Raw genomic sequence first — 115,343 nt, 5'->3', positions numbered from 1 at the left:
TGATCATGGCGCCCGCCGACCCGCCGCGCAGGGCCACCAGGCCCATGTCGAGCCGCGACGCGGACGCGGACCCGGTGAGCGCGAACGCGATGTCGCGCACCGCACCCGGTTCGTCACCGCCCAGGTCGAGCCCGCGCCGCAGCTCGGCGGCGGCCGACCCGAACTGCTCGGCGACGGCGTCGGCGACCTGGTCGGCGTGCGAGCGCACGACGCTCTGGTGGTCGAGCAGGAGCTCCGTGGTGCGCTGCTGCAGCCAGGGACCGAGGTCGGCGGCGAGCCGCGCGGGCGGCATCTGCGCGATGCGGTCGGACGCCTCCCGGCGCAGGGCCCGGATGCGCACCGTGAGGTCCAGCTCGACCTCCGCGCCGAGGTCGGCCATCCGGTCGAACAGCACCTGCTGCCAGCGCGACCCGGCGGTGCGCAGGTCGGCCGCCTGCTCGCGCGCCCGCGCCCAGGCCTGGCGCTGCTCCTGGGCCGCCGGGTCCGCGTCGAGGCCGCGACGCTGCGCCGTGAGCTCGGCGACGAGCTGGCCGACGACGCTGGCGCCCACGGCGGCGGCCGACGCTCCCCCGGACCCGGCGACACCGGCGTGCTCCGCGGCGAGCCGCGCCGTCAGCTGCGGGTAGCCCGACTCGAGCAGCAGGTCGCGGTCGCCCTCGCGCAGGCCGTGGTGGCGCAGGGGCGCGGACAACGGGAACAGGTCGATGCTCAGGCCGGCCGCCCGCAGGTGGTCCGCGTCGGCGGCGACGATCCGGCGCCACTGCGGGTACAGGTCGACGCGGGTGACCGCACCGAGGACCACCGGGCACAGCGCGGCGGCCTGCGTGAGGAACTCGATCTCCGCGGCCCCCAGCTCGGCCCCCGCGTCGGTCACGAAGACGAGGACGTCCGCCACGGCGAGGGCGCGCAGGGCGATGCCCGCGTGCGTCGAGGCCAGCCCGCCGCTGATGCCGGGGGTGTCCACCAGCACCAGACCGCCCGCGAGCAGCTCGCGCGGGAGACGGATCTCGAGGGCGCGTGCCGACGGACCGGCGTGCCCGGTGGCGACCGTGTCGAGCTCGGCCCCGGCAACCGCGGCGCCCCGGGACGAGCCCGGGCTCTCCTCGTCGAGCACGTGCGCCTCGAGCCGCTCGCCGTACCGCACGTAGGTCGGGATCGCGGTGGCGACGTCCGCGTCGGTCGCGCACACGCGCGCGCCGAGCAACGCGTTGACCAGCGAGCTCTTGCCCTTCTTGAACTCCCCGCACACGACGACGCGGCACGCGGGGTCGGCGAGCCGTGCCTGTGCCACCTCCACCCGTGCCCGCAGGTCGGCGCGGTCGTGCCGCTCGGCAGCCCGGGCGATCGCCGCAAGCACGTGCTCCACGTCGCCCCCCATGTCCGCATTGTCCCTGCTCAGCCACCCGCCGGGAAGCCGACGCGACGCGTTGAGTTCTTGTGGAGCGGTTGTTGAGCCCGGCTCGGCACGCTGTCCGGGTGACGACGACGACGATGCGGCGGCCGACGACGACGACGGCGACCGAGCTCTCCACGTTCACCGAGCCCACCCCGCGCGTGCGGCTCAGGATCGGCGTGCAGGGCGGCGACTCCCTGACCCGGGCGGGCCTGCGGTCCATGCTGGGCGAGCTGCAGGACCTGGAAGCCGCCCCGTCCGACGGACACGTCGACATCGGGCTCGTGGTCCTCGACGCGGTGACCCCCCAGGGCATCGCCGCCCTGCACCAGCTGAGCGCGGTCCCTGGGGTCCGGGTGGTCGTCCTGCTGGGCGAGGTGAGCACGGAGGCGGTCGCGCTGGCCGTCCAGGCGGGGGCGGTCGGGCTGCTGCGACGGCGCGAGGTCACCGCCGACAGCCTCGGCCACCTGCTGCGGTCGGTCGCGGCCGGCGAGGCGGTCATCCCGCCCGACCTCCTGGCGGCGCTGATGCCGCGGCAGGGCGCGGCAGGCCCGACGTCGACCGCTCCCCGGCTGCTGGCCATGGCCACGCTCACCGACCGGGAGCGGGACGTCCTGCGGATGCTCGGGGACGGCTCCGACACCCGGGAGATCGCCCGCGCCATGAGCTACTCCGAGCGCACCGTCAAGACGGTCATCCAGGACATCACGCGCCGGTTCGGGCTGCGCAACCGGTCGCACGCCGTCGCGTACGCCGTGCGGCACGGGCTGATCTGACTAGGTGCCGACGATGTCCTCGGCCGACGGCACGAGCGGGTTGCTCAGCGGGTCCGCGAGGTCGTAGCCGGTCCCGTACTCCGCCGTGTCGGTGAACCCGTCGGCGTCGGAGTCGGTGCCGAACGGGTCGGAGTGCAGCACCTGCTCCAGACCGTCCTCGAGGGTGTCCCCGTCGCTGTCGAGCCCGCCGGGCAGGGCTCCGTCGAGGGTCCCGTCGGCGTCCGAGTCCGCCGCGAGCGGGTTGGTGCCCAGGCCGAGCTCGGCCGAGTCGCCGATGAGGTCGCCGTCCGAGTCGCTCGTCGCCGCGCCGGTCCCCGTCACGAGCAGCTCGTAGCCGTCGGAGATCCCGTCACCGTCGCTGTCGACGAGGAACAGGTCGAGGCCGAGCTTGGCCTCCAGGACGTCGGTGATGCCGTCACCGTCGGAGTCGAGCCCGGGGTCGACGGGTGCCGCGACGTCCGCCCCGGCCGTGCCGTCCGAGATCCCGGGGATGACGGCCGCGAACTGGAACCGCCGCTCGCTGGCCTCGCCGAACAGCACGCCCTTGGTCGGGTTCATCGCCTCGATGGTGCGGCCGTCGCCCATGCTGATCGCGACGTGCGCGTTCCCGGGCCGGCTGCTCTCGCCGGGCTGCGGCTCCCACGGGAAGTTGAACAGCAGGGCGCCGGGGGTGTCGATCGCCTCCTCGACGGGGACGACGAGGCCGAGCTCCTTGAGCTCGAGGTACTGCCGCCAGGACGCGTGCGGCAGGTCGACGCCGACCCGCCCCGCGGCCCAGCTGACCAGGCCCGAGCAGTCGAACGTGTCAGGGTCGGCGTCGTCGATGTCGACGCCCGCCCCGAACACGTAGGTGTCGCCCGCCTGGGCGGTCGCGGCGTCGAGGAACTGCTGCAGCGCGCCGCTCTGCTGCCACTCACCGGCGTCCGCACCGCCCGCGTCCCCACCCGCAGGCGTGACGTCGCCGTACCCGTCCGTGCCGGCCCACGACCCACCCACGGGGTCGCCGTTCAGCTGCGCCGCGACCTCGGCCTCCGTGCGGTAGCTCAGGTAGCGCGCACCGGCGCCGCCGTGCGTGACCGTCCACGGCGAGATGTCCGCGCCCCCGCCTGACACGTCGAACGCGGCCCTCGCGTTGGCCAGCGGGTCCGACAGGTCGACGCCCTGCAGGCTCGGGTGCGCCGCGACGTTGATCTGCCACAGCCCCTGCGAGTCCTCCCCGACCGCGTTGTGGGCGCCGGTCTCCCCGCCGGACTCCGCGAGGGCGATCGCGGTCATGGTCGCGGCCTCGTCCGGCTCGAACCCCGCGAGGCGGGCGAACCTGTAGATCTCCCGCGCCTCCAGAACGCTCACCCGTCCAGGCTAGGCCGGTCCCCCGGAGGAGTGAACGGCCGTCGCGGGTGGTCTTGCCTGCCCCTTCGGGCACGTCCGCCTCCGGGGCGTGTCGGTCGCCCGGCGCCCGGCGGACGATGGAGCGGTGATCTCCGATGTCGACGCGGCCCTCAGCGCGCTGCTGCGCGAGGAGGTCCTGCGCGGGCAGAGCGCCGACATCGTGTTCGACGCCCCCACCACCGAGTGGGCCGCCCGCCGCAACGGTCCCGTCGTCGACGTGTTCATGTACGACATCCGCGAGGACGTCGAGCGACGCGACGCCGCAGCGCAGCCCGTGCGCGACCAGCGCGGCCGGATCACCGGCCACCGGCCCGGTCCGCGCTACTTCCGGCTCTCCTACCTGCTCACCGCCTGGACCAGCCGCCCCGAGGACGAGCACCACCTGCTCGGGCAGATGCTGGAGAACCTCGTGCGGTTCGACCGCATCCCCGCGGCGCACCTGTCCGGGCGGCTGGCCGACGAGCAGGTCGTCCTCCAGGTGGCGCTGCCGCCCGGCGAGGACAGGTCGCTGACCGACCTGTGGAGCGCGCTCGGCGGAGAGATGAAGCCGTCCCTGGACGTCGTGCTCATCGCGCCCCTGCAGCCGGCGAAGGAGTTCGTCGCCGGACCGCCCGTGCGCGAGCGCGACCTGCGGGTCGTCGAGCGCTGAGCGGCGGGCGCTCGTCCGGTCAGACGTCGAACGAGGCCTGCAGCGCGTTGAGCACCATCTCCTTGACGGCGTTCTTCTGCTGCTGCGCCGCGTCGGCCACGGCGGCGTCCCCAGGCACTGCGGCGCTCTCGCCGCGTCGTGCACCCCAGGTGGCCCCATGCCCGCGGACCGGGTCGGGGTCGGGCTGTCCCCAGTCCGCGTCGACCGCGGCGACGGTCCGGCCGACCGCTGCGCCGACGTCCCCGTCGAGGCGCGCGAACATGGCGTCGACGACGCCTTCGAGCAGACCCGGCCGGATGAGCCGCGGGCCATACAGCTCGTCCTCCTCGACCGGTCCGCTCGGCGTCGAACGTCGCATGTCGCGGGCGATCACCAGGGCGTCCACCAGCTCCCTGGAGGCACGCGTGGCCGACGCTCGGGCAGCTGCGATGAGCGCGACGTCGCCCGGAGTCTTGAGGCGGGCCGCGTTGTAGTAGATGACGATCGTCGGCTGCTGACGGTCCTCGATCTCGCCGCGGATCGTGGGGAGCAACCGCAGCTGGCGCCACATCTCCCGGCCGATCGAGAACGGCAGGATGTGCTCGGCCTCGCCCTGCCACACGGGGTCGTCGTTCGTGAGGGACGCATGCGTGGGCCGGATCCGCGGCGGCTGGTCACCGTAGGGCGCGATCTCGCCGATGCCGGGGGCGCTCGCCCCAGGATTGCCGCCGCTGAGCGTCCTCGCGAAGTCCATGAGTGCCTGGACCGCCGCCACGAGGTCGCGACGGGTCGAGCTCAGGTTCCGTGCCGGTTGCGGCTGCGTGCGATCAGCCCGCCACGCCGACCACGCCTGCCGAGCGGCCACGAACGCCGCCTTCTTCGTGTCGTAGTCCGCGATCAGCGCCGTCAGGGCGGCCGACGTCGGCGCCATCGCCTGCAACGGTGTGGGCGCGCTGTGCATCACGAGGGCGTGGTCGGCCCCGTCGTCCTTGATCGTGTGGTCGGTGCCGTCCACGGTGACGTGCTCGTCGACGACGACGTCGGCGAAGTCGGCCTCGGCCGGCGGCTCCACCGGCTCCTCGGCTGCACCGCCGGCACCGGTCAGGGCGTCCAGTGCGGCGCGCCCCAGGGCCATCGCCTGGTCGAACAGCCAGTCGAGCGCCTGGTCCACGAGCTCGCGCAGGCCGACGATGATCTCCTGCACCTTCTCGGGCACGTTGCCCAGGCCCACCTGGTTGGCCAGGAACCCGATCGCGACGGGCACGGCGCTGGCGAGTCCGCGTTCGAGCATCGCGGCGCCGGGGGCGACGTCCCCACGGGCGACGGACGCGATCGTGGACACGTACTGGTCGACGATCTCGAGCAGCTCGCGCAGGTAGTCGATGGCGGACTGGACGGCGTTGAAGAACGCGATCGTCCCGTTGATGACGGCCATGATCCCGGTGGGGTCGAGCATCGAGAGCAGCCGGGTGACGACGCGGTCGACGATCTCCCGCATGATCCAGTCCTTGGCGGTGGTCAGGATCGTGTCCCACAGGTTGCTGAGCTGGCCCTGGATGAACTCCCACACGGCCGTGATGCCGCGTTCCTGCACGTCCTTGATGAACGTCCACGCCCCGCTGAGCTGGTCGAGGGCGCCGCGGATCTGCGTGACGCGCTCGGGGCCGATGCGCTCCCCCAGCTTGGTCCAGAGGGTCTCGGTGGTGACACCCAGCACCTGGATGACGAGCGTGATGATGTTCTCCACGGACAGCGAGGTGGGCGGCTCGATGCCGAGCCCGCGCAGGCCCCGGAAGAGCCAGCCGCTCAGGCCTTCGAGCAGGTAGTTCGCGATGTTGCCGAAGAAGCCCTCGAACCCGGCCTTCATGGCCGCGACGACGTTCTTCAGGAAGCCGACGGGGTCGTTCTTGATGTCCTCGATGGCGGCGGTGGCGTTGGCGATGATGTTCCCGAGCAGCTCGGACGGGAAGTTCATCAGCTCGAGGATCAGCCGGACGACCACCTGGATGACGACGCTGACGAACTCCGCGATCCGGTTCAGGGGGTCGCCGAACGCCGCGACGATGCGGTCGAACGTCTCGATCGGTGCCAGCAGGCTCTCCAGCGACACCGTGTTCCAGATGGCCAGGAACGTCCCGGTGATGAGGTCCCAGGAGATGTTCAGCCGCGTCATCGCCGACTCGATGGTCGCCGCCGCGTCGCCGATGACGCCCGACTCGGCCAGCTCGTCGTACATCGCCTCGCCGCCGGGCAGCAGCGTGATGAACCCCTTGATCAGGTTCTCGGCGGTGCGCGGGACCGCTTCGTCGGTGAACGGGTTGCGTTCGAGGATGACGGTGAGCAGGTGGAAGCCGGGGACGCGGTGCGCGTGCTCGCTGGCCCACCCCAGGAGCGACTTCTTCACCAGCTCCAGGACCTTGAGCAGGATCGTGGACGCGAACGCGCCGACGTCCTGCAGGAGGGTGAAGGCGCGGTCGGCCAGCGACGTGATGTTCTCGATGAGGTTCGGCAGGTTCTCCGGGCTGATGGCGGCCCACGCGTCGGCGAACAGCGCACCGGTGCGGCTGAGCAGGTCGGTGAACACGGCCCACTGCTGGTCGAGCCAGTCGGCGGTCTCCTGCAACGTGCCGCGCTCGGTCATCTGCGCGAGCACCTCGTCGCGGCCGGCCAGCCTGAGGAAGTCCCCGAGGATCTCGACGGTCGGTGCGCTGACGTCCTCGTCGCGCAGCGGGTCGTGGTGGAACACCTTCTTGGCGAGGTTCCAGTACGGCGCGATCTCGGGGCGCTGCAGGAGCGGCTCGGCGACGTCCGCGACGACCTCGCGGACCTTCTCGATGACGGCGTCGATCACGTCGGAGACAAACGCCCGGATGTCCGCGACGATCGCGTCGACGTAGCGCTCGACGATGGCGACGTTCCCGTCGATCCCCTCGGTGACCCCCATCTCGTCCCACGCGGCGGAGATGTCGTGGCCGATCCGGGACAGCGTGAGGTTGTGGGCCGCGAGCGCGTCCATGAGCAGGGTGACGATGTCGCCGAGGACGTCGATGGTCTGCAGGAGCGGCCCGACCGCGGCGCCGAACGGCCCGAAGGTGAGGAGCTTCTCGACGAACTCGGTGCGGCTGACCGTGGCGGGCTCGTCGGTGAGCGGGTCCTTGCCGGTGATGACGGTCAGGAGCGTGTACCCGGGGATCTCGCGGGCGGCGGACGTGACGCCGTCGATGATGAAGTCGGGCAGGAGGTCGGTGACCTCGAGGTCCCGGTAGACGGCGACGGCCTGCTGCTGGACGACGTGGGTGGCCTCGTGCGCCATGAGCTCGAGGTCGGCGGACGACTCTCCCTCGCCCAGGAAGATGTCGGCGCCGACGGTGAAGGCGCGGGCGTGCAGCTCGGCGGCGGCGGCTGCGACCTCGGGGCCCTGGTGCACGCGGACGGCGCCGAGGTCGGCGCCGAGGTGTGGTTCGACCTTCGCCTGGACCGCGGGGTCCATGGGCGCTCCGGCGCCGGGGCTCGCGATGAGTGAGGAGACGGCGGTGGAGACCTCGACGTCTCCGCCCGCGGCGACGTCGGCGGCGGGCGCCGGGGCGTCGTCCCGGGAGACGAGGGTCCGGGCGACGGCGGGCTCCAGGGTCCGGGCGAGCGCCACCGGCGGCGACGCACCGTGCGCGACCCGGGAGGCGAGCGCCTCGGCCTCGCGCTCGGCGGGGTCGTGGGGGTGCGAGACGGCGAGGGTGGAGCGCGCGACACGGTTGCCGCCGGTGCCGACGAGGTTCGCTCGCGCGGCCCCTCCGTCGCGGGCCAGCCGGGCCATCCCCGCGTTCGACGTCGGCACGCCACCGCGGGCGGCCGCCGCCGGCCGGCCGCGGCCGCGCTCCGCCGCCGCCGGCTCCTTGACCAGCGCGTCTCGTGTCAGGGTTGCCGTCATCAGCGTCCCGAGCGCACGACGTCGAAGTACCGTGCGAACTCGCTCTCGGTGGACAGGTGGCCGAGCTTGACGAACTCGCGCTGCATCGCGAGCACGAGCCGTTCCATCGTGATGGGTCCGCCCTCGTCCGCGGCGGAGAAGGCGGCGCCGAGCGCGGCGTTGCGGATCACGCCGCCGGTCACCTTGAACTGCCGGGCGAGGAAGTCGAGGTCGAGGTCCTCGACGGGTGCCCCGGCGGGGAACACGAGCTGCCAGATGCGGCGGCGCTGCTCCTCGTCGGGTGCGAGGACGTTGACCGCGACGCCGATCCGGCGCAGGAACGCGTCGTCGATGTTGCGCTGCAGGTTGGTGGCCAGGACCACGAGGCCGTCGAAGGTCTCCAGCCGTTGCAGGAGGTAGGCGACCTCGATGTTGGCGTACCGGTCGTGGGCCGACGACACCTCGGACCGCTTGCCGAACAGCGCGTCGGCCTCGTCGAAGAACAGCACCACGTCGCCTGCGCCGGCGGCGGCGAAGATGCGTTCGAGGTTCTTCTCGGTCTCCCCGATGTACTTGCTGACCACGGACGACAGGTCGACCTTGTACAGGTCGAGCCCGAGCTCGCGCGCGACGACCTCCGCCGCCAGCGTCTTTCCGGTGCCGGACGGGCCGGCGAACAGCGCGACGACGCCGCTGGACGGGATCGCGGGGAACCCCCACTCGCCGAACACCGTCCGCCGCCGCCGGTACCGCGCGACGAGCTCGCGCAGCTGGGACTTCTGTGCGTCGGGCAGCACGAGGTCGTCCCACCCGCGCTGCGCGCGCACGCGCACGGCGAGCCCGTCGAGGTGTCCCCCGGCGAGCCTCCTCAGGTTCGCCTGCACCGCGGCCGGGTTCCCGCCGTCTCCCCCGGCGACGAGGCGGAGCTGCTCGCGGGTCAGGCGGGCGCCGCCCGAGTCGGTCGAACCGGTCCGGGCGAGCCAGTCCTCGGGCCCGGCCTCGCCGTCGAGGACGTGGACCTCCCGCCAGCGCCGGTCGGGCAGCGCCTCGAGCGGAAGCTCGCGGGGCGAGGAGAGCACGAACGTGAGGTGCGGCGCGGCCTCGATGCGTGCGGCTGCGAGGGGCTCGGGCGGGCCGGCCACCTCCAGCAGCACCGCGCACCCTGCGACCGTCGCCTCGCGCACGACCGCCGCCCACTCCGTCGGCGACTGCGGGACGGTCGTCGCGAGCACCGGTCGGCCCGCGAGCTCGGCACCCGCTGCACGGCGCCGGCTCTCGGCATCGGCGCCGTGCACCAGCAGCAGGTCCGGTGGATCGGGCCGGTGCCCACGACCGCGGCTCTGCGCCGCGACGCGCCGGGTGCGGGCCGGCAGGTCCGCGTCGGGGGCGTCGACGCCGAGGACCGCCCACACGAGCCGGGGCACCACCCCGCACATCCGGACCGCCCACGGCCCGGAGTCCTCCACCGTGACCAGCTCGGCGACACGCATCGGCGCCCCGGGTGCCACGGTCGGAGGTCCGTCGGGACCCAGCACGCGCGCGAGGAGCGCCAGGGTGGGCCGAGGGAGCTGGACCGAGTCCTGCACGTAGGCGACCACGCGCTGACGCTGCGGGTTCAGCTCCACCGCCGTGAGCAGCGCGAGCGACTCCACGTCGGGCGACGTCAGGGCGGCGTTCCGGCACGTCCGTGCCAGGGCGTCGTCGCTCTGCGCGCACCACAGCGTGAGCGCCGCACGCGCCTCGACGACGAGGGGCGCGAACAGGTCGCGCACCGGAGCGACCGCCTCGGGGCGGGGGCCGTCGAGACCGGGCAGCGACCGCAGGATCGTGTCGAGGTCGTCGTCGTCCACGTACATGCCCGCGAAGTCCCGTGGGGGCACGCCGGACACGACACGGCACAGCGCTGCCTCCCGCTGCAGCACCAGGTCCGCGAAGCGCTCCCAGGGCGTCACCTCACTGTCGTAGCGCAGCGGGGCGGCCAGCGGTGCGGACGTCCCGCACGTGTGCGCGATCGGGCAGGCAGCCCGGCGCGATGGCGCGGCCCCCGGGCCCTGTCCGCGGCGACCGCGCAGGCAGAGGCTGGACCCCACACGTCGACGGAGGGAACGCCATGGCCACGCTGAGCAGCATCCGGTCGCCCGGTGTCTACATCCAGGAGCTGCCGGCCGGCTCGCGCCCCATCGAGGGGGTCGGGACGGCCATCGCGGCATTCGTCGGCATCACCGCCGACGGGCCGTACGACCAGGCGATCAAGGTCGCCAACTGGGGCCAGTACACCGCCACGTTCGGCATGTGGGTCGAGGGGGCCTATCTGCCGAACGCCGTCTACCAGTACTTCAACAACGGTGGTGGCTCGGCGTACATCACACGCATCGGGTCGCTCAGCTCCGACGAGGGTGCCCGCGCGAGCGCCGAGCTGACCAGCGCCCTGAAGGCAGGTCAGGGCGTCTACCGCGTCGAGGCGAAGGAGCCGGGCGGGGCCGGTGACACGATCACGGTGACCGTCGAGCCGAAGCACGAGCAGGAGCCGCCGCCGGAGGGCGAGCAGGCACCGCCGGCCGAGGAGGTCTTCACGCTCGTCGTGCAGCGCGGCGACGTCGTCGAACGGTACGAGGGGGTGACCCCGCGCAAGGGCAGCAACAACGTGGTGACCGCGCTGGCCGAGTCGGCTCTCGTGCAGATCAGCGAGCTCGGTGGCTCCTCGATCGTCGAGCGCGTCCCCACCTCGGGAGCCCTCGTGCTCTCGGGCGGCGCGTCGCTGCCGGCCCGGCTGACCCCGGACGACTACCTCGGGGACGTCACCGCCCGATCCGGGATCGCCGGGCTCGAGGCCCTCGACGACGTGACGATCGTCGCCGTCCCGGACCTCGTGGCCGCGTACGAGGCCGGCCAGATCGACGCCGACGGCTTCAAGGCCGTCCAGAGCGCGCTCATCACGCACTGCGAGACGCAGAAGGACCGGGTCGCCATCCTGGACACGCCGCGCGGCCTGAACGCCCAGCAGGTGCTGGAGTGGGTCAAGGAGAAGACGCGGTTCTCGTCGGCCTACGCGACGACGTACTGGCCGTGGCTCTCCTTCTGGGACCCGCTGGCCGGCCGCGCCCGGCTGTTCCCGCCGAGCGGCGCCCTCGCGGGCATCTGGGGCCGCAACGACGACACCCGGGGCGTCCACAAGGCTCCCGCCAACGAGGTCGTCGCGGGTGCGCTGGACGTCGAGCTCAACATCACGCGCGTCGAGCACGACGACCTCAACCCCGCGGGCATCAACGTGATCCGGGCGTTCCCGGGGCGCGGCATCACGGTGTGGGGGGCGCGGACGCTGTCCGACGACACGACCTGGCGCTACATCAACGTCCGGCGGCTCTTCAACTACATCGAGTCGTCGGTGCTCCGCGGGACCCAGTGGGCCGTGTTCGAGCCGAACGACCTGGACCTGTGGCAGCGGATCAAGCGCACGGTCAACGGGTTCCTGCTCGGGCTGTGGCGTGACGGTGCCCTGTTCGGCGCGACCCCCGACCAGGCGTTCTACGTGAAGTGCGACGAGGAGACGAACCCGCCGGACGTCGTGGACGCCGGGTACGTCGTCATCGAGATCGGCATCGCACCTGTGAAGCCGGCCGAGTTCGTCGTGTTCCGGGTGAGCCAGCTGCCGACCGGCGGCGCGGTCCAAGAGTAGCCAGGTAGGGAGGGACAACATCATGCCCATCGGTGAGGACGCACTCGCGAACTACGCCTGGCAGATCGAGGTCGACGGCATCACGCTCGCGCAGTTCAAGGAGGTCTCGGGCCTGAGCATCGAGGTCTCCGTGATCGAGCACCAGGAGAACAAGCCCAAGGGCATCCCGGTGATGAAGAAGCTGCCTGCCGCCCAGAAGTTCAGCGACATCACGCTCAAGCGCGGCATGACCACCGACAAGGGGTGGTGGGCCTGGGTCAAGGAGGTCCAGGAGGGCAAGATCGACAAGGCCCGCCGAGGCGCCGCGATCGTGCTCTACGACTACGAGCGCGGCGAGAAGATGCGCTTCAACATCACCAACGCCTGGCCGTCGAAGATCAGCATCGGCTCGCTGCAGGCGGGTGGCTCCGAGGTCACCGTGGAAGAGGTCACGCTCGTCCACGAAGGCCTCGCGGTGGCGTGAGGCTCGCGTGAGCACGACGACCCCAGCAGCTCCCGCGGCCCTCCAGACCGAGTTCAGCTTCGAGCTGCCCATCGGGTACGAGGACGACGAGGGCCGGGTGCACCGGTCGGGCGCGATGCGCCTGGCCCGGGCGCGCGACGAGATCGTCCCGCTGCGCGACCCCCGCGTGCGCGACAACGAGGCGTACCTGACCGTGCTGCTCCTGGCCCGGACGATCACGCACCTCGGCGACATCACGTCGATCACGCCCGCGGTCGTGGAGAACCTCTTCACACCGGACCTCGCGTTCCTGCAGGACCTCTACCGCCGGATCAACTCCGAGGGCCACACCACGGCGTCCGTGACGTGCCCCTCCTGCCACGAGGAGTTCGCCGTCGACCTGGCGGGTGGTCCGCCGGGGGAATCCTGACGTACGCGACCGCTGACCTGCTGGACGAGGTCGCGTACCTGGCAGCCGTCCTGCACTGGCCCCTCGACACGCTCCTCGACCTGGAGCACCCCGACCGGGCCCACTTCCTGGCGTACGCGCACCGGATCGTCGACGAGGCCGAGGCTGAGGAGGAGGAGCCGTGAGGCGATGGCCGTTCGCCGCGCGGGCCACCGCAGCCCCACCTGCTGCGCCGCCCCCCACCGCCCCGCGTCGTCACTCGTGGGACGCGGTGCCGGCGCTCGTCCCGCGCGCTCTCGCGTTGCAGCCGGTCGCGCGCAGCGCGGACTTCAGCCGTGGGCTGGGCACCCGGCAGGACTCCCCCGTGGTCCTGCGGGCACCCGAGCACGCCCTGGCCCGACACCCCGGGGGGCACGTCGACGGGCTCGTCTCGCACGCCGCCGTCCCGGCCGTGGCCGCCCCGCAACCCACCGCGGTCCCTCGCCGCGGGCTCGTCGGCCGGCGGCGTCGGTCGGCCGCTCCTGAGGAGCCGGTGGTCGGGCGGGCGACGACGGTGGTCGACGGCGGGCCGTCCTCCTTCGACGCCGTCGCGTCGCCGCCGGTCCTGCCGGTGGTGGCGCGCTCGGCGTCGGCAGGGAGCACGCACCTCGCCACCCCGTCCAGCTCACCGTCGGGCGGGACGCGTGCCGCACGGTCGTCCACGGCACCGTCGTCGGTGCCCCGACCGTCCGCCGCGCCGTCACCAGCAGCGCGGTCGGTCTCGACGACGTCGTCGGCGAAGCGGTCGTCGGCCGCGCCGCCATCGGCACCGCAGGCATCCGCACCGCGGTCGGCGGCACCCTCCTCGTCCGCACCGTCGTCGTCCGTCGCGTCGTCGTCCGTCGCGTCGTCGTCCGCACGGCCGTCGTCCGCACCGCCGTCGTCCGTCGCGCGCGCGGCGGCCCCGCCGTCGTCGGTGCCGGTCCGCCGCGCGCCGTCCTCGTCCACGGGTTCCGCCCGGTCCCTGGCCGGCCCACCCGCTGCGCACCCGGACCCGGTCGCCGCGCGCACCGTGGCCCCGGCCGAACCCTCGAAGGCGGCCGCGCCGGCCCCCACGGGGATCCACCGCTCCACCACGGGCGGTCCCGCGTCGACGGTCTCCTCGTCCGACCCGGTCGTCGCCCGTGCGCCGGAGCCCTCCTCGCGCGCGCCGGGACCTGCGCACCCCGACGCGGTCCTGCGGGCGCCCGTCGCACCCTCGACCCCCGGCCGACCGGTCCGCGCCGGCCTGCAGCCTCCGGTCCACCGCGTCACGGAGTCCCCGTCCGCGACGGCCGGTACCACGCCGCCGGCCGTCGCTGCCTCCCCCGGCCCAGGCACCTCGTCGGTGGCGCGGGCCGTGAGCGGCACGCCCTCACCCGGATCGCGCGCAGAGCGACCGGCGTCTTCGTCCCCCGGCGGACACGGCGCGACGGGCGTGTCGTCCACCCCGGTCACGGGTTTCCCGGGACCGTCGCAGACCCCGGTCGCCCGAGCGACGGCGCCGCACCCGCCGACGACCGCCCGCGCCGCCGCCCGGTCCACGCCGACGTCGTCGAGCCCGGTCCCCGGGGTGGCGTCGCCGGGCGCCGCCGACCGGACGAGCTCGCGGCCGGTCACGCCCGTGCGGCGCCTCGTCACGGAGCGGGCAAGCACCCCGCCGTCGGTCCGGGTCCCGCGCTCCGTCGACGCGCCCTCTGCACAGCCCGCGTCACCGGCAGGACTGTCGTCGACCCCGGTCGCCCGGGCGAGCGCACCCGTCCGGCGGTCTCCCGGACCGGCGCCCGGCGTCGACCGCTCGGTCGCGCCGGGTGCGGCAACGACCACGCACGTCGCCCGGTCTGCCGCACCGCCGCTCCCCACGACGCGCGCCGAACGATCAGCCGCACCGACCACCGGCTCCGCCACGCCCGTGCCGCGTGCCGCCGCTCCCGCCACCGGCTCCCCTGCACGGGTCTCGCGCGCCGTCGCGGCGCCCACCGCCGAGGCACCCACGCCGTCCGTCGCCGTCGCCCGCGCGCCGAGTGCCCGGACCCTCTCCGTCGCCCCGACACGTGCGGCAACCCCAGATCCGTCGACGCCGGCCACCCGCTCGGTCGACGCGGGCGTCGCTCGATCCGCAGAGGCGCCCCCCGCCCGCCCCGCGCAGGACCCTTCCGCGCGCCCTGGGCCGGCCACCTACCGGTCGCCCACGTCCGACGGGCGGGTCCTGTCCGTGGCGCCGCTCGCCGACCGGCCGGCGGGCGTGCGTCGCGCCCCCCTCGGGCTCGGCTGGCCCCCGGCCGCACCGGACGGCAGCGCGCCCGCGGCCTCGGCCGAGCCCGCCGTGACCAGGCTGATCGCCCCGGCCGTTCCCGCGGACGCCATCGCCCGCACGCAGGTGTCCGAGCCGACCGAGGCCGCCGCGCCCGACCCGTTCGACGCCGGCGCGGTCGCCGTCGCCGCGGGGATCGCCCGCCGGGTCGACCCCACCGAGGTCCGGTTCGCGGCGCCGGGGCAGGCGCCGGCCGCCCCGGTCGCCCGGGCCGCGACGGCCGTGGCCGAGCGGGCGCCGGAGACCACGGAGCAGCAGCCGGCCGAGGTGGTCGCCGCAGGGCCGGCCGCCCCGCCGGCGCAGGACCTCGGTGCCCTGGCGGACGAGCTCTGGGAACGCCTCGAGCTGCGTCTGCGGACCGACCTGATGCTCGAGCGCGAGCGTCGCGGCACGTGGCCGGACGCGTGAGGAGGCGACCGCGATGACCAACGACATCAACCCCGTCAACACCATGCGGTTCGACGTGACCATCGACGGCCACGACATCGGCTCGTTCACGGCGATCGACGGGCTCAGTGCGCAGTACGAGGTCAAGACGTACGCCGAGGGTGGCGAGAACGGGTTCGTGCACCGCCTGCCCGGACGCCTGTCCTACGGGACGATCAAGCTGACCCGCCCGGTGGAGATGCGGACGCGCGCGCTGGGTGAGTGGTTCCGGGAGGTCGCCAAGGGACAGGCGACCAAGGCGCACACGGCCGCGATCATGGCGATGAACGACAACCGCGTCACCGTCATCACGTGGGAGTTCGACGGTGTCTGGCCCGTCAGCTACAAGGGTCCGAGCTTCGCGGCCGAGGGCGGCAAGGTGGCCACCGAGGTGTTCGAGTTCGCCCACGACGGATGGAAGGAGTCGTGACCGGGGCCGAGCGGGCGCTGGCCGTCCTGGCCGAGAAGGACGACACCAGCAAGAAGCTCGTCTTCCACTTCAACCCGACGACGATCAGCTTCACGCGCGCCGTCCAGTACAACCGCAGCCCCAACCAGGCGAACGACCCCCCGGTGCAGTTCACGGGTGCGGGTCCGACGTCGATGACGCTGCAGGTGTTCCTCGACAAGGTGGGCAAGGGCGGGTCGACCGGGATCCAGCCGGAGATCGACCAGCTGGTGTCGTGGACGACCGTCGCCGACGTGTCGCAGCCGGGCAGCGGCCCGCCCAAGCTGATCTTCACGTGGGGCGTCCTGTCGATCAACAAGGAGACGACCCTCGTCGGCTACCTGGAGAACCTCAAGGTCACCTGCGAGATGTTCGACCGCAACGGGCTCCCGCTGCGCGCCACGATCGACCTGACGCTCAAGTCGGCCGCCGTCGAGCCCAAGGGCACCAACCCGACCTCGGGCTCGGAGTCGTCGCGCCGTCGGCACGTGCTGCGCCGCGAGGAGAGCCTGCACTCGGTCGCCCACTCCACGTTCGGCGACGCGGGTGCGTGGCGGGCGATCGCGGAGCTCAACGGCATCGACGACCCGACCCGGCTGCGGCCCGGCCGCGAGCTGCTCCTGCCGGACGTGTCCGAGCTCGCGGCGGGTGTGCGATGAGCCCGGTCGCGACGAGCGTCGGCGCGCGGCCCGTGGTCAAGGTCGGTTCCGCCGAGCTGCCCGAGCGGATCGCGGCGGCGCTGCGCACGACCATCGTCGACACGGACGCCGACGGCCCGGACTCGTGCCGGCTGGTGATCGACGACCCGACGCGCGAGCTGCTGGCGGACAGCGACCTCGACCTCGCCGCGGAGCTGACGATCACGGCGGGCCGCGTCGGGGAGAACTCGGGCGACACGCTGTTCGACGGCGTCGTCTACGCGATCGGCTTCGACTACGACGACCGCGGCGGGTACACGACGGTCACGGCCTACGACCGCTCCTACGGCCTGTACAACGGGTTGCACACCACGAGCTTCCAGAACATGACTGACGGCGACATCGCCAAGCAGATCGCCCGGGACGTCGGCCTGACGGCGGGCGACGTCGCGACGACGTCGGTGCTGCACGAGCACGTCTCGCAGGTCAACGAGACCCACATCGAGTTCCTCGAGCGGCGCGGCCGGGAGGTCGGTTGCGTCGTCGTCGTGTCCGGCTCGACGCTGCACTTCCGGGCACCCACCCCGGCGTCGGAGGCCCCCGCGCCCGGCGCGTACGACTCGGCGGACCGGCTGCAGCTGGTGCCCGGCAAGAACCTGCAGCGCCTGACGGTCCGCGTGACGGCCGCCCAGCAGGTGTCCCAGGTGGAGGTCCGCGGCTGGGACACGTCCACGAAGCAGGCGCTCGTCGCCACCACGGACGCCACGACCGGGACGGCGAGCCTGCGGGACACGCCCGCGTCGGTCGCGCAGCTGTTCGGCAGCCCGCGCGGGGTCACGGTCGACCTGCCGCTCGGGCAGCAGGCGGAGTGCGACGCCGTGGCCGCAGCGCGCGCGGAGCACCTGGGCAGCACGAACGTCTTCGCCGAGGGGGTCGCGGACGGCGACCCGCACCTGGTCGCCGGCGCGGCGGTGAGCCTGGGTCAGACGGGCGGCCGGTTCGACGGCAAGGTGACGCTCACGCGCGCGAAGCACGTGTGGGACGACCGCAGCTATCGCACGTACTTCACCGCCAGCGGCTCGCACGACCGCTCCGTGCTGGGCCTCGTGCGCGGCGCCGCAGAGCACCGCCCCGGACCGGGCGGACTGGTGGTCGCGCTGGTCACCAACGCGACCGACCCGGAGAAGCGCTGCCGGGTCAAGGTGAAGTTCCCGTGGCTCGACGAGGACTACGAGACCGACTGGGTCCGGGTCCTTCAGCTCGGCGCAGGCGCCGACCGCGGCCTGCAGCTGCTGCCCGAGGTGGACGACGAGGTGCTCGTCGGCTTCGAGCACGGCGACAGCCGACGGCCGTACGTGCTGGGCGGTCTGTACAACGGGGTCGACGCCCCACCGAAGGACGACGCGGTCGGCTCGGACGGTGCCGTCGCGACGCGGGTGTGGCGCAGCCGCAGCGGGCACGAGCTGCTCATGTCCGACAAGGCCGGTGAGGAGACCCTGGAGCTGCGCACGGGCGACGACAAGGCGAGCGTCGTCCTGGCCACGTCGGACGGTTCGATCACCATCACCACCGAGGGCGACGTGAAGGTGGACGCGAAGGGCAACGCCGAGGTGACCACGCAGGGAGACCTGAAGGTCGAGGCGCAGGGCTCCGCGACGATCAAGGGTTCCTCCGGGCTGACGCTCGAGAGCAGCAGCACGGTGACCATCAAGGGCTCGACGATCAAGCTGAACTAGTCCGAGGAGGGGCAGCGTGGGTGCACCAGCAGTCGTCATGGGCGACAAGGTGATGGGGATGTGCGTCGGGCACCTCGTCCCGTCCCCGGTCGGCGCCCCCATGCCCGCGCCCGCGCCGCTGCCGATCTCCGCACCGCTGACCCTGGGCCTGTCGACGACGGTGCTGATCGGCGGCAAGCCAGCCGCGGTCAAGGGCAGCAGCGGGTACAACGTGCCGCCGCACGTCGGCCTGCACCCGAGCGACCCGAAGCTGGTCCCGACCACGCAGGAGGCCAAGGTCGTGGTCGGCAGCAGCACGGTGCAGTTCGACGGGAAGGACGCGGCGTACACGGGGTGCACGGTGACGGCGTGCATCGCCCCGACGGCTGCGGTCGTCGGCACGGGCGCGACGGTCCTGATCGGCTCATGAGGCGTACGGGAGGAGGACCGATGAGCGACGCCAACAGCTTCGTCGGTGCCGGCTGGCACTGGCCCCTGACCACCGACCAGACCGGCGCGGTCGCCCTGGTGCGCGGTACCACCGAGCTCGAGCAGGCCATGTACCTGGTGCTGGCGACGAACCCGGGCGAACGCCCGATGCGGCCGGAGTTCGGTGCGCGGCTGCGCCAGTTCGTGTTCGCGTCGGGCGACGCCACGACCGCGGGCCTCATCGCCGCCGAGGTGCAGACCGCGCTCGCCCGGTGGGAGCCGCGCGTGACGGTCGAGCAGGTCGACATCACGACCGACGCCGAGGACCCGTCGACGCTCTGGATCGACATCGGCTACACCGTGCGGTCCACCAACGACCGCCGCAACCTCGTCTTCCCGTTCTACGTGATCCCCGCCGACCGGTCCGAGGTGCGCGCATGACGCTGCCCACGCCCCGCCTGGACGACCGCACGTTCCAGGAGCTCGTCGACGAGGCGAAGCGGAACCTGCAGCTGCGGTGCCCGGAGTGGACCAACCACAACGTCTCCGACCCGGGCATCACGCTCATCGAGACGTTCGCCTGGATGACGGACATCCTGCTGTACCGCGTGAACCGGGTCCCGGACCGGCTGTACGTGAAGTTCCTCGAGCTGGTCGGCGTGAAGCTGTTCCCGCCGCACGCGGCCCGGACGGAGATCTCGTTCCGGCTGTCGTCGCACCACGACGACGTCGTCCACATCCCCGCCGGCACCGCGGTCTCCACCCGGCGCTCCATCTCCCAGGAGTCCCTCGGCTTCACCACGCTGCACGGGCTCGACATCCCGCCGTCGGCGTCGCGCACCGTGCTCACCGTCTCCGCCGACGGGGACACCGCGGACCGCACGGGCGTGCTCGGGCTCGGCGACGGTTTCCCGGCGTTCAGCTCGACCCCGGTCGTGGACGACGCGCTGTACCTGGGCCTGGACCAGCCGGCGCGGTCGTCGCTGCTGCTGGTCCAGGCGGTCTGCTCGCTCGGCGGGTACGGGATCGACCCCCGGCGGCCGCCGCTGGTCTGGGAGGCGTGGACGCCGTCCGGGTGGGAGCCGTGCGAGGTCGAGCGCGACGACACGCTGGGCCTGAACGTCTCCGGGGCCATCGAGCTGCACGTGCCCGACGGTCACGACGAGTCGGTGGTCAACGGCGTCGAGGCGGCCTGGATCCGCTGCCGGGTGGTCAGGGCCGCCCGGCAGTACCGCTCGTCCCCGCTGCTGGTGTCCGTGACTGCCGCCACGATCGGTGGCGACGTCGAGGCGACGAACGCCGAGCAGGTCCGCGAGGAGGCGCTCGGCACGTCCGACGGCACCGCGGGCCAGGTCCTGCACCTGGCCTACCCGCCGGTCGTCCTGGACCGCGAGGACCCCCTGGTGCTCGAGGTCGGCATCCCGCCGGAGGACGGCATCGGGCCGGCGACCTGGGAGGAGTGGACGGCGGTCGAGGACTTCGGGGCGAGCGGGCCGACGGACCGGCACGTGACGGTGGACCCGACCACCGGAGAGATCCGGTTCGGACCCTCGGTGCGACTGGAGGACGGCTCCGAGCGGCGGTTCGGTGCGATCCCCGCGCGCGGGGCCGCGCTGCGGGTGCGCGGCTACCGGACGGGCGGAGGTGCACGCGGGAACGTCGCCGCCCGGTCGGTCTCGGTGCTGCGCTCCTCGATCCCCTACGTCGCCGCGGTCTACAACCGGCGCGCCGCCGCCGGTGGGGTGGACGGCGAGGACGTCGACAACGCCCGGACCCGCGGGCCGCTGGAGCTGCGCGGCCGGGGGCGGGCGGTGACCGTCGAGGACTACGTCGCGGTCGTGCACGAGGCCGCACCCGAGCTGGCGCGCGTGCACTGCGTGCCGGTGACGGACGGCCCGGACGCCGGGTCGGTGCGCATCCTCGCGATCCCGGGCGCCCCCGGGCAGGACGGCCGCATCTCGCTGCGTGACCTCCAGCTCCCGGACGGTGCCCGCGAGCGCGTCCTGGCCGCGCTGGACGCGACGCGCGTGGTCGGGGTGCGCCTGAGCGTCGAGCCCCCCAGCTACGTGGGGATCCGGGTCGACGCGCGGGTGCGGGCCCGTCCCGAGGCCGACCCGGCGCAGGTGGAGCGGGACGCCCTCGCAGCGCTGTACCGCTACTTCCACCCGTTGGCCGGGGGTCCCGACGGGACGGGGTGGCCCCTTGGCCGGCCGGTGCAGCCGGGCGAGGTGCACGGGGTCCTCGGCCGGGTGCCCGGTCTCGACTACGTCGAGGACGTCGTCCTCTTCCGGGCGAACCCGCTGGACCGGTCGATCTCCGCACCGCAGGACCGGGTCGACCTCGGGGACACGCACGTGGTGCTCAGCGTGGAGCACAGCATCGTGGTGCAGGGCGGTGCGGGGTGAGGGGCGCGACGGGGGGTCTGGCGCCACCGTCGACCTCGCTGGTCGAGGGTCTGCCGGAGGCCTTCCTGGGCAGCGACTTCACCACGGGCCTGATCGCCGCGTTCGACGACGTCATCGGGTCCGTGGGCGCCACCCTGGACGACCTCGACGCCTACCTCGACCCGCGGTACGCGCCCGACGACTTCGTCCGGTGGGTGGCATCGTGGCTCTCCCCCGCGATCGCTGCGCGCCGGGACGCCGACCACCTGCGCCGGCACCTCGGCGACCTGCGCCGCGCCCTGGTCGGTCGGGGGACGCTCGACGGGGTGACCGCGGCCGTGCGGGCGTGCACGGGTCTGGATCCGGACGTGCGGGACTCGGGCGGAGTGTCGTGGAGCAAGCGGCCGCAGGGGGCGTTCCCGGGCCGGTCGGCGCCGCTGCTGGAGGTCGACGTGCGGATCTCGGCGGACGAGCCCGACCCGGACGCCGTGCTGGACCTCGTGCGGTTCGTGGTGGACGACGTCAGGCCCGCACACGTGCCGGCAGCGGTCCGGCGAGCACCCGGGTGACAGGCAGCGGGACCGGCACGCCGAGCTCGGCGAGCACCTGCGCGTACTCCCGGCGGGCGGCGGCCGCGGCGGCGGGCTGACCGTCGGACGTGAGCGCGTCGATCAGGCGGCGCCACAGGCCGTCCTGGTAGCGGTCGAGCGCGAGCGCGTGGCGGGTGACGTGGATGGCGGCCGGTCCGTCGCCTGCCGCCGTGCACAGGTCGGCGAGCGTCTGGCACGCCCGCACGACCGAGCCGCGCACCTCGTCCCGCTCACCGGTGACCCACTCGGCCGGTCCGTCGTCGGGCAGGACGTCGGCCGTGAGCTCCCCGACCCCCGCCGCCAGGCTGCGCCGGCCGCCCTCGACGTCCCCGCGCTCGAGCGCCGACCGTCCCGCGGCCAGGTGCCGCTCGACGCGGCGCACGTCATGGCGGTCCGCGGCCCCGAGGTGCAGCGCGTACCCGCCGCCGGTCCGGCGCACGACCGACGTGGCCGGGGTCGCGGTCGGCCGGTCGAGCAGCCCGCGCAGCGCGCTGATCGCGACCTGGAGGCTGTGCTGCGCGCGCTCGGGGTCCCGACCCTCCCAGAACCACTCCAGGAGCCGTTCGCGGTGCACGGGCAGCGGTGCGTGCAGGGCGAGCGCCCGCAGGAGCGACTGGTGCTGCGGGCGCAGCGCGTCGAGCGCGACGGGTGCGCCGTCGCGCAGCACCGTGAAGCCGCCGATGCAGCGCACGTCGAGCGCGGGTGGTGCCTCGGTCGCGACGCTCACGGGTGTCTGGCGCAGACCTCGCAGCACGAGGCTCGTCCACGTCGTCGCGCCGCTGGTGCGGGCCAGCCGTGCCGCGCGGACCCGTCCCTGCCCGGTGCCTGCAGCCAGGAGGGCGAGGGTGTGCGGGAGGGGCCCGACGCCGGCGGCGACGCGCTCGACGTCGGCCGTCGCGGCCGGACCTGCCGAGTTCCAGCGCCCCGCACGCGCGTCCTCGACCGCAGCCATGGTCGTGCACCACGTGGCGAGCGCGGGCGCGCCGAGCCCGGTCAGCTCCGCCGCGAGGTCCCGGTGCTCGTCGGCGGTGAGCATCCCGGCGGGGAGTCCCGCCACGGCCCCGAACAGCCCGAGGAGCGCCGCACCCCACCGGTCGCCGATGGCGGCGCACCGGTCCCGCAGGTGGCGCAGGGCCTCGCGCGCAGTCTCGGGCCGGCACGCGAGGTCGAGCCCGTCGGCGATCCGTTCCAGGGCAGGCGCGCCGAGCATCTTCGCGGCGACGGCGGCTCGCTCGCGGCTCTCGGCAGCCTCCGGACGGAAGGACAGGGACAGGCTGGCGGCCTCGCCGAGCAGGGCGACCGCCTCCAGGGCCGTCGGCAGCGTCGGCAGCTCGGAGACGGCGGAGAACTCCCGCGCCGCTGCCGCGAGGTCACCCGAGGTCAGCTGGGCGACGGCGTGCGCGAGCCGACGCGGTGCGTCCGCCGGACGCGCCTCCGCGAGCTGACGCCGAGGGGAGACGAACGCGTCACGGGTCAGCGCCACCCAGTCGGAGACGGCGCCGAGCGGCGGGTTCAGCCAGCTCTGCACCATCCGCAGCTCGTGGGCGGCGAGCGTCCTCCCGGTCAGGGTCTCCACCCGGGTGCCGGCCAGCCGGTACGCCTCGAGCGCCTGGTCGAGCGCACCGTCCACCACGAGCCGGCGCGCGAGCGCGAGCGCCACCCACGGGTCGGTGTCCCTGATCGACGGCGGTAGCTCGTCGATCCACGAGCCGGGCCGCTCGGCCAGCTCACCCCCGCCGATGGCGAGGACCCGTTGCGCCGCGTCCCAGTCGTGCGCGCGGCACGACGAGCGCAGCGCCGCGTCGAAGTCCCCCTCGCGCAGCGCCAGCTGGGCGCCCCGCTGGTGCAGCTCCCGGGCGCGGGCACCTCCGTCCCGACCCACGAGCACGTCGAGCAGGTGCGCGCGCATCACCTCGTGGCAGCCGTAGACGGTGGTCTCCGCATCGGCCACGGCGCTCAGCAGCCCGAGCCGGTGGGCCTGCTCGAGCAGCGCGGCGGCGTCGGAGCTGCCCAGCAGCTCGTCGCACCGTGCCGCGGTCAGGGTGGACAGCACGGCGGTCCGCACGAGGAAGTCCCGCAGCGGCGCCGGCACCTGGTCGAGCACGTGCCGGGCGAGGTAGTCGCTCGACAGCTGCCCGCCTCCGACGCCGAGAAGTCGTGCCCGGCTCGACGGCGGGCGCCCGTGCGTGGCCAGGTGGAAGAGCTCCAGCCCGGCAGCCCAGCCACCGGTCCGGTGCGCGAGGTCAGCGACCTCGTCGGCCCGGAGCCGGGTGCCGTGGCACGTCCGGAACAGCTCCTCGACCTCCCAGGTCCGGAACCGCAGGTCCTCGGCGCCCAGCACGGTCGCCGTCCCGGCGAGGTGCCGCGTGAGCGCGGTCGACGTCGCCGTCCGTGATCCCAGGGCGACGCGCAGGTGCACGGGCTGGTGGAGCAGCAGGCCTTCGACGACGTCGGCGGCAGCACTGCCGTCGATCGACTGCAGCTCGTCGAGGACGAGCAGCGCCGGCGCCGCGAGCACGGTCTCGAGCGCTGCCAGGGCGTCCTCGGTGGTCGCCCACGGGTCGAGATCCGCCACCGCCGGTGCCAGGTCCGCGCAGGCGACCTGGAGGTGTGCGAGGACCGCGGCGGTGCTGCCGAGGGCCCCGTCGAGCGTGAGCCACGCGACCGGGCAGGTCTCGCGGGCGGCGACGTGCGACAGGAACGTCGTCTTGCCGCACCCGGCGGCCGCCACGACGCTGACCAGGGGTTGCGCGCCCGGTCCGACGACCGGGTCCAGGAGCCGGTCGCGCGGCAGCCCGCGAGGCGCCGGGCGCCGGGTGCGCGACCGCAGGACGGTCGGGTGCCCTTCAGCCCCCGACACAGCACACCTGGCTCGACGTCGTCACTCTGCCCCCGCAAGACCGTCGCGTACGCTGACCCTAGCCGTCGGGCGATTCATCCGAAAGGGTGTAAATCCGGCGTCGATGCGTGGGGGGTGAGGTCGTACGGTCACGGAACCTGGGGGCGGGTCCGCGGACGCGCCCGATCCTGCCCTGGACGACGAGCTCGCGGACCTGCTCGCGCCCGCCGACATGGAGTTCCAGGCGGGGCCGACCACGCCGATCCGCGAGCCGAGTGCTCCCCGTGAGCGGGCTGCGGCCGCCCGGCCGCAGCCCGCTCCCGAGCGGCCCGACGTCTCGCCCGACCCGGCGCTCGAGCGGCCCACCCCGCAGCACCGACCGGAGCCCGAGAGCCCGGCAGAGACCGATCTCCTGGCCGTCCCCGAGCGGCCCCTGCGACCCGTGGCGGCGCCGCGTCCGGTCCGGTCCGGTCCGGTCGACCCCGTCGTGGTCGGTCGACGCTTCCAGCCCGTCCCCGGCGGCGCCCTGCCGCGACCGCACCCGAGCGACCCGCTCATGGCCGCGCTGCTCGCCACCCCGGCGGCCCCGGTGTTCGCGGTGACGGCGGGCACCGTCCGGCGCGCCCCGGCGCAGATCACAGCCGGGGCCGTCGAGCTGCACGCCCCGGACGGCAGCGCGTTCGTCCTGCTGGGCGGCTCCACCGTGGCGTGGGTGGTCGACGACGAGGAGCCCGTCGTGGCGGGCGCGGTGCTCGGGATCGTCGCCGGCTCGCCCGGTGACCCACCCGGGGAGCCGCTGCTGGTCCTCGCGATCGACTCGTCGGGCACCCAGGTGGACGCCGTCGCGCTGCTGGTCGGTCTGCCCGACCCCGGGGAGCTCGACCTGCTGGGCTCGGACCCCGCGGCCGGCGTCGACCCCTACCGGCTCGACCTGGAGCTCGCCGCGTCCCTGTCGTCCACCGGGGAGGCGTCATGATCGTCTGCGCGCGGTGCCACCACGAGAATCCCGACGGCACCCTCCTGTGCGAGACGTGCCGGACCTACCTCGGCTGGTCGGCGACCGCCCCGGTGCCCACGCCGGCTCCTGCGCTCGCCCCCGAGGACGCCGAGCCGCCCACCGCGACGCAGGACGACGTCGCGCCGCCACCCACTCCCCCCGTGCCACCCGCTCGCCCGGTTCCTCCGACGCCCGTCGTGCCACCGGCCCGCCCGGGCCCGCCCACCCACCCGGTGCCGCCGACTCCCCCGCCGGCGAGCACGCGCGAACCGCTCACGCCGACGTCGCCGGGCACCCCCGCGGTCGCACCGGGCGCACCCCGGGCACCCGCGCCGATCACGGTCCGCACATCCGGCGGCCCGGGATCCCGGCAACCGGTCACGCCCGTCGCCGTCCCGGCCGCTCCGTCCGGACGACCCGCGCCCGTCGTCCCGCCCCCGGTCCCGGTCCCGACGACCACACCGACCCGCGTCACGCCAGCACCGTCCGCGTCCGCACCGTCCGCGTCCGCACCAGCCGCTGCCGCGACGACCTCACCGGCGACGGCCACACCGCCGACGGCCGGTCCTGCGGTGACAGCCGACAGTGCGACGCCCCCACCTGACCCGCCGCCGCCGGCGGACCGCCGCCCGCCGACCTCGGTGCGACCGGTCCCCGTCGTCCTGACCCCCACCGAGACACGGCCGCCGGAGCGGGCAGCCGCCCGGGAGGCCCCCGAGCGCACGATCGGCGTGCGGGTCGCCGCGGGCGAGGCGCGGATCGCCCCCCGGGCGCCGACGGACCCGGACCACCCGGCGGGGACGCCGGCCCCGCCGAACGCGTTCGACGCGGTGCTCCCGACGGACGCCGGTGCGTACTCCGGTCCGGCGGACGACCGCTCGTCCGCACCCGAGCAACCCCCACCCGCGGACGCCTGGCAGAGCTTCGAGGACGCGACCCGGTGCCCGTCGTGCGGGCGCGCGATCCCGGTGTCGCGGCGCTTCTGCCGGTGCGGAGCGACACTGGTCCGGGCGGCGGCACCGGACGTCGACCCCGAGCCGCCGCGCGAGCCGTGGTACCGCCGGTGGCTCGGCGGGTTCCGGCGGGGACGTGGGTTCTGGCGACGGATGCGTACCGCGAACAACGGGGTCCGGGTCCGCTACGACCAGGCCCGGTCGGCGCAGGTGCACCTCGCCGAGGTCACGGCGGTGCTGGCCGCGCTCGGCATCACCGCGGTCTTCGTCCTGCCGAGCACCGCCCAGCTCGAGAAGCAGGTGGTCGAGCAGGTCACCGCGCTCGACCCGCGCGGGTACAGCGCGATCGCCGACGTCACGGCCACGACCGACCCGCCGACGCCGCCCGAGCCGGGCTTCGACCCGAAGTACGCGGTCGACGAGATGACCGGTCGCGCCTGGGCGGGCGTCTGGACGCCACCGTCGGATGCAGGCCCGAAGTGCCGCCGCCCCGGGGGCACGGACACCCTGGTCCTCACCCTGCCGGAGCCGGCCGACGTGGACCGGATCGCGTTCAGCGCAGGCCTGCCGGAGACCAGCCCCGACCGTGCGACGCAGGACCTGCCGCGTGTGGTGGACGTGAGCTGGGGCGACGGCGCCGACGAGTGCGCGTCCTTCACCCTCACGGACTCGCCGGACCTGCAGCCGTTCGACCTCGACGCCACCGACGTCTCCGAGGTCCGCGTCGTCGTCGTGAGCGTGCACGAGACCCCGGACCCGCCCGAGGTCCGGCACGTCGCGTTCAACGAGGTGCAGCTCATGCAGCGCGGTGCACCGGGGCTCGACGTCCCGGTCCCCTGACCGACGTCAGACCGGGACGTCCGTCCGACGTGCGACGAGCAGGTGGTGCGGGTGCACCCGGCGGGCGTCCAGCCGGTGCAGCTCGACCTCCAGGCCGAGCTCCGTCAGCCAGCCACCCATCGTGACCGGGTCCACGAAGTCGAACGACGAGCCCTCCGTGATGCGCAGGACCTTGACCGACAGGGTCTCCTGGAGGGTGTTCCAGCGGACCTTCCACCGCGGCCGGGTGCCCATCTCCTTGACGACGACGCGTCCTCCGGGAGCCAGCCGGCCCACGGCCTCGGCCAGCAGACGCCGCTGCTCGTCGGCCGGCAGCAGGTAGAGGACGTCGACGAACACCACGACGTCCCAGGGCCCGTCCGGGACCGCACCGTCGGGCGCCACCCGGATCTCGAGGTGCTCGACCGCTCGGGCCGCCACCTGCGCGGCGTCGATCTTGTCGGCGTCGATGTCCACGCCCAGGACCTCGCGCGTCGGGTCGAGCAGCGCGGCGTAGGCGCTGAACAGGCCGTGGCCGCAGCCGATCTCCAGCAGCCGGCCACCGGGCGGCAGGGCCGCGGCGATCGCGGGGAACGGCGCGCTGAACCAGCGGACCGCCACGTGCGCGCGCGTTCCCGCGGGTGCCGACCGGTAGAGGGCGAGGGCGGCGCGCCCGGCCGTGTCGGGCCGGCGGCGGGTGGTCGTCGTCATGCGGCACCGTCCGAGGTGGTGAGGGCGGCGAACCCGCCCAGGGTGAAGCCCGCGGCCGCGATCTCGTCACGCACCGCCGGGTCGAGGAGCATGGCGAGCTCGTCGGCCCACTGGTAGTCCCAGGTGAACCGGCGCAGGTCCGCGTCCCCGGCGAGCGCCGGGTGCGTGTTGATCTCCAGCGTCCGTGGTCCCCGTCGGGCAGCGCGCTGCAGCGTCTGCCGGAACCGGTCCGCATCCAGGTGACCGGCCTCGTCGAGGCCCGCGTAGTCCTGCGTCGTGGCGCGACCGGCGGCACGCAGCGCCGACCGCGTGCGACGGGACAGGAACCGGACCCCCAGCCCGACCGGAGCGTGGGAGTGGCTGCCCGGGAGCCGGACGGCGGGCACACCCGCCTCGCGGGCCAGCTCCGCGACCACCGTCGCCACGGTGGGCCACAGGTGGGTGTGCTGATGCGTGTCCAGGTGCGTCAGGGGGACCCCCACGCCGAGCACGCGCTGCAGCTGCGCAGAGAGCTCGCGGCGCACGTCGTCGGGATCGAGGCGCCCGGCCAGGCCGCGTCGCACGACCGTGCGGTAGCTCAGCGGGAATGCTCCCCGGGCGTCGACGAGCGTCGGGATCTCTCGTGCGGACAGGAGCGGCGGGTCCTCGCCGACGAGCGCGAGGTGGGCGCCCAGCTCGAGGGTGGGCAGGTCGCGCAGCATCGCCGCGGCGTCGTCGAACTCCCGGCCGACCGCCAGCAGGGACGTCGCGGTGACGATCCCGTCCTCGTGCGCCCGGCGCACCGCCGCGTTGACGCCCCGGGTCAGCCCCAGGTCGTCGGCCGTGACGATCAGCAGCCGGGTCACGACGATCCTGTGGACCCGGTCACCGGGACGACGTGCTTGAGCTCGCTGCGCAGCCGGAGCATCTCCCCCACCATCGTCCGGATGACGCCGAAGGAGGACAGCGTCGAGACGCCGCGGGTGCGGGGGAAGTAGTCGACGCCGATCTGCAGGATCTGGAAGCCGGACCGCTGCGCACGGATGACGAGCTCGGCGTCGATGAACGAGCCCTCGCTCTTGAGCGTCACGTGGTCCAGGACCCGGCGCCGGCACAGCTTGAACGCGAAGTTGATGTCCCTGATCCGGGTGCCGAACGCCAGCTGGACCAGACCGTTGTAGAAGAACGAGTAGATCGCCCGGCGCGGCCCCTCGCCGGTGCGGTCCAGGCGGTAGGCGCTGACCAGGTCCACCTCGTACATCTGCAGCACGCGCAGCGCGCGAGCCACCTCGGTCATCTCGAACGGCAGGTCGGCGTCGGTGTAGAGGACGACGTCGCCCGTCGCCGCGGAGAACCCCGTCTTCAGGGAGCCGCCGAGCTTGCGGTTGACGTCGTGGTGCACCACGCGGACGTGCGGGTCCGCGGCGGCCATCGCGTCCGCGAGCTCGGGGGTCGCGTCGGTCGACGCGTCGTCGACGACGATGAGCTCGTAGTCGAGGATCCGCCCCTCCGTCACCAGGTCCTCGCACACCGTGCGGGCCGCGCCGACGGCGCGGTGGATGTACAGCTCCTCGTTCCACATCGGGAAGAAGATCGAGAGCTTCTTGAAGGGTTCAGGGGTCTGGGGAACGACCGTCACGAGACCGGTACCGATCTGCCGTAGAGGTAGGTGAGGACGAGCAGGAGCACCGCACAGACGCCCAGGACGGCGCCGCGAACCCAACGATGCCGGACACCGGCGAGGAAGTCGCCGGCCGCGGCGATGACCGGGAAGGCCACGAGCACGTACCGCCCGGTGCCCATGAAGTCCTTGGTGCCGATCAGCGGGATCACCAGGACGACCACCGCGAACACGAGGTAGCCCCACCCGAACAGCCGCCACACCCTGCGCAGCAGGAGCACCGCGCACAGGCAGGCGACGGCCTGGAGGGTGAGGAGGGCGGCCACGTCCCACGGGCCCCGGAGCAGCGTGCCCGCGTAGACGACCTTGAACCATGTGCGGGGTCCGACGCCCTGGTTCCAGCCGGGGGCCGACTCCACCTCGATCCACGCGAGCGGGTGACCGAACGCGAGACCGAGATACACGCACCACGCGACGATCCCGAGCACCGCGGTGAGCACGCCGAGATGGCGGAGGCGCACGTCCCTGACGGCGGGGACGAGGTCGCGCCAGCCGACCGTGCCGACGGCAGGGGCCCCGTCGGCCGCCGGTGCACGACGGGCCTCCGCGAGCATCTCGATCGTCCGGACGACGAGCCCGGCGACGACCGCGACCCCGACCGGTCGCCCGGCCGTCGCCAGCGCACCGACCAGGCCCGCAGCGAGGTACCAGCGACGCTCCAGCAGGACGAACGCGCCGATCGCGCAGAGCAGGAACAGCGAGTCGGCGTACATGGCGCCGTAGAGGAAGAACGAGTACGGGTAGACCAGCAGGACCGTGATCGCCAGGACCGCGGACCGCCGGGGCAGCCGCTGCCACACCCAGCGGGCGAACAGCAGGACTGCGGCGAGCCCGGCGAGCACGCCGAGCAGGGAGCCGGCCAGCTGGACGTCCCCGAGCACCTCGCCGAGCCCGCGCACGCCCAAGGGGTAGACCGGGAAGAACGCGATCGACGACTGGGACCCCGGTGCGTAGAAGTAGCCGTCGGTCGCGATCGACCAGTACCAGCCGGCATCACCCTGGAACCACCCGTCGAGCCAGTCCGGACCGCGCTGGAGGGGCACGGACGGCGGCGCGCCCCGGTGGGCGTTGGTCAGCGCGAGCAGGACCGAGAGGGCGACCGACACGGCGACGAACGCCAGCGCGACGACGGGCAGGCGCAGCGGACCGTTCGACTCCTCGCGGACCACGGCCCCTGTCACCTCGTCGTGCGCGCGCTGCACCTGTGCTCCCTGCGATGGATCGTGCCCCACGACGTCAGCGTGGAGCATAGGGTGCCTCGGGCACGTCGCGTGGCATCGGCGCACAGGACGGGACAGGAGATCAGCAGTGGGGCTCGCACTGGTGTGCGTCGGGGTGGCTGCCCTGTGCTCGGGGACGGCGATCGTGCTCCAGGCCGTCGCCGCACGACGGCTCCCCGCGGACGTCCGGCTCGACGCCGCACTCGTCGGCGGTCTGGCGCGCAGCCCGCTCTACCTGCTCGCGCTCGCGCTGGTCGCGCTCGGCTTCGGTCTCTCGTTCGTCGCCCTGCGCACGCTGCCCGTGTTCGCCGTCCAGGCGGGTCGCGCGTCGAGCCTCGCGGTCGCCGCGGTCCTGTCGGTGCTCGTGCTCGGCGCCCGGCTGCGGTGGAGCGACTGGCTGGGGCTGGGCAGCATCGCGGTCGGACTGGTCGTGCTCGCGCTCGCGGTCTCCCCGCAGACCACGGTCACGCCCACCGCGGGCACCACGTGGGTCGTCGTCGGTGCCACGGCGACGATCGCGGCGCTCGCCGCCACGCTCGCCCTCGGGCCGCCGACGCGGTGGCGTGGTCTCGTCCTGGCCGCTCTGGCGGGTGCGGCGTTCGGGGTGCTCGCGCTCGGCGCGCACACGGTCGACGTCTCGGCCCCCGTCGAGGTGCTCACGGACCCCGTCGCCTGGTGCGCGGGCCTCTGCGGCGCCCTCGGGCTGGCCGTGTCGGCGCTCGCGCTGCGCCGCGCGGCGGTGGTTCCCGTCACGGCCCTCATGGTCGGCACCGAGACCGTCGTCGGCGCCGGGCTGGGCATCGCCCTGGCGGGTGACCGACCGGCCGGTGGTGCGGGACCCGCGTCGGTCGCAGCGTTCGCGCTCGTCCTGGCAGGGGCGCTCGTCGTGGCACGGTTCGGGGCACCGGGCTCGGACCAGGCCGAGCTCGATTCGCCCGACCCTCGGGCCGCTCACGCCTGAGGGCGTCCGGCTCCCCACGCGGCCCACGCGCTGGCGAGCAGCTCGGGCATCCCGTACCGAGCCTCCCAGCCGACGTCGTCACGGATGCGGTCGACCGCCGCGACGACCGACGCCGGGTCGCCGGCGCGGCGGGGCGCGGCGTCGGGTACCGCGTCCAGGCCGGTGACCTGGCCGAGCAGGGCCATGACCTCCAGCACGGACGCCCCCCGACCCGTCCCCACGTTGTAGACGTCCCGCGGCAGGTGTCCCGCCTCGAGCCGGTCGAGCACGGCGAGGTGCGCCTGCGCGAGGTCGACGACGTGCAGGTAGTCGCGCACACAGCTGCCGTCGGGCGTCGCGTAGTCGGTGCCGTAGACCTCGGGTAGCGCACCACGGGTCAGCCGGTCGAGCGTCTGCGTCACGAGGTTCGTCACCCCGGTGTCCCCGAGCTCCGGCCAGCCGGCACCGGCGATGTTGAAGTACCGCAGCGAGACGGCGCGCAGGGCGCTGGACCGGACGACGTCGCGCAGCAGCATCTCCCCGGCCAGCTTGCTGCGCCCGTACGGGTTCACCGGCCGGGTGGCGTCGTCCTCGCTCACCGGTGCACCGCCGCAGGACCCGTACACGGCGGCGGACGACGAGAAGAGGAACGTGCCCACCTGCGCGGCCTGGGTCGCGCGCAGGACGTTCGCCAGCCCGCCGACGTTCTGCGTGACGTACCAGAGCGGCCGGGTGACCGACTCGTCGACGCGCTTGCGCGCCGCCAGGTGGATCACCGACGTGACACCGCTCTCACGGCACGCCTCCGTGAGCGGGTCGACGCTCGACGGGTCCGCCAGGTCGAGCTGCACGAGCGGCGCACCGCCGATCCGGTCGGCGGACCCGGTGCTGAGGTCGTCGACGACGAGGACGTCACGGCCGGTGGACTGCAGCAGACGGACCACATGGGCCCCGATGTACCCGGCTCCCCCGGTCACGAGCACGGTCACGGGCTGGACAGTAGCGGGTCGACGCCCGCCACGTGGGCGATCGACCACCCGTCGCCGCGCGCGACGGTGCGCACGCCCCCAGACTGATCCGGTGCGAACCCTGGGTGTCGAGGAGGAGTTCCTGCTGGTCACCCCCGAGGGGCGGCCGCAGCCGGTGGCGACCACCGTGCTCCGGCACGCGTCGCGGGTGGCGCCCGCCCCCACCGACGAACCCGGTGGCGATCTGGAGAAGGAGTTCAAGCAGGAGCAGATCGAGACGTCGACCCCGCCGCGCGTCGAGCTGGCCGAGCTGGTGGCGGAGATCCGTGCGGGGCGCACCCGGACGGATGCCGTCGCGCGCGAGGCGGGTGCGCGGATCGCGGCGCTGGCCACCGCCCCGCAGGCCGTCGAGTCCACCGTGCTGCCGGACCGGCGCGCCTACGCCATCCGGGCCGAGTTCGGCCAGACGGCCCGCGACCAGCTCACCTGCGGCTGCCACGTGCACGTCTCCATCGCCGACGAGGACGAGGGCGTGCGCATCCTCGACCACCTCCGGCCGTGGAACGCGGTGCTGCTCGCCCTGTCCGGCAACAGCCCTTCATGGCTGGGCACGACCACCGGCTACGCGTCGTACCGGTCGCAGGTGTGGGGTCGCTGGCCGACGGCGGGTCCGACCGCCGCGTTCGGCGACGCGGCCGGCTACCGCGCGGTGATCGACGAGCTCCTGCGCACGGAGACGATCCTCGACGACGGGATGGTCTACTTCGACGCCCGGCTCTCGTCGCGGTACCCGACGGTCGAGGTGCGCGTCGCGGACGTGTGCCTGGATGCCGACGACGCCGCGCTGCAGGCTGCGCTCGTGCGCGGGATCGCCGAGACGGCGACGGGCGATCCCGTGTCGCAGCCGCGCACCGAGGTCCTGCGCGCCGCGACCTGGCGAGCCGCCCGGTCCGGTCTCACGGGCAACCTGGTCAGTCCGCTGTCGGGCACGCCGCTGCCTGCGGCGGAGGTCGTGGCCCAGCTGGTCGAGCACGTGCGGCCCGCCCTGGCGGAGGCCGGCGACCTGGAGTGGGTGGAACGCCAGGTGGCCACGGTCCTGCGTCGCGGCAACGGCGCGATCCAGCAGCTCGGGTGGCGGGCGGAGGGCGCCGACGACGACGAGGTGGTCCGTCGTGCGGTCGACCGGACCGTAGCGGTCTAGAGGAGCTCCGGCAGCGGCACGTCGGGGTCGGCCAGCCGGTCGTGGTCCACCACGGCTCCCGACCGGATGAGCGCCTGCACGTCGTCGACGACGTCCCACACGTTGACGTTCATCGCGGCCAGCACGCGCCCCTCGCGCCGCCAGAACGCGATGAGCTCCCGGCCCTGCAGGTCACCGCGCACGACCACCTCGTCGTACCCGTGGGCGCCGACGTACCCGACGTACTCCATGCCGAGGTCGAACTGGTCGGTGAAGAAGTACGGGAGCTTGTCGTAGGGCTCGTCGGCGCCCACGATCGTCGCCGCGGCACTCGCCGGCTGGTTCAGGGCGTTCGCCCAGTGCTCCACGCGGACGTGGGTACCCAGGAGGGGGTGGTGCGCGCGGGCGATGTCGCCGACCGCGAGCACGTGCGGGTTCGACGAGCGCAGGTGGGCGTCCACGACGACGCCGTTCTCGACGTGCAGACCTGCCGCCTTGGCCAGGTCGACACGGGGAGCGGCCCCGATCCCGACGACGACCAGGTCGGTGTCGAGCAGCGTGCCGTCGGCCAGCTCGACCGCCCCCACGTGGGTCCCGTCGCCGGCGGCCACGATCTCGGAGATCTCGGTCCGCGTCCGCAGGTCGACCCCGTTCTCCCGGTGCAGGTCCGCGAACATCGCGGCGAGCTCCGGGCCGAGCACGGCCAGCAGCGGCAACGGGTCGCGCACGAGGACGCTCACCTCGCAGCCGGCTGCACGGGCGGCCGCGGTGACCTCGAGACCGATCCACCCGCCGCCGACGACCACGACCCGCTTCCCGGCCGTCAGGAGCGTACGCAGGCGGTCGCTGTCGTCGAGGGTCCTCAGGTGGACGACGCCGTCGAGACCCGCGCCGGGCACGTCGAGCCGACGTGGCTCCGAGCCGGTCGCGAGGACGAGGTGGTCCCAGCCGGTACGGACCCCGGAGCCGTCGACGACGTCGCGCGCCCCGAGATCGAGCGAGCGGACCGTCGTGCCCAGCCGCAGGTCGACGTCGTGAGCGGCGTACCAGTCCGCGGGGTGCACGAACGCTCCGTCGCGCTCGTCGCTGCCCTGCAGGTAGCCCTTCGACAGCGGCGGCCGCTCGTAGGGCCGCTCGGTCTCGGTGCCGAGCAGGACGACATCCCCGTCGTACCCCCGCTCGCGCAGCCCCTCGACGGTCTTCGCGCCCGCCAGCCCGGCACCCACGACCACGACCTGACCGCTCACGTCACTCCCCTGCCCTCGTCGACCGCCGACGGCAAGCGCACCAGGTCGCAGGCCTGCGCGCAATGGGGGCGGTGTGGCGAAGTCCACGCATGTCACCGGCTCGCACCCCGCGCCGGATGACCAGGCGCCTGGCACCCTGGGGGCCATGCAGATGTGGCCGGGACGCCCTTACCCCCTAGGCGCCACCTATGACGGGAGCGGGACGAACTTCGCCCTGTTCTCGGAGGTGGCCGAACGAGTCGAGCTCTGCCTGATCGCCGACGACGGCACCGAGACCCGGACGAACCTGACCGAGGTCGACGCGTTCGTCTGGCACGGGTACCTCCCCGCCATCACGCCGGGCCAGCGGTACGGCTACCGCGTGCACGGACCGTACGACCCAGCGCAGGGACACCGCTGCAACCCGAACAAGCTCCTGCTCGACCCGTACGCCAAGGCGATCGACGGGCAGATCGACGGGGACCCGTCGCTGTACTCCTACGACTTCGCCGCCCCGGAGAAACGCAACGACGACGACTCGGCCGCGCACACGATGACGTCCGTGGTCATCAACCCGTACTTCGACTGGGGCCACGACCGGCCACCGCAGCACGAGTACCACGAGTCCGTCATCTACGAGGCGCACGTGCGCGGCCTGACGATGCAACACCCCGCCGTACCGGAGGAGCTCCGCGGCACCTACGCCGGGATGGCCCACCCGGCGGTCATCGAGCACCTCACGTCGCTCGGCGTGACGGCGGTCGAGCTGATGCCCGTGCACCAGTTCGTCAACGACCCGTCGCTCGTCGAGAAGGGCCTCTCGAACTACTGGGGCTACAACACCATCGGCTTCTTCGCCCCGCACAACGGCTACGCCGCGTTCCAGCACGCCGGCCAGCAGGTGCAGGAGTTCAAGGCGATGGTCAAGGAGCTGCACGCCGCCGACATCGAGGTCATCCTCGACGTCGTCTACAACCACACGGCCGAGGGCAACCACCTGGGCCCGACGCTGAGCTTCCGCGGCCTGGACAACGCCAACTACTACCGGCTCGTCGACGACGACCAGGCCCACTACTTCGACACCACGGGCACCGGCAACTCGCTGCTCATGCGGTCGCCGCACGTGCTGCAGCTGATCATGGACTCGCTGCGCTACTGGGTGCTGGAGATGCACGTCGACGGGTTCCGCTTCGACCTGGCCGCGACCCTGGCCCGCCAGTTCCACGAGGTCGACCGGCTGTCGGCGTTCTTCGACCTGGTGCACCAGGACCCGGTGGTCTCCCAGGTCAAGCTCATCGCGGAGCCGTGGGACGTCGGTGACGGTGGGTACCAGGTGGGCGGGTTCCCCCCGCTGTGGTCGGAGTGGAACGGCAAGTACCGCGACACGGTCCGCGACTTCTGGCGCGGCGAGCCGTCCACGCTCGGGGAGTTCGCCAGCCGCCTGTCGGGCTCGTCGGACCTGTACGAGCACACGGGCCGGCGGCCGATCGCGAGCGTCAACTTCGTCACCGCGCACGACGGCTTCACCCTCAACGACCTGGTGTCCTACAACGAGAAGCACAACGAGGCCAACGGCGAGGGCAACAACGACGGCGAGAGCCACAACCGGTCCTGGAACTGCGGGGTCGAGGGCCCGACGGACGACGTGTCCGTGCGAACGCTGCGGGCGCGCCAGCGGCGCAACTTCCTCACGACGCTGCTGCTCTCGCAGGGCGTCCCGATGATCGCGCACGGCGACGAGCTGGGCCGCACCCAGCAGGGCAACAACAACGTGTACTGCCAGGACGGGCCGATCTCGTGGGTCGACTGGACACTGGACCAGGACGAGACCGACCTGCTCGAGTTCACGCGACGCCTGGTGCGGCTCCGCCAGGACCACCCCGTGTTCCGGCGCCGTCGGTTCTTCGCGGGCGAGCCCGACCTCGCGGACGAGTCCGACCTCCTCGACCTGGCCTGGCTCGGGACGGACGGTCACCACATGCGTGACGAGGCGTGGGGCGCCGACCACGCGCGGGCCGTCATGGTGTTCCTCAACGGTGACGCGATCGCGGAGCCGGACCTGCGGGGCCAGGAGATCGTCGACGACAGCTTCCTCGTGCTGTTCAACGGCCAGCCCGACGCGGCCACGTTCACGCTCCCGCCCGCGCGCTTCGGGGCCGTCTGGACCGCGGTGGTGGACACGGACTCGCAGATCGAGGCCGGCAGCACGGTCGAGGCGGGGACGACCCTCGAGCTCCGCGAGAAGTCGATCATCGTGTTCACGCGGCCCTCGATCCTGCCGTCGCCGACGTCGTCGGGCATCGGCGCGGTCGCGGCGGCGGCGAGCGAGGCGGCCAAGCAGGTGAAGGGCCGTGGGCACGGGGAGGCCGCCGACGAGAAGCCGAAGCGGCGGACCACCAAGCCGCGCCCCAGCGCATGAGCGAACCGCGTCCCACCCCCACCCGCCGGCTGCCGACGGCGGGCAAGCCCGTGCCGGGCTCGACCTATCGGTTGCAGCTGGGCGCGGACCTGACCCTCGACGACGCGGTGCAGCGCGTCCCGTACCTGGCGTCGCTGGGGGTCACGCACGTGTACCTGTCGCCCATCCTGCGGGCGGCCCCGGGCTCGACCCACGGGTACGACGTCGTCGACCACGACGAGATCGCTCCCGAGCTGGGCGGGCTGCCCGCGCTGCGTCGTCTGGCGACGGCGGCGCACGACGCGGGCCTGGGGCTGGTGCTCGACATCGTGCCGAACCACATGGCCGTCCCCACGCCCGTCTGGCACAACCGCGCGCTGTGGTCGGTGCTGGCCGAGGGGTCCGACTCCCCGTACGCGGACTGGTTCGACGTGGACTGGTCCGCGGGCGACGGCGCGGTGCTCATGCCGGTGCTCGGCGACCGCATCGGTGCGGTGCTGGGCCGCGACGAGCTGGCGCTCGACGAGGTCGAGATCCCCGGCGAGGGCACCCGCACGGTGCTGCGCTACCACGACCATGTGTTCCCGGTCCGACCGGGCACCGAGTCGCTGTCCCTGGCGGAGCTGGTGGAGCGCCAGCACTACCGCCTCGCGTACTGGCGGGTCGCCGACGAGGAGCTCAACTACCGGCGGTTCTTCGACGTCGGCACTCTGCTCGCGGTCCGCGTCGAGGACCCGGCCGTGTTCGACGCCACGCACGCGCTGGTCCTGTCGCTGCTCGCGGACGGCACGATCGACGGCCTGCGCATCGACCACCCGGACGGTCTCGCCGACCCCGCCGGGTACCTGGCCAGGCTGCGTGAGGCGAGCGGCGGTGCGTGGGTGGTCGTCGAGAAGATCCTCGAAGGCACCGAGACGCTCCCGCCCGACTGGGAGACCGCCGGCAGCACCGGGTACGAGGCCCTCTGGCGGATCCAGGAGACGTTCGTCGATCCCGGCGGCGCCGCGGTGCTCGGTGCCGTCATGCACCGGCTCACGGGCGACACCTCGGACGCCTTCGCGGCGATGGCCGAGCAGGCCAAGCGGGAGATCGTCGACGGTCCGCTGTACGCGGAGGTGCACCGGCTCACCTCGCTCGCGGCCGACATCTGCCGTGACGACCTCCGTCTGCGCGACCACACGTGGCGCGCGCTGGAGGACTGCCTGATCGAGCTGCTCGTCGCGTTCGACCGCTACCGCGCCTACGTCGTGCCCGGCGAGCCCGTGCACCCGGAGTCGCTGGAGGTCATGCAGGCAGCCGCCGCACACGCCCGCGCGCGGCTGTCCGTGGAGCGCAGCGCCACGATGGACGTCGTCGTCGACCTCCTGCTCGGCCGCGAGGTCGGCAGCGCCGGCCGCACGCGTGGTGCGCGCCGCGACGAGCTCATCGTGCGGTTCCAGCAGACCTGCGGTGCCGTCATGGCCAAGGGCGTCGAGGACACCGCGTTCTACCGCTGGACCCACCTGACGGGTCTCTGCGAGGTCGGGGGTGCGCCCGAGCAGTTCGCGCTGACGCCGACCGACCTGTCGGCGTGGGCCGCGCAGATGCAGGTCTCGGCCCCGCTGGGCATGACGACCCTGTCCACCCACGACACCAAGCGCGGTGAGGACACCCGGGCACGGCTCGGGGTGCTCAGCGAGCTCCCGCGCGAGTGGTCGACCCTCGTCGACGCCCTGCGCGCCGCCTCCGCCCCGTACCGCAGCGCGCTGCTCGACGGCCGCACGGAGTACCTCCTGTGGCAGACGCTGGCCGGCACCTGGACGGACGACGGCCCCATCGCCGAGGACCGGCTGGTGGAGTACCTGACCAAGGCGATCCGCGAGTCGAAGAGCCGGACCACGTGGACGGCCCCCGACGAGCCGTACGAGGCCGCGGTGCTGGACGCCGCGCGGCAGGCGCTGGTCGACCCGACGGTCGCCGAGCTGTTCTCCGGCTGGGAGCTGCGCACCCGGGCGGCCGTCCGCGCCGCGACGCTCGGCACCAAGCTCGTCCAGCTGACCCTGCCCGGCATCCCGGACGTCTACCAGGGCACCGAGGTGCCGAACCCGGTCCTCGTCGACCCGGACAACCGCCGGCCGGTCGCCCTGGAACCGCTGGTCACCCGGCTGGCCCGGCTCGACGACGGCGCCGGCCCGCGTGACCTCGCCGACGAGAAGCTGCTGGTCACCTCGCGAGCGCTGCGGCTGCGCCGGTCCGTGCCGGAGGCGTTCGTGGGTCCCGACAGCGGGTTCCTGCCGCTGGCGCACTCGTCCGGGCACTCCCTCACCTACGCCCGGACCGTCGCCGGCCACCCGCGCGTCGCGGTCGTCGCCACCCGTCTGGCAGCAGCGGTCGACCGGCTCGGGGGCTGGGCCGACCACACGGTCGCGCTCCCCGAGGGCGACTGGCACGACGTGCTCACCGACCGGCCGGTGACGGGAGGGGTCGTCGACGTCGGACCGCTGCTCGACCGGCTGCCCGTCGCCCTGCTCGTCCGCGCGGAGGGTTGAGGCGGTGCTCCCCCGCGTCTGGGCACCGACCGCCGCACGCGTCGACGTGGTCGTCGGCGACGAGCACCGACCGCTACGCGCCGAGGGTGACTGGTGGGTCGGCGACGACGACCTCCCGCACGGGACCGACTACGCGTTCTCGGTCGACGGTGGCCCGCCGCGGCCCGACCCGCGCAGCGCCTGGCAGCCGCACGGCGTGCACGGCGCCAGCCGCGTCTACGACCCCGGGACGCACCCGTGGTCCGACGACGGCTGGTCCGGGGTCGACGTCCGCGGGCACGTGACGTACGAGCTGCACGTCGGCACGTTCAGCGACGAGGGCACGCTGACCTCAGCGATCGAGCACCTCGACGAGCTGGTCTCGCTCGGCGTCGACCTGGTCGAGCTCATGCCGGTCGCGCCGTTCAGCGGCGTGCACGGCTGGGGCTACGACGGTGTCGCGACGTTCGCGGTGCACGAGCCCTACGGCGGCCCCGCCGGCCTGCAGGCGTTCGTCGACGCGGCGCACTCCCGCGGCGTCGGGGTCTGCCTGGACGTCGTGCACAACCACCTGGGCCCGTCGGGCAACTACCTCGGCGACTTCGGGCCGTACTTCACGGACGCGCACCAGACGCCGTGGGGCTCCGCGATCAACCTGGACGGGCCCGGTTCCGAGGAGGTCCGCCGCTGGGTGTGCGACAGCGCGCTGCGCTGGTTCCGCGACTTCCACGTGGACGCCCTGCGCCTGGACGCCGTGCACGCGCTCATCGACCTGTCGGACCGGCATGTCCTGTCGCAGCTGTCGGACGAGGTGGCTGCGCTCGCGGCAGCCCTGGGGCGCCGGTTGTCCCTGGTGGCCGAGTCCGACCTGAACGACCCCATCTCCGTCACCCCGACCGCCGACGGCGGCTGGGGCATGACCGCCCAGTGGGACGACGACGTGCACCACGCCATCCACGCGCTGGTCACGGGCGAACGGCACGGCTACTACGGCGACTTCGGCTCGCCCGAGGTGCTCCGCAAGGCGCTGACCGGCGTGTTCGTGCACGACGGCGAGATGTCGACGTTCCGCGGACGCCGCTGGGGCCGACCGGTACCGCCCGGGACGGACGGTCACCGGTTCGTCGTCGCGGCGTCCACGCACGACCAGGTGGGCAACCGGGCGCTCGGCGACCGCCCGTCCGCCCGTCTCGACCCCGGCCGGGTCGCCGCCGAGGCCGCGCTCGTCCTGCTGTCCCCGTTCAGCCCGATGCTGTTCATGGGCGAGGAGTGGGGCACCCGCACGCCGTGGCAGTTCTTCACCGACCACCCGGAGCCCGACCTCGCCGCGGCTGTGCGCGACGGCCGTCGTCGCGAGTTCGGCGGCCACGGGTGGGACGTCCTGTACGGCGGCGACATCGAGGTGCCCGACCCGCAGGACCCCGCGACGTTCCGCGCCAGCATCCTCGACCGCACCGAGCTCGACGACCCGGCACACCCCGAGCACGCCCGCCTGCGCGACTGGTACCGGTCCCTGATCGCCCTCCGGCGCACGGTCCCGGACCTTGCGTCCGGGGACCTGTCCGCCACCGACCTGGTGTGGGGCGGCGCCTCCGAGCGCGACCAGGACGACGTGCCCTGGGACGGCTGGCTGGTGCTGCACCGCGGCACGGCGCGCGTGGTCATCAACCTGTCGGGCGAGGAGGCCGCCGTCCCGGTGCACACGGACGGTCCGGTCGACGTGGTCGCGGCGTGGGACCCCGCCTCGGTCGAGCCGACGCCCGGCGGGGCACTGGTGCTGACAGCCCCGCGCTCGGTCGTCGTCCTCGCCTGAGCGGCCTGCGCCGCGAGCTCGGTGGTTGCGACCGAGATCGGTGGTTGCAGACACCGAGCTCGGCACGGAGCACCGAGTTCGCGCGTCAGCCGACGAGCGCGGCGCCGTCCGCGGCGAGCGAGCCCAGACGCGACAGCGCGCGGTAGTACTTCTTGCGGTAGCCGCCTGCGAGCATGTCGGCCGAGAACAGGTCTCGCTCCCCCGCACCGCCCAGCAGCACGGGTACGTCGCGGTCGTAGAGCCGGTCGACCAGCACGACGAGCCGCAGCGCGACGTCCTGCGTCGGGACGGCGTGCACGCCGGTCAGGGCCACGAGCCCGACCCCGTCGAGGAGGGCGCCGTAGCGGCTCGGGTGGACGGTCGCGAGGTGCGCGAGCAGGTCGCCGAAGTCGTCGAGCGTCGCGTCCGACCGCCGCGCCGCTGCGGCGCGGACCTCGTCGTCGTCGAGACCGTCGGCGTCGGTGACGACCGACCGGTGCCGGTAGTCGTCGCCGTCGACGCGCAGGACCTCGAACCGGGCGGCGAGCGCCTGGATCTCGCGCAGGAAGTCCTCGGCGGCGAACCGGCCCTCGCCCAGCGAGCCGGGCAGGGTGTTGGACGTGGCGGCGAGGGCGACCCCGCGGTCGGCGAGCTCGCGCAGCAGGCGGGACATGAGGACGGTGTCGCCGGGGTCGTCCAGCTCGAACTCGTCGATGCAGACCAGGCGGCGGGTGGCGAGGGCCTCGACGGTCGGCAGGAACCCGAGGGCGCCGACGAGGTTGGTGTACTCCACGAACGTGCCGTACGCCGCGTCCTGCACGCCGACCGCGTGGGCCAGCGACGTGAGCAGGTGGGTCTTGCCGACGCCGAACCCGCCGTCGAGGTAGACGGCGACCGGGGTGGCCTTGCCACGCTTCCAGAACGACTTGTGCGCCCCGCGCCGGATCTGCTCGGCGGCCGCCGACAGCCGGGTCACCGCGGCAGCCTGCGACGGGTGCGCCGGGTCGGGGCGGTACGTGGCGAACGACTCTTCGGCGAAGTGCCGGGGCGGGACGAGCTCGGCCAGGAGGCGGTCCGGCGGCACGACGGGTCGACGCTGGGTCAGGCTGGGGGCGCCCGGATTGGTCACGATCGAGGAGCCTACGTCGGGCTCCCCGGAGACTCGAATCGCCACCGGATCGGTCTCCTTTTACCGGGTCATGGACGCTTGTCCCACATGTCGACCGGAACATCTCATGATCCGGACGCCCTCTCCCGCGTTAAGCGCACGCGTGACAACCTCTTCTGGTGATCGCCCCCGGGTTCCGCAGTTCGTGTCGGTGCATGTGCACCGTCGCCGCGGACCTGTGCGTGTGCTGCTGTCCGCGGAGCAACTGACCCCGCCCCTCGTCCCCCCGGGCGCGCGGTCTGCGTCCCGAGAACCGCTCCCCCAGCGGTGGGTGCAGGCGCACGTCCATGTTCTCCCGGAGAGACCGCCCTATGGCGCAGACCAGGATCGCCCCGCCCGCCGCTCGTGCTGAGGGCCAGTGGGCGTTCGACCAGAAGGAACCGCTGAACGGCAACGAGCTGTTCAAGCAGCAGGACGACGCGCTCAACGTCCGGCAGCGGATCGAGGACGTCTACTCCCGCGAGGGCTTCGCGAGCATCGCGCCCGAGGACCTGCGTGGCCGTATGCGCTGGTGGGGGCTCTACACCCAGCGCAAGCCCGGCATCGACGGCGGCAAGACCGCCACGCTCGAGCCGCACGAGCTGGACGACGAGTACTTCATGCTCCGCGTGCGCTGCGACGGCGGCGCGCTGAGCCTGCAGCAGCTGCGCACCGTCGCGGACATCTCCGTCGAGTTCGGCCGCGGCACCGCCGACGTCACCGACCGGCAGAACATCCAGCTGCACTGGATCCGCGTGGAGGACGTCCCGGAGATCTGGCGCCGGCTCGAGGCCGTCGGGCTGAGCACCCAGGAGGCATGCGGCGACTGCCCGCGCGTCGTCCTCGGGTCGCCCGTCGCGGGGGTCGCCGCCGACGAGATCATCGACGGCACCCCGGCCGTGCGCGCGATCGTCGACAACTACATCGGCGACCCGCGGTTCTCGAACCTCCCCCGCAAGTTCAAGACCGCGATCAGCGGCTCGCCGCACCACGACGTCGCTCACGAGATCAACGACGTCGCGTTCGTCGGCGTGGTGCACCCCACGCTCGGCCCCGGCTTCGACGTGTGGGTGGGTGGCGGCCTGTCCACCAACCCGAAGCTCGGCGTCCGCCTCGGTGCGTTCGTCACGCTGGAGCAGATCCCGGAGGTGTGGGTCGGCGTCGTGAGCATCTTCCGCGACTACGGCTACCGCCGGCTGCGCACGCGTGCGCGCCTGAAGTTCCTGGTCGCCGACTGGGGACCCGAGCTGTTCCGGCAGGTGCTGGAGGGTGAGTACCTCGGCTTCGCGCTGGAGGACGGCCCCGAGCCTCCGCCGCCGCCCACCGGCCGTCGTGACCACGTCGGCGTGCACCCGCAGAAGGACGGCAACTTCTACGTCGGCATGGCGCCCACGGTCGGTCGCATCTCGGGTGAGCTGCTGCAGCAGCTGGCCGACCTCGTCGAGACCGCCGGGTCCGACAAGGTCCGGCTCACGGTCGAGCAGAAGATCGTCGTGCTCGACGTCGCTCCGGAGAAGGTCGACCCGCTGGTCGAGGGCCTGGAGGCGCTGGGCCTGCCGGTCCGCGAGGCGAGCACGTTCCGCCGCGGCACCATGGCGTGCACCGGGATCGAGTTCTGCAAGCTCGCGATCGTCGAGACCAAGGCCCGCGCCACGCACGTGATCGGCGAGCTGGAGAAGCGGCTGCCGACCTTCGACCAGCCGATCACGATCAACCTCAACGGCTGCCCCAACTCGTGCGCCCGCATCCAGACGGCCGACATCGGCCTCAAGGGTGCGCTGGCCGGCGGCGAGGACGGCTACCAGGTGCACCTCGGCGGCGGGCTCGGCCTGACCAGCGGGCTCGGGAAGACGCTGCGCGGCCTGCGCGTTCCCGCCGAGGAGCTCCCCGACTACATCGAGCGCGTCACGCGCAAGTTCGACGAGCAGCGCCTCGAGGGCGAGCTGTTCGCGCAGTGGACCCAGCGGGCGGACGAGGAGGACCTGCGATGAGCGGAACGTCTGGCGAGCGCGCGGTCCCCTACTACTGCCCGTTCTGCGCGAGCGAGGACCTGTGGCCGGCCGGCGAGACCCACGGCCAGTGGGAGTGCCGCTCGTGCACCCGTGCGTTCTCCCTGAAGTTCGTGGGGCTGGTGGCACGCTCATGACGACCACCACGGACCTCCAGGAGCTCGCGGAGCAGGCCGGGCGCGACCTCGAGGGAGCCCACCCCGCCGAGATCCTGCGGTGGGCGGCGCAGACGTTCGGCACCGACCTGGTCCTCGCGTCGTCGATGGGCGACGAGGTGCTCGTGCACATCGCCGCCGAGGCCGTGCCGGGGATCGACGTCATCTTCCTCGACACCGGCTACCACTTCGCCGAGACGCTGGGCACGCGCGACTACTACGCCGACTTCACGAACATCTCGCTCCGGACGATCCTGCCGCTGCGCACGGTTGCGGAGCAGGACGCGGAGCACGGCGAGAAGCTCCACGACCGGGACCCGAACCTGTGCTGCGCACTGCGCAAGGTCGAGCCGCTGGAGCGCGGGCTCGCGCCGTACACGGCCTGGGTCACCGGCATGCGCCGCGAGGACGCGCCGACGCGCACCGACATCACGGTGGTCGGCTGGGACGCGAAGCGCGGCAAGGTCAAGCTCAACCCCCTGGCGGCGTGGACGCAGGACGACGTGGACGCCTACGTCGAGGAGCACCACGTGGTGCTCAACCCGCTGCGCCAGGTGGGCTACGCGTCCATCGGCTGCGCGCCCTGCACGCGCGCCGTCGCTCCCGGTGAGGACCCGCGCGCGGGTCGCTGGTCCGGTACCTCCAAGATCGAATGCGGGTTGCACACATGAGCACGGTGACACTGACGCAGCTGGACGCCCTGGAGTCCGAGGGCATCCACGTCATGCGCGAGGTGGCCGGCGAGTTCGAGCGTCCCGTGCTGCTGTTCAGCGGCGGCAAGGACTCGATCGTCATGCTGCACCTGGCCCGCAAGGCGTTCTGGCCCGCACCCGTGCCGTTCGCACTCATGCACGTCGACACCGGGCACAACTTTCCTGAGGTCATCGAGTACCGCGACCGCGTCGTGGCCGAGCACGGTCTGCGGCTCGTCGTGGCCAGCGTGCAGGACGCCATCGACGACGGCCGCGTCGCCGAGCGCGCCGACGGCTCCCGCAACCCGCTGCAGACGGTCCCGCTGCTCGACGGCATCACGGCGAACAAGTTCGACGCGGTGTTCGGCGGCGGCCGTCGCGACGAGGAGAAGGCCCGCGCCAAGGAGCGGGTGTTCTCGCTGCGCGACGAGTTCGGCCAGTGGGACCCGCGCCGGCAGCGCCCCGAGCTGTGGGACCTGTACAACGGTCGCCACAAGCCGGGCGAGCACGTGCGCGTCTTCCCGCTCTCCAACTGGACCGAGCTGGACGTGTGGCGCTACATCGAGCGCGAGCAGATCGAGCTCCCGGCGATCTACTACTCCCACCAGCGCGAGGTCTTCCTGCGCGACGGCATGTGGCTGGCGCCGGGCGGCTGGGGCGGTCCGCGGGCGAACGAGACGCTCGAGGTCCGCACGGTCCGGTACCGGACGGTCGGTGACATGAGCTGCACCGGCGCCGTCGAGTCCACCGCGTCGACGATCCCCGAGGTCATCACCGAGGTCGGCGCCAGCCGGCTCACGGAGCGTGGTGCCACCCGCGCCGACGACCGCGCGTCGGAGGCCGCCATGGAGGACCGCAAGCGCGAGGGGTACTTCTGATGGGCGCCGCCCCGACCATCCAGCTGGGACCGACCGAGGAGACGCAGCACGTGACCGAGCACGCGACGCGGGACCTCCTGCGCCTGGCCACGGCCGGATCCGTCGACGACGGCAAGAGCACCCTGATCGGCCGGCTCCTCTACGACACGAAGTCCGTGCTGGCGGACCAGCTGAGCGCGGTCGAGGCGGCCACGCTGGCCCGCGGCGGCGGCGAGGTCGACCTCGCACTGCTCACCGACGGTCTGCGGGCAGAGCGCGAGCAGGGCATCACGATCGACGTGGCGTACCGCTACTTCTCGACGGCCACCCGCGCGTTCGTGCTGGCCGACACCCCGGGGCACGTGCAGTACACGCGCAACATGGTGACCGGCGCGTCGACGGCTGAGCTCGCGATCGTGCTCGTCGACGCCCGCAAGGGCGTGCTCGAGCAGACCCGTCGGCACGCGACGATCACCGCGCTCCTGCGCGTCCCGCACGTCGTGCTCGCGGTGAACAAGATGGACCTCGTCGACTTCGACGAGGCGACCTTCCGCGCGATCGCCGACGAGTTCACCGGCTACGCCCTCAGTCTCGGCATCCCGGACGTCACCGCGGTCCCGCTGTCGGCGCTCGCGGGCGACAACGTGGTGGACCGCTCCACACGGACGCCCTGGTACGACGGGCCGACGCTCCTGGAGCACCTCGAGTCGGTCCCCGTGGGGCGCGACGCGCTGTCCGAGCCGTTCCGGTTCCCCGTGCAGGTGGTCATCCGCCCGCGCACCGCGGAGCACCCCGACTACCGCGGCTACGCCGGCCGGGTCGCGTCCGGCGTGGTGTCCGTGGGCGACGAGGTCACCGTCCTGCCGTCGGGCAAGCGCAGCACCGTCGTGGGCATCGACACGTTCGACGGGCCCCTGACCGAGGCGCACGCGCCCCAGTCGGTGACACTCCGGCTCGCCGACGACGTCGATGTCGCCCGCGGGGACGTCCTCGTGCCGACCGCCGCGACCGTCGACATCGGCTCCGACCTGGAGGGCACCGTCTGCTGGCTGGCGGAGAAGCGCAGCGTCCTGGGCGCCCGCCTCCTGGTCCGCGTCGGCACCCGCACGGTCCGGGCGCTGCTGCGCGAGGTCAACGCCCGGCTCGACGTCGACACCCTCACGGTCGAGGCGTGGGACGGCGTGGACACATTGCACGCCGTCGACGCCACCGACACGTCGTCGGACATCCCGCCGCGCGCGCTGACGCTCAACGCGATCGGCCGGGTCAAGATCCGGCTGGCCGAGCCGATCGTGCTCGACGAGTACTCCACGCACCGCCGGACGGGTGGGTTCCTGCTGGTCGACCCCGCGGACGGCACCACGCTGGCCGCCGGGATGATCGGCGCCACCCTGCTCGACCGGCTCGCACCGACGTCGACCGCACAGGACGACGACGACTGGTTCGCCGGGGCGGGGATATGACGTCCCCGCAGCACGCTCTGTTCCTCGACGTCTCCGGCCGTCGCGTGGTCGTCGTCGGCGGCGGCCCGGTCGCCGCCCGGCGAGCGACCCGGCTGGTCGAGGACGGTGCCGACGTCCTCGTCGTCGCACCCGCGCTGTGCGAGGACCTCGCGGACCACGTCGCCGCCGGTCGCGTGACGTGGCGGGCCCGTGACTACCTCACCACCGACCTCGACGGCGCCTGGCTGGTCCACACCGCGACCGGCGACCGTGCGGTCGACGACGCGGTCGCGGCCGATGCCGAGGCCGTGCGCCTGTGGTGCGTGCGGGCGGACGACGCGAGCGCGTCGAGCGCCTGGACCCCGGCCGTCGCGCGGTCCGGTGACGTGACAGTGGCGGTCGGCACGGGGGGCGACCCGCGTCGGGCCGTCGCCCTGCGCAACGCGATCGCGCTCCTGCTCGACACCGGGGGGCTCCCCCTGCGGCACCACCGGCCCAGCACCGGACGCGTCACCCTCGTCGGTGGCGGCCCGGGTGATCCCGGCCTCATCACGACACGTGGTCGGCGAGCGCTCGCGGAGGCCGACGTGGTCGTCGTCGACCGCCTCGCCCCCCGTGCCCTCCTGGCGGAGCTGGACCCCGCGGTCGAGATCATCGAGGCCGGCAAGTCCCCCCACGCCCACACGCTCACGCAGACCGAGATCAACGCCGTGCTCGTCGAGCGCGCCCGGGCGGGCCACCGGGTGGTCCGGCTCAAGGGTGGCGACTCGTTCGTGCTCGGCCGCGGCGGCGAAGAGGTCCTGGCGTGCGTGTCGGCCGGGGTCCCCGTCGAGGTCGTCCCCGGAGTGACCAGCGCGCTCGCCGTGCCCGCAGCCGCGGGCATCCCCGTGACGCACCGCGGCCTGGCCCGCCAGGTCACCATCCTGTCCGCGCACGACACCGCTCCCGACTGGGAGGTGCTCGCACGCCTCGAGGGCACGTTGGTCCTGCTCATGGGCGTGGCGCAGCTGCCGTCCCACACCCGTGCGCTCCTGGCGCACGGGAAGGACCCGGGCACGCCGGTCGCCATCGTGGAGAACGGCACGCTGCCCGGGCAGCGCACGACCGTCGGGACCCTCGCGGACATCGCGGACCTCGCGCGGGAGCGTGGCGTGGGCAACCCGGCGGTCGTCGTGATCGGTGACGTCGCCGCCCTGGCGGACGTGCTGGCCTAGGTTGGCCATGTGTCCGACCTGCCCGCGCTCGATGTCCTGATCCCCGTCGACTCCCCCGTCCGCCGGCTCGCACCACGTTCCGACGAGGCCGAGCTGCTCGCGCTGTTCGCGGACGTCCCGACGTCCGGCGTGCACGTGCGCGCCAACATGGTCGGCACGGTCGACGGCGCCGCGACCGGTGCCAACCGGGTCAGTGGCTCCATCAACGGTCCCGCGGACCTCCGTGTCTTCCGCGTGCTGCGTGCCCTCGCGGACGTGGTCCTGGTCGGCGCCGGCACCGTGCGCGCGGAGCGCTACACACCTCTCGAGGTCCCCGCCGAGCTGCGGGCGGCGCGCGAGGCGCTCGGCCGCCCCGACGCGCTCGAGCTTGCCGTCGTCACGGCCAGCGGCGAGCTCCCCGACTCCCTGCTCGACACGGACCGTCCTCCCCTGGTCCTCACCACCGGCTCGGCCCCGTCGCTCGACACCCTCCGCGCACGCCTCGGCGACGACCGGGTGGTCGTCGCGGACGGCAGCGCACCCGGCGCCGTCGACCCTCGCGCGGTCGTCACGGCGCTGGCCGGGCGCGGGTTCGTGCACGTGCTGGCCGAGGGCGGACCGACCCTGCTGGCCCAGCTGGTGGACGCGGACCTGGTCGACGAGCTGTGCCTGACGTGGAGCCCGCAGCTGGTCGGCGGACCGGCCGGTCGGGTGACCCACCTGCCCACCTGGTTCGCCCCGCCCCGCGCGCTGACCCTGGCGCAGCTGCTCCACGCGGACGGCGTGCTGCTGGGGCGCTGGCAGGTGGCTAGGCTCGGCGCGTGACCGACACGATCATCGTCCTCACGGAGGACACCCTCGCCAGCGCCGACGTCGAGAAGCTGCTCGCCCTGCACGAGGGCGACACGTACGCGTACCGCGTTCTCGTCCCGGCGGACACCGACCGCCCGCTCGTCTCCACGATCATCGACAACCTCAGCCTCGGCGAGCTCAAGGAAGCCTGGCACCGCGCGCTCGGCAAGGAGCCGTCGTCGCACGAGGCCAAGGCCACCGCCGACGAGCAGCTCGCCGGCAGCATCGCGGCGTTCGTCGCCGCGGGCCGGGAGGCCACCGGCTCCGTGGTCGAGGACGATCCGCTGCCCGCCCTGAAGGCCGCCGTCGCCGACGGCGACGTGGTCGAGGTGGCCGTGGTCACCTACCCGCACGCGGTCGAGGACACGTTCCACCGCGACTGGGCCTCGCGGGCACGCGAGGAGCTCCAGGTCCCCGTGCTGCACCTGTACTCGGGCACCAGCGAGCTCGGCTGACGGATGACAGCGGGCGGCACCCCCCTCGGGAGGTGTCGCCCGCTGTCGCGTTCCCTCAGACCGACCGCAGAGCCTCGGTCGGCGGCACCCGCGCGGCCCGCAGCGCCGGGTAGAGGCCGACGACCGAGCCGACAGCCAGCGAGCAGGCCAGACCGGCCAGCACGGGGAGCCACGGGACCGTGACGGCCCACCCCTGCCCGGTGGCGAACACCCAGGTCACGGCGACGCCGAGCACCACGCCGGCCACCCCGCCGAGCAGCGACAGCAGCACCGACTCGATGAAGAACTGGCTGCCGATCGAGCTCCGCGGCGCGCCGAGGGCCCGTCGCACCCCGATCTCGCGGCGCCGCTCCAGCACCGACACGACCATGACGTTGGCGATGCCCACGCCGCCGACGAGCAGCGCGACCCCGCCGAGACCGAGGGCGAGGAGCGTGAACGACCTGTCGGCGACAGCCCCGGCGGCGAGCGCGTCCGACGGTCGGGACACCCGAACCTCGTCGGGGGCGGCGGGGTCGGCGGTGCGGCCCAGGACCGCCCGGGTGGCCACCACCTGGTCCGGCTCGACACGCACGTACACGGCGGACGGCGGGAGGTCGTCGTCGACGAGCGTGTGCGCGACGACCGTCCCGATGAGCGCCGCCTCGTCGAGCTCGGGCGCGAGGACCACGGGGTCGAGGATCCCCACCACCGTGAACGGCCGGCCCCCGACGGACACGTCGACGCCGTCCGCGAGCGGACCGATGCCGAGCCGGTGGGCAGCCGTCGCCCTGAGCACGACGGCGGGGTAACGCTGCGTCGCCGCGTCGAGCCACCGCCCCTCTCGGACCGTCCCGGCCACCGCGCCGAGCAGGTCGAGGTCGGCCGCGACGACGGAGAGGCCGCTGGTCCGGCTCTCGGGGACCTTGTCGGACCGCCGCACGGTCGCGTCGACCGCGCGGACGGCCGATGCTGCGGTCACCGTCGGGATGCGGGCGATCATGGCGACCGACTCGTCGGGCAGCGTGCCCTCGTCGCCGAGGAGCCCTTGCCCCGGGGCGACGGTGAGCAGGTTGGTGCCGAGCGCGTCGAGCTGGGCGCGCAGGTCGGCTCGTGACGACTCCGACAGCCCGAGCACCCCGACGAGCGCCGTGATCCCGATGGCGATGCCGAGGGCGGACAGGGCGGTCCGCCCCGGGCGGACGGTGAGTCCCCGCGCGCTGAGTCGCAGGAGGTCGCCGAGCGACATCCGCCGGACGACGGGATCCGCGGCGCGGACGACCGGTGGGAGCCCGACGTCGGTGCGGGTCATGCCGCCACCCCCGGGCAGGTGTCGTGCTCGACCCGGCCGTCGCGCATCGAGACCACCCGCGGGAGCCGCCCCGCGATCCGTTCGTCGTGCGTGACGACGACGATCGTCGCGCCGTCGGCGTGCAACGAGTCGAACAGCTCGAGCACCGCCGCGCCGGACGCCTGGTCGAGGTTGCCCGTCGGCTCGTCGGCGAGCAGGATCTGCGGCGCGTGCACGAGCGCCCGGGCCACGGCGACCCGCTGGCACTCGCCGCCCGACAGCTCGGTCGGCGTGTGCCGCACGCGGTCGGCGAGCCCCACCCGGTCCAGGGCAGCCCGCGCCCGGCGCAGCCGCTCGGGGCGCCGGACGCCCTGGTAGAGCAGCCCGTCGGCGACGTTCTCGAGCGCCGACCGGCCGTCCAGCAGGAAGAACTGCTGGAACACGAACCCCAGACGGACGGCCCGGACCCGGGACAGGGCGGCATCAGAGAGCGCGGTGACGTCGTCGCCGACCAGCCGCACCCGGCCCGTCGTCGGCCGGTCGAGCGCGCCCATGACGTGCAGCAACGTCGACTTGCCCGAGCCCGACGGTCCGACCACCGCCATGTAGTCTCCCGCCTCCACGGCGAGGTCGATCCCGTGCAGCACGGTGAGGGCAGACGCGCCGCCGCCGTACGTCTTGGTCACGTCGACCAGGTCGAGGACGCTCACGGGCTCACCACCACTTCGTCGCCCTCGGCGACGTCCTCACCGGAGACCTCGACGGACGTCCCGGCGAACGCACCGGTCGTCACCGTGACGTACTGCGAGGTGCCGTCGGGCAGCACCTTCTGCACGCCGTAGCCGCCGTCGGACAGCGCGACCAGCGCCGTCACGGGTACCACGAGCACGTCGGTCGCGACGGTCTGGTCGAGACCGACCTCGACGGGCGTGCCCTCCCCCCACCCGCTCACGAGGGCGTCGGGGGTGATCGTGACCTGGAGCTGTGCCTGGTCGTCGACCGTGACGACCGCGGTCGCCAGGACCGTGCCGCCCGTCGACGTGCCGTCGGGGAGCGTGAGGGACGCGACCCCGCCGACCGGCGCCAGGGCGGCCTGGCTGGTCCGCAGCACGACGGTGACGACCCGCTGCGTCCCGCCGACGGCGAGCACCGGCGCGCCGGGCTCCACCAGCGCGCCGAGGTCGGCCAGGTGCTCGTCGATGCGCACGTCCTGCGGCGTGAACAGCAGGTCGCCGAGCCGGACCGTGCCCGTCGGCGCGACACCCAGGGACGTCTGCCACCGTCGGACGGCACGTGTCGTGACCGACGTCCAGTCCTCGTCGACGGTCAGGTCCAGACCGGCGGTGTGACCGAGATCCGTGAGCGCCTGCTCGAGCTGGCGGATGTCGACACCGTCGGCGGACGAGGGACCGAGGTCGCGCCACGCCGGGGCTGCCCCCGGCAGACGGACCACCGGCCGGGCGTCGACGGCATAGACGGGCTGTCCGGCGGTCACCGTCGACCCCGCAGGGGCCAGCCACGTCACCGTGCCGGGCACGCGCGCGACGACCGAGGTGGTCGTGCCGTGGCCGACCTCTCCGCTCGCCGTCACGGTCGACACCAGGTCGCCCCGGGTGACCGACCGGGTGGCCCACGTCGGAGGCGACGCGGACGGGTCGGCGGCGCCCGACGGGGCTCCGCACGCAGCCAGCGGGAGGACCAGAGCGAGGGCCAGTCCAGCAGTGCGTCGCGACATCGTCACTTCTCCTGCCCGTCGGCCGAGCCGTCGGGCGCCTCCACGCCTGCCTCGACGAGGCACTCCTGCATGTCCTTCTCGAACTGCGGGTCGTCAGGTGCGGGGGCGCCGGCTCCGGCCTCGGAACCGCGCTGGAACTCCGACTCCACCCGTCCCCCGTCGAAGGTGGGGTCGGGCATGTCCCAGCCGCGGTCGCGCATGCACTGGGCGTGGTCGAGGAACGTCTGCTTCTGCTCCTCGGACAAGGGCTCGGAGCCCGCACCCGACTCGGCCATCCGTTGCCACGGCTCGCAGGCGTCGTCCGCGGCCTCGGCCTGCCCGGGCGTGAGGCCCTCCGCGTCTCCGAGCCGGTAGTGACCGTCGGTCGAGTCGGGCACGTCCACGCCGTGGTCGCGCATGCACTGCGCCCAGGCGAGCATCGCGTCCTCAGGGGCGAGGACCGTCGAGGATGCCGAGGGCGCCCCGGACGTCGCTCCGCCGGAACCGGGAAGCAGGGGGACCCGTGCCGGCGTGCACCCGGCGACGGCGCCGAGCAGGCACACAGCCGCGAGAGCTGACACGACGAGCAAGCGTCGCAAGACGGGCGGCGGGGTGGTGGGAAGGGTGCTCATGACGGTTCTCCTCGTCGGGGTCGGAGTGACCGGCCCAGCCCACCGCGCCACCGGTTCGGGCAGCGTTGGCTCCCGGCCCGGAACGGGCCCACGCCCTTACGCTGGCTGAACACGACAGGACCGATGCTGCGCCGACGGCCCACGTGCGAGCCGGGGCGGAGGTGTGCGGTGCGGGTGCTGGTCGCCGAGGACGAAGAGGTGATGGCCGACGCCCTGGCCCGGGGCCTGCGCCGGGCCGGGTACGCCGCCGACGTCGCTATGGACGGCGCGACGGCCCTCGAGCTCGCGACCCTCAACCCGTACGACGTGGTGCTGCTCGACCGCGACCTGCCCGTCGTGCACGGGGACGACGTGTGCCGCGCGCTGCTGGCGTCCGGGTCGTCGGCCAGGATCCTCATGCTCACCGCTGCGGGCGGGCTGCAGGAGAAGGTCGACGGGTTCGGTCTCGGCGCGGACGACTACCTGGCCAAACCGTTCGCGTTCGCGGAGCTGCTCGCCCGCGTGCAGGCACTGGCCCGTCGCACGGCGCCCGCGCAGCAGCCGGTCCTCGTGGCAGCCGGCCTGCGGGTGGACGTCGCGCGGCGGGCCGTGACCCGCGACGAGCTGCCGGTCGACCTGACGCTCAAGGAGTACGGCGTCCTCGTGGAGCTGGTCCGGGCTGCCGGCGCCGTGGTCTCCGCCGAGGAGCTCCTGGCGCGGGTGTGGGACGAGAACGCCGACCCGTTCACCAACGCCGTCCGCGTCACGATGGTCGGGCTGCGCAGGAAGCTCGGCGACCCTCCCCTCGTCGAGACGCTCCGCGGCGCCGGGTACCGGGTGATCGCGTGAGGCGCTCACTGAGCGTCCGCTGGCGCCTGACGATCGCCTACACGGTGATCGTCGCGGTGTCCGGTGCGGTGCTGCTCACCCTGGTCTACGGGCTGGTCACCGGCGGGGAGGTGCGCTCGGGCAGTGTGACGACCGAGCTGACGCCGGGTGTGGACGACGACGGCCCACCGCCCGTGCCGCCCGAGCTCCGCGACGACGAGCGCACGGACGGATCAGGCGAGCTCCTGCAGAGCTCGTGGCTCGCGCTGGCCTTCGTGACCGTCGTGTCCGTGGGGATCGGCTGGGTCGTCGCGGGCCGCCTCCTTGCCCCGGTGCACACCATCACCGCACGCGCGCAGCGCATCTCCGCCGACTCGCTCGACGAACGCATCGCGCTCGGTGGTCCGCGCGACGAGCTGCGCGCACTGGCGGACACGTTCGATGCCCTGCTCGGCCGGGTGCAGGCCACCGTGACCTCGGAGCGGCGGCTCGTCGCCACGATGTCCCACGAGCTGCGCACCCCTCTGGCCAACCAGCAGGCTGCGCTCGACGTCGCACTCGACGACCCCGCCGCCGACGCCGACGAGCTGCGGGCCGCGGCGACCACCGCGCTCGAGCAGAGCCGCCGGGCGGCCCGCACGATCGACGCGCTCCTCGTGCTCGCCCGGGCACAGTCGGGCGAGGCGGTCGGCCCAGCGGTCCCCGTCGACCTGTGTGCGGTGGTCGCCGATGCCGTGGAGCAGGTCCGGAAGCCCGACGACATCCTCGCGTGGGAGGTCCGCCTCGTCCCCATGACGGTGCCCGGTGAGCCGGACCTGCTGGCGCGCGCCGTCGCGAACCTCGTGGACAACGCCGCGCACCACAACGTGCCGGGCGGGCGCGTCGCGGTCACGCTGTCCGCCGAGCCGGGCGGCCCGCGGGTGACCGTGGAGAACACCGGCCCTCTCGTGCCACCGGACGCCGCCGCCGACCTCGTCCTGCCGTTCCGTCGCGGCGCCCCCGATCGCACCGCGGCCGTCAGCGGCGTCGGTCTCGGGCTCACGGTGGTCCGGGCCGTCGCCGACCACCACGGAGGCGCGCTCGTCCTGACCCCGCGGCCCGACGGCGGGCTGGTCGCCGAGCTGAGCCTGCCGACGCAGTGACCGGCGCGTCCACGCGCGCCGGTCACTGGCCTCAGAACCCTGTCGAGGTCACTTCCGGGTAGTACCGGCGGAACTTGCGCACCTGGTTGACCAGCGCCATCCACACGTACAGGCGTCGACGGGGCGACAGGTCACCCCGGTACGCCAACGGGTGCGCCACCGCGTTGGCCTTGATGAGTCTGCGGACCCACGCCGCGAGCTGCGGGTCGCGCACGTAGCGCAGCAGCAGCCGGTGCGGGACCACCGCGTAGAGGATCTCCCGGTCGACGACGACCGGCGGCACCGACCGGCCCTCGACGGCGTCCTCGACCACGAACCGCATCGGGTTGGCTCCGGCCGCGGTCACGTAGTAGTTGTTCCGGCCGATCCGCGGGTTGACCTCGAAGAACCGGAACTGGCCGGTGCGCGGGTCGACCTTCACGTCGAAGTTGGCGAACCCCCGGTACCCGGTCGACGCCAGGAACGTCCGCGCCTGCGCGAGCATCGGGTCGTCGCGGTACGTGATCATCGCCGCCGGGTTGCCGAGCCCGGACGGGGTGTGCTCCTCGAGCAGCACGTGCGCCGAGGCGAGCAGGGTGATCTCGCCGCGGGTGTCCACGTAGGCGGTGATGGACCGCATCTGGGTGTCGTCGCCCGGCACGAGCTCCTGCACGACGAACCGGCCCCGGTACCCCGCGGTCCGCAACGCGTCCCAGAGCCAGTCGAGCTCCTCGGGCGTCGCGATCTCGAAGACCTTCTTCTTGCCCTCGAACTCGACGTCCTGGTAGTCCGCGCTGCTGGCGGCCTTCGCGATCAGCGGGAACTCCAGGTCGACCGCGACGGCCTCCCACGGCTCCGCGGAGCCGAACTCCTGCACGAGCGTCCGCGGGACGGAGATGCCGAGGTCGTCGCAGATCTGCGCGAACGTGGCCTTGTCCGAGATCTGGTCGAGCAGGTGCTCGGACAGGAACGGGACCACGTAGTACTGCTCGAGCAGCGCGCGGTGCTGCACCACGACCCGGACGAGCCAGTCCGAGTTGGCCATGAGCAGCAGCCGACGGTCCGGCATCGACTGCGCGACCGCCACGAGCCGGTCCACCAGCTGGCGGGGGTCGTGGCCGTCGTCGACGATCTCGTGCCGCACGATCCGCGAGTGGGCCACGGGCCCCAGGGCGGCACCGGCGACGACCACCGAGGAGACGCCGTAGGCCTCGTGGAACGACCGGGCCAGCGCGTACACGCCGATGTCGGCGCCCAGGATGACGGGCTGCAGCGGCCCGGAGACCGCTGCAGCCGAGGACCCGTCGCTCACGCGGTCTGCTCGGAGCGGTCGCCCGACCAGGTGGTGTGGAAGGTGCCGTCCTTGTCCGTGCGGCGGTACGTGTGCGCGCCGAAGAAGTCGCGCTGCGCCTGGATCAGCGCGGCAGGGAGGCGCTCGGCGCGGACACCGTCGTAGTACGCGAGCGACGACGAGAACGCCGGGGTGGGCACGCCGTGCAGCGCGGCACCCGCGACGATCCGGCGCCACGCCTCGACGCCGTTGCCGACCGCACCGGTGAAGTACTCGTCGGCGAGCAGCAGGGGCAGGTGCGCGTCGCGCTCGTACGCCTCGGTGATGCGGTTGAGGAACCGCGCGCGGATGATGCAGCCGCCCCGCCAGATGCGGGCCATGGCGCCGCGGTCGATGTCCCAGCCGAACTCGGCGCTCGCCGCGGCGATCTGGTCGAAGCCCTGCGAGTACGCGACGACCTTGGACGCGTACAGCGCGAGCCGGACGTCCTCGATGAACGCGTCGCGGTCCGTGACGTCCCACGCCGTGGTGTGGGCCTGCAGGACGCCGGCTGCGGCCGTGCGCTGCGGCACAGAGCCGGACAGCGCACGGGCGAACGTGGCCTCCGCGATGCCGGTGATCGGCACCCCGAGGTCGAGGCCGTTCTGCACGGTCCAGCGCCCTGTCCCCTTCTGCTCCGCCTGGTCGAGCACGATGTCGACGAACGCCGACCCCGTCTCGGCGTCGACGTGCTGCAGGACGTCCGCGGTGATCTCGATGAGGAACGACTCGAGGTCGCCGGTGTTCCAGTCGGCGAAGATCTGCCCGATCTCCGCCGCCGAGGCACCCAGCCCCTGCCGCAGGAGGTCGTACGCCTCCGCGATGAGCTGCATGTCCGCGTACTCGATGCCGTTGTGCACCATCTTCACGAAGTGCCCGGCGCCGTCGGGGCCCACGTAGGTGCAGCACGGCACGCCGTCGACCTTGGCCGAGATCTTCTCGAGGATCGGGCCGAGCGACTCGTACGACTCCTTGGTTCCGCCGGGCATGATCGACGGGCCGAGCAGCGCGCCCTCCTCGCCGCCGGAGACGCCCGAGCCCACGAAGTGCAGCCCCTTCTCGCGCAGCGCAGCCTCCCGCCGGATCGTGTCCGGGAAGTGGGCGTTGCCGGCGTCCACGACGATGTCACCCTCCTCCAGGAAGGGCACCAGCTCGTCGATGACGGCGTCCGTGGGGCCACCGGCCTTCACCATGACGACGACCTTGCGGGGCCGGGCCAGCGACGCGACGAAGTCCTCGACCGACTCGGACGGGACGAACGCGCCCTCGTCACCGTGGTCCGCCACCAGCGACTCGGTCTTGGCGTACGAGCGGTTGTGGATCGCCACCGTGAAGCCGTTGCGGGCAAAGTTCCGGGCGAGGTTGCGGCCCATCACCGCCAGCCCGGTGACACCGATCTGCGCGGTTCCGGTGGCGGTTCCTGAGGCGACCATGCGGGAGAGCTCCTTCGATCGACGGCCCGGCTCGTACGCGTCCGCGACGGCGACGAGCACATGGGGGGCACGTGCGGGCGCAGGTCGGGCAGGGCGACGTCCGGGGGTTCTGGGTGCGCGGTCAGCCTAGTCCGGTGTGCACGCGCGAGGGCGGGCGGGCCGGACCGCGAGACGGTCCCCGGTTGCGGGCTCGTTCGCCGCGCGTAGCGTCGGTCTCTCTCGACGACGAGGCCTCAGGGGGCACTGATGGTTGCGCGCACACAGTCCGAGCCGATCCGGACCGACCCCGACCTCCCGCCCGTCGCGGTCGTGGAACGGGGACCGATGCCCGCGTCGCGGCGCGTCCTGTTCACCGTCATCGCCCTGGTCGGCGCGGTCGCCTGGTCGGTCGTCGCGCTGGCGCGCGGCGAGCAGATCAACGCCGTGTGGATCGTGTTCGCCGCCGTCTGCACCTATGTGATCGCGTACCGGTTCTACTCGCGGCTCGTCGAGGCGAAGATCGTGCGGCCGCGCAACGACCGTGCGACCCCGGCCGAGCTGCACGACAACGCCAAGGACTTCATGCCGACCGACCGGCGCGTCCTGTTCGGGCACCACTTCGCCGCGATCGCCGGTGCGGGCCCGCTCGTCGGCCCCGTGCTGGCGGCCCAGATGGGCTACCTGCCGGGCACGATCTGGATCGTCGTCGGCTGCGTCCTCGGTGGCGCCGTCCAGGACTACCTGGTGCTGTCGATCTCGGTCCGGCGCCGTGGGCGCAGCCTGGGTCAGATGGCGCGCGACGAGCTCGGACGGTTCGGCGGCGTCGCGGCGCTCGTCGCCGTGTTCGTCATCATGATCATCATCATCGCCGTCCTGGCGCTCGTGGTCGTCAACGCCCTGGCGGAGAGCCCGTGGGGTGTGTTCTCCATCGCGATGACGATCCCGATCGCGCTGTTCATGGGCGTCTACCTGCGCTTCCTGCGACCCGGCCGGATCTCCGAGGTCACGGTGATCGGCGTCGGGCTGCTGCTGCTCGCGATCGTCGCCGGCGGCTGGGTGGCCGAGACGGCGTGGGGACAGGACTGGTTCACCCTGAGCCCGGTCGCGCTCGCGTGGTGGCTGGCCGCCTACGGCTTCGCGGCGTCGGTCCTTCCGGTGTGGCTGCTGCTCGCGCCGCGTGACTACCTGTCGACCTTCATGAAGGTCGGGGTGATCGTGCTGCTCGCGGTCGGCATCCTGATCGCGCGACCGGAGGTGCAGGCACCGGCCGTGTCGTCGTTCGCACTCCGCGGCGACGGACCGGTGTTCGCCGGCACGCTGTTCCCGTTCCTCTTCATCACCATCGCGTGCGGCGCGCTGTCCGGGTTCCACTCGCTCATCGCGTCCGGGACCACACCGAAGCTGCTGGAGAAGGAGAGCCAGGCCCGGCCCATCGGGTACGGCGCCATGCTCACCGAGTCGTTCGTCGCCGTGATGGCCCTGATCACCGCGGTGATCATCGACCAGCACCTGTACTTCGCGATGAACGCGCCGGCGGGCGCCACGGGCGGCACGCCCGAGACGGCGGCCGAGTACGTCAACGGTCTCGGCCTGAGCGGGCCGCCGATCACCGCCGGGGAGATCGAGCGTGCTGCCGAGGTGGTCGGCGAGGAGTCGGTCGTCTCCCGGACCGGCGGCGCGCCGACGCTCGCGTTCGGCATGTCGCAGGTGCTCAGCTCGGTCTTCGGCGGCACCGGGCTGGCCGCGTTCTGGTACCACTTCGCGATCATGTTCGAGGCGCTGTTCATCCTCACGACGGTCGACGCGGGCACCCGCGTCGCGCGGTTCATGCTCTCCGACAGCCTCGGCAACCTCGGCGGCCCCCTGCGCAAGTTCCGCGACCCGTCGTGGCGCGTCGGGGCGTGGATCTGCTCGGTCGTGGTCGTCGTCCTGTGGGGAGCGATCCTCCTGATGGGGGTCACCGACCCGCTGGGCGGGATCAACACCCTGTTCCCGCTCTTCGGGATCGCGAACCAGCTGCTCGCCGCGATCGCCCTCACCGTCGTGACGGTCGTCGTCGTCAAGAAGCAGCTCTACCGCTGGGTGTGGATCCCCGCCGTCCCCCTGGTCTGGGACCTGGTCGTGACGATGACCGCGTCGTACCAGAAGATCTTCTCCAGCGAGCCGCGCATCGGGTACTGGGCCCAGCACCGGGCGTTCCAGGACGCCAAGGCCGCCGGCGAGGAGACGTTCGGCGTCGCGACGTCCCCCGAGGCGATGGACGCGGTCATCCGCAACACGGCGATCCAGGGGACGTTGTCGATCATCTTCGCCGTCCTGGTGCTGATCGTGGTGCTGGTCGGCGCCGCCGTGATCGTGCGGTCGGTGCGCGCCGGTGGTCTGCCCACCACGGAGGAGCCGGACGAGCCGTCGCGCATCTTCGCCCCGCGCGGGATGGTCCCGACGGCCGCCGAGCGAGAGGTCCAGGCCCTCTGGGACGCGCGCGAGCGCGAGCACGCCACGACGGGAGCGGGATCGTGACCGCGCGTCGCGCTCTGCAGGCGCTGGTGCGGACCGGCCGGTCGGTGCGGTGGTACGCGGCCGCGCTCCTCGGCGACCACGACTACGCCCGCTACGTCGCGCACGTCGCGCGCGTGCACCCCGGCACCGACCCCGGCTCGGAGGCCGCCTACTGGCGCGCACGTCACGCGGAGCAGGACGCCCACCCGGGGGCACGATGCTGCTGACCGAGCGGCGCCCGGGGGCGCCAGAACCCGCGGGAACGCGCCGCACGAGCGGCGTGCCGGACACGCGTACAGAGCCGCCCAGCCGTACGCTCCACAGCGTGACACCCGCTGGTCCAGACGACGTCCCCGCCGAGTTCGTCAACGCGCTGCGCTCGTTGCGCCGGGTGACGATCCGCCCCGAGGTGGTCCTCGACGAGGTTCCCGGTCCGGCCCGCATCGCCCCCTTCTCCGCCGCGCTCACCGCGGAGGTGCGCACGGCCCGTCGGTCCGTCGCCGCCGCGGAGCTCGCGTCGGGGCGCTTCGTCGTCCTGTACGACCCCGCCGGGCAGGAGGCCTGGGAGGGTCGGTTCCGGCTGGTCACGCTCGTGCGGGCGACCCTCGAGGCCGAGGTGGGCGCGGATCCTCTGCTCGCGGAGGTGGCGTGGACCTGGTTCACGGACGCGCTCGAAGGTTCGGGCCTCGACACGCACGCCGCCGGTGGGACCGTCACCCGGGTGCTGTCGCAGAGCTTCGGCGCCCTGGAGCGCCGGTCCGAGCAGACCGAGCTGGAGATCCGGGCGTCGTGGACTGCGGCCGACGAGGATCTCGGACGCCATCTCCAGGCCTGGGGGACCCTGCTGTGCACCGCAGCAGGGCTGGAACCACTGCCCGACGGCGTCATCGCCTTCGGGCCACGGCGCTGATCGCAGGCTCGGGGGGGCCCACTCACAGGAACCGGCTCAAGTCAACGGGTCACGATGCCGATGACTGGCACGTGACCATCGAGCCTCTGCGACGCGACCTGGCCCCGGCCCGACGGCCCGAGCTCAGGCCCAACGCGCCCGGCTCGCGCACGCAGCCGCCGCAGTCCACCCAACAGATGTGCGTCGTGGTGACCGAGGTCGCCGACGGCGACGGCGCTCCCCTGGTGCGCAACCTGCGCCGCCGCGGCGCTCCGCGGGTCGTGGTGCTGACCCGGCGCGCGAGCCGCCCGGAGCTCGGCATCCTGCTGCAGGGCGGGCTGCGCGGTGTCGTCGCCGGCTCCATCGCGCCGAGCCTGCAGCGCGCCGCGGTCGCCGCTGCGCCCCCGCCGCCGCTCCCCGACCTGACCGCGCGGGAGATCAGCGTCCTCAAGCTCGTCGCCGACGGACGGACCAACCGCCTCATCGGTGAGGACCTCGGACTGTCGGCCTTGACCGTGAAGAGCCACCTGGCCCGGATCTCGCGCAAGCTCGGCACCGGTGACCGTGCTGAGCTCGTCGCCATCTCCATCCGCGGCGGCGTGCTCGCCTGACCTGCGTGTACAGGTGGCGTCGGGGTGGAAGTACCCCACGGCGCGCGCAGCCTGCACAGAAGCGTCGGCGTCGTCGCTTACCGTGGACCTCATGCGACCTGAGGTGACCGCCGGCGCCCCGTCCGTGGGGCCCGTGCCGCCTCCGACCCCTGATCCTGAGGCGGAGGTCGACCTCCCGCAGGTCACCATGCTCACCGAGCCCGCCGAGGGCATCCCGCCCGTCGTGGAGACGCCCGAGGCCCTGGCCGCGGTGGTCGCCGCGTTCGGCGCCGGCACCGGACCGGTCGCCGTGGATGCCGAGCGCGCCTCGGGGTACCGGTACGGGCAGCGGACGTACCTGGTGCAGCTCCGCCGCGAGGGTGCCGGGACGGCGCTCATCGACCCCATCGCTGTGCCCGACCTGTCGGCGCTGTCCGACGCGCTCGTCGGCGTCGAGTGGGTCCTGCACGCCGCGTCGCAGGACCTCCCCGGCCTGGCCGAGCAGGGGCTGAAGCCGAGCCGGGTGTTCGACACCGAGCTCGGCGCCCGGCTCCTCGGCCTCGACCGGGTCGGACTGGCCGCCGTCGTCGCGGACGCCCTCGGGCTGGGGCTGGCCAAGGAGCACTCCGCGGTCGACTGGTCCACCCGGCCCCTGCCGTCCGAGTGGCTGCGATACGCGGCGCTCGACGTCGAGGTGCTGGTGGAGCTGCGCGAGGTGCTGGCCGAACGCCTCGCCGTCGCGGGCAAGGCCGAGTGGGCCGCGCAGGAGTTCGAGGCCGTCCGCACCGCGCCGCCGCCGCCACCGCGGGTGGAGCCGTGGCGCCGGGTGTCCGGACTGCACGCCATCCGCGACGCGCGCCGCCTGGCGGTCGTCCGCGAGCTGTGGCTCACCCGCGACCAGAACGCACGCACCCGCGACATCTCCCCCGGCCGCGTCCTGCCCGACCACGCGATCGTCGCCGCGGCGCAGGCGCTGCCGCGCTCGGTCCCGGAGCTGACGGCGCTGCCGGCGTTCGCGGGCAAGGGCACGCGCCGTCGGGCTGCTCTCTGGCAGTCGGCGGTCGACCGCGGTCTGGCCACCCCGGACGCCGACCTGCCGTCGGTGCGCGGTCCCAAGAGCGACGCCCCGCCGCCGCCCCGGGCGTGGGCCGAGAAGGACCCGGCCGCGGCCGCACGCCTGGTCGCGGCCCGCGAGGTGGTCACCGGCCTGTCGGCCACCCACGTGGTGCCGGCGGAGAACCTGCTGCAGCCCGACCTGCTGCGACGCCTGTGCTGGACACCGCCTGCCACGCTCGATGCCGAGGGGATCGCCGCGTTCCTGCAGGCCGGCGGTGCTCGGCCGTGGCAGATCGGGCTGGTCGCGCAGCCTCTCGCGGATGCGTTCGAGGCTCTCCCGCACGCCTGACGCCGGTGTTACTCTGGAGTAACTTATGGCTGGCCCTGCCCGGGAGACCCGGGTAGCGTCGGCCGTCGCGGGCCCGCTCTCGCGTGCTCGTCGGACACCGCCGTCCCGCCCTGGAGGCTCGATGCCCACCGCATCCCCCCGCCCCGCAGCACTGGTCCGCCGCGTCGTCTTCGTCGACGGGGTCCGCACCCCGTTCGGACGCGCGCGCAAGGACGGGCTGTACGCCCACACCCGCGCCGACGACCTCTCGGTCAAGACCGTTCGCGAGCTGCTCCGGCGGCACCCCCAGCTCCCGCCCGAGCGCATCGACGAGGTCGCCATCGCCGCGACCACGCAGCAGGGCGACCAGGGCCTGACCCTCGGCCGGACGGTCGGCGTGCTGGCCGGGCTCCCCCGGTCCGTGCCCGGGTACGCGATCGACCGCATGTGCGCCGGTGCGATGACCGCGGTGACGAACACGGCGGCCGCGATCGGCTTCGGTGCGCAGGACGTGGCCCTGGCGGGCGGTGTCGAGCACATGGGGCACCACCCGATGGGCTTCGACGCGGACCCGAACCCGCGGTTCCTGTCCGAGCGGCTCGTCGCGAACGACGCCCTCAACATGGGCGTCACGGCGGAGAACCTGCACGACAAGTTCCCCGCCCTGACGCGGGAGCGGGCGGACGCGTACGGCGTCGCCAGCCAGGACAAGTACGCCGCGGCGCTGGCTGCGGGCAAGATCGACCCCGACCTGGTCCCCGTCGCGCTGCGCGACCCGGAGAACGGCTGGGGGCTGGCCACGGCCGACGAGCCTCCGCGCCCCGGCACCACGGTCGAGGCGATCCAGAAGCTCTCCACGCCGTTCCGCGCGGGCGGCCGCGTCACCGCCGGCACCGCGGCGCCCCTGACCGACGGCGCCGCATCCTGCCTGCTCGCCGCCGAGGAGACCGCCGCCGAGCTGGGCCTGCCCACGCGCATGCGGATGGTGTCCTTCGCGTATGCCGGGGTCGAGCCCGAGATCATGGGCATCGGCCCGGTGCCGGCCACCGTCAAGGCGCTCGACCGGGCGGGCCTGTCCATCGAGGACATCGGCCTGTTCGAGATCAACGAGGCGTTCGCGGTCCAGGTGCTCTCGTTCCTCGACGCGTTCGGCATCGCCGACGACGACCCGCGCGTCAACCAGTACGGCGGGGCGATCGCGGTCGGCCACCCGCTGGCCTCGTCGGGCGTGCGCCTGATGACGCAGCTGGCCCGCCAGTTCGAGGAGAACCCGGACGTCCGCTTCGGCCTGACCACGATGTGCGTGGGGCTCGGCCAGGGCGGCACGGTCATCTGGGAGAACCCGCACCACGCCGACTACGAGCCTCTCGAGGGGACCGCCAAGTGAGCACGCCCACCGACACGCGCGCCGAGCGCGTCTCCCACGCCATCGCCCGTGACGTCACGCTGCCCGGCGGCGCCGGCACCCTGGTGCTCGTCACCATCGACAACGGCCTGGACCACACCAAGCCGACGACGCTCGGCCCGCTGGGCATCGCCGAGCTGACCGCCACGCTCACCGCCGTCCAGGCGCGCGTCGCGGCGGGTGAGGTCGCCGCCGTCGCCGTCACCGGGAAGCCGTACTACCTGGCCGCCGGCGCGGACCTCACGCAGATCGGGACCGTCCCCGGCCGCGAGGGAGCGCTCGAGCTCGGTCGCAACGGCCACCGCGCGTACGAGCTGCTGCACTCCATGGGGGTACCGACGTTCGCGTTCGTCAACGGGGTCGCTCTCGGCGGCGGCCTCGAGCTCGCGCTGAACTGCGACTACCGCACCGTGGCGTCCGACGTCCGCGCGCTCGCGCTCCCGGAGACCGGCCTGGGCCTGGTGCCCGGCTGGGGCGGCGCGTACATCGTGCCGCGGCTCGTCGGGGTCGAGAAGGCGCTCGACGTGATCCTCACCCGGCCCGCGGCCAACAAGCCGTTCGCCGCGGTCGAGGCCACGAAGATCGGTCTCATGGACGTCGTCCTCGACCCGGCCGACTTCCTCGAGGAGTCCATCCGCTGGGCAGCCCGCGTGGTCACCGGCGAGGTCGTCGTCCCGCGTCGCGAGCTCGACAGCGCCGAGATCTGGGACGGTGTCGTCGCCGCAGCCCGCCAGCGGCTGGACGCGGTGATCAACCGGTCCCGCCCGGCGCCGTACCGCGCGCTGGACCTGGTCGCCGCCGCGCGGACCGCGTCCCGCGAGGAGGCCTTCGCGGCCGAGGACGAGGCGCTCGCCGACCTGATCATGAGCGACGAGATGCGCGCGTCGGTGTACGCGTTCGGGCTCGTCTCCGGCGGCAAGAAGCCCGTCGGCGCTCCCGACCGCTCGCTCGCGCAGCCCGTCACCCGGGTCGGCATCGTCGGCGCCGGGCTCATGGCGGCGCAGATCGCGATGCTGTTCGCGCAGCGCCTCGGCGTCCCGGTCGTCATGCGCGACCTGGACCAGGAGCGCGTCGACAAGGGGCTGGCGGCGGTGAGGTCGTCCGTCGACCGCCTCACGTCGACCGGCCGGATGAGCGAGTCCGCAGCGAGCCGGCTGGTCGGCTCGATCCACGGCACGACGGACCTCGCGGAGTTCGCGACCTGCGACCTCGTCATCGAGGCGGTCACCGAGATCCTCGACCTGAAGAAGAAGGTGTTCGCGGAGCTGGAGACCGTCATCTCCCCGACGACGATCCTCGCGACGAACACCTCCGCGCTGTCGGTGACCGCGATGGCGGCCGACCTGCAGCACCCCGAGCGGGTCGTCGGGCTGCACTTCTTCAACCCCGTGGCCGCGATGCCGCTGGTGGAGGTCGTGCAGGCCGAGCGGACATCGCTCGAGGCGCTGGCCACCGGGTTCGCCGTCGCGGCCAAGCTGCGCAAGACGGCCGTCCTCGTCGCCGACCGTCCGGGCTTCGTCGTCAACCGGCTGCTCGTCCTGCTGCTCGGCGTGATCGTCGACGCCGTCGAGAAGGGCACGCCGGTCGAGGTCGCGGACCGTGCGCTGCGTCCGCTCGGCCTGCCGATGCCGCCGTTCGAGCTGTTCGACCTGGTCGGGCCCGCCGTCGGCCTGCACGTGCTGACGTCACTGCGCGAGGAGCTGGGCGACCGGTTCCCGCGCTCGCCCGGCCTCGAGAAGCTCGTCGCCGAGGGCACGACGGTGGTCCTGCCCGCGAAGGCGAAGGGTCTGCCCAAGCCGGTCGATCCCGCCATCCAGGCGGCGTTCAGCGAGACGTCGGGCACCCCGCTCGACGAGGCCGGCGTGCTCGACAGCGTGCTCACCGCCCTCACGGTCGAGGTCGGGCACATGCTCGAGGAGGGCGTCGTCGCCACCCCGCAGCAGATCGACCTGTGCATGATCCTGGGCGCCGGCTGGGGCTTCCACCTCGGTGGGCTCACGCCGTACCTGGACCGCACCGGTTACTCCGAGCGCGTGCTCGGTCGCCGGATCCTGCCCGACGGCGTCGCGAACGTGCCCGCCGTCTAGAAGACGCTCAGCCCCCGGTCCCGGAACGTCGAGCGCACGCGCTCGACGAGCTCCGGGGTCGGGGGTTGCGTGTCCCCCAGCTCGTAGCGCATCCCCAGCTCGTCCCACTTGTCGCGACCCATCTGGTGGAACGGCAGCACCTCGACGCGCTCGACCACGTCGCCCAGGGCGACGATGTGGCCCGCGACCGCCTCGACGTTCTCCGGCGCGTCGGTCAGGCCGGGGACGAGGACGAACCGCACCCACGTGCGTGTGCCGCTCTCGCGCAGCCGCTGCCCGAAGTCCAGCGTCGGCTGCAGCGCCCGGCCCGTGACACGTCGGTAGGTGTCCGGCAGACCCGACTTGATGTCGAGGAGCACCAGGTCGACGTCCGCGAGCATCGCGTCCGTGCACTGGCTGCCGAGGAACCCGGACGTGTCCAGCGTGGTGTGCACGTTCATGGCCTTCGCCCCGCGCAGGAGCCGCGCGACGAACGCCGGCTGCATCAAGGGCTCACCGCCCGAGATCGTCAGCCCGCCGCCGGTCGCCGCGAACACCGTCCGGTACCGGGCGACCCGCGCGAGGATCTCGTCGGCGGTCACGGCGGTCCCGCGCCGCATCTGCATGGTGTCGGGGTTGTGGCAGTACAGGCACTGCAACGGGCATCCCGCCAGGAACACCGTCAGCCGCGTACCGGGCCCGTCGACGGCGGTCACCAGCTCCCAGGAGTGCACCGACCCGAGGTCGCCCGCGCGCACGGCCGCCATCTTGGCGGCGTGGTCGAGCTCGACCGTCGAGAGACCGGCCGTGCCGGACCTCGCTCGGGGAAGACCCAGGTGCACGCTCGGCCACGGAGCCACGTCGTGCACCTGGGTGGTCTCTGTCATCGTCGGTCCGCTCACACCGAGCCGTGGAACGTCCGGGACAGCACGTCGAGCTGCTGCTCGCGGGTGAGCCGCACGAAGTTCACGGCGTAGCCCGACACCCGGATCGTCAGCTGCGGGTAGTCCTCGGGGTGCTCCATGGCGTCCTCGAGGGTCTCGCGGTTCAGCACGTTGATGTTCAGGTGGTAGCCCGACGACATCATGTACGCGTCCAGCAGTCCGACCAGGTTGGTCACCTGCTCGTCACGCGTGCGGCCGAGACCGGTCGGGACCACCGACGACGTCAGCGAGATCCCGTCCATCGCCTCGGCGTACGGGATCTTCGCCACCGACAGCGCGGACGCGAGCATCCCGTGCGAGTCCCGGCCGTTCATCGGGTTGGCACCCGGTGCGAACGGCTGGCCGGCGCGGCGACCGTCGGGCGTGGAGCCCGTGGACTTCCCGTAGACCACGTTCGAGGTGATGGTCAGCACGGACTGCGTGTGGATCGAGTCGCGGTACGTGGGGGTGCGACGGATCTTGGTCATGAAGGTCTCGACCAGCCAGACCGCGATCTCGTCGGCCCGGTCGTCGTCGTTCCCGTAGGTGGGGAACTCGCCGTCCACCGTGTACTCGGTGACCAGGCCGTCGGCGTTCCGCACCGGGTGGACGCCGGCGTGCTTGATGGCGGAGAGCGAGTCGGCCACGACGGACAGCCCGGCGATCCCGCACGCCATGGTCCGCAGCACCTCGCGGTCGTGCAGCGCCATCTCGAGGCGCTCGTACGCGTACTTGTCGTGCATGAAGTGCACGCAGTTGAGCGCGTCGACGTAGGTCTGCGCGAGCCAGTCGAGCATCACGTCGAGCTTGGCGACCACGTCGCCGTACTCGAGGACGTCCCCGACGACGGCCGGCGCGGCGGGCGCCACCTGCTTCCCGGTGAGCTCGTCACGGCCCCCGTTGATCGCGTACAGCAGGGCCTTGGCCAGGTTGACCCGGGCGCCGAAGAACTGCATCTGCTTGCCGACGCGCATGGGCGACACGCAGCAGGCGATCGCGGCGTCGTCACCCCATGCCTCACGGATGAGGTCGTCCGACTCGTACTGCAGCGCGGACGTGTCGATGGAGACCTGCGTGCAGAAGCGCTTGAACCCGTCGGGCAGCCGGTCCGTCCAGAACACCGTCAGGTTCGGCTCCGGCGCCGGGCCCAGGTTGTAGAGGGTCTGCAGGTACCGGAACGAGTTCTTGGTGACCAGCGTGCGCCCGTCCTGGCCCATCCCACCGATCGACTCGGTCACCCAGGTCGGGTCGCCGGAGAACAGCTCGTCGTACTCGGGGGTACGCAGGAACCGCACGATGCGGAGCTTGATCACCAGGTCGTCGATGAGCTCCTGGGCGTCCCGCTCGGTCAGCCGGCCCGCGGCGAGGTCACGCTGCAGGTACACGTCGAGGAACGTCGAGGTACGGCCCAGCGACATCGCCGCGCCGTTCTGCTCCTTCACGGCGCCGAGGTACGCGAAGTAGAGCCACTGGACGGCTTCCTTCGCGGTCGTCGCCGGACCGGAGATGTCGTACCCGTACGACGCGGCCATGGTCTTGAGCTCGCCCAGCGCCCGGATCTGCTCGGCGTTCTCCTCGCGGTCGCGGATGATGTGCTCCGACGAGCGCTCGCGGTCCAGCTCGGCGCGGTCCTTGCGCTTGCCCGCGATCAGCGCGTCGACCCCGTACAGGGCGACGCGGCGGTAGTCGCCGATGATCCGGCCGCGCCCGTACGCGTCGGGCAGGCCCGTGATCAGGTGGGCCGAGCGCGCGGCGCGCACGTCCGGCGGGTAGACGTCGAAGACGCCGTCGTTGTGCGTCTTGCGGTACTTGGTGAAGATCTCGCCGACGATCGGGTCGGGCTCGAACCCGTAGGTCTCGAGCGCCTTCTCGACCATCCGGTAGCCACCGTTGGGCATGATCGCGCGCTTCAGCGGCGCGTCCGTCTGCAGGCCCACGATGAGCTCGTTGTGGCGGTCGATGTAGCCGGGCTCGTGCGACGTGATCGTCGACGGCGTGTGCTGGTCGACGTCGTACACGCCGCGCGCGCGCTCGGCCGGGAACATCGCGGTCAGCCGCGCCCACATCGCGGTCGTGCGCGGCGTGGGACCGGCGAGGAACGACGCGTCGCCGGTGTACGGCGTGTAGTTGCGCTGCACGAAGTCCCGGACGTCGATCGCGTCCGTCCAGGGCCCTTCGGCGAAGCCGCGCCACGCCGGCTGCAGTGCGGGCTCGGTACGGGCGTTCACGGACAGGGTGCTGGTGGACATCTGCTGCTCCTCCGACGGTGGTCGATGTATTCGACGCTACGGAGGAATTGATCCCATGTCTCGGGACGAAAGGCCCTAAGTCTGGGAGGGACGGCGAGACGTGAATCACCGCCCCGGACGGGGCGACAGGTCCAGATCTCAGGGGGTGCGGCCCAGCGCCGCCAGGACGTCGCGACCGATGTCGCCCGGACCGAGCCGGAGCTCGGTCACCAGCTGCTCGCGGGTGGCGTGGTCGAGGAAGGTGCGCGGGATCCCGACGGCCTGCACGGGGGTGCCGATCCCCGCCTCGCGTGCCCGCTGCGCCACCAGCGACCCGAGGCCACCGTCGACGACGCCGTCCTCGATGGTGAGCACGTGGTCGTGGTCCCCCACCAGCTTGGTGAGCGCCGCGGAGACCGGCATGACCCAGCGCGGGTCGACGACCGTGACGCGCAGACCGTGCGCAGCGAGCAGGTCCGCGGTCTCGAGCGCGGTCGGCGCCATCGCGCCGTACCCGATGACGAGCACGTGCTGCGCGTCGGCGGGACCGTCGTGCCGGGCGAGGACGTCGACGCCGTCGAGGTGGTCGACCGCCGGGACCGGGTCGACCAGCGCACCCTTCGGGTACCGGATCACAGTGGGGGCGTCGTCGACGTCGACCGCGGTGCGCAGCGCGTCGCGCAGGGTCTCCTCGTCGCGCGGAGCGGCCAGCCGCAGACCGGGGACGACGCCGAGCATCGCCATGTCCCACATGCCGTTGTGGCTCGCGCCGTCGGACCCGGTGAGCCCGGCGCGGTCGAGCACGAACGTCACGCCCGCCTTGTGCAGTGCGACGTCCATGAGGACCTGGTCGAACGCGCGGTTGAGGAACGTGGCGTACACCGCGACGACGGGGTGCAGTCCCCCGAAGGCCATCCCGGCCGCGGACGTCGCCGCGTGCTGCTCCGCGATCCCGACGTCGAACACGCGCGCCGGGAACTCCGCCGCGAACGGCGCGAGGCCGACCGGCTGGAGCATCGCGGCGGTGATGGCCACGACGTCCGGGCGGCGACGGCCGATGCGCACGAGCTCGTCGGCGAAGACGCTCGTCCACTCGAACCGCGAGGGCGCGACGGGCAGGCCGGTCTCGGGGTGGATCTTGCCGACCGCGTGGAACCGGTCCGCGACGTCCTGCTCGGCCGGGACGTACCCGCGGCCCTTCTCGGTGATGACGTGCACGATGACCGGACCGCCGAAGGCCTTCGCGTTGCGCAGGGCCTTCTCGACGGCCCGCACGTCGTGCCCGTCCACCGGGCCGACGTACTTGATGCCGAGGTCCTCGAACATGCCCTGCGGCGCGAGCACGTCCTTGATGCCCTTCTTCATGCCGTGCAGCGCGTCGTAGGTCGCGCGGCCGGGCGCACCCGACCGGCGCAGCGTGCGCTTGCCCCAGGACAGGACGTTCTCGTACCCCTGGGTCGTGCGGAGCGTGTCCAGGTGGTGCGCCAGGCCGCCGATGGTCGGGGCGTAGGACCGGCCGTTGTCGTTGACGACGATCACCAGCCGACGGTCCTGCCCGGCCGCGATGTTGTTGAGCGCCTCCCAGGCCATCCCGCCCGTCAGGGCGCCGTCACCGATCACCGCGACGACGTGCCGGTCGCCCCGGCCCTGCAGCTCGTTGGCCTTGGCGATGCCGTCGGCCCAGCTCAGCGCTGTGGAGGCGTGCGAGTTCTCGACGACGTCGTGCTCGGACTCCGCCCGGCTGGGGTACCCGGACAGGCCGCCCTTGCTGCGCAGCTGCGAGAAGTCGCGCCGACCGGTCAGCAGCTTGTGCACGTAGGCCTGGTGGCCCGTGTCGAACACCATGGTGTCCAGCGGCGACTCGAACACCCGGTGCATCGCGATGGTCAGCTCGACCACGCCCAGGTTGGGTCCGAGGTGACCACCGGTGCGGGAGACCTGCTCGACCAGGAACGTGCGGATCTCGGCGGCGAGGTCGTCGGCCTGCTGCGAGGTGAGCCGGCGCACGTCGTCCGGGGAGCTGATGCGGTCGAGCTGACCCATGGTGGTGCCTCCTCCTCCGGTGTGCGGCGACGATGCCGCACCGTGCGGACGCCGAAAGCTTGCCCACACTGTAGGCCGACCCGACGATACCCACGCGCTGACGCAGGTCAGCGCCGTGTGGAGGCCCCGTGAAGACGGGCCGACGAGCGACTACCATGGACAGGAAAGGGGGAAACCCATGCGCTTCCTGCCCGGCCACGCGGCCACCTCTGACCTCACGTACGGCGACGTCTTCCTCGTCCCGTCACGTTCCGAGGTCACCTCCCGCTTCGACGTCGACCTCACGGCCGTCGACGGCACCGGCACCACCATCCCCATCGTCGTCGCCAACATGACGGCGGTCGCCGGCCGCCGGATGGCCGAGACGGTCGCCCGGCGCGGCGGCATCACCGTCCTGCCCCAGGACGTGCCGACGGACGTGGTCGCCGAGGTCGTCTCGTCCGTCAAGGCGCGGCACACCGTCATCGAGTCCGCGGTCGTCGTCAGCCCGCACGACACGGTCCACACCGCCCTGACCCTCATCGGCAAGCGCGCGCACGGCGCCGCGGTCGTGGTCGACGGCGGCAAGCCGGTCGGGGTCGTCACCGAGGTCGACTGCCAGGGCGTCGACCGGTTCACCCAGGTCGAGCAGGTCATGAGCGCCCACCCGACCACCGTGGACCTCGCGATCGTCGAGCAGGGTGGCCTGCGCGGCCTGGAGGCGGCGTTCGAGAAGCTGCACGGCTCGCGCCGCAAGTTCTCCCCCGTCGTCCGCGACGGCGAGCTCGTCGGGGTGCTCACCCAGGTGGGTGCGCTGCGGTCGTCCATCTACCAGCCCGCCCTCGACGCCGACGGGCGCCTGCGCGTCGCCGCGGCCGTCGGCATCAACGGCGACGTCAAGCAGAAGGCCCTCGAGCTGCTGGAGGCCGGGGTCGACGTGCTCGTCGTCGACACCGCGCACGGCCACCAGCGCAAGATGCTCGACGCGCTCGGCGCGGTCCGCTCGCTCGACCCGCAGGTGCCGGTCGTCGCGGGCAACGTGGTCACGGCCGAGGGCACGCGTGACCTGATCGCCGCGGGTGCGGACATCGTCAAGGTCGGCGTCGGTCCCGGTGCCATGTGCACCACCCGCATGATGACCGCGGTCGGGCGCCCGCAGTTCTCCGCGGTGCTCGAGTGCGCCGCGGAGGCGCGCCGGCTGGGCAAGCACGTGTGGGCCGACGGCGGCGTCCGCCACCCGCGCGACGTCGCGCTGGCGCTCGCGGCCGGTGCGTCGCAGGTCATGGTCGGGTCCTGGTTCGCCGGCACGCACGAGTCGCCCGGCGACCTGCACGAGGACGGCAACGGTCGCCTCTACAAGGAGAGCTTCGGCATGGCGTCCGCGCGTGCCGTCGCGGCCCGCACCCGGGGCGGCTCGGCGTTCGACCGGGCCCGCAAGGCGCTGTACGAGGAGGGCATCTCGTCCTCCCGGATGTTCCTGGACCCCCGTCGCCCCGGCGTCGAGGACCTCATCGACCACATCACCGCGGGCGTCCGCTCCGCCGCGACGTACGTCGGCGCGACGTCGCTCGACGAGCTCCACGAGCGCGCCGTGGTCGGCATCCAGTCGGCGGCCGGCTACGAGGAGGGGCGCCCGCTGCCCGACGGGTGGTGACCGGCATGCGGCCGGTCCTGGTGGTCATGCACGCCCCGCACGAGGGACCCGGGCTCATCGCGCGTGGTGTCGACGCGCCCGTCCGCGTCCGCACCGTCCTCGACCTCGACGACGCCCGCCTCCCGAGCCTCGACGAGGTGTCCGGCGTGGTCGTCATGGGCGGCCCGATGGACGCGGACGACGTGCCGGGCCATCCCGGTCTGGCGGCGGAGCGCGCCCTGCTGGCGGCCGCGGTCGACGCCGACGTGCCGGTGCTCGGGGTGTGCCTCGGGATGCAGCTCCTCGCGCTCGCGCTCGGCTCCCGGCTGCACCTGCGCGCCGCCACCGAGATCGGGTTCGCGCCGGTCGACGTCGTCGCGGAGGACCTGATGCTCGGCGCGCTCGGCGAGCGGCCCACCGTGCTGCACTGGCACTCGGACACGGTCGACCTCCCGAGCGGCGCCACGCTCCTGGCCTCGACGGAGGCGACCCCGGTGCAGGCGTTCCGGGCGGGCAGCGCGCTGGGCCTGCAGTTCCACCCCGAGCTCGACGCCGGGATGCTCGACCTGTGGCTCTCGACCCCGGACATGGTCGGCGAGCTGTCCCCCGAGGAGGTCGACGAGATCCGCGCGGCCGGCGCCGAGCACCTCCCGGGTCTGGTCCCCGCCGCGACGAAGATGTTCGCCGCGTTCGGAGAGCTCGTACGGGCTCGCGGATGACCGACCCGACGCCGGAGGTGCGTGGGGCGCGCGCCGAGCTCCTGGACCTGTGCGCTCGCGGCCTCGACTGGCGTGTCGACCCGGTCCGGGTGCTGGAGGACCCGTCGACCGCCCGCCCGGCCGCTGTCCTGGTCCTGTTCGGTGCGCTCGACGCGACCCCGTCGCGTGCGGCGGACCCCGTCGTCGCCCGCGACCTCGACGTGCTGCTCCAGCGTCGCTCCCAGGCCCTCGGCCACCACGCCGGGCAGATCGCCTTCCCCGGCGGCCGGTTGGAGCCCTCCGACGCCGGACCCCGCGAGGCCGCGGTCCGCGAGGCGGTCGAGGAGGTCGGGCTCGACGCGTCGGGCGTCGAGGTGCTCGGCACCCTGCCGCCGCTGCCCGTTCCCGTGAGCAACCACCTGGTCACGCCCGTCCCGGCCTGGTGGACCCGCCCGTCGCAGGTCGCGGCGGTCGACCACGCCGAGACGGTGGACGTGTTCCGGGTTCCCGTGGCGGACCTGCTGGAGCCCGCGAACCGCGCGAGCGTCGAGCACACGCGCTGGGGCCGCACCGTCCGTACCCCCGCGTTCACGGTCGACGGCATGCTGGTCTGGGGGTTCACCGGGATCGTGCTCGCCAGGATGTTCGACGCTCTCGGCTGGGCCGTGCCGTACGACGTGCACCGCACCGTGCAGGCCCGCTGACGTGGTGCACCCCGTCCCCGAGATCGAGGTCACGGCCGACCTCGCGCGCACGCTGCTGCGCGAGCAGCACCCCGACCTCGCCGACCTGCCCCTGACCTGGGCGGGCACCGGATGGGACAACGCGCTGTGGCGCGTCGGCGACCGGCTGGCGGCCCGGTTCCCCGTGCGGGCGGTCGCCGCCCCGCTGGTGGACCACGAGCAGCGCTGGCTGCCTGCCCTGGCGCCCCTGCTCCCCGTCGACGTCCCGACTCCGGTCCGCGTCGGCGTGCCGTCGTCGACCTACCCGTGGACGTGGAGCGTCGTCCCGTGGTTCGACGCCGTCGCCGCCCACCACACCCCCGTGGCGAGCCGCTCGGCGTGGGCGCCGGCGCTGGCCGAGGTGTTCGTCGCGCTGCACCTCCCCGCCCCGGACGACGCCCCGGTGAACCCGTTCCGCGGCGTGCCGATCGCGCCGCGCGAGCGGCCGCTGCGCGAGCGGCTGGAGCAGCTCGAGCTGCCCGAGGCCGACCGCGTCCTCGAGCGCTGGCGTGACCTGGCCGCCGCGCCTGCGTGGGACGGCCCGGCCCTGTGGCTGCACGGAGACCCGCACCCCGCCAACCTCCTGGTGCACGACGGCCGGCTGCGCGCGGTCATCGACTTCGGCGACGTGACCTCCGGCGACCCGGCGTCCGACCTGTCGACCGCCTGGCTCACGTTCGACGCCGACGGCCGCGACGCGTTCCGGGAGCGGTTGGCACCGGACGACGCGACCTGGCGCCGCGCGCGTGCCTGGGCGCTGCACATGGCCGTCGTGCTCCAGATGCATCCCGTCGACCACCCCACCCTCGCGGAGATCGGGCGGCACGGGATCGAGCAGGCGCTCGCCGACTGACTCGGCGGGATACTGGCGCGATGGCACACGAGCCCAGCAAGACCCAGCCCACCGACGCCGACGTCGACGCGTTCGTCGCGGCCGTGGAGCAACCGGTCCGCCGTCGTGACGCCGAGCGCCTGATCGAGCTGATGGCCCGGGTGACGGGCGAGCAGCCGCGGCTGTGGGGACCGAGCATCGTCGGCTTCGGCACCTACCACTACGCGTACCCGTCGGGCCGGGAGGGTGACGCGATCGCCGCGGGGTTCTCGCCGCGGAAGGCCGCGACGACGGTCTACCTCGCCGACGGCGTCGAGGCGCACGCCGACCTGCTCGCGAACCTCGGTCCGCACACGAGCTCCGTGAGCTGCGTCTACATCAAGGACCTCGACAAGGTCGACCTCGGCGTCCTCGAGGAGGCCGTCCGCCGCTCGTACGCCACCGTCACCGCGGAGAGCTTCGGCGACGCCGGGTGAGTGTCGGCGCCCGCACCTAGCCTGGCCGGATGCAGCACCGACCACTGGGCATCCTCGGTGTGCCGTCGAGCGCCGCCGCCCACGCCCCCGGCCTGGAACGCTCCCCCGCCGCCCTCCGCGCCGCCGGGCTCGTCCCCGCGCTCGAGCGCGCCGGTCGTCGCGTCGTCGACCACGGCGACACGTCGCCGGCCCGCTGGCGCCCCGACCCACCCGAACGGACCAACCCGCACGACGTGGCCCGTGTGGCGGATGTCCTGCAGAAGGCCCGAGCCGCCCTCGGCCCGGTGCTCGCGGCGGGCCACGTCCCGGTGGTGCTCGGCGGCGAGTGCACGGTGACGCTCGCGGTCGTCGCGGCGTCCGCCGACGCCGGGCTCGATCTCGGCCTGGTCTACGTCGACGGCGGCCAGGACCTCCAGCTCCCGGCGGACCACCCCGAGGAGCCGATCGCGGACTCCATGGGAGCGGCGCACCTGCTCGACCTCCCGGGTGCCCACCACGCCCTCGCGGGACTCGGCCCGCGACGCCCGCTCCTGCCGGCCGACCGCCTGTGCTTCGTGGGCTACGCCGACGACGAGGAGGACGTGCACGGCCTCGTCCCGTCCGCGCGGATCCCGGCCGCGACGGTGCTGGACGGCCCGGCCGCGGCCGCGCGACGGGCCGTCGCCGCCGTGGCCGGGGCGGCCGACGGCTTCCTCGTGCACCTCGACGTCGACGTGCTCGACATGTTCTCGCTGCCCCTCGCGGACATCCCGCAGTACGGCCGCGGACTGACCCCGCCGGTCCTGCGGGACCTCCTGGCGGGTCTCGTGGCCGATCCCCGCTGGTCCGGCCTCGTCGTCACCGAGGCGAACCCGTACCGCGACGACGAGCGCGGGACCTGGATGTCCGCCCTCGTCGACCTGCTCTCGTCCGCCCTCGCACCTGCCCGGTGACGAGGGCCGGACCACCCCGCTCAGGGCGGCATCCTGGTCACGCGCCCCACGACCGCGCTCGGCACGCGATGATGTCCGCCGTGAGCGACGCCTCGACCACCACCCCCGCACCGCGCGACGGCCTGCGCGCCTGGCTGCGTGACCTCGGCGCCGTCGTGGCCCAGGGCGCCCGGCTGTGGGCGCGCTCGTGGCCCCTGCTGCTCGTCATCGCGCTGCTCGCCGTCGCCGGCCGGCACGCCGCCGGCTGGGCCGCCGTCAACGCGTCGACCGTCAACAACACGCTCGGCTGGGCCGTGCTCGTGCTCGCGCCGCTGAGCATGGTCGCGGGGATCGTCGCGATGCTGCACGTGCTGCGCCGCGACCTGCCGGCGCTGGCCGCCCTCGGCCGCACGCGCGGCCCCGACGACGCCGCATCCGGTCACGAGCGCGGTCTGGTCGACGTGCTGGCCTCGGTGTTCGTGCCCTTCCTCGCGCTGTACGCGTCGTACGGGCTGCTGGACGAGGACCGGTCGAGGTTCCTCAACACCGCGGCGTTCCGGGAGTTCCGGGAGAACGGGTTCTCCCTGACCGGGGACGGTCCCGACGGCGGCTTCTCGGAGCTCGCCACGGGCTGGGGGCTGGTCGTCCTGGTCGTGGTGGCCGTCGTGGTCCGCTGGCTCCTGGGCCGCTGGGAGGGCCGGAGCCATCGGCGCGCGCTCGGTTTCGCCGGCGCGTACGTCGAGGCGTTCTGGCTGCTCGCCGTGGCGACGTTCGCGACAGGGCTCCTGGACCAGGTCTGGGCGTGGGTCGAGAGCCGGCGTGCGGTGTCGGTGGTGCTGGACTGGTGGCTCACGCTGCTCGACGCGCTCGGTCCGGTCGCCGCGCCGGTCGACGCGGTCGTGGACGCGGTCGCCGGCGTGCTGGGCAACCTCGACGACCTCGTCGTCATCCCGCTCGCGTGGCTCACCGTCGGAGCGGTCGTCTACGGGCACAAGCTCGCGGCACCGCCCCCGCTCCGGCCGCGCGTGCGCCTGACCGCGTGGCAGCGGATGCCCGCTCCTGTGCGTCGGTGGACCACCGAGGCCGCCGCCCCTGTCGTCGGCGACGTGCGGAGCCGCTTCACGGCCCTCACCGACGGGCTGCGCCGGCTCGCGGTCGCCGGGCTCGGGCCGATGCTCGTGTTCGCGCTCGCGTTCCTGGCCGCGACGCGCGTCGAGGAAGTGATCCTGCTGCTCGGCCGCGCGGTCGTCGGACCGCAGGACCTCGACACGTGGCTCGCGTTCGTCCCCATGGTGGCCTCCGTCGCGACCGCCGTCGGCCTGACGCTGACCATGGCGCTGCTCGCGGCCGGCGTGGACCGGATCCTCGCGGGCCAGGCAGCAGCAGCGGCGGCGGAGCCGGTGGCGAGCGAGGTCTAGTCCGGCACCTCGAGCTGCAGGTACTGCGGCTTCTGCCACCACAGCACCACCTCGGTGACCTCGGCGTCGTCGGGGAGGACGATCACCGGGGAGACGGACCACGTCGCTGGGCGGGGCGCAGACTCGCGCTCGCTGAGCACGTCGTCAAGGTCACCCAGCGACGGCGCCGGACCGGGGGTGTCCTCGGGGACGCACGGCACCACGGCCTGGAACGCACCCCACGCGTTCGCCTCGTACTCGTACCGGGTGCCGGCCGCGTCGCGCACCGCGAGCTCGCAGCCGGCGAGCACGATGTCGGGGTCGGCGCTCAACGTCAGGTCGACCCGCACGGCTCGGGTGCCGTCCGGAAGCTCCATGTCCCGGGGCAGGGTCGTCGCGTCGCCGACACCGTCGAGGTGCACCCGCACGTCGATCGGCATCGTGCCGCCCACGCCGTCGTACACCCGCTGGTGGAGCTCGCCGGTCGCGCCCGCGTCGACCGCGACGGGCGCGTGCAGGTCCTGCTCCCACCACAGCGTGCGCACGCGGTCGCCCGCCGCGACGACGGTGAGCACCAGCACGACGGGCAGCGCGGCCAGGGCCCACCTGTTGCGACGCCACCAACCGGCGGCGGGCGGTGTGACGGTCGGGCTGCTCACGACTCCCCCGGTGGCTCGTCGGACCGTGGGGGCACCGTGACCGGCGTGTCGTCCGCGGCCCACGCGTCCGCGTCGGCCTGCGTGAGGCCCAGGTCGATGTCGGCGAGGTCGTCGCTGCGCTGGTCCTCCAGGTTCAGGCCGATGCGCAGGTGCGCGCCCGGCAGGGCCTCGGGCGGGAGCTCGACGCTCACGGTGGCGTAGCGAGGCACCCCGGGCTGCGCGGTGCCGGGCAGGAACGACGAGCGCCCGCTCGTGAAGACCGTGTACGTCCGACCGTCTCCGCCGAGCAGCTCGGCGAACGAGAGCAGGCGCGGCTGCCCGGTCGCCACGATGGTCAGAGGGACCGTGAGGAACACGCCGGGTGTGGACAGCTGCGTCGTGCGGTCGACGCGGACGATCGTCGAGCCGTCCGGTTCACCGGCCGTCAGCCGCGCGTAGCGGAGCTCCACGGTCTCGCCGACCACCGTCGGCCGCACGAACGGCGCTGAGACGCGCTCGTCGACCGGGAACGCGGTGGCGACGACGTGACCGACAGCGAGGGCGGCGAGCACGGCCGCGCCGGCACCGAGCGTCTGCACGCGGGACCGGCTCGCACGCGCGGCGGGACCGACCGGCGCCGTGGGCTCAGGAACGCTCACGACTCGCCCTCGGCATCCGCGTCCGACCGGGCCTCGCGGACGTCGAGCTCGCCCCGCAACGCCGTCGCCGGCTCCCGCCAGCTGACGGTCGCGTCGAGGATGCCGCTGCCCCAGGTCTGCCGCTGCACCAGCACGGTCGCGCTCGTGGGCGGCGGGACCGACCCGTCCTGCTCGAAGAGGAACGCGGCCTCGTAGCTCAGGCCCGGCTGCACGGGGTTGAGCGACGAACCGTCCTCGAGGAGCGCGATCGACGAGGCCACCACACCGGGGGCCACCGATCCGGGTCTCGGCACCAGGCCGTCGACGTCGGCGAGCGTGAGTGCGTCCGCCAGGGTGTTCCCGAGGACCCCGGCGTCGGTCGTGTTGCGCACCGTGGCGACGACGCCGACCCAGCGGTTGGTCTTGTCGGACAGGTACTGCCCCGGCAGCTCCGTGGTCCACACGACGCGGTGCACGGTCAGCTCGAACGGTGCGACCTCGACGGGGACGTCGAGCACGAGCGCCTCGGGGCCGTCCTGCGTCTGCTCCCGCAGCCCACCGAACGCGGCCGTGACCGCCAGCAGCACGACGGCACCGCCGATCCCGATGCGCCGCAGCGGCTGGTCGAGTGCACGACGGGCCACGAGGCTGCCGCTGGCCCGAGCACGCGCACGCAGGTCAGGCGGGGCGGCGGGTCCGGGCACGGGAGCGAGTGTAAGGGCGACTCCGGGTGGACGACGGCGACGCCCAGCGTCCGTCGACGCCGCGAGCCCGGCCCCCGCTGGCGGGGACCGGGCTCGCGGGCGCGTGGTGCGTCAGGCCTTGACCAGCGAGCGCAGCACGTACTGCAGGATCCCGCCGTTGCGGTAGTAGTCCGCCTCGCCGGGGGTGTCGATGCGCAGCACCGCGTCGAACGCGACGACCGTGCCGTCGGCCTTCGTCGCGGTCACGGCCAGCGTGCGCGGCGTCGTGCCCTCGTTGAGCGCGGTCACGCCCGTGATGTCGAACGTCTCCGTGCCGTCCAGGCCGAGCGAGTCGGCCGACTCCCCCTCCGGGAACTGCAGCGGCAGCACGCCCATCCCGATGAGGTTCGAGCGGTGGATCCGCTCGAAGCTCTCGGTGATGACCGCCTTGACGCCCAGCAGGCTGGTGCCCTTGGCGGCCCAGTCGCGCGACGAGCCGGAGCCGTACTCCTTGCCGCCGAGCACGACCAGCGGGATGCCGGCCGCCTGGTAGGCCTGCGCGGCGTCGTAGATCGACGACTGCTCACCGGTGAGCAGGTTCTGCGTGAACCCGCCCTCGACGCCCGGGACCAGCTGGTTGCGCAGCCGGATGTTGGCGAACGTGCCGCGGATCATGACCTCGTGGTTCCCACGACGCGAGCCGTAGGAGTTGAAGTCGCGACGACCCACCCCGTGCTCGGCCAGGTACAGGCCCGCGGGGCTGTCGGCCTTGATCGAGCCCGCCGGGCTGATGTGGTCGGTGGTCACCGAGTCGCCCAGCTTGGCCAGCACGCGCGCACCGTGGAAGTCCACGACCGGCGCCGGGGCAGCCTGCATGCCGTCGAAGTACGGGGGCTTGCGGACGTAGGTGGACTCCTGGTCCCACTCGAACGTGTCGCCCTCGGGGGTCGGCAGCGAGCGCCACCGCTCGTCGCCGGTGAACACGTCGGCGTAGTCCTTGGTGAACATCGCGCGGTCGATCGAGGCGTCGATCGTGGACTGCACCTCGTCGGGGGTCGGCCAGATGTCCCGCAGGAAGATCGGCTGACCGGCCTCGTCACGGCCCAGCGGGTCGGACTCGAAGTCGAAGTCCATCGTCCCGGCCAGCGCGTACGCGATGACCAGGGGCGGCGAGGCCAGGTAGTTCATCTTGATGTCGGGGTTGATGCGCCCCTCGAAGTTGCGGTTGCCGGACAGGACCGCAGCCACGGCGAGGTCGTGCTCCTGCACGGTCTCCGAGACCTTCTCGTCGAGCGGGCCCGAGTTGCCGATGCAGGTGGCGCAGCCGTAGCCGACCAGGTGGAACCCGAGCTTTTCGAGGTACGGCCACAGGCCGGCCTTCTCGTAGTAGTTGGTCACCACCTGCGAGCCGGGCGCCATCGACGTCTTGACCCAGGGCTTGGCCGTGAGGCCCTTCTCCACGGCCTTCTTCGCGACGAGCGCGGCGGCGATCATCACCGACGGGTTCGACGTGTTCGTGCAGCTGGTGATGGAGGCGATCGCGACCGCGCCGTGGAACAGGTCGAACGACCGGCCCTGCGTGTCCGTCGTCGGGTACACCCGCATGGCCGACGACGTGATCGCGGGCGAGTCGGACGCGGGGAACGACTCGCGCTCGGCCTCGTCGACGCCGTTCGTGACCTCGGGGGCATACGTGGGCAGGTCGCGCTGGAACTGCTCCTTGGCCCGCGACAGCTCGATGCGGTCCTGAGGGCGCTTCGGGCCGGCGATGGACGGCACCACGGTGGACAGGTCGAGCTCGAGGTACTCGGAGAACACCGGCTGGACGTAGCTGTCCAGCGTCGGGTCCAGCCACATGCCCTGCTCCTTGGCGTACGCCTCGACGAGCGCGAGCTGCTCCTCGGAGCGACCGGTGAGGCGCAGGTAGTCGATCGTCACGGAGTCGATCGGGAAGATCGCCGCGGTCGAGCCGAACTCGGGGCTCATGTTGCCGATGGTCGCGCGGTTGGCCAGCGGCACGGCCGCGACGCCCTCGCCGTAGAACTCGACGAACTTGCCGACGACGCCGTGCTGGCGCAGCTTCTGCGTGATGGTGAGCACGATGTCGGTGGCCGTGACGCCCAGCGGGATGGTGCCGGTGAGCTTGAAGCCCACGACGCGCGGGATGAGCATCGACACGGGCTGGCCGAGCATGGCCGCCTCGGCCTCGATGCCGCCGACGCCCCAGCCGAGCACGCCCAGGCCGTTGACCATCGTGGTGTGCGAGTCCGTGCCGACGCACGTGTCCGGGTAGGCCTTGCCGTCGCGGACCATGACGACGCGGGCCAGGTACTCGATGTTCACCTGGTGCACGATGCCCGTGCCGGGCGGGACGACCTTGAAGTCGTCGAACGCCGTCTGGCCCCAGCGCAGGAACTGGTAGCGCTCGCGGTTGCGCTCGTACTCGAGCTCGACGTTGCGCTCGAACGCGTCGGCACGGCCGGCGACGTCGATCTGCACGGAGTGGTCGATGACCAGCTCGGCCGGAGCCAGCGGGTTGATCCGGCTGGCGTCCCCGCCCAGCTCGACCACGGCCTCGCGCATGGTGGCCAGGTCGACGACGCACGGCACGCCGGTGAAGTCCTGCATGATCACGCGGGCTGGCGTGAACTGGATCTCGGTGTCGGGCTGGGCGTCCGGGTCCCACTCGGCGAGCGCGCGCACGTGGTCGGCGGTGATGTTGGCGCCGTCCTCGGTGCGCAGCAGGTTCTCCGCGAGCACCTTGAGGCTGAACGGAAGGCGCTCCACCCCCGGCACGGCCGAGAGCCGGTACACCTCGTACGAGGCGTCACCGACCTCGAGTGTTCCCTTCGAACCGAAGCTGTCGACGCTGCTCACGGGGGCTCCTTCGCTGGCGAGTCTGCCGGTGGTGCTGCCGGGGATGGGTAGTCACCCGGACCGCTGGGCGGTGCGACCTCTCAGCCTAGGTGGCCGGGGTCGCGATTTATCTCGACATCAAGATACATGCTTGCGGGCCCCTGCGCACGCGCGTCCCACATCGGCGCGCCGCGTGCGCAAGGGCCCGCAGGACCAGTCCTCAGCTGCGCGCGGCCTGCTCCGCATCGACGGCGTCCTGCGCCTTGCGCTCGGCCTCGATCGCTCGCTGGTGCGACCGCGGGTCGTAGTCGGGTGTGCCCTGCTTGTGCAGCTCCTGGGTGACCAGCCGCTTGGCCTCCGCCAGCCGGCTGACTGCGTCCTTCTCGCTCACCGTGCCGCTCCTCCCTGCCGGGCCGTGGCCGGTCCGGCGACGACTTCCACGCTAGTCCGGCGCCCCTGCCCGCGCACGCAGTCAGCGCGTGAGGACCGCGACCGCCTCGAGATGGTGCGTCATCGGGAACAGGTCATAGGCCTGGAGGTCCGCCAGGGCGTAGCCGGCGTCGGCGAACAGCGCGATGTCGCGGGCCAGCGCTGCCGGGTCGCACGCCACGTAGACCACCCGCTCCGGGCGGAGCTCGGTGATCCCCGCGACGACCTTGCGTCCGGCGCCGGTCCGCGGCGGGTCGAGCACGACCGCGTCGGCGTGCACCACGTCGGAGTCGGCGTCGACGCGCCCGGTGAGCACCTGGGCGACGTCGCCGGCGTGCAGCTCGACGTTGCGGCGGTCGTGCAGGTTGCGGCGGGCGTCCTTCACGGCTCGCGCGTCGCCCTCGATGGAGATCACCTCGCCCGTCTCCCCCACCGCGTCGGACAGGGGCGCGGTGAACAGACCGGCACCGGAGTAGAGGTCCAGAACCGCGGCCCCGTCGACGTCACCCAGGCCGGCCAGCACCGCGGCGACCAGCAGGTCCGGAGCCTCACGGTGGACCTGCCAGAACCCGGCGCCCGCGACGCGGAAGTCGTAGCCGACCTCCCCGTGCTGGACGTGCTCCTTGACCGCCGTCCGGGCGTTGGGCCGGCCGTCCATGCGCCCGCGGCCGATGTCGAACGGCGCACCGTCCACCAGGACCAGAGGGCTGTCGCCGCTGGACGGGGCGATCGCCTCGACGCGCGCGCCGCCCGACCAGCGGCGGCCGAACAGGTCGAGGGCCGCGATCGCGTCGTTCGCCAGCGGCATCGAGTCCAGCAGATGGATGTCGTGGGAGCGGAAGCCGTGCATGCCCGCTCGACCCTCGGCGTCGGTGACCAGGTCGATGCGGGTGCGCCAGCCGAGCCCGCCGCGCTCGTCGTCACCGGGTGCGGCCTGCACCGGCACGTCGAGGTCGAGCTTGGCCAGCCGGCGCAGCTGCTCGGCGAGGACCGCGGCCTTCCACGCCCGCTGGGCGGGCAGGGACACGTGCGCGAGCTCTCCCCCGCCCACGCCACCGGCGCCGGCAGCCGGCCACGCCGACTCGACGCGGTCCGGGGACGCCTCGAGCACCTCGACCGCATCGGCACGCCAGAACTTCGCGGTCTCGCCCGCATCGGTCAGCCGCGCGCGGACGCGCTCGCCCGGGAGGGTGTGCCGGACGAAGACGACGCGACCCTCGTGCCGTGCCACGCAGTGACCGCCGTGGGCCACCGGGCCGATCTCGAGCTCGACCAGCTCGCCGGAAACGTCCTGTGCAGGGTCAGTAGCCACGCGGAACCGTACCCCGGACCGGCTCCTCCAGCCCCGTCTGCCCCTCGGAGGACGCCAGCTGCCAGGGGACCGACGCCACCACGACGCCGGGCGTGAACAGCAACCGACCCTTCAGGCGCAGCGCGGACTGGTTGTGCAGCAGGTGCTCCCACCAGTGCCCGACCACGTACTCGGGGATGTAGACCACGACGAGGTCGCGCGGGCTGTCCCGGCGGATCGAGCGCACGTAGGTGAGCACCGGCCGCGTGATCTCCCGGAACGGGGAGTCGAGGACCCGCAGCGGCACCGGGATGTTCATCGCCTCCCACTGCTCGCGCAGGACGTCGACGTCCTCCGGGTCGACCCCGACGGTGAGCGCCTCGAGCACCTGGGGGCGGGAGGCCCGCGCATAGGCGAGCGCCCGCATCGTCGGGCGGTGCAGGTGCGAGACCAGCACGATGGCGTGCACCCGGCTGGGCAGGGCGCGGGCTGCCTCCGCGTCGGCGCCCAGCGCCAGCTCGGCGCGGACGAGTGCGTAGTGCCGGTGGATCGACTGCATGAGCACGAAGACGACGGCCATGGCGATGATCGCGATGTACGCGCCGTGCGTGAACTTGGTGATCAGCACGATCACCAGCACCGTCGCCGTCATGACGAGGCCGACGGCGTTGATGACGCGCGACCGCTTCATGCGCGTCCGGGAGTCCGGGTCCGGCTCCGTGCGCAGGTGGCGGGTCCAGTGGCGCACCATGCCGAGCTGACTGACCGTGAAGGACACGAAGACCCCGACGATGTACAGCTGGATCAGCCTCGTGACCTCGGCGTCGAAGGCCCAGATGAGGGCGATCGCGACGAGCGCGAGGGTGACGATGCCGTTCGAGTACGCCAGCCGGTCGCCGCGGGTGTGCAGCTGGCGAGGAAGGTAGCCGTCGCGCGCGAGGATCGAGCCGAGCACCGGGAAGCCGTTGAACGCCGTGTTGGCGGCCAGCACCAGGATCAGGCCGGTGATGATCGCGACCACGACCGCAAGGAACGGCAGGCCCGAGAACACGGCGCTGGACAGCTGGCTGATCACCGGGTGCTGCACGTAGCTCTCCCCCACCGGCACGCCGTTCTCGAGGAGCTGCGTCTGGGGGTCGTCGGCGAACACGATGCCGGTGGCACGGGCGAGCAGCAGGATGGACATGATCATGACGATCGAGAGCCCGCCGAGCAGCGCGAGGGTCGTCGCGGCGTTCTTCGACTTCGGCTTCTTGAACGCCGGCACCCCGTTGCTGATCGCCTCGACGCCGGTGAGCGCGGCGCACCCGGACGCGAACGCCCGGAGGATCAGGAAGAACCCGGCCAGGCCGGTCAGCCCCTGGTCGAAGGCGGCGTCCGGCGCCAGCTCGAGTCCGGCGCTCTCGGCCATCGCGAGGTTCCCGGTGAGCAGCTGGACTGCACCGACGACCGCCACGGACCCGATCGCGAGCATGAAGAGGTAGACGGGCAGGGCGAAGAGGCTGCCCGACTCCTTGACGCCTCGCAGGTTCGCGATCGTGAGCAGGACCACGAGCCCGACGGCGAAGAGCGCCTCGTGCCCGCGCAGCGCCGGGATGGCCGTCGCTGCGTACTGAGCACCCGACGAGATCGACACCGCCACCGTGAGCACGTAGTCCACGAGCAGCGCGCTCGCCACGGTGACGCCGGCGTTCGGGCCCAGGTTGGTCGTCGCGACCTCGTAGTCGCCGCCACCCGAGGGGTAGGCGTGGACGTTCTGCCGGTACGAGGCGACGACCACGAGCATCACCGCGACGACGGCCAGCCCCACCCACGGTGAGATGACGAGCGCCGCCATCCCGGCGAGCGAGAGCGTCAGGAGGATCTCGTCGGGCGCGTACGCCACCGACGAGAGCGCGTCCGACGCGAACACCGGCAGCGCGATGCGCTTCGGCAGGAGCGTGTGGCCGAGCCGGTCGCTGCGGACGGGACGTCCGAGCAACAGGCGTTTGGCGGCATCCGAGAGGTCCGACACGATCCGCAATGCTAGGCCCGCGCACGGCCACCCACACCACCCCACCCGGCGCGCCGGGTGAGGCGGACGGTATAGCGTGCCGCACTGTGCACTTCGTGATCATGGGATGTGGCCGGGTCGGGGCGACGCTGGCAAAGAGTCTCGAGGACAACGGGCACTCCGTGTCCGTCATCGACCAGAACCCCGAGGCCTTCCGGCGGCTCGACTCCGAGTTCGGCGGCAACAAGGTCACCGGGCTCGGTTTCGACCGCGACACCCTCAAGCAGGCGGGCATCGAGGACGCGTTCGCGTTCGCCGCGGTGTCCGACGGCGACAACTCGAACATCCTCGCCGCGCGCGTGGTGCGCGAGACCTTCGGCATCGAGAACGTCGTGGCCCGCATCTACGACCCGCACCGGGCCGAGATCTACCAGCGCCTCGGCATCCCGACGGTCGCGACGGTGCGCTGGACCGCGCACCAGGTGCTCCGCCGCCTGCTGCCGATGGGCGCCACCGACGAGTTCCGCGACTCCTCCGGGCAGATCCAGCTCTCCCAGGTCGACGTGCACGAGGGCTGGGTGGGCCGCCCGCTGCGTGTCCTCGAGGACGCCACGGGCGCCCGGATCGCCTACCTCACCCGCTACGGCGACGGCCTCCTGCCGACGTCGACCACCGTCCTGCAGGAGAACGACACCGTGCACGTGCTCATGCGGGCGGACACCTCCGCCCTGGTCGAACGCATCCTCACCAGCGCACCGGCGGTGACCGAGTGAGGGTCGTCATCGCAGGTGCCGGCTCGGTCGGCCGCTCCATCGCGCGCGAGCTCCTCGGGCACGGGCACGAGGTGACCCTCATCGACCGGCAGCCGTCCGCCATGCGGGTCTCGCAGGTGGCGGAGGCGGACTGGCTCCTGGCGGACGCCTGCGAGCTGCCCACCCTGCGTCAGGTCAAGACCGAGGAGTGCGACGTCGTCGTGGCGGCGACCGGCGACGACAAGGCGAACCTCGTCATCTCGCTGCTGGCCAAGACCGAGTTCGGCGTCCCCCGCACCGTCGCCCGCGTGAACAACCCGAAGAACGAGTGGATGTTCGACGAGGCGTGGGGCGTCGACGTGGCCGTCTCCACCCCCCGGATCATGACGGCGATGGTCGAGGAGGCCGTCACCGTCGGTGACCTCGTGCGGATCTTCACGTTCCACCAGTCCCGCGCCGACATCCTCGAGCTCACGCTCCCGGACGACTCCCCGCTGGCCGGCGTGCGCGTCGGTCAGATCGAGTGGCCCACGGACACCGTGCTGGCGTGCATCGTGCGCGACGCGCGCCCCATCGCCCCCAGCCCCGACGACACGCTCGAAGGCCGCGACGAGCTGCTGTTCGTCACGGCCCGGGAAGCGGACGAGACGGCTCTCGAGCAGCTGTTGACCCACGGACCAGCAACCAGCTGACCCACAGGGCCAGAGCCGTCCCGGGAACACCCATGACGAGCTTCGCGGTGCCCAGCCAGGTGACCTCGGAGCTGAAGTAGAGCGGCAGCTGGACTGCCAGGCGCAGGCCGAAGAGCGCGACGAACGGCACGGTCGCGAGCGCGTACCGCCTCCGCAGCGGGCGGTCCTGGCGCCAGGCGACGGCTCCGGCCCACGACCCGCCCTCGTTCAGCGGACCGGCCTTCGAGAACAGCCCGACGACCAGACCGACGAGCGGCCAGCCGATCACGATCGTCAGCAGCGTCCCGAGGAACCAGGAGACGTTCACCCACAGGCCGTAGGCGAAGAAGTCCTTCGCGTCGCCGGTGCGCCACGCCCACAGCACGCCGATCCCGACGCCCAGGAAGCCCCCGAACGCCTGGGTGGGAGCCTGCCTCTGGAACAGCCGGACGGCGACCGTGATCACGGCGGCGGAGAGCGCGACGACGAGCGCCGGCGCGAGCGTCTGCCCCGTTGCGATGTACACGACGACGAACAGCATGCCCGGGGCGACGGACTCGATGATCCCGCGCACACCCCCGACGGCGTCCGACGCGGAGAAGGTGTCCGACGACAGCACGCGCATCCCGCGCGCCGGGCCCTCCTGGGCGTCACCGACGTCGTCGACCGCCTCGAGGAGGTGCTCGCCGTCGACCGGGTCCCGGCGCTCCGCGTCACTCACCGGGACGCGGCCTGAGCTCGTAGCGGGGGTTGAAGACGGTCTTGCGACCGTCGATCAGGCAGACCAGGCCCTCGATCTTCAGCCGGCGGCCCGGGGTGACGCCACCGATCTCCCGTCGACCCAGCCAGACCAGGTCGAGCGCGCCGCTGCCGTCGTACAGCTCGGCCTCCAGGGCCGGGACGCCCTCGCGCGGCCGCAGCGTGACCGACCGGATGACGCCGGAGACGCTGGCGCGCGACCGGTCCGCCAGCTGGTCGACCGGGGTGCAGCCGACCGAGCGGTGGGCGTCGGCACGCTCCTCGTCGGCCTCGATCTCCGCCTGGGACGCGACCGCCTTCTTCAGGCGCTCCTTGAGGCTCATCGGATCTCCGTGATCTCCGGGCCGCGGGTCAGCGGGTCGAAGTCGGGGCCCGGTGCTGTCTCGCCGGTCTGAGCCTGCGCGGCTGCGTCGGCGGACTGGAGGTTGGGTGTGCCCGGCCCCGGGAGGCTCAGGGTGAGCAGGTCGCGAGGCGGGCGGGCGTCCGTGCCGCGGACCACGACGATCCCGGCGAACAGCTGCTCCAGCGCGGTCGCAGCCGACGGGTCGACCGCCGCACGACCGGTGATCACACCGCGGACGAACCAGCGCGGACCGTCGGCACCGATGAACCGGGCGGGGCGGTGCCCCGTGCGCCCCTCCGGCGTCCGGACGGGGAGCCGGGCCAGGAGCTCGCGCCCGAACGGACCTGGCAGGTCGTCGGCGGAACCGCCCTGCTGCGTCACGGACTCGGCGATCTCGGCGCGGATCTCGTCCCAGATGCCGTCCGTGCGCGGGGCCGCGAACGCCTGGACCTGCAGCGAGGAGCCGTCGAGCAGGATCGACGCGGCGGACACGACGTTCGTGGCCTTGTCGATCTCCATCCGCAGCTCCATGCCCTGCACGCCCGGCAGGAGGATGGCCCCGAGGTCGACGCGCGGGAGGTCGTCGTCGACCTGCGAGGCGTCCCACGGACCGCCGGTCCGCTCGACCGGGGCGGACGACGCCTGCGGGGCGTCGTCGAGGTCGAGCCCGTCGTCGACGACCGCCGACTCCTCGGCCTCGGTCTCCACCGTGTCTTGGGGGGCGGGATCCTTCCCGCCACGCCGGAACAGCGCCACGTGCTCACTCCTCTTCGACGCGCTCGCGCGCATCAGTTGCCTACAGATCGACAGTAGTCCCGACCTAGCGCGTCGGCGCAGCCTTCCAGCCGCCGCTCGACCCGAACCCGCCGTCGCCGCGGTGCGACCCGGGCAGCTGCGTGGCCTCGACGAAGCGCACGCGCTCCACGCGCTGGATCACCAGCTGCGCGATCCGGTCACCGCGGTGAAGCTCGATCGGGTGCTCGACGTCCGTGTTCAGGAGCGTCACAGCGATCTCGCCGCGGTAGCCCGCGTCGACCGTCCCGGGTGCGTTGACGATGGTGAGCCCGTGCCGCATGGCCAGACCGGAACGCGGGTGCACGAACGCGGCGAACCCGTCGGGCAGGGCGATGGCCACCCCGGTGGGGACGGTGACGCGGCCCTGCGGCGGGATCACGACGTCGATCCTGGAGACCAGGTCGGCACCGGCGTCGCCGGGGTGTGCGTAGGCGGGCGCAGGAAGATCGGGGTCGAGGCGCAGCAGGAGCACCTCGGTACTGGGGTCGGCCGTCACGGGGCCCGACCCTACCCGCCAGGATGGGATGCTGGGTGCATGCCCGAAGCTCCCCGTGGAACCCCGCTGCCCTCGTCGCGGGCGACAGCGCCGACCTACACCGAGCGGCTGTGGCTCGGTCCGCTGGGCTGGGTCCTGCTCGTGGTGTTCTCGGCGATGATGGCGGTGGCGTTCGTGCCGCTGGACCCGCGCGTGGCGGCGCTGGTCGCCGTCGCCGTCCTGGTGGTCGGCGCGGTCCTCCTCGTCGGGCTGGCACCGCGGGTCGAGGTACGGGACGGCGTGCTCCGGGCCGGCGGCGCACACATCCCGGTCGACCTGCTCGGCGCAGCGGTCACGCTCGACGCGGAGGCGACCAGGGCCGAGCTGGGCCCCCGGCTCGATGCCCGCGCGCACGTCTGCCTGCGCGGCTGGATCCACACCGCGGTCCGGGTCGAGGTGAACGACCCGCGGGACCCGACGCCGTACTGGGTGGTGTCCACCCGTCGGCCGGCGGCGCTCGTCGCCGCCCTGCACGCCTGAGGGTCGGCCGCCCGGTGGTGCTGGGCGGCCGACCCTCAGGTGAGCCGTGCGCGTTCTGGGTTCGGACGGTCGGTGCGAACCGTCAGGCAGCGCACTCCGAGCAGACGGGACGACCGTCGCGCTCGTAGGCCAGCTGGCTGCGGTGGTGGACCAGGTAACAGCTCGAGCAGGTGAACTCGTCCGCCTGCCGGGGCAGCACGCGCACGGAGAGCTCTTCGCCGGACAGGTCCGCGCCCGGGAGCTCGAACCCTTCGGCCGCCTCGGTCTCGTCCTCGTCCACCACGCCCGAGTTCTTGTCGGAGCGCCGAGCCTGAAGCTCCTGGAGCGAGTCCTCGCTCAGGTCCTCCTCGGTCTTGCGCGGGGCGTCGTAGTCGGTAGCCATGTGTGGCGTCACACTCCGTGGTCTTGATGGAAACTCATACGCGGGATCAATGCACGCGACGCGCTTTTTGTTCCCGCGCGCGGTGGGATTCTGCACCACTTTCGAGCGCCGTGCGAACCGGACGCTCGACCGATTTCGTCACACGCGCTGTGGGAGCGTTTTCATCCGCCGGAGTCGGCGTCGAGAGCCTCGAGGAACGCCCTCAGCTCCTCGACCCGGCCGGGGAGCCCGGCCACGGTCATCGACTCCTGGGCTGCACGTCCCCGAAGGCCCGTGACCTGCGCGCCCGCCTCCTGGGCGACGAGCGCACCGGCCGCGAGGTCCCACGGCTGCAGCCCGCGTTCGTAGTACAGGTCGAGGGTCCCTGCGGCGATCGCGCACAAGTCGAGAGATGCGCAACCGACGCGACGAATATCACGTACCTGCGGCAACAGTTCTGCGACGATTCGCCCCTGCGCCCGCCGCCTCGACGCGACGTATCCGAAGCCGGTGCCCACGAGCGAGTCGATCAACGGTCGCGCAGCGCCGACGCGCAGGCCGGCCCCGTCCAGCGTCGCGCCGAGCCCACGACCCGCCACGAACGTCCGCCCGTCCTCCGGGGCGAACACGCACCCGGCGAGCGCCGTCCAGGTGGCCGGGTCGGGCGCGACCGTGAGGTCCGGACCGGTCGCGGCCGCCACCGAGACCGCGTAGGCCGTCGACCCGTACAGGTAGTTGACCGTGCCGTCGATCGGGTCCACCACCCAGGTGATGCCGGAGGTGCCCGGCCGGAAGGCCTCCTCCTCGCCGAGGATCGCGTCGTCCGGTCGCAGCTCGGCCAGCCGGCTCCGCAGCAGCGACTCGGACGCCAGGTCCATCGCCGTCACCACGTCCTGGTCGCTGGACTTGGTCGCCGCGACGGTGACGAGCCTGCGCCGCCCGTCACGGACGAGCGCACCGGCCTCCCGTGCCAGCGACTCGGCGACCTCCATGAGCGTGCGGACCTGGTCGGGAGAGTCGGGGTTCACCCGCCCATCCTCTCAGCGCGCGGTCAGCGCACCGTCCCCCGCCACGGCCCAGGAGCCTTCAGCTGGAAGCGCAGGGCGGTGACCCGCAGCGCGAACACCGCGATCACGACGAGCACGCTCGTCACGGTGGTGATCGCACCCTGCCACCACAGGATCGCCGTCACGGTCGACCCGAGGAGCGCGGGGATCGCGTAGAGCTGCCGGTGGTGCAGGACGACCGGCACCTCCCCCGACAGCAGGTCGCGCAGCACTCCCCCGCCGACGCCGGTCATGACGCCGACGATCACGGCCGCGGTCAGCGTCGTGCCGTACTCCAGCCCCTTGATGGTGCCGACGACGCTGAACAGGGCGAGCGCCCCGGCGTCCAGCACCACGATGAAGCGACGTGCTCGTTCGAGCCGCGGGTGGAAGAAGTAGATCAGGGTCGCGCCGGCGACGGCGGTCGCGATGAACCGCCAGTTCGAGATCCCGACCGGGGGAACCGCACCGATGAGGACGTCACGCAGGATGCCGCCACCCAGCCCGGCCGCCCAGGCGAGCACCATGATCCCGAAGACGTCGAACTGCTTGCGCACGGCGGCCAGCGCCCCGGACATCGCGCCGACGAACACCCCGACCAGCTCGAGGATCGGCTCCAGGGGGATGTCGGTGTCCACGGCGCCGATCATCGCAGCGGGACGCGCCTGGACGTCGTAGGCGGGCCGTCATCGCGGAGATCATGCGCCGCACCGCCCCGGGTGCACGCCGACGGGCCGGATCGGTGGCAGGCTCGTGCCCGAGTTCCCGGGAGGTCGCATGGGTGAGCTGGAGCTGGTGGGTCTGCACGAGGACGGGGAGCATCTCGTCCTGGTGGCCCCGGACGGGGCACGCTTTCGTGTGCGCATCGACGAACCGCTGCGCGCCGCCGTGCGGCGCGACCGCCCGCAGCTCGAGCAGCTGCGCGCGGAGAGCGCCGGGACGCTGAGCCCGCGGGAGATCCAGGCGCGCATCCGCGCGGGCGCGACCACGCAGGAGGTGGCGGACTCCGCCGGCCTGCCCGTGGAACGCGTCCGCCGCTACGAGGGACCGGTGCTCGCCGAGCGCGAGCACGTGGCGGAGCAGGCACGCAGCACGCGCGTCGGCCGCGACGTCGGCGCCCCCACGCTCGGCGACCTGGTCACCGACCGGCTCGCCGCCCGCGGCGTCGACCCCGCCTCGCTCGCGTGGGACGCGGCGCGCGACGCGTCCGGGCCGTGGGTGGTGCTCGCGCGGTTCGCGGTGGGTGACACCGAGCGCGAGGCCCGGTGGACCTTCGATCTCGCCAAGCGCACCGTCGTCGCCGACGAGGACGAGGCCCGCTGGCTGTCGGAGACGGAGCTGCCCGACGAGCCCGTGTCGCGCCGCCACCTGGCCGCGGTACGTGACGTCGTCTTCGACTTCCAGGGCGACGGGACCCTGCGGACCCCGCAGGACGTCCCCGTCGACGAGCCCGAGCCCGAGCCCGAGCCTGTGCCCGACCCGCAGGCGGAGACCGCGTCGCTGCTGGACGACCTGCGCAGCAGACGCGGCGTGCGGCAGGCCGTCGAGCTCGACGACGACGACTCCGAGGAGTTCGAGGGCTTCGGGCCGCAGCACGCGTTCGACTTCGGACGGCCGGACGCCACGGTGCCCGGCGCCCACCCGGTCGATGCCGACCCCGCGGCCGAGACAGTGGTCTACCCGGCGCCCGTCTCCGTGCCCGAACCGGTCACCACCCCGGCCGCGGAGCACGAGGACGCCGAGCGACCACGGGCACGCAAGGGTCGCGCCAAGGTGCCCAGCTGGGACGAGATCGTCTTCGGCGCAAAACCTGAATGAGGCCTGCGTAGAGATCCATCAGATGCTGAGCTCCTCCGCGGAGGTCAGCATCTGCGGGCTCGGCGAGGACGCCCGGGCGGTGGCGGCCGTCATGCGCCGCATGTGGTGCCGACGGCACAGGACCTCGTAGCCGACCTCGTCGGCACCGGCCTCGACGTCTCCCACGACGACCTGCGCGCCCTCGACCACCATGGTCCCGCCGATGGTGCGGGCGTTGTGGGTCGCCCGCGCGCCGCACCAGCACAGCGCGCGGACCTGCAGGATCTCCACCCGGTCGGCCAGCTCGACCAGCCGGGCGGCACCGGGGAACAGCCGAGCCCGGAAGTCGGTCGAGATGCCGAACACGAAGACATCGACCCCGAGCTCGTCGACGACCCGCGCGAGCTGCTCCACCTGGTCGGCGGTGTAGAACTGCGCCTCGTCACCGATGAGGTAGTCGACGGGTCGACCGCGCGTGCGGCGGGAGATGACGTCCGACCAGAAGTCCGTCGAGTCGTCCACCTCGTGCGCCTGCTGCGTCAGCCCCAACCGTGAGGAGATCGTCGCCGCGCCGGCGCGGTCGTGCCGCGTGAACAGCACTCCGTCACGGCCGCGCGCCGCGTGGTTGTGGTGCATCTGGAGCGCGAGCGTCGACTTGCCGCTGTCCATGGTGCCGGAGAAGAAGACCAGCTCGGCCATCAGGCCACCACCACGCACGGGACGAGCATCTCGTGGCGCGTCAACGAGCCGTGCACCCCGACGAGATCCAGCGACGCCGGCGTCTGGGTCCGGGAGTCCACCACGGTCGCGCGGCCCGCCATCGCCACCACGACGTCCCCGATGACCGGCAGGACGTGCTCGGAGACGTCTCCGAACCACGCGTCGGACATCGCCTCGTCACGTGTCACGACGACGGCTGCGGAGCCGAGCGTGTCCCGCCACCGGTCCGCCACGTGCGTCGCGTCCGCGCCCGGCTCGAGGTGCAGGTGCAGCGCACGAGGCTCCCCCGCGACCATCGCGACGCCGGCGCCGAGGCCGGGGTCGGAGGCGACGTCCCACCGCTGCGACCGGTCGACGTCGACCATCCCGTGGTCGGCGGTCACTACCAGGACCGTGTCCCGCGGCAGGAGCCGTGCGAGCCTGCCCAGCTCGGCGTCGAGCTCCGCGAGCGCGTCCCCCCACTGCCACGACCCCCACCCGTGGTGGTGACCCGCCTTGTCGACGTCTCCCCAGTACAGGTACGCGACGCCGGGGCGGCGCAGCGCGTCCACGGTGGCGTCGACCCGGGCGGCCAGCGACTCGGCGGCCTTGTAGGTGGGACCGCGCAGGGCGGCCTCGGTGAGCCCGGAGCCCGCGAACCGTGCCGGCCCGATGCTCGTCACGCTGGTGCCCGCCGCGACGAGCCGCTCGAACACGGTCGTCTCGCGCTGCCACTGCCGCGCGGGCGGCAGACCGGTCCAGCTGACCAGGTTGCCCAGCTCCCCGGTCGCGGGGTCGCGGACGGTGTACCCGAGCATGCCCGTGCGGCCCGGCGGCAGCGCGACCCCGAAGGTGCCCATCGCGGTGGCGGTGGTGGAGGGGAACGTGCTGGTCAGGGGTGTGGAGTCGCCCAGCCGACGACGCAGGAACGGCGCGTGACCGGCGCGCTCCGCGAGGTTGGTGTGCCCCAGCCCGTCGACGAGAACCACGCAGACGCGGGCCGCGTCGGGCAGGCCGAGCAGCGACTGGGAGTCCCTCGCGTCGGGCACGTCGAGCACCCCGAGGGCACCGGCGACGGCGGGGAGCACCCGGCCCAGGCACGGGTGGTCTGAGCCCGGCGTCAGGAAGTCGGCCGCATCGACCTCCGCGCGCGTCCGCGTCGAGACCCTCGACGCCGGCGCCTCGAGGCCGGTCATCGGGCCCGGGCGCTCGCCGCGGACAGCTGCCGGGCGAACGCCGTGGCGGCCCGCACCGAGTCGAGACCCTCCGCGGCGGCACTCACCCGCACGACCACGTCGTCGGGCGCCAAGGTGCCCGTGAGGCCGTGGTCCGCGTCGCAGTTCGGGTCGCCGCACGTGGCCGGCTCCAGGTCCACCCGGGAGACCGCACCCCAGCCGACCACCAGGGTCAGCTCCTGCGCGGGCCTGCCGCGCTCGTGCTTCTCCGGCAGCGGCACGACGTGGGTCAGCGCGACCGACGTGAGCTCCGCCAGCGGCACCGCCTCGGTCGTGGCCGACGCGGACGCCGACGGGTGCTCGGAGTCGGCCGGGTGGTCGTCGACGTGGGCGACGATCAACCGCGTGGGCGTCAGCACCAGCACGGTGACGTGGCGGCGGACCTCGGCGGCGTCGAACGTCGTCTCGGGGTGGACCAGGTGAGCCACGACCTCTTCGTCCGCGAGGGCCACGTCGAGCACGTCGACGACGAGCTCGGGGTAGTAGCCGGCACGGTGGAGGTCGTGGTGCAGGGCGGGAGCAGCAGCAGGCACCTGCCCATCCTCCCACCTCACCGGCCCTGTCCGGCGAGCACGCACAGGGTCACACCCTCGGCAGCCGTCGGGTGGCGTCGGCGCGGTCCGCGCGGGACACCGAGGCGCGGGCACCGAGGACAGCCGCACCGTGCTCGGAGACGACCACCGGGTTGAGCTCCAGCGAGCGCAGCTCCGGGAGGTCGTCGGCGAGCACGGCGACGCGCGCGATGATGTCCTCCAGCGCGGCGACGTCCAGTGCCGGCAGCCCGCGGTACCCGAACAGCCGCGGGGCCGCCCGCGCCGTGCGGACCAGCTCGGAGACGTCCACGTCGGTCAGGGGCGGCACGCCGTACGCGATGTCGCCCAGCAGGTCGGAGGCGTCGCCGGCCAGCCCGAAGCTGACGATCGGGCCGAACGAGGGGTCCTCGACCGAGCGCACGACGCACGCCGAGCCGTGGGGAGCCATCGCCTGCACCTCCAGGGGCTCGTCGCCCTCCGTCGCCCCGAGCCCCGCGGCGAGCTCGAGCACCTGGGCGACGTCCGCCCGCAGCTCGGCCTCGTCCGCGACGTCGAGGCGCACTCCCCCGAGGTCCGCGCGGTGGCGCAGCGCCGGCACGGTCGTCTTGAGCGCCACCGGCCAGCCGATCCGCTCCGCGGCGGCGACGGCCTCGTCGGCGTCGTGCACGCGGGTCGACGGCAGCACGCTCACCCCGATCGTCGCGAGCAGCTGCGCCGTCCGGTCGCTGTCGAGCGCCAGGGCTGCGTCACCCGACGCCTCGGCGTCGAGCCACCCGGCGACGAGCCGCCGGGCGATCCGGGTCTCCGCTCCCTCGGGGTGCAGCGGGCGCCCGCGGTCCCCGTCACGCCACTGCGCGTACCGGGCGGCGTGGCCGAGCGCCAGCGCCGCGTCCTCCGGCGTGCTGTACGCGGGCACCGTCCACTCCCGGCCGTCGTCGTCGCGGGCGGTCAGCTCCGGCGTCAGGCCGTGCAGGTCGTAGATGCACGCCACGGTGGTCCGCCGGGAACGCGCGGCCCGCTGCGCGACCGCCTCCTGCAGGACGGTGTCGGGACCACCGACGGTCGGGATGCGGACCACGACGACGACGTCGCTGTCGGGGTCGTCGTAGAGGGCGTCGACGGCTGCCCGGACCCGGTCCGGGGAGGCGTCCTCGGCCAGCAGCTGCACGTGCCCGCTGACCACGAGACCGGCCGCGGCGACGGCCTCGGCGACGAGGGCCGCCACGGACGCGGAGCTGGCCAGGATGGCGGCGCGTCGCCCGGCGGGCAGCGGCTGGTGCGCGAGCACCTGTGCGACGTCGAGCAGCTGGTGCGTGTTCTCGACGCGCACCACCCCGGACTGCCGCAGCATCTCTGCGAGCGTGCGAGGTGGTGCGTGCGTCGGTCGGACGGCGTGCCCCGGCGGCACCACCTGACCCGACCGGCCCGCCGTCACGACGATCACGGGCTTGATCAGCGACAGCCGCCGAGCCACCCGGGAGAACTTGCGCGGGTTGCCCAGCGACTCGAGGTACAGCCCGACGACGTCGGTGCTCTCGTCGTCGGCCCAGAACTGCATCAGGTCGTTGCCGGACACGTCGGCGCGGTGCCCGGCGGACACGAACTGCGAGATGCCGATGCCCCGGCGCCGGACCGCCGCGAGCAGCGCGACGGACAAGGGGGCGGACTGGCAGAAGAGCCCGACCCGTCCGGACGCCGGCGGGGGCTGCGCGAGCGACGCGTTGAGCTGCAGGCCGCCCTCCCGGGTCGAGATGATCCCGTAGGAGCTCGGGCCGACCACGCGCATCCCCGCGCCGTGCGCCGCGCGCAGCACGGCGCGCTGCCGGTCCAGGCCGTCGGGGCCGTCCTCGGCGAACCCTCCGGTCAGCAGGACGATCCCGTGCACCGCAAGACGTGCGAGGTCACGGGCCACGTCGGTCGCCGCGTGGGCGTGGACGGCGACGACCGCGAGCTCGACGGGTCCGGGCACGTCGGCGAGCCGTGCGTGCACCGGGATCGGCGGGTCGCCCGGGACGCCGACCGCGTGCACGACCACCGAGGGGTCCCCGACGAGGAGCTCGGCGAGCACGCGGGAGGCGAGCCGCCCCGCGAGCGTCCCGCCCGCGTCCGACCCCGGCCCGACGACGACGACCGACGACGCGTGCAGGACACCCCGCATCGACAGCGCCTCCGCCCGGTGCTCGCGGTCCGCCATCACGGCCAGCGACCGGTCCGTCGGGTCGATGTCGAACCCGACCGCCACGATGCCGTCCTCGGTCCGCTGCCGGACCTCGTACCCCGCCTGCTTGAAGACGGCGATCATGCGGCCGTTCTGCGGCAGGACCTCGGCGACGAACCTGCGCACGCCGCGCTCCCGAGCCGCCGCGGCAAGGTGCTCGAGGAGCACGGACCCCAGGCCACGCCCCTGGTGCGCGTCCGCGATGTTGAAGGCGACCTCGGCCTCGTCGGTCCCGATCCGGTCGTACCTCGCGACACCGATGATCTGGTCGTCACTCCCGGGTTCGGACCCGCTCGACACGGCGACCAGGGCGACCCGGTCGACGTGGTCGACGTTGACCAGCCGTGCCAGGTCACGCTCGGACAGCCGCTCCAGCGGGGCGAAGAACCGCAGGTAGGTCGACCGCTCCGACTGCCCGACATGGAACGCCTGGAGGGCATCGGCGTCGTCGGGCCGCAGCGGGCGGACGTGCGTGGTCGAGCCGTCGTGCAGCACGACGTCCGCCTCCCACGCAGCCGGGTACGCGTGCCCCGGGTGCGGGAGGCCGTCAGCCGTGACGTCTGCCATGAGCGTCACGGTAGCGGCGGGCGCCGCGCGCCGCGCCCGCCAAAGGTCCCGGACGGTCCACAATGGTCGCCGCACAGCCAGACCGGCCCCCCGAGGAGCAAGCACCATGGCGCGTCGCCCCGCGACCCCCGACCTCCCGCCCGAGGACCTCGTCGAGCGCATCGTCGACATCGACGTCGCGACCGAGATGGAGGGCTCGTTCCTCGAGTACGCCTACTCCGTCATCTACTCGCGGGCGCTGCCCGACGCCCGGGACGGCTTCAAGCCCGTGCAGCGCCGAATCCTGTACCAGATGTCGGACATGGGCCTGCGCCCGGACCGCCCGTACGTCAAGTCTGCGCGCGTCGTCGGCGAGGTCATGGGCAAGCTGCACCCGCACGGCGACGCGGCGATCTACGACGCGATGGTCCGCCTGGCGCAGCCGTTCTCGCTGCGCCTGCCGCTGGTCGACGGTCACGGCAACTTCGGCTCGCTCGACGACGGCCCGGCTGCACCGCGGTACACCGAGGCGCGCATGGCACCCGCCGCGCTCGCGATGACGACAGGGCTCGACGAGGACGTCGTCGACTTCGTGCCCAACTACGACAACAAGCTCACGCAGCCCGAGGTGCTCCCCGCGGCGATCCCGAACCTGCTCGTCAACGGCGCGTCGGGCATCGCGGTCGGCATGGCCACCAACATGGCCCCGCACAACCTCGTCGAGGTCGTCGCCGCGGCCCGTCACCTCGTCCTGCACCCGGACGCCACGCTCGAGGACCTGCTGCGCTTCGTCCCCGGCCCCGACCTGCCCTCGGGCGGCAAGATCGTCGGTCTCGAGGGTGTCCGCGACGCGTACCGCACCGGCCGCGGCGCTTTCCGCACCCGCGCGACCGCCCGGATCGAGAACGTCACGCCCAAGCGCAAGGGCATCGTCATCACGGAGCTGCCGTACACGGTGGGCCCGGAGAAGGTCATCGAGAAGATCAAGGAGGGGGTGCAGAGCAAGAAGCTCTCGGGCATCTCCGATGCCGTCGACCTGACCGACCGGCAGCACGGCCTGCGCCTCGTCATCGAGATCAAGACGGGCTTCGTCCCGGAGGCCGTGCTCGAGCAGCTCTACCGCTACACCCCGCTCGAGGACTCCTTCTCGATCAACAACGTCGCCCTGGTCGACGGCCAGCCGCGCACGCTGGGGCTGCGCGAGCTTCTGGTCGTCTGGGTCGAGCACCGCCTCGTGGTGGTGCGCCGGCGCTCGCAGCACCGGCTCGCCAAGCGGCTGGAACGACTGCACCTGGTGGAGGGCCTGCTCGTCGCGATCCTGGACATCGACGAGGTCATCCAGGTGATCCGCACGTCCGACGACGCCGACACGGCCCGCGCCCGGCTGCGCACCGTCTTCGACCTGTCCGAGCCGCAGGCGGAGTACATCCTCGAGCTGCGTCTGCGCCGCCTCACCCGGTTCTCCCGGATCGAGCTGGAGAAGGAGCAGCAGCAGCTCGTCGAGGAGATCGCCGAGCTGCGGGCGATCCTCGCCGACGAGTCCCGGCTGCGCGGCCTGGTCTCCGACGAGATGGCCGAGGTCGCCGCGACGTACGGCACCCCGCGCCGCACCATCCTGCTCGAGTCGGCCGGCGGCACCTCGATCACCGGAGCGCCCGCCGCCCGCGGTGCGGCCGCCCCGCTCGAGATCGCCGACACGCCGTGCTGGGTGCTCCTGTCGGGCACCGGGCTGCTCGCACGCACGGCGTCGGAGGACCTGCCGGCGCGGGGCGACGGTGCCCGCCGGGCCAAGCACGACGTCGTGGCTGCGTCGATCCCGGCCACCGCGCGCGCCGAGATCGGCGTGGTGACGTCGCAGGGCCGCATCGTGCGCGTCTCCGTGCTGGACCTGCCCGGTCTCCCCCCGACGGACGGAGCGCCCTCGCTCTCGGGTGGCGTGCCGCTCGGCGAGGTCGTGACCCTCCTGCCCCGCGAACGCGTGGTCGGACTGGCGTCGCTCGCCGCCGACGCACCGACGCTCGCACTCGCCACCGCCCAGGGCACCGTGAAGCGCGTGACGTCCGGCGATGTCCCGGGCAACCGCGACGCCTGGGAGGCGATCTCCCTGAAGGACGGTGACGAGGTCGTCGGCGCGGTGCCTGTGAGCGAGACCGACGAGCTGGTGCTGATCTCGTCCGACGCCTCCCTCCTGCACTTCCCGGCGTCGGCCGTCCGGCCGCAGGGTCGTTCGGCGGGCGGCATGGCGGGCATCAAGCTCGCGGCCGGGCAGCGCGTGGTCGCGTTCGGGGCGGTCCCGGAAGGCACCGCCGAGGCCGTCGTCGTGACCGTCGCGGGCGCGTCCGGCGCTCTCCCGGGCACGCAGGCGGGCTCGGCGAAGGTCACGCCGTTCGAGGCGTACCCGGGCAAGGGCCGCGCGACCGGCGGCGTCCGGGCGCACCGGTTCCTGCGCAACGAGGACGCGCTCCTGCTCGCGTGGGTCGGCTCCGCGCCGGCCTGGGCGACGGGGTCCGCCGGTCAGCCGATCGAGCTGCCCGCGGTCGACCCGCGCCGCGACATGTCGGGCACGCCGCTGTCCGCACCCGTGCACGCCATCGGCTGACCCTCAGACGAGCGCGACCACGTTGTCCGGCACCGGTGGGTGTTGGGCGTAGCTGCGGACGGGCCGCGGCGCGGGTGCCTGCCGCTCGGCGACGTTGCGCCCGATCACGGCCGCAGCCAGGAGCCCCTGGCCGACGGCGTACGTCAGCATCACCCAGAAGCCCTGCGCGGCCAGGTCCCACCCGGGCACGAACGCCTCCAGCGCGATCAGCCCGTCGCTGACCAGGAAGACGGCGCCGCCGATCGTGGCGAGACGACCGAGGCCGGTGGCGAGCACCGCCATCGCGACCAGAACGCCCCCGTAGAGGGCGACCGGGACGAGCAGGGCGTCGGCCCCGGGTGCGCACAACGCGACCAGCGCGACGAGCACGGCCGCGTACGGCAGCAGCAGGACGGGACGGGTGTGCACCACGGAGCGCCGGACGAAGGGCGCGAACGCCACGACGTACGCCACCTGCGCTACCAGGAAGAACCCGACCATCACGAGGAACGACGCGTCCTCGGCGACCAGCGCCGGGACGAGGTCACCCAGCCACGAGAAGCCGAGGGCGACCAGCGTCCATGTCACGACGTGCCCGCGTGGCCAGCGCGTCGCGCTGACGACGACCGCCGCGAGCACGGGCATGAGCATCCACTGCGTGATGTCCGCCAGCGTGGTGGCGCCTGCACCCTGGGCGACGAGATGCACGAGCACCAGCACGACGAAGACCGCGACCCACGTGCGCGCGGCCACGGACAGCGAGCGTCCCACGGCGACCTCCAGGAGACCGGACGTCCTCGTCCGGCGACAGGTTCGGCAGGACCTCGTCGTCCCGCCGCGCCGATGCTAACCCGCGTCGCGGGCCGCCGGAGGACGTTCGCCCGCGCGGCTCAGAGCTCGATCGAGAACAGCGTGGAGCTGTGGAACACCGCGTACCCGAGGCCCTCGTACAGCCGGTGCGCGCCGGACTGGTTCGCCGTGTCGACACCCAGCTCGGCGTAGTCCATGCCGTCCGCCTGGTACGCGGCCATCACCGTGGCGAGCAGCGCCGGAGCGAGCCGCCGGCCGCGCCACGCCCGCCGCACGCCGAGCAGGTCCGTGTACCCGGCCTTGTAGCCGATCACGGGCCAGTCGTGCTCGTACCGACCCGACATGAGGTACCCGGCCACGTCGCCCGTCGAGTCGTCCAGCGCCACGAAGCTCCACGTCGGGGCGAACATGCTGCGCCCCTGGCTCCAGTCCTCCGCCGTGCGGGGCTCGCTGCCCCAGTGGTCGGCGAACGCCTCGTTGTGCGCGAGCCGCACCTGCTCGTCGAGCTCGGCGCTCCACGGCACGATGCTCAGCCCGTCGGGCACCTCGACGGCGGGGAGCTCGACGTCCAGCGGTCGGCGCATCTCCGCGTAGAACCGCGCGGGCGTGAACCCGCTCGCCCGGAGGAGCCGGACCGTCGCCTCGGCGCCGTCGTCGGTGAACACCGCGAGCCGGGCGGGGAGCTCCTTGCCCGACGCCGCGAGCAGCTGCCGGCCACGCGCCTGCTGCCACGCGAGCACCTGCCGGCCGATCCCGCGCCCCCGCCACTGCGGGTCGACCGCCCCGTCGAGGAACGCGCGGACCACCCGGAGATCGCCCGGGGGCTGGTTGACGCGCGCGTACGCACGGATCACGCCGTCCGCGTCGACGCCGGCGAGCGTGTCGCGCGCGTGGTCCTTCCAGTCACCGTCGAACTCCTCGTCGACCTCCTCGGCCGAGGTCCGGTACGGCGTGGCGTCGGCCTCTTCGACCGCGGTGAGCAGACGGGTGACGGCCGGCACGTCGTCACGGGTGAGCGGTCGCCACGTCAGGCCGTCGGTGCCGGTGGGCACGGGCACGTCCGCCGGCGCGGCGACACGGTCGGCGAGGGGCGCGAGGTCGGTGGTGGTCACCGGACCACGATCGCCCGCCGGTCCGCGCGACGGCAACCGAAATGGGTCAGGCGTCGATCCGGCTGCGGTCCAGGCCGTCGGCGCCGGCGACGATGAAGTCCTTGCGCGGTGCGACGTCGGACCCCATGAGCAGCTCGAAGATCTCCTCGGCGCGCTGGGCACCCTCGACGGTCACCCGGCGCAGCGTGCGGTGTCGCGGGTCCATCGTCGTCTCCGCGAGCTGGTCCGCGTCCATCTCCCCGAGGCCCTTGTAGCGCTGGATGTCGTCCTTGTAGCGCTTGCCCGCCTTGTCCAGCTTCTTCAAGGTCGCCACGAGCTCGGCCTCGGAGTACGTGTAGACGTACTCGTTCTTGCGGCCCCCACCCCCGATGACCTCGATACGGTGCAGCGGCGGGACGGCGGCGTAGACGCGACCGGCCTCGACGAGCGGCCGCATGTACCGGAACAGCAGCGTGAGCAGCAGGGTGCGGATGTGCGCGCCGTCGACGTCGGCGTCGGTCATCAGGACGATCTTCCCGTAGCGCGCACCCTCGAGGTCGAACGAGCGACCCGAGCCGGCGCCGACCACCTGGATGATCGCGGCGCACTCGGCGTTCTTCAGCATGTCCGTGACGGACGCCTTCTGGACGTTGAGGATCTTCCCGCGGATGGGCAGCAGCGCCTGGAAGTCGGAGCTGCGCGCCAGCTTGGCGGTGCCCAGGGCGCTGTCGCCCTCGACGATGAACAGCTCGCTGCGCTCGACGTCGTCGCTGCGGCAGTCGGCCAGCTTGGCGGGCAGGGAGGACGTCTCGAGCGCGTTCTTGCGTCGCGAGATCTCCTTCTGCTTGCGTGCCGACAGCCGGGCACGCATCTCGCCGACGACCTTGTCCAGCAGCAGGGAGGACTGCGCCTTGTGGTCCCGCTTGGGCGAGGCGAAGATCGCGGCGAGCTCGGTGTCCATCACCTTGGCGACGATCGCGCGCACCGGCCCGGTGCCCAGCACCTCCTTGGTCTGCCCCTCGAACTGCGGCTCGGCCAGCCGGACGGTGACGACGGCGGTCATCCCGGCGAGCACGTCCTCCTTCTCGATCCGCTCCGAGGTGTCGCGCGACGAGATCTTCAGGCGCCGCGCGTTCGCGTCGACCGCCTTGCGCATGGTCCGGAGCAGGCCCGCCTCGAACCCGGCCAGGTGCGTCCCGCCCTTGGGCGTGGAGATGATGTTGACGAAGCTGCGGACCTCGGTCTCGTAGCCCGTCCCCCACCGCAGCGCGATGTCCACGTCGCAGGTCCGCGACACCTCCTGCGCGGTCATGTGGCCGCGCTCGTCGAGGACCGGCACCGTCTCGGTGAACGCCCCCGAGCCGGTCAGGTGCCACGTGTCGGTCACGGCTGTGTCGGGCGCCAGGTGGTCCACGAAGTCGACGACGCCGCCGCTGTGCAGGAACGTCTCCTCGTGCGGACCGTCGGCGCCGGGCGTGCCCGCGATGCCGCGCTCGTCGCGCACCGTCAGCGTCAGGCCCGGCACCAGGAAGCTCGTCTGCCGGGCGCGGGTGACCAGCTCGTCGTAGGCGAACACAGCGGTCTTCGGGAAGATCTGCGGGTCCGCCCAGTACCGCACGCGCGTCCCGGTCCGGGCACGGGCGACCTTGCCGCTCACCGTGAGCTCGGACCCGGAGACGAACGGCTCGAACGGGTTGTCCGGGCCGATGCCGGCGCGGTCGTCGAAGACGCCGGGCTCGCCGCGGTGGAACGTCATCCGGTGCGTGCGACCGCCCCGGTCGACCTCGACGTCGAGACGCGCCGACAGGGCGTTCACCACCGACGCGCCGACGCCGTGCAGGCCACCCGACGCCCCGTAGGAGCCACCGCCGAACTTGCCGCCCGCGTGCAGCTTGGTGAACACGACCTCGACGCCGGTCAGCCCCGTCTTCGGCTCGATGTCCACCGGGATGCCACGCGCGTTGTCCCGGACCTCCACGGACGAGTCGGCGTGCAGCACGATCTCGATGCGGTCTCCGTGGCCACCGAGGGCCTCGTCGACCGAGTTGTCGATGATCTCCCACAGGCAGTGCATGAGGCCCCGGCTGTCGGTGGTGCCGATGTACATGCCGGGGCGCTTGCGCACCGCCTCGAGCCCTTCCAGCACCGACAGGTGCCGGGCGGTGTAGCCAGACTGCGGGGAGGTCGTCGTCACGGGGCCGATGGTAGTCGCCGGGCCCGACAGCCCGGAGGCGCCATGCCGCCGGCAACGGCTGTGTTGCGGGCCGGTTACGGTCTGCTACGCGGTGAGCGAACCACCCGCTCCGGGTGCGTGTGATCCGGCGTCGGGATGGTTCTATTGATCTGTGACCGGGACCATGACGCATCCACTGACCGCGGCCGACCGCTGCGACCGCTGCGGCGCACAGGCCTATGTCCGAGTTGTCCTCGCGGTGGGAGAGCTGCTGTTCTGCGCGCACCACGCGCGTGAGCACGCTCCGAAGTTCGCCGAGCTGGCGACCCACGTGCAGGACGAGACGGACCGCCTCCTCGCCGAGCACGGCGCCGGGGCCGGCGCCGCGATCTGACGCAGCTCGCCCCTACTGACGACGCGAGGCCCGGACCTGATGGTCCGGGCCTCGCGCTCTGTCCGGGTCCTCCACCCCTATGCTCGGCCTCGACGGGCACAGCGGCCCGTCGACCCGATGACGCAGGAGGCCCCCGTGACCGAGCCCGACGTCGACAAGGCCGAGCAGCTCGAGCTGGTCAGCCGCGGCCTCCTGCAGGGCGAAGAGGTGCTCGCCGTCTACGACTGCATCGGCACCGGCACCGGCTTCGTCGGTCTCACGACGCTGCGGGTCGTCATGCAGGACAAGAGCTTCGTCGGCAAGCGGGTCGCGATCACCTCGATCCCGTACCGGCACGTGCGCTCGGTCTCTGTGGTGAGCAACACGTCGTTCGCCGGCAAGTTCACGTCCAGCAGCAGCATCGCCATCGACGTCGGCGGCACCGTGCACGAGGCGGACTTCCGTGGCGTGGAGAAGGCGCACAAGGCCCACGACCTCATCCTCTGGTACATCACCCGCTGACGCCGCGCCCCGTCGACTCAGCCGAGCACGTCCCGCCACTCGAGGACGCGGTACGACTGCACGACGCCGTGCACGACGAACGGGTCCGTCGCCGCGAACGCCTCCTCGCGTCGCCCCACGGACGACGAAGGCCCGGACCATCCCGGTCCGGGCCTTCGTCGTGGTGGGCTGTCTGTCAGTCCAGGTAGTCCCGCAGGACCTGCGAGCGCGACGGGTGCCGCAGCTTCGACATGGTCTTGGACTCGATCTGACGGATCCGCTCGCGCGTGACGCCGTAGACCTTGCCGATCTCGTCGAGCGTCTTCGGCTGGCCGTCCGTGAGGCCGAACCGCATCGAGACGACGCCGGCCTCGCGCTCGGAGAGGGTGTCCAGCACCTGGTGCAGCTGCTCCTGCAGGAGCGTGAAGCTCACGGCGTCCGCGGGGACGACCGCCTCGGAGTCCTCGATGAGGTCACCGAACTCGCTGTCACCGTCCTCACCGAGCGGCGTGTGCAGCGAGATGGGCTCGCGACCGTACTTCTGGACCTCGACGACCTTCTCCGGCGTCATGTCGAGCTCCTTGGCCAGCTCCTCCGGCGTGGGCTCACGGCCCAGGTCCTGGAGCATCTGGCGCTGGACGCGGGCGAGCTTGTTGATGACCTCGACCATGTGCACGGGGATGCGGATCGTGCGGGCCTGGTCCGCCATGGCGCGCGTGATCGCCTGACGGATCCACCAGGTCGCGTACGTCGAGAACTTGTAGCCCTTGGTGTAGTCGAACTTCTCGACCGCACGGATCAGACCGAGGTTGCCCTCCTGGATCAGGTCCAGGAACAGCATGCCGCGACCGGTGTAGCGCTTGGCCAGCGAGACGACGAGACGCAGGTTGGCCTCGAGCAGGTGGTTCTTGGCACGCCGGCCGTCGTTCGCGATCCACTCGAGCTCGCGCTTGATCTTGGGCTCCATGGTGATGCCCGCGTTCAGCCGCTCCTCGGCGAAGAGGCCCGCCTCGATGCGCTTGGCGAGGTCGACCTCCTGCTCGGCGTTCAGCAGCGCGACCTTGCCGATCTGCTTCAGGTAGTCCTTGACCGGGTCGGCCGTCGCGCCGGCCGTGACGACCTGCTGAGCGGGAGCGTCGTCGTCGTCGGCGTCGGAGTAGACGAAGCCACTGTCCTCGCTCTCCTCCTCCTTCGCGGCAGGCTTCTTCTCGCCGTCCTCCGAGTCCTCGTCGTCCGAGTCGGCGGCGTCGTCGACGACCTCGACCACCTCGACGACGTCGACGACGACCTCCTCGATCGCCTCGATGTCGGGCTCGTCGCCCTCGACGACCTCGATCTCGTCGACGTCGGCGTCAGCCGTGGCCTTCTTGGCGGCGGTGGACTTGGCGGCGGTGGACTTGGCCGCGGGCTTGGCAGCGGCTGTCTTCGCGGCGGCGGTCTTCGCCGACGCCGCCCGGGCACGCGTGGTCGGGGCGGGAGCAGCAGCGCCCTCCTCGGGGGTCACGACGGCCTTGGTCGACGGACGGGCCTTGGCGCTGGTCGCTGCGACGGCTCGGGCGGGCGCCGCGGCAGGCTCACGCACGCCGATCCCGGCGGTGGACAGGCCGCGGACGACGGCGCGCAGGCGCTTGGCGTCCTGGACGTCCGCCTGCTCGCACGCGGTGCGCAGCTCCTCGGCGCCCACGGTGCCGTGGGTGCGCCCGCGCAGGACGAGGTCCTGCAGGGCGGGGTGCTCGAACTCACGCGGAAGAGCGGGATGCGGGGTCTGGGACGACACGAACGACCTTTCGGCAGCGCGACACCCGGAACGGGGCCGGGAGGTAGATGGATATTGTACCGACCCCACGGGCCGCTCGGCGCGATCACGGGCACGACGACACGGCCGTCGGGGACGGCAGTCACGGGGTTCTTGTTCTCAACGAACGGCAGGCACCAGAGATTCCCGCGCGCACGGGGCGTCCGGCGGGTCCGATGATCAGCCATCCGGGTGTGTCCGTAGCGTCGCGACCGACGTCAGGCGGGACCGGGTTTCACGGTGAGGACCGGGCACGGGGCGTCGAACAGCACCCGTTGCGCGTTGGCCCCGAGGATGAGCTTGCCGACAGGGCTACGCCTCCGCAGACCCAGGACGACGAGCTGGGCGCTCACCTGCTCGGCGGTCAGGATCAGGTCGTCCGCGACGTCGCCACCGCTGAGCAGCCGCACCTCGTGGTCGACTCCCGCGGTCGCGAGCTCCGCCCGGACCCTGTCGAGCTCCGCCTCGAGTGCGCTGCGCTGCTCCTCCGGAGCATCGGGTCGTGTGCTCACGACGACCACGACGCGCGTGTCGCGCTGCCGCGCCTCCTCGATCGCCGCCCCGAGGGCCGCCCGACCTTCCGGAGTGGCCAGATAGCCGACCACGATGCCCATCGGTCCTCCCCTCGTCCCGCGGCAACAGTGCCGTCACCGTGACGCTACCGGAGGCGACGGGCCGCGACGACCTCACGACGGGATCTCTTCGCAGGTCAGTCGCCGTGCCGGACCCATCCCGGCGGGATGGCGGCCATCAGCGCGTCATCGAGCAGCTCAGCCAGGTGGTAGTCGGCGTCGGCGTCGAGCGCCCCGTCCAGCAGCAGTCGCGCCCGTGCGCCGTCCCCGCGCCACCAGGCCAGGAGCGCCAGAAGGGTCAGGGCGGGAGCCTGCGCTCCGGTCCGGCCCCGCGCGACGACGGCCTCGAGGACCGCCTCGTTCACCGCCGTGGCACGGACCGGCGGCACGACGCCTCGGCTCGGGTCGAGGATCAGCGCCATCGCGCCGCCGAGCGCCGCGTCCAGCTCGGGCGTCGAGGGCACGGTGCGGACGCACCGCTCGGGCAGGTCCGCCGTGCCGGGGACGAGCGCGACCAGGACGCTGTCGCGCACACGTCGGTCGGCGAGACCGGCCTCGATGCGACCCCACGGCGCACCGCCCGGGCCCGGTTCGCCGGCCTCGACGATCGCGACCGCATCCCGCCAGGCTGAGAGCGAGTCCTCCCGCCACCGGCCCACCGCGTCGGCACCCGCGAGCAGGGCCTCCTCGCACCGGTGCTCCCACCGACGCCGCACGCGCGCCACGGACCGACGGACGTCACCGCTCTGCGGACGGATCCGGGCGATGTCCTCCCGCGAGTCGGCGACGGCGGAGCCGGCCAGCACGAGCGCCGCGCCGACCTGCGTGGAGTCGAGGTCCCGCAGCGGTCTGCCTCCGGGCGGGCAGCAGTCGTCGGCGCAGTCGAGCGAGAGGTAACCGGTGGAGGTGACAACCCACACCAGGACGTCCCCGAGCGCATCGGCCGCCGCCTCACGGAGGTGGCGCACCGCCGGCTGCGCCGAGCCCTCCTCGCCTCGGGGATCGCGGTCTGTGTAGAGCACGAGGATCGCCCGGCTGGCACCGTCACGGCCGAGGTGAGCGACGAGCGTCCTGGCGAGGAGGGGCCCGTCCTCCTCGTCCGCGAGGTGCGGCAGGTCCACGCGCACGACGAGCCCGACCGCGCCGCGCGGGGGTCGCAGGCTCACGGCGACGGCGCTGTCCCGTGGCCGGAAGCCGAGTCGGTGAGGAACGAGCGCGAGGATCTCCTGGGGTTCGCTCACGCGGAGCGTGGTGGTCTGCATGGCGTCAGCCCACCGCCCCGGAACTGGTCCCGGGACACCTGTCGGCGCATCTGTGCACGCCGTCACCGGAGGAGGGCCATGTGGGCGTCTCGGTGCGGCGCGCGTGCGGCTACCCTGTCGCGATGCTCCGTCCCGCGCCCCTCTCAGCGCGCGTCCGGTCCGGCTTTGCCGTCACCGTCGTCGCGCTGGCCGTCGGCGTCTCCACGGCTGCGTGCACCACCAGTGCTCCTGGTCAGGGCTCCCCCACCGGCAGCGCGGCGGTGCTGGCCACCCCCGAGCCCGACACCTCGGAGACGCTCCTGCCCGGCGAGGGCGGCGACGCGCACTCCGCAGTCGGTGAGCTCGTCACGGGCTTCCCCGCCACGCTCATCCCGGTGCCGGACGGTGCCGAGGTGCTGCTCTCGTCCGCGGCGCCCGTCGACGGCACCGACCTGACCGAGGTCAGCCTGAACCTCCGCACGGCGCAGGACACCGCCGGGCTGCTCGAGGCCGTCAGGGCACCGCTGCTCGCCGCGGGCTTCGTCGAGAACGCCCCGCCCGCTGCCGAGCCCGGACTCGCCGCGCAGTCCACGTTCTCGCGCGGGGACGGCTCCGAGCTGCTCGTCGTGGGCGTGCTCGACCGTGACGACGAGCGCACCCTCACGCTCGGCGGGCGGGTCCGCGCAGCGGCGCCGTAGGCTGCCCGCGTGAGCCCCACGACCCAGCCCCTCGTCGACGTCGAGGACGTCCGATCCCGCATCGACGAGCTGCTGACCAGGCACGTCGCACAGCTGCGCACCGTGCTGGCTGCGGCGAGCGACGACGCGGACGTGCTTGCCGACGCGGTCGCCCAGATCCTCACGGGCGGGAAGCGGCTCCGGGCCGCGTTCTGCTACTGGTCCTGGCGCGCCCACGGCGGGCGGGCCGGGACCGCGGAGGCGGACGCGGTGCTGCGGGTGGGGGCTGCACTCGAGCTGTTCCAGGCGGCCGCGCTGTTCCACGACGACGTCATGGACGACTCCGACACCCGCCGCGGATTCCCCGCCGCGCACCGCGCCTTCGCGGCTCTCCACGCCCAGCACGGGCTGACCGGCGACGCCGAACGCTTCGGGATGTCTGCCGCGATCCTGCTCGGCGACCTCACGCTCATCGCGAGCGAGCAGGAGTTCGCGGGGGCGCTCGCCCTGCAGCCGCTGCCACGGTCCGAGCGCGCCCGTGCCGTCTTCGACCTGATGCGCACCGAGGTCACCGTCGGCCAGTACCTGGACGTCCTGGCGCAGGCGCTCCCGTGGGGCGACGACCCGGCCGCTGACGAGGCGCGCGCCCGCGAGGTCATCCGCGCGAAGGCTGCCCGGTACAGCGTCGAGCACCCGATCGTCCTCGGCGCGACGCTGGCCGACGCCGACGAGGGCGAGCTCGAGGCGTGCCGCAGGCTCGGCCTGCCCCTGGGCGAGGCGTTCCAGCTCCGGGACGACCTGCTGGGCGTGTTCGGCGACCCCCGGACGACCGGCAAGCCCTCCGGCGACGACCTGCGCGAGGGCAAGCGCACGATCCTGGCGGCGCGAGCGGTCGCCCGGGCCCGTGCCGCCTCCGACGAGGCGACCGTCGAGCTGCTGCGCACGCGTCTCGGTGACCGCTCGCTCACGGACGCCGACGTGATCACCCTCGCCGCGGCCATCCGGGGCACGGGTGCTCCCGACGACGTCGAGCGTCTCATCGACGACCTGGCCGGCGGCGCGTTCGTCCTCATGGACGAGCGCCCGTGGGACGAGCCTGCTCGCACCCAGCTGATCGGGCTCGCGCACGCAGCGGTCGACCGGCACGCCTGAGCACTCCTCAGCCGGCGCGCGCTCGAGCCCGTCAGAGCTCGGCGGCGGCCCTGCGGCGGATCTCCGTCTTGCGGCCCGTGCGCAACGCCTCGATCGGCGTCCCCGGCAGGGAGTCGTCGGGCGTGAAGAGCCACTCGATCGCTGCCTCGTCGGTGAACCCCGCGTCCGACAGGACCGTCAGCGTGCCCTGCAGGGACGCCAGGACCGTCCACGGCTCGTCGGCGTCGGGGGTCGTGGGCTGCGCCGGGTTGGCGAGGTGGCCCGGCACGAGGAAGGCCGCGGGGACGACGAAGATGCGCGGGTCACCGCGGCGGACGCCGATGATGCGGCGTTCCTGCACGATCCGGCGCACCTTGGAGGCGTCGAGGCCGAGCCGGTCGGCGACATCAGGGACGGTGAGCCACTCGTCGACCAGGCGGTCGAGGGTCTCTTCAGAATCGTTCACCCGACAAGAGTACGCATCCGGGAATTACACCCGGGCAATTCCCCCGCGCGCTTTCCCCTTGTGCAGTATTCGGATACGTTCGCATTCTGTCACTCCAGTCACACAGGCACCATCCGTTCACTTCCGCACCATGAGGTAGGCACCATGTCGCACCAGCACGCCACCGCCCGCCGCGTCGCCACAGGGACCGGCGCGACGCTCGCGCTGGCTGTCGTCGGTGTCACCGCGACCGCGGGTGCGGCCCACGCGGACGACACCTACACGGTCCGCACCGGCGACACCGTCAGCCACATCGCCACCCGCAGCGGCACCACCGTGGCCGCGATCGCCCGCGCCAACGCCCTGGCGGACGCGTCCCGGATCCGCATCGGGCAGGTGCTGACCATCCCGACCGGCTCGGCCGCCGCAGCCCCCGCGCCCGCGGCCCCCGCACCTGTCGCGGCCGGGTACAAGGTCGTCGCCGGCGACACCGTCAGCCGCATCGCCGCCAAGCACGGCACGACGGTCGCGGCCGTGGTCGCGGCCAACGGGCTGGACTCCAGCGCCTTCATCCGCATCGGCCAGACGCTCTCGATCCCTGGCACCTCCGCCCCCTCCGCCGCCGCTCCGGCGCCCGCCGCCGTCGCGCAGGCCTCCGGGTCGATCTCCTACACGGTGCGGTCCGGGGACACGGTCACCGGCATCGCGGCCAAGCACGGCGCCACCGTGGCGGCCGTCGTCGCGGCCAACGGGCTGGACTCCCGCGCCCTCATCCGCATCGGGCAGACCTTGACCGTCCCCGTGCCCGCGGCGGCCGCCTCGGTCGGCAACACGTTCGCCGGACGGACCTATGCCGACTCGGTCGTCGCCGCCGCGAACGCGAACCTCGCGACGCTGCGCAGCGCACCGACCCCGTCGAAGGCGGAGATGCAGGCCAAGATCGCCGCCACGGCGCGCGCGATGGGCGTGGACCCGGCGCTGGCCCAGGCGGTGGCGTTCCAGGAGTCGGGGTTCAACCACGCGGTCGTCTCCCCCGCCAACGCGGTCGGCACCATGCAGGTCATCCCGACCTCGGGGCAGTGGGCGTCGGAGCTCGTCGGCCGCCA

103 protein-coding genes (2 of these 103 cut by a window edge) are annotated in these 115,343 nt (G+C 73.2%); 55 read left to right on the top strand and 48 right to left on the bottom strand.

What is annotated here, in order from left to right; translation table 11 throughout:
• Positions 1-1,378, bottom strand: the 5' portion of a protein-coding gene (locus ASD16_RS05985; RefSeq protein WP_055914104.1) for a dynamin family protein. The gene continues 428 nt to the left of window position 1, outside the view; only the first 1,378 of its 1,806 coding nucleotides appear in the window; its start codon is at positions 1,376-1,378; its stop codon lies off the left edge, out of view.
• Positions 1,379-1,476: 98 nt separating this feature from the next.
• Between ASD16_RS05985 and ASD16_RS05980 the strand changes: the two genes are divergently transcribed.
• Positions 1,477-2,169: a response regulator transcription factor gene (locus ASD16_RS05980; RefSeq protein ID WP_055914101.1), complete on the top strand. Its 693-nt coding sequence runs from the start codon at positions 1,477-1,479 to the stop codon at positions 2,167-2,169.
• On the opposite strand, the gene ASD16_RS05975 is transcribed toward ASD16_RS05980, so the two are convergent.
• Positions 2,170-3,519 carry an NlpC/P60 family protein gene (locus ASD16_RS05975; RefSeq protein ID WP_082570609.1) on the bottom strand — a complete coding sequence of 450 codons (1,350 nt, stop codon included), beginning with the start codon at positions 3,517-3,519 and terminating at the stop codon, positions 2,170-2,172.
• Between the two features lie 124 nt (positions 3,520-3,643).
• Between ASD16_RS05975 and ASD16_RS05970 the strand changes: the two genes are divergently transcribed.
• Positions 3,644-4,207 carry a DUF4255 domain-containing protein gene (locus ASD16_RS05970; protein WP_055914098.1) on the top strand — a complete coding sequence of 188 codons (564 nt, stop codon included), beginning with the start codon at positions 3,644-3,646 and terminating at the stop codon, positions 4,205-4,207.
• Positions 4,208-4,226: 19 nt separating this feature from the next.
• On the opposite strand, the gene ASD16_RS05965 is transcribed toward ASD16_RS05970, so the two are convergent.
• On the bottom strand, positions 4,227-8,111 hold the full coding sequence (locus ASD16_RS05965; protein ID WP_055914095.1) for a DUF4157 domain-containing protein: 3,885 nt from the start codon (positions 8,109-8,111) through the stop codon (positions 4,227-4,229).
• On the bottom strand, positions 8,111-10,042 hold the full coding sequence (locus ASD16_RS05960; RefSeq protein WP_055914092.1) for an ATP-binding protein: 1,932 nt from the start codon (positions 10,040-10,042) through the stop codon (positions 8,111-8,113). Before ASD16_RS05960 ends, ASD16_RS05965 begins: the two co-directional genes overlap by 1 nt.
• Positions 10,043-10,200: 158 nt before the next feature.
• Here ASD16_RS05960 and ASD16_RS05955 point away from each other — a divergent pair, with 158 nt between their 5' ends.
• Genes ASD16_RS05955 through ASD16_RS05940 form a run of 4 tightly spaced genes read left to right on the top strand, consistent with a single transcriptional unit; the run spans position 10,201 to position 12,802 of the window.
• A complete protein-coding gene (locus ASD16_RS05955; RefSeq protein WP_235523125.1) occupies positions 10,201-11,766 on the top strand; it encodes a phage tail sheath subtilisin-like domain-containing protein in 1,566 nt (521 codons plus the stop codon).
• 22 nt (positions 11,767-11,788) lie between these two features.
• Positions 11,789-12,229 (top strand): phage tail protein, encoded by a 441-nt coding sequence (locus ASD16_RS05950; RefSeq protein WP_055914089.1) that lies wholly within the window; start codon positions 11,789-11,791, stop codon positions 12,227-12,229.
• 7 nt (positions 12,230-12,236) lie between these two features.
• On the top strand, positions 12,237-12,638 hold the full coding sequence (locus tag ASD16_RS05945; protein ID WP_055914086.1) for a hypothetical protein: 402 nt from the start codon (positions 12,237-12,239) through the stop codon (positions 12,636-12,638).
• Positions 12,575-12,802, top strand: coding sequence for a hypothetical protein (locus ASD16_RS05940; protein WP_055914083.1), 228 nt, complete (start codon positions 12,575-12,577; stop codon positions 12,800-12,802). Before ASD16_RS05945 ends, ASD16_RS05940 begins: the two co-directional genes overlap by 64 nt.
• Positions 12,803-12,872: 70 nt before the next feature.
• Here the strand turns inward: ASD16_RS05940 and ASD16_RS05935 are convergent, their stop codons facing one another.
• Positions 12,873-14,630, bottom strand: coding sequence for a hypothetical protein (locus ASD16_RS05935; RefSeq protein WP_157453801.1), 1,758 nt, complete (start codon positions 14,628-14,630; stop codon positions 12,873-12,875).
• A gap of 220 nt (positions 14,631-14,850) precedes the next feature.
• On the opposite strand from ASD16_RS05935, the gene ASD16_RS21680 reads away from it, so the two are divergent.
• Genes ASD16_RS21680 through ASD16_RS05895 form a run of 8 tightly spaced genes read left to right on the top strand, consistent with a single transcriptional unit; the run spans position 14,851 to position 21,558 of the window.
• Entirely contained in the window at positions 14,851-15,357 is a 507-nt protein-coding gene (locus tag ASD16_RS21680; protein ID WP_157453800.1) for a hypothetical protein, read from the top strand.
• 13 nt (positions 15,358-15,370) lie between these two features.
• A complete protein-coding gene (locus tag ASD16_RS05925; RefSeq protein ID WP_055914075.1) occupies positions 15,371-15,805 on the top strand; it encodes a phage tail protein in 435 nt (144 codons plus the stop codon).
• Positions 15,802-16,482 carry a LysM peptidoglycan-binding domain-containing protein gene (locus tag ASD16_RS05920; protein WP_055914072.1) on the top strand — a complete coding sequence of 227 codons (681 nt, stop codon included), beginning with the start codon at positions 15,802-15,804 and terminating at the stop codon, positions 16,480-16,482. The genes ASD16_RS05925 and ASD16_RS05920 overlap by 4 nt, the downstream gene beginning before the upstream one ends.
• Positions 16,479-18,197, top strand: coding sequence for a VgrG-related protein (locus tag ASD16_RS05915; RefSeq protein ID WP_055914069.1), 1,719 nt, complete (start codon positions 16,479-16,481; stop codon positions 18,195-18,197). Before ASD16_RS05920 ends, ASD16_RS05915 begins: the two co-directional genes overlap by 4 nt.
• 16 nt (positions 18,198-18,213) lie before the next feature.
• Complete coding sequence (locus tag ASD16_RS05910; protein ID WP_055914066.1) at positions 18,214-18,606, top strand: PAAR domain-containing protein; 393 nt, start codon at positions 18,214-18,216, stop codon at positions 18,604-18,606.
• Positions 18,607-18,626: 20 nt separating this feature from the next.
• The gene (locus ASD16_RS05905) at positions 18,627-19,046 is read left to right on the top strand and encodes a GPW/gp25 family protein (protein WP_055914063.1); all 420 of its coding nucleotides are present in this window, start codon (positions 18,627-18,629) and stop codon (positions 19,044-19,046) included.
• On the top strand, positions 19,043-21,010 hold the full coding sequence (locus ASD16_RS05900) for a putative baseplate assembly protein (RefSeq protein WP_055914059.1): 1,968 nt from the start codon (positions 19,043-19,045) through the stop codon (positions 21,008-21,010). The genes ASD16_RS05905 and ASD16_RS05900 overlap by 4 nt, the downstream gene beginning before the upstream one ends.
• Positions 21,007-21,558, top strand: a complete 552-nt coding sequence (locus ASD16_RS05895) for a hypothetical protein (RefSeq protein WP_055914057.1) — start codon at positions 21,007-21,009, stop codon at positions 21,556-21,558. Before ASD16_RS05900 ends, ASD16_RS05895 begins: the two co-directional genes overlap by 4 nt.
• Here ASD16_RS05895 and ASD16_RS05890 read toward each other — a convergent pair.
• On the bottom strand, positions 21,512-24,439 hold the full coding sequence (locus tag ASD16_RS05890) for a BTAD domain-containing putative transcriptional regulator (protein ID WP_055914054.1): 2,928 nt from the start codon (positions 24,437-24,439) through the stop codon (positions 21,512-21,514). The two genes, ASD16_RS05895 and ASD16_RS05890, sit on opposite strands and share 47 nt — an antisense overlap.
• Positions 24,440-24,650: 211 nt before the next feature.
• On the opposite strand from ASD16_RS05890, the gene ASD16_RS05885 reads away from it, so the two are divergent.
• Positions 24,651-25,394, top strand: a complete 744-nt coding sequence (locus ASD16_RS05885) for a hypothetical protein (RefSeq protein ID WP_055914051.1) — start codon at positions 24,651-24,653, stop codon at positions 25,392-25,394.
• 64 nt (positions 25,395-25,458) lie between these two features.
• Here the strand turns inward: ASD16_RS05885 and ASD16_RS05880 are convergent, their stop codons facing one another.
• Positions 25,459-25,890: a hypothetical protein gene (locus ASD16_RS05880; protein ID WP_157453799.1), complete on the bottom strand. Its 432-nt coding sequence runs from the start codon at positions 25,888-25,890 to the stop codon at positions 25,459-25,461.
• Positions 25,891-25,987: 97 nt separating this feature from the next.
• Between ASD16_RS05880 and ASD16_RS05875 the strand changes: the two genes are divergently transcribed.
• Entirely contained in the window at positions 25,988-27,208 is a 1,221-nt protein-coding gene (locus tag ASD16_RS05875; RefSeq protein ID WP_157453798.1) for a hypothetical protein, read from the top strand.
• Positions 27,209-27,214: 6 nt separating this feature from the next.
• Here the strand turns inward: ASD16_RS05875 and ASD16_RS05870 are convergent, their stop codons facing one another.
• The 4 genes from ASD16_RS05870 to ASD16_RS22170 are packed head-to-tail and all read right to left on the bottom strand — an operon-like array spanning position 27,215 to position 30,760.
• On the bottom strand, positions 27,215-27,898 hold the full coding sequence (locus tag ASD16_RS05870) for a bifunctional 2-polyprenyl-6-hydroxyphenol methylase/3-demethylubiquinol 3-O-methyltransferase UbiG (protein ID WP_055914042.1): 684 nt from the start codon (positions 27,896-27,898) through the stop codon (positions 27,215-27,217).
• A complete protein-coding gene (locus ASD16_RS05865) occupies positions 27,895-28,743 on the bottom strand; it encodes a ChbG/HpnK family deacetylase (RefSeq protein WP_055914039.1) in 849 nt (282 codons plus the stop codon). Before ASD16_RS05865 ends, ASD16_RS05870 begins: the two co-directional genes overlap by 4 nt.
• Positions 28,740-29,516, bottom strand: a complete 777-nt coding sequence (locus tag ASD16_RS21350) for a glycosyltransferase family 2 protein (RefSeq protein WP_235523124.1) — start codon at positions 29,514-29,516, stop codon at positions 28,740-28,742. Before ASD16_RS21350 ends, ASD16_RS05865 begins: the two co-directional genes overlap by 4 nt.
• Entirely contained in the window at positions 29,513-30,760 is a 1,248-nt protein-coding gene (locus ASD16_RS22170; RefSeq protein WP_055914036.1) for a hypothetical protein, read from the bottom strand. Before ASD16_RS22170 ends, ASD16_RS21350 begins: the two co-directional genes overlap by 4 nt.
• 106 nt (positions 30,761-30,866) lie before the next feature.
• Between ASD16_RS22170 and ASD16_RS05850 the strand changes: the two genes are divergently transcribed.
• On the top strand, positions 30,867-31,739 hold the full coding sequence (locus ASD16_RS05850; RefSeq protein ID WP_055914032.1) for a hypothetical protein: 873 nt from the start codon (positions 30,867-30,869) through the stop codon (positions 31,737-31,739).
• Here the strand turns inward: ASD16_RS05850 and galE are convergent.
• Complete coding sequence (gene galE, locus ASD16_RS05845) at positions 31,730-32,707, bottom strand: UDP-glucose 4-epimerase GalE (protein ID WP_055914029.1); 978 nt, start codon at positions 32,705-32,707, stop codon at positions 31,730-31,732. The two genes, ASD16_RS05850 and galE, sit on opposite strands and share 10 nt — an antisense overlap.
• Positions 32,708-32,798: 91 nt before the next feature.
• Between galE and ASD16_RS05840 the strand changes: the two genes are divergently transcribed.
• On the top strand, positions 32,799-33,887 hold the full coding sequence (locus ASD16_RS05840) for a glutamate--cysteine ligase (RefSeq protein WP_055914026.1): 1,089 nt from the start codon (positions 32,799-32,801) through the stop codon (positions 33,885-33,887).
• Here the strand turns inward: ASD16_RS05840 and ASD16_RS05835 are convergent.
• The gene (locus ASD16_RS05835) at positions 33,884-35,113 is read right to left on the bottom strand and encodes an NAD(P)/FAD-dependent oxidoreductase (protein ID WP_055914022.1); all 1,230 of its coding nucleotides are present in this window, start codon (positions 35,111-35,113) and stop codon (positions 33,884-33,886) included. The two genes, ASD16_RS05840 and ASD16_RS05835, sit on opposite strands and share 4 nt — an antisense overlap.
• A 145-nt stretch (positions 35,114-35,258) precedes the next feature.
• On the opposite strand from ASD16_RS05835, the gene glgX reads away from it, so the two are divergent.
• The 3 genes from glgX to treZ are packed head-to-tail and all read left to right on the top strand — an operon-like array spanning position 35,259 to position 41,810.
• Positions 35,259-37,511: a glycogen debranching protein GlgX gene (gene glgX / locus ASD16_RS05830; protein ID WP_055914019.1), complete on the top strand. Its 2,253-nt coding sequence runs from the start codon at positions 35,259-35,261 to the stop codon at positions 37,509-37,511.
• Positions 37,508-40,018 carry a malto-oligosyltrehalose synthase gene (gene treY, locus ASD16_RS05825; RefSeq protein WP_055914017.1) on the top strand — a complete coding sequence of 837 codons (2,511 nt, stop codon included), beginning with the start codon at positions 37,508-37,510 and terminating at the stop codon, positions 40,016-40,018. Before glgX ends, treY begins: the two co-directional genes overlap by 4 nt.
• 4 nt (positions 40,019-40,022) lie before the next feature.
• Positions 40,023-41,810, top strand: a complete 1,788-nt coding sequence (treZ, locus tag ASD16_RS05820; protein ID WP_055914013.1) for a malto-oligosyltrehalose trehalohydrolase — start codon at positions 40,023-40,025, stop codon at positions 41,808-41,810.
• Between the two features lie 85 nt (positions 41,811-41,895).
• On the opposite strand, the gene zapE is transcribed toward treZ, so the two are convergent.
• Positions 41,896-42,918, bottom strand: coding sequence for a cell division protein ZapE (gene zapE, locus ASD16_RS05815; protein ID WP_235523123.1), 1,023 nt, complete (start codon positions 42,916-42,918; stop codon positions 41,896-41,898).
• 350 nt (positions 42,919-43,268) lie between these two features.
• Here zapE and ASD16_RS05810 point away from each other — a divergent pair, with 350 nt between their 5' ends.
• The 8 genes from ASD16_RS05810 to ASD16_RS05780 are packed head-to-tail and all read left to right on the top strand — an operon-like array spanning position 43,269 to position 50,591.
• Positions 43,269-44,927: a nitrite/sulfite reductase gene (locus tag ASD16_RS05810; protein WP_055914010.1), complete on the top strand. Its 1,659-nt coding sequence runs from the start codon at positions 43,269-43,271 to the stop codon at positions 44,925-44,927.
• Positions 44,924-45,082 (top strand): hypothetical protein, encoded by a 159-nt coding sequence (locus ASD16_RS22015; RefSeq protein WP_200942854.1) that lies wholly within the window; start codon positions 44,924-44,926, stop codon positions 45,080-45,082. Before ASD16_RS05810 ends, ASD16_RS22015 begins: the two co-directional genes overlap by 4 nt.
• Positions 45,079-45,771 (top strand): phosphoadenylyl-sulfate reductase, encoded by a 693-nt coding sequence (locus ASD16_RS05805; protein WP_055914007.1) that lies wholly within the window; start codon positions 45,079-45,081, stop codon positions 45,769-45,771. The genes ASD16_RS22015 and ASD16_RS05805 overlap by 4 nt, the downstream gene beginning before the upstream one ends.
• Entirely contained in the window at positions 45,768-46,670 is a 903-nt protein-coding gene (gene cysD / locus ASD16_RS05800) for a sulfate adenylyltransferase subunit CysD (protein ID WP_235523122.1), read from the top strand. Before ASD16_RS05805 ends, cysD begins: the two co-directional genes overlap by 4 nt.
• A complete protein-coding gene (locus ASD16_RS05795) occupies positions 46,670-48,112 on the top strand; it encodes a sulfate adenylyltransferase subunit 1 (protein ID WP_082570605.1) in 1,443 nt (480 codons plus the stop codon). Before cysD ends, ASD16_RS05795 begins: the two co-directional genes overlap by 1 nt.
• A complete protein-coding gene (gene cobA, locus ASD16_RS05790) occupies positions 48,109-49,305 on the top strand; it encodes a uroporphyrinogen-III C-methyltransferase (protein ID WP_055914001.1) in 1,197 nt (398 codons plus the stop codon). The genes ASD16_RS05795 and cobA overlap by 4 nt, the downstream gene beginning before the upstream one ends.
• 9 nt (positions 49,306-49,314) lie before the next feature.
• Complete coding sequence (locus ASD16_RS05785; protein WP_055913998.1) at positions 49,315-50,109, top strand: dihydrofolate reductase family protein; 795 nt, start codon at positions 49,315-49,317, stop codon at positions 50,107-50,109.
• A complete protein-coding gene (locus ASD16_RS05780; RefSeq protein WP_055913995.1) occupies positions 50,106-50,591 on the top strand; it encodes a hypothetical protein in 486 nt (161 codons plus the stop codon). Before ASD16_RS05785 ends, ASD16_RS05780 begins: the two co-directional genes overlap by 4 nt.
• Before the next feature lie 55 nt (positions 50,592-50,646).
• Here ASD16_RS05780 and ASD16_RS05775 read toward each other — a convergent pair whose 3' ends face one another.
• From ASD16_RS05775 to ASD16_RS05760, 4 genes are read right to left on the bottom strand one after another with little or no spacing between them, the layout of a single operon-like run.
• Positions 50,647-51,882 carry an ABC transporter permease gene (locus tag ASD16_RS05775; protein WP_082570604.1) on the bottom strand — a complete coding sequence of 412 codons (1,236 nt, stop codon included), beginning with the start codon at positions 51,880-51,882 and terminating at the stop codon, positions 50,647-50,649.
• Entirely contained in the window at positions 51,879-52,571 is a 693-nt protein-coding gene (locus ASD16_RS05770; RefSeq protein WP_055913992.1) for an ABC transporter ATP-binding protein, read from the bottom strand. The genes ASD16_RS05775 and ASD16_RS05770 overlap by 4 nt, the downstream gene beginning before the upstream one ends.
• Positions 52,568-53,596: an efflux RND transporter periplasmic adaptor subunit gene (locus ASD16_RS05765; RefSeq protein ID WP_055913989.1), complete on the bottom strand. Its 1,029-nt coding sequence runs from the start codon at positions 53,594-53,596 to the stop codon at positions 52,568-52,570. The genes ASD16_RS05770 and ASD16_RS05765 overlap by 4 nt, the downstream gene beginning before the upstream one ends.
• A 2-nt stretch (positions 53,597-53,598) precedes the next feature.
• The gene (locus tag ASD16_RS05760; RefSeq protein WP_157453797.1) at positions 53,599-54,207 is read right to left on the bottom strand and encodes a hypothetical protein; all 609 of its coding nucleotides are present in this window, start codon (positions 54,205-54,207) and stop codon (positions 53,599-53,601) included.
• A gap of 168 nt (positions 54,208-54,375) precedes the next feature.
• Here ASD16_RS05760 and ASD16_RS05755 point away from each other — a divergent pair, with 168 nt between their 5' ends.
• Positions 54,376-55,035, top strand: coding sequence for a response regulator transcription factor (locus tag ASD16_RS05755; RefSeq protein WP_055913983.1), 660 nt, complete (start codon positions 54,376-54,378; stop codon positions 55,033-55,035).
• On the top strand, positions 55,032-56,156 hold the full coding sequence (locus tag ASD16_RS05750; RefSeq protein WP_055913980.1) for a cell wall metabolism sensor histidine kinase WalK: 1,125 nt from the start codon (positions 55,032-55,034) through the stop codon (positions 56,154-56,156). Before ASD16_RS05755 ends, ASD16_RS05750 begins: the two co-directional genes overlap by 4 nt.
• Positions 56,157-56,187: 31 nt before the next feature.
• Here the strand turns inward: ASD16_RS05750 and ASD16_RS05745 are convergent, their stop codons facing one another.
• Positions 56,188-57,447: a hypothetical protein gene (locus tag ASD16_RS05745; protein WP_055913978.1), complete on the bottom strand. Its 1,260-nt coding sequence runs from the start codon at positions 57,445-57,447 to the stop codon at positions 56,188-56,190.
• The gene (gndA, locus tag ASD16_RS05740; protein WP_055915779.1) at positions 57,444-58,898 is read right to left on the bottom strand and encodes an NADP-dependent phosphogluconate dehydrogenase; all 1,455 of its coding nucleotides are present in this window, start codon (positions 58,896-58,898) and stop codon (positions 57,444-57,446) included. Before gndA ends, ASD16_RS05745 begins: the two co-directional genes overlap by 4 nt.
• 246 nt (positions 58,899-59,144) lie before the next feature.
• Here gndA and ASD16_RS05735 point away from each other — a divergent pair, with 246 nt between their 5' ends.
• The 7 genes from ASD16_RS05735 (at position 59,145) to ASD16_RS05705 (ending at position 67,731) form a co-directional block, all read left to right on the top strand.
• Positions 59,145-61,397, top strand: a complete 2,253-nt coding sequence (locus ASD16_RS05735; protein ID WP_055913975.1) for a carbon starvation CstA family protein — start codon at positions 59,145-59,147, stop codon at positions 61,395-61,397.
• Entirely contained in the window at positions 61,394-61,603 is a 210-nt protein-coding gene (locus ASD16_RS05730; protein WP_235523120.1) for a YbdD/YjiX family protein, read from the top strand. Before ASD16_RS05735 ends, ASD16_RS05730 begins: the two co-directional genes overlap by 4 nt.
• A 98-nt stretch (positions 61,604-61,701) precedes the next feature.
• A complete protein-coding gene (locus ASD16_RS05725; protein WP_055913972.1) occupies positions 61,702-62,286 on the top strand; it encodes a DUF3000 domain-containing protein in 585 nt (194 codons plus the stop codon).
• 71 nt (positions 62,287-62,357) lie between these two features.
• Positions 62,358-62,876 carry a LuxR C-terminal-related transcriptional regulator gene (locus tag ASD16_RS22435; RefSeq protein ID WP_369817919.1) on the top strand — a complete coding sequence of 173 codons (519 nt, stop codon included), beginning with the start codon at positions 62,358-62,360 and terminating at the stop codon, positions 62,874-62,876.
• Between the two features lie 91 nt (positions 62,877-62,967).
• The gene (locus tag ASD16_RS05715) at positions 62,968-64,260 is read left to right on the top strand and encodes an HRDC domain-containing protein (RefSeq protein ID WP_082570704.1); all 1,293 of its coding nucleotides are present in this window, start codon (positions 62,968-62,970) and stop codon (positions 64,258-64,260) included.
• A gap of 121 nt (positions 64,261-64,381) precedes the next feature.
• Positions 64,382-65,626 (top strand): thiolase family protein, encoded by a 1,245-nt coding sequence (locus ASD16_RS05710; protein WP_055913969.1) that lies wholly within the window; start codon positions 64,382-64,384, stop codon positions 65,624-65,626.
• Positions 65,623-67,731 (top strand): 3-hydroxyacyl-CoA dehydrogenase NAD-binding domain-containing protein, encoded by a 2,109-nt coding sequence (locus ASD16_RS05705; protein WP_055913966.1) that lies wholly within the window; start codon positions 65,623-65,625, stop codon positions 67,729-67,731. The genes ASD16_RS05710 and ASD16_RS05705 overlap by 4 nt, the downstream gene beginning before the upstream one ends.
• On the opposite strand, the gene pflA is transcribed toward ASD16_RS05705, so the two are convergent.
• The 3 genes from pflA to dxs form a co-directional block, all read right to left on the bottom strand.
• Complete coding sequence (gene pflA / locus ASD16_RS05700; protein WP_055915771.1) at positions 67,728-68,597, bottom strand: pyruvate formate-lyase-activating protein; 870 nt, start codon at positions 68,595-68,597, stop codon at positions 67,728-67,730. The two genes, ASD16_RS05705 and pflA, sit on opposite strands and share 4 nt — an antisense overlap.
• An 11-nt stretch (positions 68,598-68,608) precedes the next feature.
• A complete protein-coding gene (gene pflB / locus ASD16_RS05695; RefSeq protein ID WP_055913963.1) occupies positions 68,609-70,882 on the bottom strand; it encodes a formate C-acetyltransferase in 2,274 nt (757 codons plus the stop codon).
• Positions 70,883-71,020: 138 nt separating this feature from the next.
• The gene (gene dxs / locus ASD16_RS05690) at positions 71,021-72,904 is read right to left on the bottom strand and encodes a 1-deoxy-D-xylulose-5-phosphate synthase (protein ID WP_055913960.1); all 1,884 of its coding nucleotides are present in this window, start codon (positions 72,902-72,904) and stop codon (positions 71,021-71,023) included.
• Positions 72,905-73,082: 178 nt separating this feature from the next.
• Between dxs and ASD16_RS05685 the strand changes: the two genes are divergently transcribed.
• From ASD16_RS05685 to ASD16_RS05655, 7 genes are all read left to right on the top strand, one after another.
• Positions 73,083-74,537: a GuaB1 family IMP dehydrogenase-related protein gene (locus tag ASD16_RS05685; RefSeq protein ID WP_055913957.1), complete on the top strand. Its 1,455-nt coding sequence runs from the start codon at positions 73,083-73,085 to the stop codon at positions 74,535-74,537.
• 5 nt (positions 74,538-74,542) lie between these two features.
• A complete protein-coding gene (locus ASD16_RS05680; protein ID WP_055915769.1) occupies positions 74,543-75,235 on the top strand; it encodes a type 1 glutamine amidotransferase in 693 nt (230 codons plus the stop codon).
• The gene (locus ASD16_RS05675) at positions 75,232-75,918 is read left to right on the top strand and encodes a CoA pyrophosphatase (protein ID WP_055913954.1); all 687 of its coding nucleotides are present in this window, start codon (positions 75,232-75,234) and stop codon (positions 75,916-75,918) included. The genes ASD16_RS05680 and ASD16_RS05675 overlap by 4 nt, the downstream gene beginning before the upstream one ends.
• Position 75,919: 1 nt before the next feature.
• Positions 75,920-76,789 carry an aminoglycoside phosphotransferase family protein gene (locus ASD16_RS05670; protein WP_055913951.1) on the top strand — a complete coding sequence of 290 codons (870 nt, stop codon included), beginning with the start codon at positions 75,920-75,922 and terminating at the stop codon, positions 76,787-76,789.
• 20 nt (positions 76,790-76,809) lie between these two features.
• Entirely contained in the window at positions 76,810-77,244 is a 435-nt protein-coding gene (locus tag ASD16_RS05665) for a DUF1801 domain-containing protein (RefSeq protein WP_055913948.1), read from the top strand.
• Positions 77,245-77,273: 29 nt separating this feature from the next.
• A complete protein-coding gene (locus ASD16_RS05660) occupies positions 77,274-78,176 on the top strand; it encodes an arginase family protein (RefSeq protein WP_055913945.1) in 903 nt (300 codons plus the stop codon).
• 80 nt (positions 78,177-78,256) lie between these two features.
• On the top strand, positions 78,257-79,573 hold the full coding sequence (locus tag ASD16_RS05655; protein ID WP_157453796.1) for a hypothetical protein: 1,317 nt from the start codon (positions 78,257-78,259) through the stop codon (positions 79,571-79,573).
• Here the strand turns inward: ASD16_RS05655 and ASD16_RS05650 are convergent.
• The 7 genes from ASD16_RS05650 to ASD16_RS05620 all read right to left on the bottom strand — a co-directional run bounded on the left by ASD16_RS05650 (position 79,570) and on the right by ASD16_RS05620 (position 88,101).
• Positions 79,570-80,211: a hypothetical protein gene (locus ASD16_RS05650; RefSeq protein ID WP_055913939.1), complete on the bottom strand. Its 642-nt coding sequence runs from the start codon at positions 80,209-80,211 to the stop codon at positions 79,570-79,572. The two genes, ASD16_RS05655 and ASD16_RS05650, sit on opposite strands and share 4 nt — an antisense overlap.
• Complete coding sequence (locus ASD16_RS05645; protein ID WP_055913936.1) at positions 80,208-80,849, bottom strand: hypothetical protein; 642 nt, start codon at positions 80,847-80,849, stop codon at positions 80,208-80,210. The genes ASD16_RS05650 and ASD16_RS05645 overlap by 4 nt, the downstream gene beginning before the upstream one ends.
• On the bottom strand, positions 80,846-81,532 hold the full coding sequence (locus ASD16_RS05640; RefSeq protein ID WP_055913933.1) for a hypothetical protein: 687 nt from the start codon (positions 81,530-81,532) through the stop codon (positions 80,846-80,848). Before ASD16_RS05640 ends, ASD16_RS05645 begins: the two co-directional genes overlap by 4 nt.
• Before the next feature lie 111 nt (positions 81,533-81,643).
• Entirely contained in the window at positions 81,644-84,388 is a 2,745-nt protein-coding gene (gene acnA / locus ASD16_RS05635; RefSeq protein ID WP_055913930.1) for an aconitate hydratase AcnA, read from the bottom strand.
• A 199-nt stretch (positions 84,389-84,587) separates the two neighbouring features.
• The gene (locus tag ASD16_RS05630; RefSeq protein WP_055913928.1) at positions 84,588-84,758 is read right to left on the bottom strand and encodes a hypothetical protein; all 171 of its coding nucleotides are present in this window, start codon (positions 84,756-84,758) and stop codon (positions 84,588-84,590) included.
• 81 nt (positions 84,759-84,839) lie between these two features.
• Positions 84,840-86,108, bottom strand: coding sequence for a class I SAM-dependent RNA methyltransferase (locus ASD16_RS05625; protein ID WP_055913925.1), 1,269 nt, complete (start codon positions 86,106-86,108; stop codon positions 84,840-84,842).
• A complete protein-coding gene (locus ASD16_RS05620) occupies positions 86,098-88,101 on the bottom strand; it encodes an APC family permease (protein WP_055915767.1) in 2,004 nt (667 codons plus the stop codon). Before ASD16_RS05620 ends, ASD16_RS05625 begins: the two co-directional genes overlap by 11 nt.
• 101 nt (positions 88,102-88,202) lie before the next feature.
• Here ASD16_RS05620 and ASD16_RS05615 point away from each other — a divergent pair, with 101 nt between their 5' ends.
• Both ASD16_RS05615 and ASD16_RS05610 read left to right on the top strand, forming a co-directional pair.
• The gene (locus ASD16_RS05615) at positions 88,203-88,853 is read left to right on the top strand and encodes a TrkA family potassium uptake protein (protein ID WP_055915765.1); all 651 of its coding nucleotides are present in this window, start codon (positions 88,203-88,205) and stop codon (positions 88,851-88,853) included.
• Positions 88,850-89,524, top strand: coding sequence for a TrkA family potassium uptake protein (locus tag ASD16_RS05610; protein ID WP_055913922.1), 675 nt, complete (start codon positions 88,850-88,852; stop codon positions 89,522-89,524). The genes ASD16_RS05615 and ASD16_RS05610 overlap by 4 nt, the downstream gene beginning before the upstream one ends.
• On the opposite strand, the gene ASD16_RS05605 is transcribed toward ASD16_RS05610, so the two are convergent.
• The 4 genes from ASD16_RS05605 to dut all read right to left on the bottom strand — a co-directional run bounded on the left by ASD16_RS05605 (position 89,457) and on the right by dut (position 91,896).
• Positions 89,457-90,224, bottom strand: coding sequence for a DUF3159 domain-containing protein (locus ASD16_RS05605; RefSeq protein WP_055913919.1), 768 nt, complete (start codon positions 90,222-90,224; stop codon positions 89,457-89,459). The two genes, ASD16_RS05610 and ASD16_RS05605, sit on opposite strands and share 68 nt — an antisense overlap.
• Positions 90,217-90,585: an OB-fold nucleic acid binding domain-containing protein gene (locus ASD16_RS05600; RefSeq protein ID WP_055913916.1), complete on the bottom strand. Its 369-nt coding sequence runs from the start codon at positions 90,583-90,585 to the stop codon at positions 90,217-90,219. The genes ASD16_RS05605 and ASD16_RS05600 overlap by 8 nt, the downstream gene beginning before the upstream one ends.
• Positions 90,582-91,361, bottom strand: coding sequence for a DUF3710 domain-containing protein (locus ASD16_RS05595; RefSeq protein WP_055913914.1), 780 nt, complete (start codon positions 91,359-91,361; stop codon positions 90,582-90,584). Before ASD16_RS05595 ends, ASD16_RS05600 begins: the two co-directional genes overlap by 4 nt.
• A gap of 64 nt (positions 91,362-91,425) precedes the next feature.
• Positions 91,426-91,896: a dUTP diphosphatase gene (dut, locus tag ASD16_RS05590; RefSeq protein ID WP_055913912.1), complete on the bottom strand. Its 471-nt coding sequence runs from the start codon at positions 91,894-91,896 to the stop codon at positions 91,426-91,428.
• A gap of 39 nt (positions 91,897-91,935) precedes the next feature.
• On the opposite strand from dut, the gene ASD16_RS05585 reads away from it, so the two are divergent.
• Positions 91,936-92,415 carry a DUF3093 domain-containing protein gene (locus tag ASD16_RS05585; protein WP_055913909.1) on the top strand — a complete coding sequence of 160 codons (480 nt, stop codon included), beginning with the start codon at positions 91,936-91,938 and terminating at the stop codon, positions 92,413-92,415.
• A gap of 82 nt (positions 92,416-92,497) precedes the next feature.
• Here the strand turns inward: ASD16_RS05585 and ASD16_RS05580 are convergent, their stop codons facing one another.
• The 3 genes from ASD16_RS05580 to ASD16_RS05570 form a co-directional block, all read right to left on the bottom strand.
• Positions 92,498-92,797 carry a DUF4193 domain-containing protein gene (locus ASD16_RS05580; RefSeq protein WP_055913906.1) on the bottom strand — a complete coding sequence of 100 codons (300 nt, stop codon included), beginning with the start codon at positions 92,795-92,797 and terminating at the stop codon, positions 92,498-92,500.
• Positions 92,798-92,958: 161 nt separating this feature from the next.
• Complete coding sequence (locus tag ASD16_RS05575) at positions 92,959-93,768, bottom strand: inositol monophosphatase family protein (RefSeq protein WP_055915763.1); 810 nt, start codon at positions 93,766-93,768, stop codon at positions 92,959-92,961.
• A gap of 59 nt (positions 93,769-93,827) precedes the next feature.
• Positions 93,828-94,460, bottom strand: coding sequence for a trimeric intracellular cation channel family protein (locus tag ASD16_RS05570; RefSeq protein ID WP_235523117.1), 633 nt, complete (start codon positions 94,458-94,460; stop codon positions 93,828-93,830).
• 139 nt (positions 94,461-94,599) lie between these two features.
• Here ASD16_RS05570 and sepH point away from each other — a divergent pair, with 139 nt between their 5' ends.
• On the top strand, positions 94,600-95,640 hold the full coding sequence (gene sepH / locus ASD16_RS05565; protein WP_055913899.1) for a septation protein SepH: 1,041 nt from the start codon (positions 94,600-94,602) through the stop codon (positions 95,638-95,640).
• An 18-nt stretch (positions 95,641-95,658) separates the two neighbouring features.
• Here the strand turns inward: sepH and ASD16_RS05560 are convergent, their stop codons facing one another.
• The 4 genes from ASD16_RS05560 to ASD16_RS05545 are packed head-to-tail and all read right to left on the bottom strand — an operon-like array spanning position 95,659 to position 100,871.
• On the bottom strand, positions 95,659-96,318 hold the full coding sequence (locus ASD16_RS05560) for a thymidine kinase (RefSeq protein ID WP_055913895.1): 660 nt from the start codon (positions 96,316-96,318) through the stop codon (positions 95,659-95,661).
• Positions 96,318-97,514, bottom strand: coding sequence for an alkaline phosphatase family protein (locus ASD16_RS05555; RefSeq protein WP_055913892.1), 1,197 nt, complete (start codon positions 97,512-97,514; stop codon positions 96,318-96,320). The genes ASD16_RS05560 and ASD16_RS05555 overlap by 1 nt, the downstream gene beginning before the upstream one ends.
• Positions 97,511-98,086 (bottom strand): DUF5998 family protein, encoded by a 576-nt coding sequence (locus ASD16_RS05550; protein WP_055913890.1) that lies wholly within the window; start codon positions 98,084-98,086, stop codon positions 97,511-97,513. The genes ASD16_RS05555 and ASD16_RS05550 overlap by 4 nt, the downstream gene beginning before the upstream one ends.
• Before the next feature lie 49 nt (positions 98,087-98,135).
• On the bottom strand, positions 98,136-100,871 hold the full coding sequence (locus tag ASD16_RS05545) for a GNAT family N-acetyltransferase (protein ID WP_055913888.1): 2,736 nt from the start codon (positions 100,869-100,871) through the stop codon (positions 98,136-98,138).
• Between the two features lie 106 nt (positions 100,872-100,977).
• On the opposite strand from ASD16_RS05545, the gene ASD16_RS05540 reads away from it, so the two are divergent.
• Positions 100,978-103,449, top strand: coding sequence for a DNA topoisomerase (ATP-hydrolyzing) subunit A (locus ASD16_RS05540; RefSeq protein WP_055913886.1), 2,472 nt, complete (start codon positions 100,978-100,980; stop codon positions 103,447-103,449).
• 3 nt (positions 103,450-103,452) lie between these two features.
• Here ASD16_RS05540 and ASD16_RS05535 read toward each other — a convergent pair whose 3' ends face one another.
• From ASD16_RS05535 to ASD16_RS05525, 3 genes are all read right to left on the bottom strand, one after another.
• Positions 103,453-104,199 (bottom strand): lysoplasmalogenase, encoded by a 747-nt coding sequence (locus ASD16_RS05535; RefSeq protein WP_055913883.1) that lies wholly within the window; start codon positions 104,197-104,199, stop codon positions 103,453-103,455.
• 119 nt (positions 104,200-104,318) lie between these two features.
• A complete protein-coding gene (locus ASD16_RS05530; RefSeq protein WP_055913880.1) occupies positions 104,319-105,350 on the bottom strand; it encodes a GNAT family N-acetyltransferase in 1,032 nt (343 codons plus the stop codon).
• 46 nt (positions 105,351-105,396) lie between these two features.
• Complete coding sequence (locus ASD16_RS05525) at positions 105,397-107,523, bottom strand: type IIA DNA topoisomerase subunit B (RefSeq protein ID WP_055913877.1); 2,127 nt, start codon at positions 107,521-107,523, stop codon at positions 105,397-105,399.
• Positions 107,524-107,686: 163 nt separating this feature from the next.
• On the opposite strand from ASD16_RS05525, the gene ASD16_RS05520 reads away from it, so the two are divergent.
• A complete protein-coding gene (locus ASD16_RS05520) occupies positions 107,687-107,896 on the top strand; it encodes a hypothetical protein (protein ID WP_055915761.1) in 210 nt (69 codons plus the stop codon).
• Positions 107,897-108,031: 135 nt separating this feature from the next.
• Positions 108,032-108,397 carry a PH domain-containing protein gene (locus ASD16_RS05515; protein WP_055915759.1) on the top strand — a complete coding sequence of 122 codons (366 nt, stop codon included), beginning with the start codon at positions 108,032-108,034 and terminating at the stop codon, positions 108,395-108,397.
• Between the two features lie 175 nt (positions 108,398-108,572).
• Here the strand turns inward: ASD16_RS05515 and ASD16_RS05510 are convergent, their stop codons facing one another.
• From ASD16_RS05510 to ASD16_RS05500, 3 genes are all read right to left on the bottom strand, one after another.
• Entirely contained in the window at positions 108,573-110,153 is a 1,581-nt protein-coding gene (locus tag ASD16_RS05510; RefSeq protein ID WP_055913873.1) for an RNA polymerase sigma factor, read from the bottom strand.
• Between the two features lie 236 nt (positions 110,154-110,389).
• Positions 110,390-110,785, bottom strand: a complete 396-nt coding sequence (locus ASD16_RS05505; protein WP_055913870.1) for a universal stress protein — start codon at positions 110,783-110,785, stop codon at positions 110,390-110,392.
• 95 nt (positions 110,786-110,880) lie between these two features.
• Positions 110,881-112,005, bottom strand: a complete 1,125-nt coding sequence (locus ASD16_RS05500; protein ID WP_055913867.1) for a DUF4192 domain-containing protein — start codon at positions 112,003-112,005, stop codon at positions 110,881-110,883.
• A gap of 122 nt (positions 112,006-112,127) precedes the next feature.
• Here ASD16_RS05500 and ASD16_RS05495 point away from each other — a divergent pair, with 122 nt between their 5' ends.
• Together ASD16_RS05495 and ASD16_RS05490 are read left to right on the top strand one after the other, a co-directional pair.
• Positions 112,128-112,682 (top strand): hypothetical protein, encoded by a 555-nt coding sequence (locus tag ASD16_RS05495; protein WP_055915757.1) that lies wholly within the window; start codon positions 112,128-112,130, stop codon positions 112,680-112,682.
• A gap of 9 nt (positions 112,683-112,691) precedes the next feature.
• Positions 112,692-113,813, top strand: coding sequence for a polyprenyl synthetase family protein (locus ASD16_RS05490; protein WP_055913864.1), 1,122 nt, complete (start codon positions 112,692-112,694; stop codon positions 113,811-113,813).
• Between the two features lie 31 nt (positions 113,814-113,844).
• Here the strand turns inward: ASD16_RS05490 and ASD16_RS05485 are convergent, their stop codons facing one another.
• Entirely contained in the window at positions 113,845-114,258 is a 414-nt protein-coding gene (locus tag ASD16_RS05485) for an Rv2175c family DNA-binding protein (RefSeq protein ID WP_055913854.1), read from the bottom strand.
• Between the two features lie 144 nt (positions 114,259-114,402).
• On the opposite strand from ASD16_RS05485, the gene ASD16_RS05480 reads away from it, so the two are divergent.
• Positions 114,403-115,343, top strand: the 5' portion of a protein-coding gene (locus ASD16_RS05480) for a LysM peptidoglycan-binding domain-containing protein (RefSeq protein ID WP_055913851.1). The gene runs 199 nt beyond the window's last position; 941 of the gene's 1,140 nt are visible here — the first part of the coding sequence; the start codon lies at positions 114,403-114,405; its stop codon lies off the right edge, out of view.

Source organism: Cellulomonas sp. Root485 (assembly GCF_001426705.1).
Taxonomy (GTDB): Bacteria; Actinomycetota; Actinomycetes; order Actinomycetales; family Cellulomonadaceae; genus Cellulomonas.
This window is presented reverse-complemented; position numbering and strand designations above follow the sequence as displayed.

Coding starts and splice junctions, on each gene's coding strand:
- gndA (WP_055915779.1), bottom strand. CDS start 58,898: ATGGTCGCCTCAGGAACCGCCACCGGAACCGCGCAGATCGGTGTCACC.
- ASD16_RS05950 (WP_055914089.1), top strand. CDS start 11,789: ATGCCCATCGGTGAGGACGCACTCGCGAACTACGCCTGGCAGATCGAG.
- ASD16_RS05555 (WP_055913892.1), bottom strand. CDS start 97,514: ATGACCGGCCTCGAGGCGCCGGCGTCGAGGGTCTCGACGCGGACGCGC.
- ASD16_RS05905 (WP_055914063.1), top strand. CDS start 18,627: ATGAGCGACGCCAACAGCTTCGTCGGTGCCGGCTGGCACTGGCCCCTG.
- ASD16_RS05675 (WP_055913954.1), top strand. CDS start 75,232: ATGACCGACCCGACGCCGGAGGTGCGTGGGGCGCGCGCCGAGCTCCTG.
- ASD16_RS05715 (WP_082570704.1), top strand. CDS start 62,968: ATGCGACCTGAGGTGACCGCCGGCGCCCCGTCCGTGGGGCCCGTGCCG.
- ASD16_RS05885 (WP_055914051.1), top strand. CDS start 24,651: ATGGAGTTCCAGGCGGGGCCGACCACGCCGATCCGCGAGCCGAGTGCT.
- ASD16_RS05495 (WP_055915757.1), top strand. CDS start 112,128: ATGCTCCGTCCCGCGCCCCTCTCAGCGCGCGTCCGGTCCGGCTTTGCC.
- ASD16_RS05680 (WP_055915769.1), top strand. CDS start 74,543: ATGCGGCCGGTCCTGGTGGTCATGCACGCCCCGCACGAGGGACCCGGG.
- ASD16_RS05915 (WP_055914069.1), top strand. CDS start 16,479: ATGAGCCCGGTCGCGACGAGCGTCGGCGCGCGGCCCGTGGTCAAGGTC.
- ASD16_RS05665 (WP_055913948.1), top strand. CDS start 76,810: ATGGCACACGAGCCCAGCAAGACCCAGCCCACCGACGCCGACGTCGAC.
- pflB (WP_055913963.1), bottom strand. CDS start 70,882: ATGTCCACCAGCACCCTGTCCGTGAACGCCCGTACCGAGCCCGCACTG.
- ASD16_RS05765 (WP_055913989.1), bottom strand. CDS start 53,596: ATGTCGCGACGCACTGCTGGACTGGCCCTCGCTCTGGTCCTCCCGCTG.
- ASD16_RS05805 (WP_055914007.1), top strand. CDS start 45,079: ATGACGACCACCACGGACCTCCAGGAGCTCGCGGAGCAGGCCGGGCGC.
- ASD16_RS05560 (WP_055913895.1), bottom strand. CDS start 96,318: ATGGCCGAGCTGGTCTTCTTCTCCGGCACCATGGACAGCGGCAAGTCG.
- dxs (WP_055913960.1), bottom strand. CDS start 72,904: ATGGGTCAGCTCGACCGCATCAGCTCCCCGGACGACGTGCGCCGGCTC.
- ASD16_RS05505 (WP_055913870.1), bottom strand. CDS start 110,785: ATGGGCATCGTGGTCGGCTATCTGGCCACTCCGGAAGGTCGGGCGGCC.
- ASD16_RS05925 (WP_055914075.1), top strand. CDS start 15,371: ATGACCAACGACATCAACCCCGTCAACACCATGCGGTTCGACGTGACC.
- ASD16_RS05870 (WP_055914042.1), bottom strand. CDS start 27,898: ATGACGACGACCACCCGCCGCCGGCCCGACACGGCCGGGCGCGCCGCC.
- ASD16_RS05795 (WP_082570605.1), top strand. CDS start 46,670: ATGGGCGCCGCCCCGACCATCCAGCTGGGACCGACCGAGGAGACGCAG.
- ASD16_RS05580 (WP_055913906.1), bottom strand. CDS start 92,797: ATGGCTACCGACTACGACGCCCCGCGCAAGACCGAGGAGGACCTGAGC.
- ASD16_RS05810 (WP_055914010.1), top strand. CDS start 43,269: ATGGCGCAGACCAGGATCGCCCCGCCCGCCGCTCGTGCTGAGGGCCAG.
- ASD16_RS05735 (WP_055913975.1), top strand. CDS start 59,145: ATGGTTGCGCGCACACAGTCCGAGCCGATCCGGACCGACCCCGACCTC.
- ASD16_RS05965 (WP_055914095.1), bottom strand. CDS start 8,111: ATGACGGCAACCCTGACACGAGACGCGCTGGTCAAGGAGCCGGCGGCG.
- ASD16_RS05660 (WP_055913945.1), top strand. CDS start 77,274: ATGCAGCACCGACCACTGGGCATCCTCGGTGTGCCGTCGAGCGCCGCC.
- pflA (WP_055915771.1), bottom strand. CDS start 68,597: ATGACAGAGACCACCCAGGTGCACGACGTGGCTCCGTGGCCGAGCGTG.
- ASD16_RS22015 (WP_200942854.1), top strand. CDS start 44,924: ATGAGCGGAACGTCTGGCGAGCGCGCGGTCCCCTACTACTGCCCGTTC.
- ASD16_RS05575 (WP_055915763.1), bottom strand. CDS start 93,768: ATGGAGGTCGCCGAGTCGCTGGCACGGGAGGCCGGTGCGCTCGTCCGT.
- ASD16_RS05685 (WP_055913957.1), top strand. CDS start 73,083: ATGCGCTTCCTGCCCGGCCACGCGGCCACCTCTGACCTCACGTACGGC.
- ASD16_RS05615 (WP_055915765.1), top strand. CDS start 88,203: ATGGGATGTGGCCGGGTCGGGGCGACGCTGGCAAAGAGTCTCGAGGAC.
- ASD16_RS05545 (WP_055913888.1), bottom strand. CDS start 100,871: ATGGCAGACGTCACGGCTGACGGCCTCCCGCACCCGGGGCACGCGTAC.
- cysD (WP_235523122.1), top strand. CDS start 45,768: ATGAGCACGGTGACACTGACGCAGCTGGACGCCCTGGAGTCCGAGGGC.
- cobA (WP_055914001.1), top strand. CDS start 48,109: ATGACGTCCCCGCAGCACGCTCTGTTCCTCGACGTCTCCGGCCGTCGC.
- ASD16_RS05600 (WP_055913916.1), bottom strand. CDS start 90,585: ATGAGCCTCAAGGAGCGCCTGAAGAAGGCGGTCGCGTCCCAGGCGGAG.
- treY (WP_055914017.1), top strand. CDS start 37,508: ATGAGCGAACCGCGTCCCACCCCCACCCGCCGGCTGCCGACGGCGGGC.
- ASD16_RS05775 (WP_082570604.1), bottom strand. CDS start 51,882: ATGACCCGCACCGACGTCGGGCTCCCACCGGTCGTCCGCGCCGCGGAT.
- sepH (WP_055913899.1), top strand. CDS start 94,600: ATGGGTGAGCTGGAGCTGGTGGGTCTGCACGAGGACGGGGAGCATCTC.
- ASD16_RS05585 (WP_055913909.1), top strand. CDS start 91,936: ATGCCCGAAGCTCCCCGTGGAACCCCGCTGCCCTCGTCGCGGGCGACA.
- ASD16_RS05520 (WP_055915761.1), top strand. CDS start 107,687: ATGACGCATCCACTGACCGCGGCCGACCGCTGCGACCGCTGCGGCGCA.
- ASD16_RS05900 (WP_055914059.1), top strand. CDS start 19,043: ATGACGCTGCCCACGCCCCGCCTGGACGACCGCACGTTCCAGGAGCTC.
- glgX (WP_055914019.1), top strand. CDS start 35,259: ATGCAGATGTGGCCGGGACGCCCTTACCCCCTAGGCGCCACCTATGAC.
- ASD16_RS05500 (WP_055913867.1), bottom strand. CDS start 112,005: ATGCAGACCACCACGCTCCGCGTGAGCGAACCCCAGGAGATCCTCGCG.
- ASD16_RS05710 (WP_055913969.1), top strand. CDS start 64,382: ATGCCCACCGCATCCCCCCGCCCCGCAGCACTGGTCCGCCGCGTCGTC.
- ASD16_RS05540 (WP_055913886.1), top strand. CDS start 100,978: ATGGCGCGTCGCCCCGCGACCCCCGACCTCCCGCCCGAGGACCTCGTC.
- ASD16_RS05760 (WP_157453797.1), bottom strand. CDS start 54,207: ATGAGCACCCTTCCCACCACCCCGCCGCCCGTCTTGCGACGCTTGCTC.
- ASD16_RS05955 (WP_235523125.1), top strand. CDS start 10,201: ATGGCCACGCTGAGCAGCATCCGGTCGCCCGGTGTCTACATCCAGGAG.